Source organism: Sediminibacterium sp. FW305-C-269 (assembly GCF_058231045.1).
Genome location: NZ_JBIQXQ010000001.1, coordinates 1150963 through 1266305, shown reverse-complemented (window position 1 = coordinate 1266305; position 115343 = coordinate 1150963). Strand labels below are relative to the sequence as shown.

Sequence of the window (115343 nt, the reverse complement as noted above, 5' to 3'; positions counted from 1 at the left end):
ATGCCGCGTACAATACCTCTCCACACCATTTTGTTCTCAGCGGCATCCACTACGTGAATGGCTACTGTGCCTTCATGGTAACGACCCACTTCTATCACTTCGCTTTTCCAGCTGTAATTACGCTGGCCGATATAACGGGGGGCACCATCGGTACGCCAGTCGGTCTCCCTTGTCTGCACTTCTTCCTTGATACGGATGCCGATATTGACCAGCAACTGGGGATGGTTGGTCGTGTAATGATACCCCCGGCGCTCCATTTCCACCGTAATGGCTTCTTTTAATACATTGATCCGCTCAGTGAACAAGGCACTTACTGTATCGCCGGATGCTTTTACCTGGAAAAAATCAAAGCTCTGGTACCTGGTCAGGTCTGCATTATCACCTGTTTCGGTATGCAGCACACGGGTGCCGGAACAACCGGCCAGCAACAGTAGAGGTATGATCAGATATTTTTTCATAAACATTTTTTATATGATCAGAATAAAGTGGTTGGTGGTAAAAAAGCCGGTTTGATCAGGTTCAGTCCGCAAGCCGCATTCAGCTTATCCCCCATATATACCGTCAGTTCGGGTGAATAAGCTTCATCGTGCATATGCATGAAAAAGTACAGCTCCTCCATCCCGTTGTTGAGCCAGTACTGCATGCGGTTAATCCAGTCGTCCACCCTTGTATAATCCGTCGGATGCAGGCTGTTGCCCACATACCGGATAAATGCCTTGGGCACCGTCAGGTGCATATGCGCACAGTCCCTCCTGCCACTGGTATCGGTGATCACAATCCCCATCCGGATGGAGCGGAGAAAATCAAACAGTTCCGTCCGGACCTGTTCATCCGAAAACCAATCGGGATGCCTGACTTCCAGGAAGAACTGCATATCCGTGGGCAGCGATTGAAGAAAACGGAACAGCTCCTCTTTACGCCGGGTACTGAAAGCATCACTTACCTGAACGAACACAGGACCCAGGTGTTTTTCAAAAGCCACAATACCACGAAGGAACTCGGAAGTAATAAAATCCTTATTCAGCAGGCTGCCCCTGTGTGTAACACCCTGGTACATTTTGGGGCAGAACACAAAATCCCTGTCGCCCGCCTTCTCTGCCCATTTGGCAATGCCTTCAGCACCATATACCTTATAATGCGTGGCATTCAGTTCAATACTGTTATAATGTTTTACGTAATGCGACAGGAAATCTTTTTCCTTTGTTTTGGGTGGGTAGATCTTTCCCACCCATTCGGTCCTACCCCATTTGGCACAACCTAAGTACACTTTGGGATCAGCAACCGGTTTACCCGGCAGCACCGCCTGGTTAAAAACGGGTTCGGCCGCTAACCGAAAATCAATATTTCCCAATTCAGATTCGGGCACACGGCCAAATTCCATAAGTCTGTTTTTTCAGATCCTAAAGTTACGCCGTTATCATAAAAGCAGTAATTTGTTTCGCGTGAGTCGTGAATCGTGAGTAGGGAGTGGTTAGTAGGTAATGGGCAATGGTGAATTGTGAATGACCCGCTATTATACATCAATCTATATCCCTTACTCCCTACTCACTACTCACGATTCACCATTGCCCATTGACAACTCACGAACACCCCTATCATGAAACAACTCTTTACCCTGCTCGGTCTGGTTCCGATACTGGCGCTTGGTCAGCAAAGACCAAACATCCTCTATATCATGAGCGATGACCACGACGCCAACGCCATCAGTGCCTATAGCAAAACACTGATCCAGACACCCAATATCGACAGGCTGGCAAAAGAAGGTATCCTCTTTACCCGATCATTTGTGGGTAATTCCATCTGCGGACCCGCAAGGGCTACTCTGCTCACAGGCCTTCATTCGCATAAGAACGGTTTTATCGACAACCGTTCCCGTTTCGACGGTTCACAGCAGACCATGCCCAAACTGATGCAGCAAGCCGGTTACCAGACGGCCGTGATCGGCAAATGGCATCTCAGCACTTACCCTACCGGATTTGATTACTGGAAGATACTGCCGGGGCAGGGCCAATACTATGAACCGCGCATCATCCACATGAACGGCGATACCAGCACCTATCATGGCTATGCCACCGATGTGATCACGGATGAGTCCTTACAATGGCTGCAGGAAAAAAGAGACAGTACCAAACCCTTCCTGCTGATGTTACATCACAAAGCGCCGCATCGATATTTCTTCCCTTCCTTACGCTACCTGGAGTTATACCATACCAAGACCTTCCCCGAACCGGCAAGCCTGTACACCGACACTACGGGACGGGGTGCTGCCTGGCGTTTGCAGACTATGAGCATCCTGCCCGACATGAAACTATCCAGCGACCTGAAAGTGGATCCCGCTTACCTGATGGATATCCCCTGGTTAAAACCCGATTCTGCAGAGATCAATTATTACAGTTCCATCATCAATCGCGTACCGGTTGCAGAAAGAAAACGTTTCATAGAGATCTACAAGGAACGTGGTGAAACCATCCGCAAACTGCGTCCGCAGGGAAAAGAGCTGCTGCAACTGAAATACCAGTGGTACATGCAGGACTACCTGGCCTGCGTGGCATCGGTAGACGAGAATATCGGCAGGGTACTGGATTACCTGGACAAAAGCGGGCTGGCCGGCAATACCCTGGTGATCTACACATCGGACCAGGGTTTTTATCTTGGCCAGAACGGCTGGTTCGATAAGCGATGGATGTATGATATTTCCATGCGGTCTCCCTTGCTGGCAAGATGGCCCGGCCATATCAAACCCGGAACCAGGACCAATACCATGGTGCAGAACATCGACTATGCACCCACTATCCTGGATGTTGCGGGAGCCTCCATACCTGACAATATGCAGGGGTTGAGCCTGCGGCCTGTTCTCGAAAATCCCACCAAAACATTGCCCAGGAACAGTCTCTACTACCATTTTTATGAATACAAGGCAGACCATACCGTATTGCAACACGTAGGGGTTAGAACCGACCGTTACAAACTGCTCTATTTCTACACCGTTAACGAATGGCAGCTGTTTGACCTGCAGAAAGACCCGGCCGAACTCACCAACCTGGTGAATGACCAAAAGTACCAGGGTATCCTGGCCGATATGAAAAAGGAACTGCTCCGCCTGCGCAACCAATACGACGACCATGAAGCCGCAGGAGAACTCAGGTGAGGAATATGGAATGTTGAACAGATGAGCAAGGAATGATGAATGTTGACCGGGAGCCACTTCAACATTCATCATTCCTTGTTCAATATTCGATATTCACCTCCCTTACGGCAGTTAAAAATATTTCCGGGGCTAAAATATTACCTTGCCTTACCCGTCTACCGTTCTTATAGATGAATAAGGCGTTGACGATACCTGCCCAAATGGCCGAAACCCGAAGGAATACGATCACCGACGTCATCAACACGTACAGCAAACGGTTGATGGGGTTTATCCGTAAAAGGGTAACCAATGAAGCGGATGCCGAAGATATCCTGCAGGATGTATTCTACCAGTTCATCGGCAATACACAACCCATTGAACAACTGACGGCCTGGTTATTCACCGTTACCCGTAACAAGATCACTGACCGGCAGCGCAAACGGAAACCCGATCTGCTCGAAGATGTGTATACGGAAGCTGATGACGAAGCCGGTTTTGACTGGACCAACCTCTTCTTCGACGAATCGAACAATCCCGAGACCGATTATCTGCGTAACCTTTTCTGGGAAGCACTTCACGACGCGCTGAACGAGCTGCCCCAGGCACAACGGGACGTATTCATATTAAACGAAATAGAGGGCATCCCGTTCAAGACCCTTTCGGAACAGACGGGAGACAGCATCAATACCTTACTCAGCCGGAAACGATATGCCGTACTTCATTTGAGGGAAAGGCTTAGCAGTTTGCGGAACGAATTATTATTTACCTAAAAAGATTACTATGAATCAGAAATTCTGGATAAAAAAGATCGCCGGTTTCATTGTACTGGCCTTAGTATTCGGTAGCCTACTGGGTTATGTGGTGATGGCATTGTGGAACCAGGTACTGGCACCGGCCGTCAGTGGCGTTTCGGAGATCAGCTTCTGGCAAGCATTGGGGTTACTGCTGCTGAGCAAGATCCTGTTCGGAGGCGTTGGCGGATGGGGCTGCCGTCCGAAGAATGGCCACTGGAAACAGGAGATCAAGGAGAAATGGCAGGGAATGACGCCCGAAGAAAAAGAGCGGATCAAACAGGAATGGCGCAACCGTTGCCGCATGTGGGGTAAAACGAACCAGGATGCCGATGCGGGTATCCATTAGCACAAAAGCTGCCCTGACCGAACAGAAAATATCAGCTAAAACATAATCCATACCATGAATATCCTCGTTTTCAAGACCAACCTGCACAATTCCGAACTGGTTGACCAGGCCAGAACGGTTTTACAAACCATTCCGGGTATACAACGCTGGAATGTGGACATGCACGACTGCGATAATGTACTCCGCATAGAAGCAGGCACATTATCGGCCCGGTCGGTTGAAACCTTACTACAACAAGCGGGTTACTACTGCGAAGAACTGCAGGATTAAGCCTCCCCAACTCACTTACGGGATATGTGACATATGTTACAGTACAGGCTTTTTTGGGCTGGTACTTTTGCTTCCACAAAAAGAAGCATATGACATATAAAAGCCGTATTTCTTATTTTCTGCGTAGCTGGACGCTCTCCCTGACAACGGTATTTTCTGCCGTAGCCGCTACAGCCCAGAGCAATCCCAAACCCCTGCTGCTCAGCGATGCCATCAAACTGGCACAGGAGCAGAACAGCCAGGTGACCATTGCCAAAACCGCTGAAAAGATCTCCCTTTCCCAGTTCAAACAAACAGAAGCCATCTGGTTGCCACAGGTAAACCTTTCTTATACAGGTTTTACTACCAACCAGCCCCTGAATGCCTTTGGTTTCAAACTACAGCAGGCACAGGTACAGGCTAGCGATTTTAACCCTGCCGTACTGAACAGCCCGGGCGCCACATCCAACGTGATGACACAGTTGAGTGTGCAGCAGCCCCTCTTTAACCCAGACATGACCTTGTTGCGCAAAGCGGCCTTGAAAGAATCAGAAGTATACGCTTTCAAAACCCAACGCACCCAAGAAGCCATTACCATGCAGGTGACCAACACTTACCTGCAACTCGAATTTGCTTATGAAGCCTTAAAGGTCCTGCAGGATGCCCTGGCCACCGTAAAAGAGATCTACCGGTTCACCAACGACCGCTACCAGCAGGGATTACTGCAGAAATCAGACCTATTGCAGGTGGAAGTACAGGTAAAAACAGTAGAGACACAGCTTGCCGAGGCCCGATCACAGATCAGCAACATCTCGGACCAGTTGAGCCAGTTAATGAATACGGAAGCCGGACAGGTTTACAGCACAGAGCCCGTTGTATTATCCGTGGCTGATTATTCCGACAGCGTTTCAACCGCACGTTCAGATATCAGGGCCATGAATACAGCCTTATCGGCCTACGACCTGGCCATCAAAAGCACCCGAAGTTCCATGTTGCCCAAACTGAATGCTTTTGGTAACTACCAGTTGAACGATAAAAAGGTCTTCGGATTCGGTGCCAATGCCTATTTCGCAGGTATCCAGTTGTCATGGGATATCTTCAAGGGCAACCAGGCAAAGAACAAAGCCGCCACCCAAACACTCGAAAAAACAAAACTGCAGGAGCAATTACAGGAACAGCTGCAACAGGGTACGGTAGATATCCGTAAAACCAAACGCCAGCTGGACGACACCCGTTACCGGATCAGCCAGCAGACCACTGCTGCCGAACAGGCAGAAGAAGCTTTACGCATCATCCGCAACCGCTATAACCAGGGCCTGGTGAACACCACCGATGTACTGATGGCACAAAACCAGCTGGCACAGCAGAAAATGTTGCTGGCACAGGCACAGTTCATGCAGAAAAGCACGCTTACCTATTTACAATTCTTAACCACCACCAAATAATTAACCCGCAAATACATTGCTATGATAGTTAATAGACTCAATCTTTCCCTGCTCGCCGCTGCGGCAGTGATCTCCCTGGCAGCCTGCTCCGGCAACACAACAGAGACAGCCGCCAAAAGCGAAGCACCCATAACGGTACAAACAGCCACTGCAGGCGGTTCATCTGTGCAGGCAGGGGTTATTGATGCCAGCGGACAGGTAGAAGCCAGCCAATCCGTTAACATCAGTACCCGCGTAATGGGTTATATCACCCAGATGAAAGTGAAAGTGGGCGATCGTGTTTCTGCAGGACAGTTGCTTTTTTCTGTTAACAGCACAGACATTACCGCCAAAAGGGCACAGACCGATGCCATGATCGCACAGGCAGAAGCCGCTCTGCGTTCTGCGCAAAAGGATTTTGACAGGTACACAGCCCTGTACAAACAACAAAGTGCCAGCGCCAAAGAACTGGACCAGATAACCTTACAATACCAATCGGCCAAAGCCAGTGTGGATGCCGCCAGACAAATGCGCAACGAAGTGAATGCGCAGATGACCTACGCACATGTGACCGCACCTTTCTCCGGCACCATTACCCAGAAACTGGCCGATGCGGGCAGCATGGCCAACCCGGGCATGCCTGTGCTGACACTGGAGCAATCCGGTAACCTGCAGGTAAGCGCCTCCATTCCGGAGAACCAGATTGCTTCTGTACAACTGGGAGATGAGGTGAAAATGAGTATCGAATCCGTGAACAAACTCATTACCGGAAAAGTAAGCCAGATCAATCCTTCTTCACAATTCACGGGTGGACAGTATATCGTAAAGATCGCTGTCCCTGCTGCCGAAGCCAAACAATTATATGCAGGTATGTATGTTCACCTGAGCATACCGGTAAAAGGAAATATTACCCATACAACAAAAGAGGCAGGCAAGATCCTGATCCCTACCAAAGCCATTGTAACCCGCGATCAGTTATCAGGTGTGTACACCGTAAGCTCACAAAATACAGCGCTGCTGCGCTGGTTACGACTGGGCAATACCACCGGCGACCAGGTAGAAGTATTATCCGGACTGGCCGCTAACGAAACCTTTATTCTGTCAGCAGAAGGCAACTTATACAACGGTGCGCCTGTAACCATCAAAAAATAATCTATGGAAAAAGGACTATCAGGTAATATAGCCAAAGCATTTTTACAGTCAAAGCTGACCATCCTGTTGATGTTCGCTTTCCTCCTCATCGGTGCCTACAGTACTTTCCTGATGCCCCGTGAAGAAGAACCGCAGATACAGGTTCCCATGGCCGATATCTTTATTGGCTACCCCGGCGCTTCACCCAAAGAAGTAGAGACCAAAGTGGCTGCACCCCTGGAGAAATTCATCTCCAATATCAAGGGTGTGGAATATGTGTACTCCACTTCCATGAAGGGACAAGCCATGTTGATCGTGCAGTTCTATGTGGGTGAAGATGTGGAGCGTTCATTGGTGAAACTGTACAGTGAACTCATGAAACACATGGATGCGATGCCGCAGGGCACCACATTGCCCCTGATCAAAACAAGGGCTATTGATGATGTACCGGTGATGGCGCTCACCTTGTGGGGCGAACAATACGACGACTACCGTTTAAAACTGATCGGTCAGGAGCTATCCAATGAATTAAAGAAAGTTCCGGATGTTGCTGATATCAGCCTCTCAGGCGGCAGGAACCGTGAAGTGAAAGTGGTACTGAACAAGTCATTGATGGCAGTGAACGGGGTTGATTTCCTCACCATCAGCAAAGCCATACAGGCAGGCAACACACAAACTGATGCAGGTACCCTGGTGCAGACCGACTCTGCTTTTTCTGTACAGACAGGCGACTTCCTGAACAGCGCAGAAGATGTGGCAAAACTGGTGGTGGGCATGAAAGCGGGCCAGCCAGTGTACCTGAAGCAGGTGGCCAAAGTAGAGGAAGCCCCTTCTACCGCATCACAATATGTATTTTATGGATATGGCAAGGCAGATACTGCCGGCTACAAAAAATACAAAGCTTCTTACCCCGCTGTAACCCTGGCTATCGGCAAGAAAAAAGGCGCCGATGCCATGAAACTGGCCACCCAGGTGAAAGCGAAAGTAGAACACCTGAAAAAAGGCCTGCTTCCTTCCGATGTACAGGTAAGTGAAACCCGCAACTATGGCGATACCGCATCGCATAAAGTATCGGAACTGCTGTTCCACCTGTTTATTTCCATCGTGGTGGTGACCCTGTTCGTAATGCTGGCCATGGGATGGCGCGGTGGACTGGTGGTATTCCTCTCAGTACCTGTAACATTCGCCCTTACCCTGTTCAGTTATTATATGATGGATTACACGCTGAACCGGATCACCCTGTTCGCACTGGTATTCATTACAGGTATCGTGGTGGATGACTCCATCATTATTGCCGAGAACATGCACCGGCATTTCAAGATGCGCAAACTGCCGCCATTACAGGCAGCTATCTATGCCATCAATGAAGTGGGTAACCCCACCATTCTGGCAACCTTCACGGTAGTTGCCGCGGTTTTACCGATGGCATTTGTGTCCGGACTGATGGGACCCTATATGAGTCCTATGCCGATCGGCGCATCCATTGCCATGCTGTTATCACTGATCGTGGCACTGACGCTCACACCCTACCTGGGTTACCTCTTCCTCCGCGAGAAAGAGAAAAAAGGTGCCGCCCACGAAGACCACCATGGTGAAAAACTGGAAGAGAGTAAGATCTACAAGATCTATACCTCCTTCCTGCTGCCCATGCTGGAAACACGCTGGAAAAGATGGGCCTTCATCATGGGTACCGTTGTGATACTGCTGGGATCGATGGTATTGTTCTATACCAAATCTGTAGCCGTAAAAATGCTGCCATTCGATAATAAGAATGAGTTCCAGGTGGTGATCGATATGCCCGAAGGAAGCACACTCGAAAAAACACAGGCGGTAGCAGCCGATATCGCCAGTTATGTGGCGGCGCAACCGCTGGTAAAGAACTATGAAGGATATGTGGGTACTTCAGCTCCGATCAGCTTTAACGGACTGGTACGTCACTACGACCTGAGAAGAGGGGATAACGTGGCGGACATACAGGTGAACCTGGTAGACAAGACGGAGCGCAGCAAACAGAGTCACGATATCGCGAAAGAAATGCGTGGACCTATTCAGCAGATCGCGGCAAAATACAATGCCAACGTAAAAGTGGTGGAAGTGCCTCCGGGCCCTCCCGTTCTTTCTACACTGGTGGCAGAAGTATACGGACCGGATTATGACCAGCAGATCGCCATTGCCCGTCAGATCAAACAAATGATGACCTCAACGGCAGATGTGGTAGATATCGACTGGATGGTGGAAGACGACCAGAACGAATACCAGGTAACGGTTGACAAAGAAAAAGCCATGCGCCATGGCGTAGCCACTGCGCAGGTAACCGCTACCGTTCAGGCTGCCTTATCGGGTATGCCATCCGGTAACCTGAACCTGCCCCATGCTTTTAACCAGGTGCCGATCCGTTTGCAGCTGAAAGATGCCGATAAAAGCAATATCAGCCAGGTGCTTGACCTGCAGGTGACCGGTATGCAGGGCAACCAGGTGGCGCTGCGCGATGTGGTGACCGTGCATACAACAAAAAAAGACAAGAGTATTTACCGTAAGAACCAGAAAGAAGTAGTGTATGTACTGGCAGACATGGCCGGTCAGCTGGAGAGTCCCTTCTATGCCATCTCTAAAATATCCGACAGCCTGAAGAACATCAAACTGCCGGCAGGATATACGGCGCTGGCGGAAGAATATACCCACCAGCCTGAAAATGAAGATGTGTATACCCTGAAATGGGATGGTGAGTGGCAGATCACTTACGAAGTGTTCCGCGACCTGGGTATTGCCTTTGCAGCCGTGATCATCATCATCTATATGCTCATTGTGGGCTGGTTCCAGAATTTCACCGTTCCGGTGGTCATGCTGGCGGCCATACCGCTATCTCTGATCGGTATCCTGCTGGGTCACTGGGTGATGGGCGCCTATTTCACCGCCACATCTATGATCGGTTTCATTGCCCTGGCAGGTGTGATGGTGCGAAACTCGATACTGCTGATCGATTTCATCAATATCCGTTTACGCGAGAACATTCCACTGAAGCAGGCAATCATTGAAGCTGGTGCTGTAAGGACCACGCCTATCCTGCTGACCGCAGGTGCGGTAGTACTGGGTGCTGTGATCATCCTCTTTGATCCGATATTCCAGGGACTGGCCATCTCGCTGATGGGAGGAACCATCACCTCGACCTTCCTGACGCTGCTGGTGGTACCCCTGCTCTATTTTAAAATGATGCGCAATAAAACCAAATAAAACAGACACCATGAAACTACTTATCATCACCGCACTGAAAGAATACAGCGACCAGGCTGCTGCTCTCCTGAAAAAAGCAGAGATCCATGTATTCAGTGCTACAGACATCAGCGGGTTCAAGGACGGGAGCAGTCATAACCTCCTGGACGACTGGTTCACCGCAGGTGAAGCCCGTTTTGATTCGGTGCTTTTGTTCTCCTTCACCACGGAAGAGAAAGCAGCTGCTGCCCTGAAACTGATCGAAGAATACAACCATAGCCTGGCAGAGGATTTCCCGTTGCGGGCCTTTATCGTACCCGTAGATAATTTTTCAAAATAAAAAAACACAGATACATTATGAAAGAAAGAATCGTTCGCGCCGTTGCCGGCACTTTTGTACTTACCAGTGTGATCCTGGCATTTAACGTCAACATCCAGTGGTTATGGCTTGCCGCATTTGTAGGGGCCAACCTGCTGCAATCATCTTTTACCCGCTTCTGCCCGCTGGAGCTCATACTCAAAGCTGCCGGGGTAAAAGACCAGGATGGTTCCGGCAAAAACAAAACGAACTGTTGTTAGTACCGGCAGATTAACTGTATCTGTCAGATTCCTGCCATCGGAGGTCCGGGCAAAACGCTCCGGGCCCCGATGGCATTGAATTTCCGGGACCTTTCAAAAAAAAATCGCCTAAAATTCGCCTGTAACCCTAATTTTGCGCAATTCCTCGCAGAAATGAACCCTACATTGAACTCCAACGAATCAATCCCTTCGCAAAAGAAAAAAGTCATCGTTTTGGGCAGTGGCCCTAACCGTATTGGCCAGGGAATTGAATTTGACTACTGTTGTGTACATGGCTTACTGGCCATAAAAGAGTGTGGTTATGAAGCCATTATGGTGAACTGTAACCCTGAAACCGTGTCTACCGATTTCGATATGGCCGACAAGCTCTATTTCGAACCGGTATACTGGGAACACCTTTGGGAGATCATTGAACTGGAAAAACCCGAAGGAGTGATCGTACAGTTAGGCGGACAAACCGCCTTAAAACTGGCCAAACGTTTACACGAGAATGGGGTAAAGATCATTGGTACCCATTTTGATGATATGGATATCGCCGAAGATCGGGGCCGTTTCAGTGACCTGCTGAAAGAACTGAATATCCCTTATCCCGAATATGGTACCGCTATGGACGCTGATGAAGCCATTGCCGTAGCAAACCGTGTAGGGTACCCTGTACTGGTAAGACCCAGTTATGTAATTGGCGGACAGCGTATGCGTATCGTGATCAATGATGAAGAAGTGGAGAAAGCCGTGATCAGCCTGCTGAAACACCTGCCAGGAAACAAGATCCTGATCGACCACTTCCTTGACCGTTGCCAGGAAGCAGAGGTAGATGCCATTTTTGACGGTGAGAATTTCCACATCATGGGCGTGATGGAACATATTGAACCGGCAGGTATCCACAGTGGCGACAGCAACGCGGTACTGCCTGCATTCAACCTGACCCCGCTGGTGGTGGAGACCATGGAATATTATTCCGAGAAACTTGCCAGGGCCCTGAATATCAAAGGCCTGATCAATATCCAGTTCGCCATCAAAGACGGTAAGGTATACGTGATCGAAGCTAACCCAAGGGCATCGCGCACCACACCTTTCATTGCAAAGGCCTACCAGATCCCTTACCTGAATATCGCTACCAAAGTGATGCTCGGTGCAGCCAAACTCACCGACTTCACCATGGAGAAAAAACTGGATGGTTACGCGATCAAAGAACCCGTATTCAGCTTTGAAAAATTCCCGGGTGTGAACAAGGAACTGGGTCCCGAAATGAAGAGCACCGGCGAAGCCATCCGCTTCATCAAAGACCTGAGAGACCCTTACTTCCGTACCCTGTACAAGGAAAGAAGTATGAACCTGAGCAGATAAATTTTTGGACTGAATCAGTCATTACTTAAACAATAAAAGAGGTCCGACGGGCCTCTTTTATTGTTTACTTACTAAGAACCAACCCCACGCTACTGTTTCGTAACTGTATACGTATAGGTTGCAAAATTCACTACAAACTTATAATTACCCGTAACATCGGGTCCGGGGAAATTGGCGGGTGCATCATATTTGAAAGTTCCGCCGGTTTTCAGGGAGGCAATGGAATTATCTTCTACTGAAAACTTATGGCTCCAGTCGCCATTCACAGGTAAGAGCAAATACTGTTTTCCACCTGTGATCGCCGTGGTTAATTCAAACTGTGAAGAATTCACGCGTGTGAACTGCTGGGTGGGTACCGGAACGGGATTGCTCCATCCACCGGCGGTGGCATCGCCTACCATGAACAGGTTGACTGGCAATACGCCGGTAAACGGTGTTACGGTAAACTTACCAGTCTGAAAATCAAGCCTGATGAGGTACTTGCCACTGGTGCCGGGTCCCGGAATATTATCGCTGAGGTCATACCCGAAACTGCCTCCTGCATTTAAGCCTGTAACAGATTTATCACCCACGGAATATTTATGGCTCCAGTCACCATTCACAGGCAATATCAGGAATTCATTGCCTCCTGTCAGGTCAAATACCCCTGCGTAGGTAACAGAATCGATTTTTGAAAATTCCTGTGTGGGTGTGGGAACGGGGTTAGCCCATCCACCAGCAGTGGCACTGCCTACCAGGAACAGTTTTCCTGAAGCCGGTGGTGCTACTTTGGGAGGAACCTTATAGGGTGTCATTTTAACTTTTACCGTAGCCGACTTCAACTGTTCATTGTTATTGGCATAAGAAGAAGTGACTCGTATGTCCATATCGTATGCAACCCCAAAAGAGAACCCATATCCCAGCAGAATATTATTCAGTTCTTTCGCCGTATACGAAGCACTGAGCAAACCGGTAACGGTTTTGGACACCGCTTTGCTGAAATTCCGGCCGGATGAGTCAATTTCAACAATGTATTTTACCGTAGACGAATCCACGGAATATCTGGGACTGCTCCAGCTTACCGTAAACACTGTTTTCAGTGAATCTGCGGGTGTTGCTGCAACCGCACTGGTGCTGGTGCTGATGCTCGCCGTGGTTCCCGGGGCATACACAACAAGATCGCCTTCTTTTTTACAGGCAACCAGTGCGAGTACCGGGATACAGGCAAGAACGAAGCGTTTGATTATTTTTTCCATAACCTTATTTTTTTAATGACTTGTTTTCCTTGAAGCGTTATTGTTTGGTAACCGTGAATTTGCCACGCTGAAAATCTACAGAGATCTTGTACGTGCCGCTGGTGGCCGGGCCGGGAAAATTGTCGTTTTTATCATACCCGAAATCTCCCCCGTCTGCAAGGCCCGCAAGGGTTTTATCTTTTACCGCATACTTATGACTCCAGTCGCCATTCACCGGCAGGAACAGGTATTCCTGGCCACCCGTTAAGGGTATCGTGATCTCATATAAAGTGGCACTTATTTTGGTGAACTTCTGGCTGGGCACCGGAACAGGATTGTTCCATCCTCCGGCTGTAGCGCTTCCTACCAGGAACAGGTCACCGGAAGAAGGCAATGCCACTTTGGGCGGAATGGCATAAGGCGTGACCGTGAACTTCAATACATTCGATACCACTTTTGTTGCAGCAGCGGCAAGAGATGCCGTTACACGAATATCCAGATTATGTGCCATACCAGCTTTCAGCTGCAGCTGGTTCAACAGGTAATCATTCAGTTGTGCCTGAGTAAAAGAAACAGACAGGTCTTTGCTTAAGGAAACCGTTTGCCTGGAAGGATTGGTAAAATTGGCGCCGGTAGTATCTATCTCTATCAGATAAGAAACATCCTGTGAACTTACGCCTGAAGCAAACTGGTAGTTCGGGTTTGTCCACGACAGCTTCACTGCTTCCTGGTCTGCTGTTGCATACGCCAGAGGTATGGTGGAGGAGACAGATGCCGTTAAGGCCGGTGCAGTGGACCCCACAAAAGTATCTCTTGCCTCATCTTTTGTGCAGGCGTTCACCAAACAAACAGCCGCTCCGATGAGTAAGAATTTTAAAAATTTTGTTTTCATAACATCTATGTTTTAATGATAACATTGATCCGGATTAATAGCCGGGATTTTGTTTCAGGTTAACGTTGGAAGAAACATCCGATGAAGGAATGGGGTACAGCTTGCGGAAATCACCTACTGATGCACCATCTTTTACACCCCCTTTCCAGGGCCAGAGATAAGTACCTTCCACAAATTTTCCGTAACGGATCAGGTCTGTGCGACGTGCCCCCTCCCAATATAATTCGCGGGCCCTCTCATCCAGGATGAAATCGGCAGTAAGCTCTGTGGGTATGATGTTTCCGCTGGTATTACCATACGCACGCTGGCGCAGTTTGTTAATATAGCCAAGCGCGGTCACCAGGTCGCCACCGGTACCACCGCGAACAACCGCTTCCGCATAGATCAGGTACATTTCTGCCAGTCGGAATATTGGGAAATCAATATCGGCAAAAGTCTGGTTCGATCCCGCACTGCCAGATGTGAGCATATTGGCTGTGGTGGGCCTTGTTTTGTTTACATATTTATTTACGCCGTAGCCGTCTGTGAATACCGTAAGGTCATTGATCTCCTTGTTTTGTCCATTGGTATAAAACTCGGCCCTGTTATCCTGGGCCCCCGTCAGATCGGGGAACAGGTTGGTCAGGTTCTTGGTGGCACGGATACCGGCCCATGCATAATCCAGCCCGTAATCGCCGGCATTCATTGATCCGCCAAGCGAAGCATGTGCCAGGAAAGTGGTGCCGCCATAACCCTGCGTTTTCTGTCCGTCGTAATTAATGGTAAAAATAAATTCATTGGTATTCTGCTGGTTATCGGCGCGCATCAGCCAGCGATAATCGGCAACAAGTGTGTACCCCGCACCAATCACTTTCTGCGCATAGGTGATCGCTTCTGTATATTTTGCCGTACCGGTATATACCTGTGCATTCAGATACATCCTCGCAAGCAATGCCCAGGCCGCGGCCTTGTCTGCACGCCCATATTCATTTGCCTTGGCAGCAGGCAGCAAAGGTTCGATGGCTTTTAATTCAGACTCTATGTACGTAAACAGGTCTGCACGACTGATCTGCTTTGGCAGGAAAGTACCAATAGCATCCGTTTCTGTTGCAAAAGGAGGATTGCCAAACAGGTCCATGAGCACCCAGTATTGGTAGGCACGCAGAAAACGGGCTTCAGCTTTGTAAGCGCGTATATTATCTGCCTCTGTACCGGTAATACCCCTGGCAGCAAGTGTAGCATCGGATGCCTGGTTCACAAAATCATTGCAAAGCGTGATCTGGTAAAAAGAACGGTAATACAACCCTTTCAGCATAGGGTTATCCGATGTCCAGTTCATGCGGTGAAAATCCTGGATACCAGGATCTCCCCAGGCCACTACTGCTTCATCTGTACTCAGCTCCTGTGCTTTCCAGTACAAACGGAAAAAATCGGAAGTTCCTTCATCAATACCCTGGATATCGCCATTACCGGCAGGTCCCTGGTTCCCGGTCAGGGCAAAACTACCATACAACTTGGCAAATGCCTGTTTATAACCTGCCGTAGTGCTGTACACATTGGCAGCCGTAATTCCATTCGTAGGTATAAGGTCCAGCTTCTTGGTGCAGGACACCCAGGCACCTGCCATGAAAGCTGCGACGAGGAATGGTTTTAAGAATGTATTTTTCATATATCTGTTATTATGAATGATGGATTGAATTAGAAATCAAGATTGAGGCTGAGTGCATACACACGCGGCCTCGGATAAAAATTATTGTCTATCCCACCATTGATCTCCGGGTCAGACCCCTTGTACTTGGTGATCACAAATACATTCTGCACAATGGCACCTGCACGCAGGTTGGCTTTGTTATGCAGCACTTTCCCGAAATTGTAGGCAACGCTGATATTATCCATCCGCAGGAAAGAGGCATTCTGCACATAATAGTCCGAGAGATAGTATTGTGAACCGTTACCACTAAATCCTGTTTTAAGAATATCGGCAGAACCATTGCTCAGGAAGTTGAGGGGGTTCAGGATATTTCGCAACGTACCTGTACTGGAAGCTACATTGTTGTAGAGATAATTGTTCACGCTTCCGTGCATGACAAAACCAGCCGACCATTTTTTATAGTTCACACTGGAACTGAAACCGAGTAATACATTCGGATCTACACTCTTATAACGGTACAGGTCCTTATCACTGATGATACCATCCCGGTTCCTGTCGGAAAACAGGTTATCAATCGGGCTTCCGTTTTTATCATACACCTGTTTGTATACATAAAAAGATCCGCGGCTGTACCCCACTGAATTGATCAGGATGGTGTTACCCGTACCGCCGGAAATCCCCCCATACAGGTTACCGGGATAATTGGGATCATCTGATATGGTGAGTTTGGTGATATTGTTTTTATTATACGTAAAGTTGAATCCTATATTCCATTCCAGTTCTTTTTTACGCACCGGAACCAGGTTCACAGAAAATTCAACACCCTTGTTCTCCATATCACCCACATTGGCTACAATCTGGTTAGAGAAATTGGTTCCCGCCGGCTGTGTAATCAGGTTCAGCAGGTCTTTGGTCTTCCTGTAATAGAATTCCAGTGAACCGGTAATCCGGTTATTCAGGAAACCATAATCAATGGCAATATTGGATGTGGCTGTCTGCTCCCATTTACGGTTGGCGTAATATCCTCCGGGGCGGTACATCTGGTAAAAGGTATTTCCCAACTGGTACTGCGCCGTAGAGCTGCTCAGGTTATAATAAGATATATAATCGTAGTCACCGATACCATCCTGTTGTCCTGTAACACCATATCCCACGCGTAGTTTCAGGTCGCTCACCGCACGTGAGCCCTTCAGGAAGGGCTCTTCGATGATCTTCCATGCCAGTGCCGCAGAGGGGAAATTACCCCAGCGGTTGGAAGGACTGAACCTGGAAGATCCGTCTCTCCGGAAAGTGGCTGTTAACAGGTAGCGGTTCATGAACGCATAATTCAATCTTCCGTAAAAAGAAACAATGGTGTTTTGAGGTTTGTCCACTACATAGGTAGGATCTGAATTCGGGCGTTTGGTGCCATCTGCCGAATAATCTGCATACGAATAATTGGTAGTGCGGTAGTCATTGTATTCATAACCGGCCGTTACATCTACACGGCTTTTGATGGATGCGATCTCTTTCACATAATTCAGGTAAAACTGAATAAACCCGTTTGATTTCTCCTGCCTGTAATAATTGTTCTGTCCGCTTTTCCATTTACCTGCTGCATCCTGGAACCGGTTATAGGTGGCAGCAGCGCTATCGGGAATAAACACGGTTCCCTCTCCTTTTGAAATATCATAGCTAAGGTTCAGTTTCACACGCAGGTCGGGCAGAAAATGTACTTTATAATCAAACTGCGCACTACCAACGCTTCTCTGAACGGTACTCCGGTCATCACGCATCAGCAGCAATCCAAGAGGATTCCTGGGAGAAAGTCCTTTTAATCCACTGATAGAAGTGGGATCCAGCCATTCCCAGTATCCGCCAAAACGGCTGCTTCCCGATGTTACAGGCTGTGTGGGATCAAAATTAACGGCCGACCCAATGGCACCCTGGTTGGCAAATTTGTTTTTGCTCTGGCTACCCAATACATTCAGCGCAACAGACAGGTGGTCTTTGAAAAATTTGGGAGTGAGGCTGATGTTCACCGAAGTGCGTTGAAGTTTATCTTTTTTCAGCACACCCTCCTGGTTCAGGTAGCCGGCTGAAATCCGGTAAGGCATTTTACCAAGTGAACCGGAAACGCTCAGGTTATTGTCGCTGGTAAAAGCAGTCTGGTAGATCTGTTTCTGCCAGTTGGTATTGACATTACCCAGCAGCGCTTTCTGTGCAGCGGTTCCGTTGGCATTTACGATACTGCGGAACTGGTCGGCAGATAATACATCGGCTTCTTTGGTGATTGCCGACAGGGATGCCTGCGTGCCGAAATTGAACACCGGTTTTCCACTTTTACCTTTTTTAGTGGTGATGATAATAACACCATTGGAACCTCGTGCACCATAAATGGCCGTGGCGGACGCATCTTTCAGGATATTGAACGATTCCACATCATTTGGGTTGATCAGGGAAAGTGCATTGGCTGATCCGCTGATACCGCCATTGTCGAGCGGCACACCGTCGATCACAATCAAAGGATCATTACTCGCATTCAGTGAAGCACCTCCCCGTATACGGATGGTACTACCTGAACCGGGGGCACCGCTGTTTGAAGTAACCTGAACACCGGCCACTTTACCCACGATCAGTTGTTCGGGGGTGGTGATGGGCCCTTTGTTAAAATCTTTGGCGGCCACTACCGAAACAGATCCCGTAAGATCTTTTTTCCTTACCGTACCATAACCGATCACTATCACATCACTTAGTTGTACGGTGGTAGCACTCAGCTGAACATCAACCGTATTCCCGCTGATATTCACTTCCTGGTCACCGTATCCAACTGAAGTGACCAGCAGTTTGGTCGCTGAAGCCGGAACCACAATTTTATAATGTCCGCTGGCATCGGTCTGGGTTGCTGTTTTAGTGCCTTTTACCTGCACGGTTGCATTTGCCATCACGCTTCCGTCTTTAGCATCTGTTACCTTACCGGTAACCACTCTGTCCTGGGCCAGGGCCTGCAAACTGCAAACCAGGAGCGCCAGAAACAAAGCGACAAGCATTCGTTTGGATTTCATAATCGTTGTTTTTTCTGTTTATATGTGCATTATTATTTTATCGGATCAGCATAAATTTTTCTACCCTCGTTTTCCGGTTATATTGTATACGCAACAGGTATATTCCGTTCGCCTGTATTTTCTCTGTCAGGAAAGCCCCCTGCAGGGTAAGTATCTGTTTTCCCGCAGGTCTGAACCCTTTGAAAACAGTTCCCAGATTCTTACCTGACATATCCAGTATGCCAACGGTAACATCGGCCGCTTCCGGTAACCGGTAAAATACCTGTGCGGAACCGATAACCGGATTGGGCATGATGGAAACCGGAAAAACTACCGGATCGTTTACCACCGTGTTAACGGCTGTAACCACTGCATGATTCAGGTTTCGGCTGGTATATACATAGTATTCACCGGGCTGCAGACTGATGGTTTGCGGACCTGCATCCACAGTTTTGATGCCGCTACCCAGGTAACTGTACCAGGTACCGGCTGAGGGAAAACTGACGGCAGCCGTCTGTGGATTCACGTCAAAATTTCCAATGACGATGAGCTGCAGTGAATCGCCCTTTAGCTGCAGCCATTTTACATAACCCGAAAGATCCCAGCTAACGGCATTGCCTGTGAAAGTGCCGGCAAAACCAAGTGTCAGTTTCAGCCTGATGAGTTTGGCATATACATCGAACAACGCCTTACGGGCAGGCTGGTTCAGATACTCCCAGTGAATGGGCTTGGCTTCTGTGCGACAGCCGCCACCGGGATCTACCGTACCCGTGCCACAGGTATTGATGGAATAAGGATAGCCCAGCTCTTCAAACTGCCATAACATTTTTGGACCCGGTATCATGGCCCAGAAAGCAGCCGCCATCTCATTCCGCTTCAGGGCAGTAGCGCTGTCTTTCACCGTATAGTTTCCGGCATTGTTACCATAGCTGAGGTTTTTGTACATCAGCCTTTCCTCATCGTGGCTTTCCTGATAGGTAATGAGTGCGGGGTTGGACCACCCCCTACTTTTGGATATCCCGCTGCTAAAATCAGTGCCGCTGTTATAACCCATGGTTGCCTGGTTAAATGCATAATTCTGGTTGCCCCATAGCAGCATCCCATAATCAGCAAGTTCTTTTTCCTCGGTATTGGCAGCAAAATGTTCCAGTATACAATAGGCATTGGGCGATACCTGTTGCATCGTATCATATATTCTTTTCCAGGTGGCAATACGACTGGCATCGTAACTGCTCCATGCATTCACATCAGCTGGGTTATTCACCTGGGTAAACCCTTTGGAAAGATCCCATCGAAACCCGTCCAGTTGATATTTTGTAAGCCAATGCCGCACCACATCAGCCACCAGTTTTTTGGTTGCCTCGCTTTCATGGTTGAAATCATTGCCTACATTATAAGGATGTGTGGCCACCGGGTTCAGCCAGGGATTGTCCGCTGCAGGCCTGTTATTGGCTGCATCCCAGTACAGTTGTGCCATGGGCGATGAACTCATGCAATGGTTCATCACCAGGTCCATGATCACGGCAATACCTTTCTGGTGGCAGGCATCCACAAACTGACGGATACTGTTTTCATTGCCATAATATTTATCAGGTGCAAAAAAGAAATTAGGATTATACCCCCAGCTCAGGTTGCCTTCGAATTCGCTGAAGGGCATCAGTTCAATGGCATTCACTCCCAGGTTTACCAGGTAATTCAGGGTGTCTTTCAGTGTCTTGAAATCGTGTGTTCCAATAAAATCACGCAGAAGCAATTCATAGATCACCAGGTTTTTTTTGTCGGGTCGTTTAAAATTATTTACCGCCCAGTTATAGGCAGGCTTTGCCGTTTGCAAAACGCTTACGATACCTGTTGTTTTCCCGGAGGGATACGCTTTAAGACCGGGATACGTACTGGCAGGGATATATGGATCGTTGGATGGGTCCAGTATTTTTTCAGCATAATAATCCGCTATGCGTACAGTTCCATCCACCAGGTATTGATAAGCATACTCTGTGCCCGGCAAAAGACCACCGATACGCAGCCAGAAACGACTGCTATCGGGTGTCATATTCATTTGCGAGGAAAGCGACTCGGTCCAGTTAGTAAAATCACCCAATACCGCCACTCTTTTTTTACGAGGTGCAAAAAGCACCAATATAACCGAACTGTCGCCCGGTTCATAATTGATACCCTCTTTTACACCCGCCGGCAAAGCTGCAATTTTCACATGCTCATTTACCAGGAAACGGAGCGTATCCCTTGCAATACTGACACCATCATCCGCTTCCGCAATAACCGTTTGCGAACCCGTAGTATTGATCACAAGATCAGCGCTCACTGAACCGGCAGCCGTCGCAACACTCACCACATTTCCATTGAATACAATCCGGCAGTCAGCCGGTTTACTGGATACGGCTTTTACCGGAAGATGATCCCCAACTGCGGCTGCAAACGTTTGCGGGACGGGACGAAACAAAGGTTGCTGCAGCGGAGAATCGATACGTGTATACAATCCATCATCATACACCGGCACATACATATCAGAACCATCCGTATTCCTTTGCACTTTGCTGCCATTTCCGTTCCGGAAAAGTATGGCGATCTTCAGTATCCGTTCCGAAGTATTGGTAATAGCAAAAAACGACCGCAAGCCGCCATTGATCGTAAACGACCACCTGTCATTTCCCAGAGAACTGGCCTGAACCGATGCTGCAGGCACATTGAAATTTGTATTCACCACATATTTCCAGTCGGAAGAACTGGTACTGAGACTGGTGATAACACCAAGATGAACATACACATCTGAAACGGGGGTGTACCCCAATAATCCTTTATTACCGGCAGAAGCATCGCAGGTGATGGTTACGGGCAGGGAAGATTCTTTTGGAAATGCGGGGGACCACCGTAATAATTGCGCATAGGATGGACTGATCAGAAATAGCAGCAAGCAGGCTATTCCTATTCCTCTCATGTAGCAGATTTTCTGCATGACTCAAATCGTAATGTGTAATTTATACACATATCGAATTCGAAGCTACAATTGTTTTTGGTTTTTTTAAAAAAGAAAAGAGGTTTTCCAAATTAATTTTTACCGGAAAATCGGCGCGGGCTTAATCACTGCCAGACATTTGCCAGCCAACCCTACTACACCGGTTTATACCCCGTATTTATACCCGATTCCGTTCCGGTTTTGGAAAAGGCAGCTGGTTTTGAGTAGGTTTAGGTTATGCGGCAATTTGGCGTCCCTTTCTGGCGTATTTCGTCTATGCTCCGGTTACTGGTTCCGTTCCTAACCGGCACCGTACTGGCAGAATATACAGAACTATCTGCCCGTTTCACCGGCATTGCCGGCATTGTTGCCCTGCTGCTGGTCTTTGTAATGCAGCGGCTCCCGGTTTTCAGAAAATACCAATGGAGATGGGTCACAGGTCTATGGTTGAACCTGCTGCTGCTAAGTGTCGGTGTAATACGGATGCAGCTACAGCAAAGCAGTTCCCGCACAGACTGGGTAGGCCATCACCTGGCAGATACGTCAAAACTCATTGTTACACTGCAGGAACCCCTTGTCAACAAAAGCAACTCCTACAAATCGGTGGCGAGTATCGACTGGCTTTACCGCGAACAGCGATGGAAACGCGTCAGGGGGCATGTTCTGTTATATTTTGCAAAAGACAGCACTTTGCCTGCGATTCAGTATGGATCTGCACTGATCCTGCGCCAACCATTACAGCGGATCACCGGCAGCGGCAACCCGGGATCATTTGATTATGCTACTTACTGCGCACGACAGGATATCCATTACCAGACATTTTTGAAAAAGGGCTCCTTTTCTGCACTGAATGGATCCAACGAAAATGCAGTAACGGCCTTACTTATCCGCGCCCGAAATGCGGTTCTTGGCATTATCCGTAAAGCGATACCTGCAGAAAATAACTATAGCCTTGCCGAAGCTTTACTGATCGGTTACCGGGATGATCTTGACAAAAACATGGTGCTTGCTTACAGCAATACCGGTGTAGTTCATATCATCGCCATCAGTGGTCTGCATCTTGGAATGCTCTATGGGCTGCTGATATTATTGCTAAAGCCTTTCCGCAAACAGCGCTGGTTGCAATGGGGCAAACCACTGATCATTTTATCCGTGCTCTGGGGATTCAGTTTACTGGCAGGCGCTGGTGCTTCCATCCTGCGGTCAGTTGTCATGTTCTCATTTATCGTCATCGGCGAAGGTCTGAGACGTAAGAACCATATCTACAATACATTGGCCGCATCCGCCTTCTGCCTGTTGGTTTATAATCCCTATTTTCTCTGGGATGTGGGTTTCCAGCTTTCCTATACCGCCGTACTCAGTATTGTCATTTTCATGAAACCTCTTTATCGCTGCCTGTATTTCGCCAACCAACTGCTTAAAACAGCCTGGCAACTGAGCGCCATTACTCTTTCTGCCCAGGTTTTCACCTTGCCCCTGGTACTGTACTATTTTCACCAGTTTCCCAACCTATTCCTCTTTACCAACTTTATCGCCGTGCCATTATCGGGTATCATTTTGTATGGCGAGATGCTTTTGCTGTTGGTCTATCCTGTTGATCTACTGAACCGGTTTACAGGCGCCCTGCTCAGTTTCTTCATCAACCTGCTTAACCGGCTGATTGAGCAGACCAGCCGGCTGCCCTTTGCTGTAACCAGCAATATTCCATTCAGCCTGTTACAACTCTGGTTACTGTATGGGGTATTGATCAGCATAGCTGTCTGGTTGTTTTACCGAAGACCGGCCTGGCTCATGGGCGGTCTCTGCTGTGCTGCCGGGTTGTTTCTGGCGGGTAGTTTTACCCGGATCCGGCAAAAACAGCAACAAAAGCTCATCGTGTACAATATCCCCCGTTACCGGGCCATCGATATACTGGATGGCTTTGACTGTCTGTTTCTGGGTGATGTACGCCTGCATAATACCACCCTGGCCAGCTACCACCTGCGCCCTTCGCGCATGCTGCATGGTGTCTCCGAACGAAAATCCCTTTCCCGAATAAAAATATCAGGACCACTGGTGGCAGGACCGCATAAAAAGATTCTGGTGATTCACCAACCTCTTACCATTCCAGTACCTGCCAGGAAAATCAGCGTGGATCTCATCATCCTGAGCGGTAACCCCGACATCAAACTTGCACAATTGGCCAGCCGGTTCGCCTGTTCAGCATATATATTTGACAGCAGTAATCCATTGTGGAAAATACGGTACTGGAAAAAAGCCGCCGACAGCCTACATTTGCGGCACCAAACCATTTCTGAGCAGGGAGCTTATGAAATGGATCTCTGAGAACGATTGCCATTCTTATTTCATCCAACCCCACCGGGTTAAACACAGCAACATGCAAAAGAAAATTCAATCTGCCCTTATCTCCGTTTTTTATAAAGACGGACTGGAACCCATTGCCAAAAAATTACAGGAGCTCGGAATCACGATCTATTCTACCGGCGGAACACAGAAATTCCTGGAAGACCTGGGCGTTACCTGTGTACCCGTAGAAAGCCTGACCACTTACCCATCCATACTTGGTGGCAGGGTCAAAACCTTACACCCGGCAATTTTCGGCGGTATCCTGGGCAGAAGGTATGAAGCACAGGACCTGGCAGAGATGAAAGAATACAAGATCCCCGAGATCGACCTCGTGATCGTTGACCTGTACCCCTTTGAGGAGACCCTGCGTACCACCAGCGAAGAAAAACTGATCATTGAGAAGATCGATATCGGCGGGCCGTCCATGATTCGCGCTGCCGCCAAAAACTTCCGCGACCTGGTAGTGATCGCCGCTAAAGACGATTATGCTTCTCTCGAGAAATTACTGACCGAACAAAAAGGGGAGACCAGCCTCGAACAGCGCAAAGCCTATGCGGCCAAAGCTTTTGAAGTGGTCATGCATTACGATATCGCCATCAGCAACTATTTCAATCCCGGCATGCAACAGGTATTGCGTTATGGCGAGAACCCCCACCAATCTGCTACTTTCCATGGTAACCTTTCTGAATTGTTCACACAACTGAACGGAAAGGAACTCTCTTACAATAACCTGGTCGATGTGGATGCGGCAGTTCAGCTGATACAGGAGTTCTCCGGATCAAAACAGTCCGTATTCGGCATCATCAAACATACCAATGTTTGCGGTATCGCTGAAAGGACTACCGTAAAACAAAGCTGGGATGCAGCCCTTGCCGGTGATCCTGAAAGTGCTTTCGGGGGTGTACTGGTTTGCAACAACACCATCGACAAAAGCACAGCAGACGCCATTAACGAAATATTCTTCGAAGTACTGATCGCCCCCGCATTTGATGCAGATGCACTGGAAGTACTAAAGAGCAAAAAGAACCGCATACTACTGCAACTGAAAACATTGGATGCACAACTGAAAGCACCCTCCAAATCACTCCTGAATGGTGTGCTGGAACAGGGCGCCGATGTAGGCAACTACAGCAAATGGGAAGAAGTGGGCGGCCGACCTTCAACCGACGCAGAAAAAGAAGACCTGGTATTCGGCAACCTGGTATGTAAACACCTGAAAAGTAATGCTATTGCACTGATCAAGAACAAACAGCTGGTGGGTAAGGGTTGCGGACAGACCAGCCGCATCGATTCACTGCGCCAGGCTATCGATAAATCCAAACAGTTCAACTTTGACCTGAAAGGTGCTGTACTGGCTTCCGACGCATTTTTCCCTTTCAATGACTGTGTACAGATCGCCCATGCCGCAGGTATCGAAGCTTTTATACAGCCCGGTGGTTCAGTAAGAGATAAAGACAGCGTTGATTATTGCGTTACCAACGGTCTGGCTATGGTAATGACAGGCATGCGCCATTTCAAACACTAATCCAAAACAAGAAACACCTCCCCTGTCTGGGGAGGTGGCGGCAAGTCTGCATAATGACCACCAAACAGAAAGCTTATATCGGTTTAACACTTACCAGTATCGTCTGGGGAACCAGCTGGATCGCCAGTAAGATCGGTGTACAGAAAGTACCCGGCCTGGAAGTGGCATCTATCAGGCAGTTCATTGCAGGCATCATACTGGTTGCGTTTTTCCTGATAAAAGGGGAGAAAATGCCTACCTGGAAAGAATTCCGGTGGCTTACCATGATGGCCGTTCTCCTTTTTCTATCGGCCAATGGCATTGCTACGGTTGCCCTGAAATATGTACCCAGTGGTATGGGCGCCCTGATCTCCGCGTTATATCCGCTTTCGGTGGTGATCATTGAAAGGATCTTCTTTAAAAACACGAAGATCACAACAGGCACTTTTATCGGACTGTTCCTGGGCATTGGCGGTATTGCTGTTGTGTTCTACGACAATGCCTTCCACAACCATACAGAAGGATATGTATGGGGTATCATACTGTCGGCGCTGGCCATGTTAAGCTGGAGCGTGGGAACCATTGTACTGTCGCGCACCAGGATGAAGATGAACGCCTATAACGCCACAGGCTGGCAGATGCTGATCAGCGCTGTGATCCTATACCTTATGTTACTGATTTCGGGCGATCATATACCGGTGGCGGATATCCCTGCGGAAACCTGGGGAGCCATCGCCTACCTGGTTATCGCCAGTAACCTCATCACTTTCGCTGCATTCATCTATACCATGAAACACCTGGAGCCTGCCGTGGCGGCACTGTATGCCTATATCAATCCCATCGTTGCCATTTTTGTAGGGTCGCTGGTGATGAATGAAAAGATCACGATCAGCATCATCATCGGTTCACTGATCACGCTGCTGGGCGTATACCTGGTGAACCAGAGCCTGCGTAAACAGAAAGAGATACTGACACAAACAACAGACGCTGACGCAATGTGAGCCTCATCCACTGAATCTTAAACTCATTTTACCCGAAATTCTTTTCCAAAAAATCCCTGTACATATCTCTCCATGGTATCCATTGCGGTTGTTCCGTCAGGAAATGATTGTGAAAAACCGTGATAAACTCACCTCCCAGTTCCTTTACCGTATCGTGATAGTATTGCAGTTCTTCCGTCGCTTCTGCGGCACCATATCCCTGACTGAAAAAAGATGTGGCATCCATAAAACAAAAAGGATGTACCCGAAGATTGGTTACCTGTTCATTTTCCAGATCGTACCAATAAAAAGGCTGACAGTAAGAAGCCCTGAAACCATTTGCACTTCCGTAAGCCATAGAATATTCTTCAGAGATGCCAGCCATAAGCAGTCGTCTATACGTATCGGGTAAGCGGAACCGCAGATAATGATTGCGTGAACCAAATACCGGTTTCTGAATGATCTTTTGTAAGGCCCGCAGTTCTTTTGCCAGCAGGTCTTTTTCAGTACCACTCTGCCAGGAAGGATGTAACCCTACCGCATGTTTCAGTGAAAGTTGCCTGTACAATTCCTGCAGATACCTGGAACTTGCCGGTAAATTTTTGTCATACCTGCCCCTTTTCAGGATCGTCAGAAAAAAATAGACAGACTCAATTCCCAGTCGCCTGTGTTGTGCTTCTATCCAGTCAAATATGTCATACGGGTCTTTTTTTCTGCCACTGTATACGTTACCTCTTTCCATCACCTGCTCAAACCTGCCCTGCAGCAGATCACGGTAAAAACCCAATACATTTTTCCAGACGGGTTTGTGCAGGTAACTGCATGCCTCATCAACATCGTAGGTAGGAATAAAACGGAATGCGGATGGATACAGCCTGAGTACTGACCGATGCGCCCGTTCGCACAAAATATATTGCAGTTTTTGCAGCCACTGGTTGATCAATGGTTGTTGCAGGAAACCTTCTTTGTATGCCATACTGTTTGTATGCGGATACCGGTCATACAGGTCCGGCTCATAAGGCAGGTATTCCTCATACCTTGATAGCAGATAAAAAGAAGCAGAGAACATATCGAAAGGCAGATCGCCCGGTGTCTGAAAAAATATGGGAAGGCCTTCCCAGTGAGCAGCTTCAATGGACTGCTCATAAATATCTTCTTCTGTTAACAGTCCAGCGGGTACAACGTGGAAGTAACCATCTATGGGTTTGTGCGAATAATTGATGTAAATCGCTGACTTATCAGGAAAGACTTCAATGGAATCTGTCAGCAGAACATTGGCAAACAGGGTCTGGAAAATATATTTCACCCGCGTTGTTATTCGCGTTGTATACACCACTACCGTATCAACACTATCGCTTTCCAATGAATCAGGATTATGGGATGGTTATCGGTATTTCTCTCTCCACATCTCATTAAAGGTCTTCGCACTGAAATCAAGGTCGCTCCTGTGGGTCGTCCAGCCTTTGAATACTTTATTCACCACCCAGTTCTTCATCTTGCCTGTACCCATATTCATCATACCGCGATTCATGCTGGCCGTTTTCCACATTTTCCAGGCCAGGCGCTCAGCCAAGGAACTGGATCCCCTCATCACGGCTTCGTGGCGGTTATCCAGCAGCAATTCGTGCAGGTTGATGCGCACCGGGCAGACCTCCGTACAATTGCCACATAGGGAAGAGGCATAACTCAGGTGTTTGTAATCATCCATCCCACTCAGATGCGGTGTGATCACTTTTCCAATCGGGCCGCTATACGTGGTTTCATATGAGTGTCCCCCGATATTTTTATATACCGGACAGGCATTTAAACAGGCGCCGCACCGGATGCAATACAATGCCTCGCGCGATACAGGGCTTTTCAGCAGGTTGGTCCGGCCATTATCCAGCAGTATCACATACATTTCTTCCGGTCCATCGGTTTCTCCTTCCTGGCGGGGACCAGACACCAGCGTATTATAGGAAGTCACCCTTTGTCCGGTACCATATGTAGCCAGCAGGGGCCAGAATAAGGCGAGGTCATTGAGGGAAGGTATCACTTTTTCAATACCCACCACCACAATATGCGTTTTGGGCATACCACAGCTTAAACGCGCATTGCCCTCATTTTCGGTTACGGCAATACCGCCCACATCGGCCACAATAAAATTGGCACCGGTAACACCCACTTCCGCTTCCACATATTTTTCCCGAAGTATCCTGCGGGCAACAAGCGTAAGTTCTTCGGGTGAGAGCCCTGCAGGCACACCAAGCTTATCGGCAAACAATCGGGCTACATCTTCCTTACTTTTGTGCATGGCTGGTGTTACAATATGATACGGAGGTTCTCCATCCAGCTGTTGAATATATTCACCGAGATCCGTTTCCACACTTTCAATACCCATCGATTCCAGGTAATGGTTCAGGTGTATCTCTTCGGTAACCATACTCTTACTCTTCACCAGCGTTTTGCACTGTTTCTCTTTACAAATTTTACCAATGGCGTCGGTGGCTTCAGACGCATTCTCAGCCCAGATCACTTTGGCTCCGCGGGCAGTGATCTTTTTTTCAAATTCCAGGAGGTATTGGTCAAGATGTTCAATGGCATCCCACTTCCGGTTCTTGGCAAGTTCACGCGCATCCATCACATGACCGCCAAACTGCTGTTTGCCCTGAGGCACCACTGCGTTGTATTTACTGATATTGAAATTGATCTTCCGCCTGTGCTCCAGATCGGCCGCTTTGATCGTACTCTTGGCAATGAAGGATGCTGCAGTATCTTTCATGTGAGATGGTATTAGGTTATCAGCTGGGCTTCTTAGTGTTATTTGCTTTTATTCAGGTGTGCGGCTGTGGCTTCCAGTGTTGCATAGAACTCTTCGCCGTATTTTCTGATCAGGGAATCTTTCAGGAAGACATACACGGGCACTTTGAGTTTCTTGCCCAGTGCGCAGGCCGCAGCACAGAGGTCTTCCCTCGGTTCATAATTCACATATTCCATATCCGGATCGCGTTTGCTTTTCTGGATCTTGATGGGAAACAAGTGGCAGCTGATCGGTTTCTTCCAATCCAGCTTGCCATCATTATACGCCTGCTCAATCCCGCACTTGATCACACCCTGCTGATCCCGGTATCCATATACACAGATAGCGCCATTGATGGTGGGAGTTACCCAGCCAAATTCTTTATCGTAAATATACTTACCCTGCCTTTCCACTTCACGTATCCCTTCTTCGGTCATATAGGGTTTGATCACTTCGTAGTATTCTTTGAGTTTCTCCAGTTCCCATTTTTCCATGGGAGCACCGGCATCCCCATCTTCGCAGCAGCCACCCTTACACCTGGTAAGGTCACAAACAAACTGTTCTTCCAGCACTTCATCACTGATGAGTTTATTGTCAATTGCTATCATTTATCTGTCAGGTATTGTTCGCCATCAAAGATACTCCCATTCAGGCAGCATTCACCGTCCCGGGCCCTGAAAGAATTAACATTTCAAACGTAACCCCGCCGGCCACAGGCCGTTACACAGGAACAGGTCACCAGCAGGGTGTACCGTTTGCCTTACAGCCGCCTTTTTCAGGGCGGCTTTTACCAGTGAGGAATGTTCAGGGGATCCGGAACTCATTTCTTCCAGCGGAAAGTATTGACCAGGTGTTTCATATCGTCCAGCAGAAAACGATTCACGATACCCAGTGAGTCGGCATTGGGTGTAGCATCAAAATAAAGCGCTCCTCGTAAAAAATGACGGGTGGAATCGGTCACAAAAAACTGGTTAGCCGTAGCCACATCTCCCCCCACTGTAAAAAAGATCCCATGAATCCCGTTAGGGGTAGCGATCAGGGTGTCATCTATCGAATAGGCTTTGGCCGTATGTTTGCCTGTTAAGGCAAACGAGTGTTTCACCAGTGTGTCAAAATTATTCTTTCCGATCTCTTTATAGCTTACATAAATGCGCCCATTGAATTGCGGAAAATCAACATTGATCCACCAGGGATTCTCCGTGGCCTCACCAAAAAAAGTGCTGTCCTTCACCACCCGTCCGTATACCGGGTATTCAAAAGAATAAGGATATCCCGGCACATCAAATACCTGGTATTTTTTTTCGGGGAAATCGATCCTGTAATAGCCTGTAGGTTTCGGCGTGAAGGTACTGTTGCAGGAAGCAAGGATCACAGAAAAAACAAAAAGACAACTAACCATGACCGTAACTGCGCATACCCGCCGGGGCACAATAGGGCAGTTGGACCATACACTATTCGCTGATTTCATCATAATGGTAACTGTGGCTTGATCGATACTTTCACTTTCTGTATACGGTTCTTCTCCACTTCCAGCACGGTGAATTCAAAGTCGCCCGATTGCAGCACTTTTGCTGGCTGCGGAATTTCTCCCGCCAGTTCCAGTACCAATCCGGCCAGCGAATCGCTTTCTCCTTTGATCACATCGAAAGTATCGGTAGGTATATCCATGATTTTACATACATCATTGATCATGGTTCTGCCTTCAAAAATATAATTGTATTCGTCCAGTTTTTTATACCCTGTTTCCTCCTCGTCAAACTCATCCTTGATCTCACCGATCACTTCTTCAAGGATGTCTTCCAGCGTAACAATACCACTGGTACCGCCGAATTCGTCAACCACAACTGCAAAATGGATCCGTTTAGACTGGAACTCTTTCAGCAGGTCTTCTATGAATTTCTGTTCATGCACAAAATAAGGCTGGCGCATCAGCGGGTGCCAGTTATAATCGTCCGGTTCGTTCAGATAGGCAATCAGATCCTTGGTATGAATCATACCCACTACATTATCCAGGTCTTCCTTGTACACGGGCAAACGGCTGTAATTGAGTTCTCTGGCCGTGGCTATCAGTTCCCCGAAACGGATACTATGGTCCACCCCATGTACATCCACCCTTGTTTTCATGATCTGTTTCACAGTAATGTTCCCGAACTTAACGATTCCTTTCAGGATGTTCTTTTCATTTTCCGATGCGGTATTCTGTGTGGTCAGGTCAATGGCATGATCCAACTCTTCCAGGCTATAGGATCCGCCCGGACGGTTGGCCAGTTTTCTTTCAATGATATCCGAATACTTCACCAGCTTTTTACTCAGTCCGGCACAGGTATAAGAAACGGCCTGCACAATACCTCCAAAGTCTTTAGCGAACCTGACATTATTCTGCGTGGCCAGCACTTTGGGCATCACTTCACCAAACAAAACCAGCAGGAATGAAACAACGATCACTTTGATCAGGAACTCGACCCATACTGCGTCGAACTGCTCAAAGTTGAACATATTATCGATCAACAGGTTGGAGATGATGATGATGGATATATTGATGAAACTGTTAGCAATAAGCAGGGAGGCCAATAATACTTTAGGCTCTTCCAGCAGGTCTACAATCCTTTTGTAAGCAGGCTGCTGCTTCGATTTCAGGTTGTTGATGTCTTTATAGGTAAGTGAAAAGAACGCCACTTCCGAGCCCGACAAGACAAACGACAGGAACAATAGCAGGAATAAGATCATTACCAGAATGGTTGTACCCTGTGCCTGTATGGCTGCCAGTAAAGTAGGATGTGAGACTATCTGAAGAACCGGGTGATGATCCAAAGCCAGCATTTTTAATGAACGATCAGCTTATCAGGGGTATTACAACCTGATTCTGTTTACCAAAAGTATAGTTTTTACAGGTTTGATCAGAATGGCAGACTTTCGCCGGGATCGGTGATAGGCGGTATCTCATCACCAGGGTATCCTTCCAGCGGATCATGTGTCCCATGAGCGCCATGCCCCTCTCCTCTTTTATCCAGCATGATCAGGTTATCGCCTACCACTTCCGTAGCAAATTTTTTGTTACCCTCCTTGTCTTCCCAACTGCGGGTGCGCAGTCTGCCTTCTACATAAATCAGGCTTCCTTTGTGCAGGTATTTCTGCGCCAGTTCTGCCAGTCCGCGCCATAATACCACCGTGTGCCACTCTGTTTGAGATACCAGTTTGCCCGACCTGTCTTTATAGGTTTCCGTAGTTGCCAATGGAAATTTGGCCACCGCGATATTTCCTTCCAGGTGTTGCACATCCGGATCTTTACCCAGGTTACCGATCAACATTACTCTGTTAACGCCTCTCATACGATAGGTTTTAAGTTCGTCGAAAGTTGAATCTCTCTTAAAAATAACTTTTTTTAAGAAAGAAAAGAAGCAGGTCATAAAATTTCACGAACACTAAACAAAGCTGGTGCAGAAGGTGGTATTGGTTTTTTATATCCCGTCCTGTTCCAGGTAACCGGTAATAAATTTGGGGAATGCCAGTTTTTGCAGGCTTTTGGATGTTTCCCAACAGTATTTCTCCAGGAAACGGGGAAGGCTTTCCAGTTCTACACAAATAAACTGCCCCCTGATCTGCTGGTGCGTAAGTTGTTGTTTATGCAAAGTAGATATTTTGCTCACTACTACTTTACTGACACCTATCTGTTCACGCAACCATTGCTTCACTTTTATTTCGTCCCAAATGACCTGCTCCTCCGTTTCTAACAGGTAAAACTCAAACAGGTTTTGCCAGATATCATTGGCCCTCCGCTGGTTCAGCAGATATTTCCCTTTATGACTGAAAAGAAAATAGTAAAACCACCTGTTCTTCCGTAACAGTGTTTTTTCTTTGATGGGCAACCGGTTCACCATACCTTCTGCAAAAGCTTTGCAGTGGTTTTTCAGCGGGCAATGAATGCAGACAGGGGCAAAGGGTTTACAGACGGTTGCGCCAAAGTCCATGATGGCCTGGTTATACAAACCTGCTTCTTTCCTGGCAAGCACCCGGGTAGCCAGTTCTGTAAAAACCTGTTTACCCTTGGCAGAGTCTATGGTCTCTTCTATTCCGAAAAACCGGGATAATACCCTGAATACATTCCCATCCACTACGGCATAAGGCAGATTGTAAGCAAAAGATGCGATGGCGGCGGCCGTATAGGGACCAACACCCTTTAAGGCAAGAATGTCTTCGTATTGATCGGGAAAAACACCTTTCCGCTCTTTCACGATCTGTCGGGCCGTAAAAAGCAGGTTTTTGCAACGATTATAATAACCCAGCCCCTCCCATAATTTAAATACTTCCAGATCGGGCGCTTTGGCCAGGTTTTGGATAGTAGGATACTTACGGACGAAATTATTGTAATACTGCCAACCCTGGGCCACACGGGTCTGTTGCAGGATGACTTCGCTGAGCCATATTTTGTAGGGGTCTTTCTCCCCCTTCCAGGGCATTTCGCGGTCATTATGCTGTTTATGCCAGCGCAATAATGTATTCGTAAACGTTTTCTCCATAAGCTGAGGCACAAATATGACTTAAAAGAACAGCTAAGGAGATGAATGGTTAAAAATTTAAATCATATAATAATATTATCGAATATCAAATGAGCCTTGGTCATGATTATTGAACCTTTTATTTATCAATTAGTAACGCCTATAATATTTACGCCATCTTTCTTGCATTATTCGATTTTTTTATCTTATTTTAAGGTCTTGTACCTACTTTAAAACCATTAACAATGCGAAAATCAGATCTCATCAACCAGATCTCAGACAAAACCGGTATTCCGAAAGTGGATGTATTGGTGACGCTGGAAACCATGTTCAAAGAAGTAAAAGAAAGCCTCTCGAATGGCCAAAACATCTATATACGTGGGTTTGGCAGCTTTATTACCAAGAAGCGTGCTGCCAAGATCGGGCGTAACATTAAAAAGAATGTGGCGGTTGAAATACCCGAACATTATATCCCTGCTTTTAAGCCGGCGAAAGAATTTGTAAGCGAAGTGAAAAGCAAACGCAAGCCTGACTAACTTTGCGCAAAGCAACCTGGAGTGAAAAAAAAGCAATTTGTATTGGTCGGAGCGGGTCTCCTTTTATTTGTTCTTCTGTATTCTTGGGGCAAAACCGTCCCACCCAAAAAACCTGTTGCAGAAGCAAAACAAGAGCAACACACTGAGCATCAATCAATTAAATTTGAAGAAATCCTGGCAAAAGCCAAGGAAAGAATCAGTCCTGCCCAGAATGACCGCCTGCTGAAACTGGAGAATTCCGTCGTACGCGGCGATGTAAAAGAGCAACAATTGCATGTTTACCACCAGTTAGCCCGCTTCTGGAAAGACTCGGCCCGCATGTTCGAGCCCTATGCTTATTATACTGCGGAGGCCGCCAAGTTGGAAAATTCTGAAAAAAGCCTCACCTTTGCCGCCCATCTGTTTTTAGACAACCTGATGACAGAAGGGCAACCGGCCATGCAAAACTGGCTGGCCAGCAATGCAAAAGTTCTTTTAGAGAAAGCTTTGGTACTGAATCCCGCCAATGATTCGAGCCGGATCGGCATCGGGGCCTGTTATTTGTTCGGTAATATTTCAGACAATCCGATGGAAGGTATCTTACCTGTTCGGGAGATTGCCCAGAAAGATCCGGGTAATATATACGCCCAGATGGTATTAGGCATGGGAGGGAAAAGAAGCGGACAGTTCGACAAAGCCATTGAACGGTTCTCCATCGTTGTTCAGAAACAACCCAACAACCTGGAAGCCATTTTCAACCTTGCCGAATGTTACGAAGCAAAGGGCGATAAGACCAATGCTGTGAAATGGTATGAAAAAGTGAAAACACTGGTAAAAATACCGGAAGCACAGAAAGAGCTTGATAAAAGGATTACCGAATTGAAAAAATAAATCTATTCATTAACAAACAAAATTACTAAGTGTATGCCTTGTGGTAAGAAGAGAAAGCGTCATAAAATTGCGACTCACAAACGTAAAAAACGTTTAAGAAAGAATCGTCATAAGAAGAAGAACAAGTAATCCTGTTCTTTCATCTGACCTTTATAAAAAGCAGTCACACCCTATGGCGTGACTGCTTTTGACACTTTCCAGGATATCGTCACTACCTTTCTACGCTGCAACTTTCCCTTTTCCTTCCTGATCTGGTGACGAGCGATACGGATCTAAGTGTGTGTTGGTCTGCCGCATACCCGGCTGTTATTTTGTATGTAAAAGTTGCTTTTTTGTGAACAAAGAATTAATCATTAATGCCAGCCCAACAGGTGTGGAAATCGCATTCCTGGAGGACAAAAAACTGGTTGAACTGCATAACGAGAAAACGGATGCCAGTTTTGCCGTGGGCGACCTCTATCTCGGGAAGGTGAAAAAACTGATCCCGGGACTGAATGCTGCATTTGTGGATGTGGGGTTTGAAAAAGATGCATTCCTTCACTACACCGACCTCAGTCCTTATGTACGTTCTATCCTGAAATTCACCCAGCTGGCCATGAACGACAAAGAGCCAAATGGATTCGATTTTTCCAAATTCCATTCAGAACCGGAGATTGTTAAAACCGGCAAGATCAACGAAGTACTGAACGGCAAGCCGCATGTATTGGTTCAGATATTGAAAGAACCGATCGCAGCCAAAGGCCCACGCCTGAGCTGCGAATTATCGCTTCCCGGCAGATTTGTGGTACTGACCCCTTTCAACGAGATCGTTGCTGTTTCTAAAAAGATCCATTCTTCAGAAGAAAGAAAACGGTTGCATAAGATCGTAGAAGCCATCCGCCCAAAGAATTTTGGGGTGATCGTAAGAACCGCAGCCGAAGGCAAAAGCACCGCCGAACTGCACCAGGATCTGCTGGCACTGCAGGAAACCTGGAAAACCATCAAGTCTAACCTCAAAGGTGCTGTAGCGCCCGTAAGGATCCTCAGCGAAGAAAACAAAACCACCAGCATCCTGCGCGACCTGCTCAGTGCTGATTTCAATAAAGTGGTAGTAAACGATAAGAGCCTGTTTGGGGTAACACAAAGTTATATACAGCGTATTGCGCCGGATAAAACAGATATTGTTAGCCTGTACCAGAATAACGGGTTGCCCATCTTCGACCAGTTTGGGGTTACCAAACAGGTAAAATCCTCTTTTGGCAAAACGGTAAACCTGCCCAGCGGTGCTTACCTGATCATTGAACATACAGAAGCCCTGCATGTGATCGATGTGAACAGCGGTTACAAAAGTGTGAGCAATAACCAGGAAGATAATGCCCTTGAAACCAACTTAGAAGCTGCAGAGGAAATTGCACGCCAGCTTCGTTTGAGAGATATCGGCGGCATCATCGTGGTAGACTTTATTGACATGAAGCTGCCCGACAACAAAAGAAAAGTACAGGAAGCGATGGAAGGTTATATGAAAACCGACCGGGCCAAACATTCCGTACTGCCGATCTCCAAATTCGGTCTGCTGCAGATCACCCGACAGCGTATGCGTCCGGAAGTAAACATCAATACTTCCGAGAACTGCCCGGCCTGTAATGGTACCGGCAAGATCACTTCAACCTTATTATTGGAAGATGAGATCGAAAAACGCCTGCACTACCTGATCACCCATGCACATAAAAACCTGACATTGGTGGTACACCCGATCGTATATTCTTACCTCACCAAAGGCTTTTTCACTTCCATTATCAAAAAATGGAAACGTAAATACAAGACCAACCTGAAAGCGCAGGCCAATACCAATTATCACCTGATTGAGTTCAAGTTCTTTAACGAACACGAAGAAGAGATCAAATTCTAATGGACAGATCAGGCATAAAAAAACTCAGGTAGTTCAACCTGAGTTTTTTTATGCCTGATATATGGGATCAAAGTGAATTATAGTAATTCAGCAAAAGAGCCACCTGATCAAGGTTTTTAAAATTGGTTTTGTGTTCCGTCACGTACTGGTTAAGTTCTGCCTGTTTATCCGCCAGTAACGACAGTACCGCCTCCTTATCTCTTTTGAACCTTTTCATTTCTCCGTTTATATACAGGTATACATTTTCAGTCGATTCGAATTCCTTGACCACTTCGCCCGACAATTCATTGCGGCGCTCTATCACTTTCTTTACGATCGATCGGACGAGGCTGCAGCGCCCCTCAGCCAATACCTGGTAAAAATGTTTATCATTCTGTCTGTCCACAGAAGGGAACCCCGTTTGAAACCTGTACAGGAAAATACCGCCAGCTGTAGTATCCGCATAACTGATCTCTTTCACCATACCCGCCTCCATATAACCTTCAATACCGTTCGCCGATACAAAAACAGTTTCCTGCGTAACCAGGTTGATCTTCATTTTAACCTGGGTAAATTTTCTACCCTGTTTCAGTGTGATGTCTCCGTACTTATAGGCCGCATTAAAATAAGGTGTACCGCTTACATCATCAAAACGACTTTCAAAAGGACGTCCGTTTACATCGCTGATAAATACCTGGCTCGGCCACTTGCCTTTTACCACCAGGCCATTACCCTGAGCCGCAATACCGTTGCTGATGAAAAGCAGCAGGAAAATCTGGACTAAACAGGTACGCATAGATCGGATTTATACAGGTAAGTTACAACCTTCCCTAAAACAATCAAGGCCCAATTAAGGGCCCTGATCAATCCTGTTACCAGGAAAACATATTCAAGTTATTACTGCTTCGGGTTCTTAACCGCTGCAGAACCAGCCGCAGGAGGGTTGTAAGCCAGTTCATTATCCGGAACATCCCAGTAATCCAGGAATCCGTATACAATGGTAGCATTGGTATTCAATACACCCGCTGCAGAAATCACATTACAGCCGGTACGTGATTTGTCCGGCGCAATGATCTCCCAGCGACGTGCATCGTAGAAAGACAGTCCTTTGAAAGCCAGGGCGATCCTTCTTTCACTGCGCAGCTCCTCATAAGCAGCTGCCTGTGTCATACCTGCCGGAAGTGCGGCAAGGCCGGCACCCTGGTAAGCCCTTACGTTATCGATGGATTTAACACCCAGATCGATCTGGTTGGTCTGGATCAATGCTTCCGCTTTCATCAGCTCATTCTCCTCGTAGGTTCCGCAAAGGCTGATCTCATTGGCACCTGCCACCAGGTTGGCATACACGATCACACCCGGGAGGCCGGAACCGCCATTAGTCAGGCTGAACCGGGTATTGAAAGAGTTACCTCGGTCGGTATTGAAAATACCTACGTTAGGCAGCGTACGAACGTTATTGTCCTTCCGTTTGTCACCAGCCCTGAACTCCTGAACCCAACGCTCACTGAGTTTGTAGGTATTGGTGGCGTTACCCTGAGACTGGATCTTGTCTGCAATAGTAGTTCCCAGGAAATCACCGTTAGGATCAGTACGTCCGGTAAAGATGTAATCAGTAGCCGTAATACCATTGTTTACCAAAGTAAGGATAGACTGCCACTGGGTAGCGGTCATCGCTGATTTTGGGGTATTCACCAGGATATTACGGGCCTTCATGGTATTGATGTTACGCTGCCACATAGCAGTGGTCAGTACACCGCCCTTCCCTTTTTGTACGAATGATGGCAGCAGTTGTGCCAACACAGTTGAATAATCAGTAGCTGAAGTGGCAGCAGTCAGTGCAGCAGCACACTTGTCGAAATTCGCATTTGACTCGGTGATAATCGCTTCTTTGGTTACATAGTTACCATTGGTGGTTGCTTCTGTAGTACCGGCATTCTGAATGAGACCAGCGTAATAGATTGAACCGATCCTCGCATACGCGTATCCTTTCCACCAGTAAGCCCAGGCTTGAACCGTTGCTTTTTTGGTGGCAGCGCCTGCACCGGTGAATGTGGTGCTTTCGGCGATCTTCAGGATCGAATTGGCTGCAGTGATCATGTTGTACATGTAAGCCCACTCATAATAAGTGGCATTACTACCCTGCTGCTGGTTGTTATTGATGTTACGCAGCAAAGCATACTGTGTATTGATGGCACTCGGATTCAATACAACGGTACCGTTATCGAGGGTCACTTTGTTGGGGCATCCGATCTGGTTCATGAAAGCATTTGCAGCTTCTGCTCCGATAATATCACCCATCATTTCCTGGAATCCGGTAGCACCAGCCCAGAAGCGACCATATACGCCATCGGAGTATTTGAGGTCGTAAAAACCATTTCGATAAATAGAACCCTGAGCCAGCGATATCACACCGGCTTCGTTCTGCGCGCTCTCTGGCGTAGGTTGATTGGTATTAGAGATATCCAGGTCTTTCTTACAAGCAGTCATGCTCAAAGCCATACCCAGTATCCCAACCAGAATTTTATTATTCTTCATGTCTTCTAAATTTTATGATTAAGATTAAAATCCAACATTCAAACCAATGGTATAGGCTTTGGTGTTAGGAAGCGTGTTATGATCAACTCCACGGTCGAATGAAGAGTTGGATGCACCTGAACTTACTTCCGGATCCATACCTGTGTACTTGGTGATGGTTACCAGGTTACGACCTGACAGCACCAATTGTAAACGCTGGAATGTTTTGATCTTAAGCAATTTTGAGAAATCGATACCTACTGACAGGTTCCTTAAACGGGCAAAAGAAGCATCTTCATAAAAGTAGTCTTTGGTACCGTTATTCTGTCCCACCTGGTAAATACCACGATAGAAAGCAGTATATGCCTGTGTAACACCGTCAATGGTCAGCGGTTTTGCATAATCAGAGTGAATACCATCACGGTACATCCATTCCTTGGTCTGGTTGTACAGGTGGCTTCCGTTTACCCAATCCCACTGCATGCTAAGTGACAGGAATCCTTTGTAGTTGAAATTATTGATAAAGCTCATATTGAACTTAGGATTAGGATCACCAAAGCTGTATTGACCAGGAGAACTGATCGGCTGTTTAGTGGTCTTGTTCACTACCCAGCCATTGCTGGCCACTTCATAGTTAGCCTGGTTGGCTTTCGGGATGAAAGGCTGACCGGTTTTAGGATCTGCCTGGTCAACTGACCTTAGTACCAGGAAGCCGAAGATCTGACCGATCTTCAAACCTGGTTTCAGGGTCAAACCGGTACTTCCTGCGGCAGAAAGAACCACCACATCGGCACCTGTTACACTGGTGATCTCTGAAGTCTGTTTGGAGAAGTTAGTGGTGAAATCCCAGCTAAAATCTTTCTTGGACAATACATTCAGGTTCAATGAAGCCTGGATACCATTTGATCCCAGACCGAATGCATTGTTCAGGATGCTACCCACACCTGTAGAAGGAGCAGCATCTACACGATAGATCGCATTATCCGTATTTCTTTTCCAGTAAGTGAAAGAGAAGTTGGCATTTTTCAACCAGTCGCCCTTCAGCAGATTGAAACCGAGGTCGAAACCTAATTCAGTCTCTTTGGACAATTCCACTGCCAGGTTTGGATTAGGACTGGTAGTTGGGAACCTGAACACGCTGTTGGAGCCCAGGTTAGAAGCACCCAGTACAGGGAAACGCTGGAAAGCGCCCGGCTGGATACCTGCTTCACCATAAGCAGCTCTGATCTTGAAATCAGAGATCACATTGGAGATCTTTGAACTCTCCCAGAACTTAAAGCGTGAAATGTTCACGAATGCATCACCTCTTGGGAAGGTCTGTGCGGTAGCACCACTTCCGAAAGCAGAGGAATAATCGCTTCTTACACCTACAGCCACACCAGCCAGATCGCTCCATTCAAAGCGTTGGTTGGCCAGGAAACCGTAAGTAATGAAAGGTTCTACATAATCAGAAATCACTTTATATACCGCAGCCTGCGAAGCATTCCAAGGGTTGTAACCAGGAGCATCGTATCCATAAGCAGCAAACTGCCTGTAGTTGTTTTTACGATAGTCAAAGGCAACAGTGGTAATTGTTTTCACGGGAACCTTCAGTCCAAAATCCTTGTCAAAGTCTGTCCGAACGGTAGCCGTACCTACAAAGTTCTGGAAAGTAGTACGATCCACATAGTTGTCGATCTCACCAGTGCTGGTGGGAGAAGAGTTGGGGTTATAGTTACTGTAGAAATAATCGTTGTACACAGCGTTCTTGTTCAGCGACTGGTCTTCGTAACGGTAAGTGGTATTGCTGTTCGATACATTCAGGCTGTACTTGGCATCCAGTTCCAGGTAACGGGCAAAGCGGTAGTTCAGGTTGAAGTTCTGAACAATATCCACTTTGTTGATCAGCGTACTGGTATACTGGTTTACAAAGTTGGGGTTGGCACCGTTCACACCCACAGCATCACCAAAGTATACGCCATAGTTACCATCCTGATCTCTGTAGTCGTAGTTGGCAAAAGGACGTGAATTGTTGATGCTATAGAAGATACTACGACCAGACTGGTCGTTCAGCGTATTCTTTGTATACACCAACTGGGTCAAACTGGTCAGTTTCAGGTTCTTAGCCAGTTCTACGCTCAGTTTGCTTGTTAAATTGGAACGTGCATAGTCGCCGTTATCTTTAAAGTTGGAGTTCTGCTTATTGTAAGAAGCAGACAACAGGAAATCTACTTTCTCCCTGCTGCCAGAAATGGTTACAGAGTTATTCAGTACATATCCTTTCTTCAGGAACATTTTATAGTGATCGTAGTACTGCAGGTTTTTGTCGTAGGCTTTGTTGGCAAAACTGGCAACGTTTAACGCACTGTACTGAACGTTCGCATCATATACACTCAAAGCGGGATCGAACACCAGGGGCTGACCGTTTGCTTTGATGACATTGTTACTGGCATCGGTGGCAAAAGCGTGGAATCTGGATTTGGACAGGCCACCCACGTTCAGCAGTTCGTTGGTGGTAGCACTGCTGCTGACATCAATATTCAGTCGGCCGGCTTTCGCTTTCTTGGTAAATAACTGGATAACACCATTCGCACCCTGAGCACCATATAAGGAGGCTGCAGCGGCACCTTGTACCACTTCCACTCTTTCGATGATGTTTACATCTATAGAACCCAGGTCAGTGGCGCGCACTTCCAGACCATCCACCAGGATCATCGGGAAAGTTCCCCCCTGGATGGTATTGATACCACGCAGCAGGATATTCAGCGGCTGACCGGGGTTACCATTGGTAGAAGAAATCTGCGCTCCGGCTACCTGACCAACCAACTGTTGGCCAACATCGCCAGACGGAACCTTTACCTGGTTGCCTACATTCACTGCTTCAACAGCGATACCCAGTTTTTTCTTACTGGTAGCAGCGCCCACACCCGTTACCACCACTTCACTCAGGGAGCGGATATCGGTAACCAGCTGAACCATCAGGTTGGAGGAAGATGCGACAACAGATTTGGTTTCAAAACCCAATGCAGAAACCACCAGCGTTGCGCCATTCTTTACTTTAATAGAAAAAGCACCATCGTTACCGGCACTGACACCGTTCTTGGTACCTTTTTCTAACACAGTGGCTCCCGCTACAGGAGACCCTTTGTCGTCCATAACCTTACCGGTTATAGTTGTCTGTGCAAAGCCGACCAGAATGGCCATGGCATATGCACAAACTGTCATTAGCAGTTTTTTTCTCATGTTGTGATTTTTTTGAAAGTGGCCGTTTATCAGCCTTTCTGACCTCCTAAGTAAATAAAAAGCTGCTCTTCGACCTTTTTAATACGATATTTTAATTTATTTTTAATCTTAAATGTATGTTAAAACAACACATTATTTAGGGGTAAAACAGCTTTTTTTACCGGTGAAATGAAAGTTGGTATACTGTAAGTACCCCTTATTAGCGAAAGATCATACCGGTGGATGTCCCCCCATGAGCTATGTATTTTACAGTAATTGGGAAAAATAGCTATCCCTGAAAAGAAGGAAATTTTGCACTTACTTTTTAAAAAACAGGGCCTAAAATCATATTTTAATACATATTTATTTATTTCATATTTATTGCATCTTCCCGATCTTAAAAATCCATCACAAGGGCTTCCGGGTGGGTGGTCAAATAGCTTATCACTTCATTAACATATTAAATATATTTTTATATAATTCCGGTCAATATTTAAGCAATTCATAATCACTTTATTACTGAACAGATAGGAAAAGAAAAAAAGAGGAGTCGACAAGAGATTCTTTCTAATATATTGATAAACAGCAAATTAAAAATTATTTACTTTAATAAATTAATTAGGCTGTCAGGTTTTCGGAGAAGGGAATTTTGCAGGATGGGGCAAAAAATAATTTTGGATTCTGCCCCATTATTGTAATTTAGTGGAAGAATTTAATGGGTTAGTAAGTAACGGGGTCAACAGCAATGTTGGCCCTTTTACATTCCTGAAATACTGCTTTAAAAAATTCAGTTTTACTGACCATCAACGTTTGTTTTTACGATTTAGTATCTGTTACCGATCCGTTTCTTTCACTGTTTTGTCTCCCAAGTATTAACACATTCGCAACTCAGTTTATCTTTATCACATGAGTAAAATAAAAACAGCATTTTTCTGTAGCAACTGCGGATACGAAAGTGCGAAATGGATTGGTAAGTGCCCGGGTTGCTCACAATGGAACACATTCACGGAAGAAATTCTAGATAAAGGAACCAACAAGGAAGAGAACTGGAACAACTACAGCAGTGAAAAAAGGAATAGCAAAACAGTTGCTTTACAGGATGTCATAAGTACTACTGAAAAAAGGATCGCTACAAAAGATACGGAACTGAACCGCGTACTGGGTGGAGGCATCGTTCCTGGAAGTATCATATTGGTAGCAGGTGAACCCGGTATCGGAAAAAGCACGCTGTTCCTGCAGAACGGTCTGCTGATTGATCAATTGCGTGTTCTCTATATCAGCGGGGAAGAGAGTGAACAGCAGATCAAAATGCGTGCAGACCGTTTGAAAATTCACAATGATCATTTTTATTTACTTACGGAAACCAGCACCCAGACTATCTTTCAGGAGATCAGAAAACTGAAACCCCAGCTGGTGATCGTAGATTCGATACAAACCTTACAATCTAACCTGATCGATTCATCGGCAGGCAGTGTTTCACAGATCAGGGAATGCGCAGCGGAATTTCAGCGGTTTGCCAAAGAGACCAATACACCTGTTTTCCTGATTGGCCATATCACCAAGGACGGAGCAATAGCCGGACCAAAAATACTGGAGCATATGGTAGATACCGTTCTGCAGTTTGAAGGTGACCGGCATTATGCTTACCGCATCCTGCGCACGCTGAAGAACCGGTTCGGAAGCACCGCGGAATTAGGCATCTATGAAATGACGGGAGACGGCATGCGCATCGTTGCCAATCCTTCCGAAATACTCATCGCTCAAAGAGAAGAACAGTTAAGCGGCAGTGCCATTGCAGCAACACTGGAGGGCATGCGCCCATTATTGATTGAAGTGCAGGCCCTGGTAACACAAAGCGTATACGGAACCCCGCAAAGAACTGTTAGCGGTTTTGACCTGCGCCGTTTACAATTATTGTTGGCTGTACTGGAGAAAAGAGGAGGCTTCCAGTTTGGCATGAAAGACGTCTTTGTGAACATAGCCGGTGGCATAAAAGTAGAAGATCCTTCCATCGACCTGGCAGTGATCTGTGCCCTGCTTTCCTCATACGAAGACATATCCCTGCCCGCACATATCTGTTTTGCCGGTGAAGTGGGCCTCAACGGCGAGATACGTGCCGTAAACCGCATTGAACAAAGAATCGCCGAAGCGGAAAAACTGGGTTTTGAAAAGATCATCGTATCCAAATACAACAAAAAAAGCTTCGACCCCAAAGCCTATAAAATACAGGTAATAGCCCTCAGCAGGGTGGATGAAGTATACCAGCAACTCTTCTAACATATACTCCCATCCCCCCATTAGCCTGCAACCGATTACTTAGAACTTATTACTTACCACTCAATTGCGGTAAATACCTGATTTCCGTATACAATGCCAAAGGAAATTTGCATCATGACCAGTTTTCGCAGCAAATACCTGTCTTCCCTGTTGCACCTTTTTTATCCGCATAACTGTGAGGGTTGCGGCTCGACCCTGATATCTGATAACCAGTTCCTCTGTACCCGCTGCATACACCATTTACCGGCGACCGGTTTCTTTAACAAACCAGGCAATCCGGTAGAAAAAACCTTCTATGGAAGATTACCGGTGAATCATGCCGCAGCGGTTTACCATTTCACCAAAGCTTCATTACTGCAACACCTGCTGGTTCAGTTAAAATATAAGAATAACCGGGAAGCAGGCTATTTTTTAGGCAGGATGCTGGGATATGCGCTGGCCAATACCGAACGGTTTGCAGGAATTGAGGTACTGATACCAATTCCATTGAATCCCAAAAAAGAATTCATCCGTGGTTATAACCAATCAGCCCTATTATGCGAAGGCATCAGGGAGATATGGAACAAACCGGTTCTTGCCAATGCCGTGACCCGGGTTCGCTTTACCGAAACACAGACCCACCGTAACCGGCTCAGTCGCTGGCAGAATATGGAAAATGTATTCGCCGTTACGCAGCCGGAATCACTGACCAACAGACATATCCTTCTTGTGGATGACGTGATCACCACCGGGGCAACCCTGGAAGCCTGCGGATCGTCTATACTGGAAATCCCCGGAACACAGTTGAGCGTGGCGGCAGTAGGGTATACTGGTTAGTTAAAAGTTAATACTAGCAATGGATTATGGTAAATCAATCATGCGCTTGCAACTGTTACCTTTTAATTTTTAACTTCTCCATAATGCAGAACCTTTTTTATATTTATCTGTTCTTTACAAAAAACAACCAACCATGAAATACTATCTGACCATTACCATTGCAGTTATGCTGAGTGCTTTTACCTTTCCGGGCAGCCCATCCATACACAGTTTTAAAGTGAAATCCATTGAAGGCGGAACCATTGATTTTTCCAGGTTCAAGGGTAAAAAGATACTGGTGGTGAACACAGCTTCGAAATGCGGGTATACCCCCCAGTACGAAGCTTTGGAAAAAGTGTATGAACAATACAAAGACAAACTCGTGATCGTAGGTTTCCCGGCCAATAATTTTGGCGGACAGGAACCCGGCAGTGATGGGGAGATCCAGGAATTCTGCAAAGCCCGTTTTGGCGTAACTTTCCCGCTGGCCAGCAAAATAAGCGTGAAAGGAGACGATACCGCCCCCATCTACCAGTGGCTTACCCACAAAAACCAGAACGGTGTGCTGGATGCAGAAATCAAATGGAACTTTAACAAATTCCTGCTGGATGAGAACGGAAAAATGATCGCCTATTTTGAAAGCAAAGTAAAACCCGACAGCGAAGAAATTCTGAAATACCTGAAATGATCCATTCATGGATCTGCGGATCAAATGTTGTTGAAAAAGGAGAATGTTTGTTAACAAACATTCTCCTTTTTCTTTTCAGGAACCTTTACTTTTGACGCCTGAGAATCCCGAATCTGCAATGTTATTCAAAGATGTGATAGGTCAGCAGGCGGTCAAACAACACCTGGCCGAAATGGTAGAACAGAACCGTTTGAGCCATGCTTTGCTGTTCCTGGGAAAGGAAGGAAGCGGCACTCTGCCGCTGGCATTGGCATTTGCACAATACATCGTATCACTTCCCCAACCTGCGCCGGTAGTGGAAGACCTGTTCGGTGGCATGACGGCACTGGAACCTACCCCCTCCTTTATTCATCCGGATGCCATTGCCGACCAGCCGGCTTTTCAACGTGCAGAACAGCTGATACATCCGGACCTTCATTTTACCTACCCGGTAATCCCCAAAAAATCGGGCGACAAACCCGTTAGTTCAGATTATATAGCTGAGTGGAGGGAGTTCCTGAAAAATTACCCGTACGGCAATGTGTACGACTGGTTGCAATTCATTGGCGCCGAGAACAAACAGGGCAATATCACCGCAGAAGAGTGCAACGAGATCAACCGGCAACTGAGCCTGAAGAGTTTTGAAAGCGAATACAAAGTGCTGGTACTTTGGATGCCGGAATACCTCGGTAAGGAAGGCAATAAATTACTGAAACTGATAGAAGAGCCCCCACCCAATACCTTATTCATCCTGGTGGCTGAGAACGATGAGCAGATCCTGCCGACCATATTGAGTCGCTGCCAGCTGGTGAAGATACCCATGCCCGACAACAGCGAGATAGAGCAGGCACTCATAGAAAGGGCCAAACTGGCCCCGGATGCTGCCCGCCAAATAGCCGGGATCTGTGAGGGTAACTACCGGGAAGCCCTGCAGCTGATACAACATGCCGACCAGGACTGGCAGAGCCTGCTGCGCGAATGGCTGAATGCTACTTTGAAAGGCGGTCCCATGGCACAGGTAAAATTTACCGAAGAAGCTGCCAAACTGGGCCGGGAGAAGCAGAAACAGTTCCTCCGCTACTTTAACCACCTGCTCGAACAGAGTATCCGGATCAAGATATTGGGGCCAGATGGGGTGTTTTTGGGTGATCATGAGAAGGATTTTGCCCAAAGACTGAACAAAATAGCTTCTGTAAGCCAGCAACAGGCCATTATTGAGGAACTTGACCGGGCCGCCTACTACATAGAGCGGAATGCCAATGCCAAAATGCTGTTCCAGGCCCTCAGTATTAAACTGTACCATATCATTCAGAACAAAACCCTAATTTTGATGAACTAGCTTCGGAAGGCCGGTATTGGAGGGCGGATGCCCGACCGTACTTGCCCCCCAGGCAGTGAGAAGGATTTTGTGTGGGTTTGTGTAAGGTTTGGCTACCCTGAAACCGGTTACCGATCGTACACGTTGCACTGTTTTACGCTTATCAATATATTTTGAAGGCAGATGCGAACATCACGTTTGTACCAGCCGTGGCCGATGAACGCCCCGGACCCTGACGTGAGTGACACAACTGAAGCATCATAGCAGTACTGTTGCCCGCCCAATCAGTCCCTCTCCTTTTTTAACTAACAACTTATCTGTTCAATATGGGCTGTGGATCATGTAGTTCCTCCAAAAACGGGGGAAAACCGGGGGGATGCAAAAGCAACGGAGGTTGCAGCACGGGTGGCTGTAACCGGATGAATGTGCATGACTGGTTGTTAAACCTTCCCTTCAGCGACCCCGAAAGCAATTGTAAAGTCATTGAAGTCACTTTTAAACAGGGAAGCCGCAAAGAATTCTACCGCAACACCACATTACAATATTTTGAGAAAGGCGATTATGTAACCGTAGAAGGGGTGAGCGGTTTCGACGTAGGCGAAGTGAGCCTGACCGGTGAACTGGTACGCCTCCAGATGAAGAAAAAAGGGGTTGACGAGTTCAGTCCCGACATGAAAAAGATCCTGCGCCGGAGTTCAGAAAGGGATATTGAGACCTTCCACATCAGTAAAAGCCGGGAAAAAGAGATCCTGGCACGAAGCCGCGCCATTGCCCGCCAGTTGAATGTACAAATGAAACTGAGCGAAGTGGAGATACAGGCCGATGGCAAGAAGGGCACTTTCTTTTATACCGCCGACGACCGCGTGGATTTTCGTGAGCTGATCAAAGTATACGCCAGTGATTTTAAGGTAAAAGTGGAAATGCGCCAGATCGGTATCCGCCAGGAAGCCGCCAAAGTGGGTGGTATCGGAAGCTGTGGCCGCGAATTGTGCTGCAGTACCTGGCTGAACGAGTTCAAGAGTGTAAATACCACCGCAGCCCGTTACCAGAACCTCTCTATCAATCAGACCAAACTGAGTGGCCAGTGCGGCAGGCTGAAATGCTGCCTGAACTATGAACTGGATACTTACCTGGATGCGCTGCAGCAGTTCCCTGATTATGCAGAAACCCTGGATACCGCCATGGGTACTGCACATCTGATCAAAAAAGATATTTTCAAGAACCTGATGTGGTATGTGTTACCTAATAACACCAAACACTACCCACTGACCATACAACGCGTAAAAGAGATCAAACGACTGAACCGTGAGGGTCAGAAAGTGGATGAATTACAGGCCATTGAAATTGTGAGCAGCAAACAGAGGGAAGAAAATGAACCTGCAGCCTTTGTTGACCTGGTAGGACAGATCAGTTTAAAAACACTGGAAAGAAACGACCGCCGCAGAAGAGACCAGGAGCGTGGCAACCGTGGTAACCAGCAGGGACAAAGGCAACAGGGCGGAAGGAACCAGGGAGGCAGACAACAAGGACAAAAAGATGCCGGCGGACAGGGCCAGAAACAAGGGGGCAGACCACAGCAACAAAACCGTGGAGGGCAACAGCCAAGTGGTGGACAGGCACCCAAACAACCCAACCAAAAAGAACAAAGGCCACAGGGACAGAGAGCACCGCAACAAAACCGCGGAGGCCAGCAGGGAGGACAAAGGAACCAGGGGCCAAGGCCACAGGGCCCCAGACCACAGCAAGGGACTCCTAAACAGGAACCACCGAAAGAAAAAGAATAGTAAGTAAAACGCCACCCAACAGGTGGCGTTTTTTTATGTGTGTATTGCGATAAGAGAGAAACGAAGAAAAAGAGGGAAAGAGGTCTTTATCTATAGGCTTCGTTGCTTACAGCTTGTCCATTTCGGTTGCGGTGAATTCCATCAGTGTTTTGATATGAGCGGGGGACAGGTCGAATTTCAGACCGGCTGCCTTGTATAATTCCGGTAAGGTTTTGGTACCACCCAGGCTCAGGGCGTTGATGTAGTTCTGCAAAGCCTGTTGCGGGTTTTGCTGGTACTGCATCCACATACCAATGGCGCCTAACTGGGCAATGCCGTATTCGATGTAATAGAAAGGCACTTCGAACAGGTGTAACTGACGCTGCCAGCCTATTTCGCGGAACATATCCAGGCCGGTGTAATCGATGCTGTTGGTAGAGAATTCATTCAGGATCTTCATCCACTCCGTTGTTCTCTCTTCGATGGTATGATTGGGATTTTCGTATACCCAATGCTGGAACTTATCAATGATCGCGATCCAGGGGAAAATAGTGATGGTCCTTTCAAGCTGGTGTTCTTTGGCGCGCTTCAGGTCTTCGGCGTTATCAAAGAACGCTTCCCAGTGATTCATGCTGAACAGTTCCATGCTCATGCTGGCCACTTCGGCAATTTCCATTGGATATTCTTTGAACGCACTCAGTTCCAGTTCGTGTGCCAGGAAAGAATGTATGGCGTGTCCTCCTTCGTGTACCATGGTGGTAACATCGCTCATTTGTCCGGCAGCATTCATGAAGATGAAAGGTGCACCACTTTCAGACAAAGGACAGTTATATCCACCCGGAGCTTTGCCCTTGCGGCTTTCGAGGTCAAAATGTTTCAGTTCATTCATCTTACGCAGACAATCGGCAAAAAACGGGTTCATCTGCTCAAAACAGTTCACTGATTTCTCGTAGAGATCATTGCCATTGGTGAAGGGTTTCAGCGGCTCCACCCCTTCCGGTTCCGCTTCTGTATCCCATGGGCGCAGGGTATTGAGCTGCAGTTTCTGCTTTTTCTTCTGGTAGATCTTCTCGATCAGTGGCAGTACGTGCAGTTTTACTGCTTCATGGAATTGGAAACAGTCCTCCTTGGTGTAGTCGAAACGGCCCAGTTCTACAAATTTATAATCGCGGTAATTGGCGAAACCTGCGTTTTTGGCCACTTCGTTCCTTTTGTGAACAAGCTGCGTATACAGGTCGTGCATGGCCTGCTTATCCTGCAGCCTTCTCTCCTGTATCTTACGGTATACTTCCTCACGTAAATTCCGGTCATGGCTTTCCAGGAATTTAGCTGCCTGTTGCAGAGTATATTCCTGTCCGCCCACTTCCACCGTCATTTTACCGGCAATGGCGCCATATTGCTGCTGCATTACACTCAGTTCTGCCTGCAGTGGTATATTGGCTTCGCGGAACAGATCGATATTCTTTTTAACACTGCGCAGGTAGGTGAAATATTTCTGCTGGTCCAGTTCCTGGGTGAATGGACAGTTTACCAGTTTCCGGTTCAGCAGGTCGGCATAGGGTTGCAGTTTGGGCTGTATCTCCATGCAGAAATAGGTGAACGCCTCTTCCAGCGATTTATCGGTGGTATCGCAGGTCATTTTGATCTGGCGCCAGCAGGCGTCTTCGCTCACTACAGCCTCTATCTCACTCATGTCTTTCAGCCATTTTTCCAGGTCGGACCGGGAATCCAGTTTCCTTTCGGACAGGTCTTTGAAAAAAGGCTCCAGGGAGGCCCAATCGGTCACTACAAAATCTTGAGGAACAAAATGGCGTTCCAGTTTCTTGATATCCGCACTCAATGTCATATTCAGGCTGTTTAGAACGGCAAATTTACGCCAAGGGACCAACTTTGAGAAAGTTTTAAAACTTTCCAAAAGTTAAAGGAGAGTGGTATTTTTGCTCCCTTTATCAAACCAGGATTTGTAGTGGCGGATATCATACAGTTATTACCGGACAATATTGCAAACCAGATAGCGGCGGGAGAAGTGATCCAGCGGCCGGCCAGTGCCGTTAAGGAATTACTGGAAAACGCTGCCGATGCCGGGGCAACCGAGATTCGCCTTTTCGTGACCGATGCAGGCAAAGCGCTGATACAAGTGATCGATAATGGCCGGGGCATGAGCGAGACTGATGCCCGTATGGCATTTGAGCGTCATGCCACCAGCAAGATCCGGAATATTGAGGACCTGTTCCGTATCAAGACCATGGGTTTCAGGGGCGAGGCGCTGGCATCTGTGGCGGCAGTGGCACAGGTAGAATTGAAAACACGGCGTGCCGAAGATGAACTGGGCACTTATCTTGAGATAGAGAACAGCCAGGTGGTGAAACAGGAACCCTGTGCCTGTGCAGCGGGCACCAGCATCAGCATGAAGAACCTCTTCTTCAATGTACCCGCCCGCAGGAACTTTTTGAAAAGCAATGCAGCAGAAATGCGGCATATCGTGGACGAGTTCACCCGCGTGGCCATGGCATTCCCGGGCATCTTTTTTTCGCTCACCAGCAATGGCCAGGAAGTATTTCACCTGGAAGCCGGTAGTTTAAAACAACGCATCGTACAGATACTCGGTTCTTCCTACAACGCCAAACTGGTGAGTGTGAACGAAGAGACCGACTACATGAATATCTATGGTTTTGTGGGCAAACCGGAAACTGCCCGCAAAACAAGGGGCGACCAGTATTTCTTTGTGAACAACCGTTTCATCAAAAGCGCTTACCTGAATCATTCGGTGAACAGTGCTTTTGAGGAGATGATCGCCAAAGACAGTTTTCCGAGTTATGTGCTGTATATAGATCTGGACCCGTCGCAGGTAGATATCAATGTACATCCCACCAAACAGGAGATCAAATTCGAGGATGAAAAGATCATCTATGCATTTGTGCAGGCTGCAGTGAAACATGCGTTGGCCCAGTTCAGTATTGCACCTTCGCTGGACTTTACACTGAACCCGGAAATACAGGGACTTGACGCGGTAAGCAAGCCCTTCACAACCGACAAAAAAGATGCCGCATCCTCCTCCAACCTGTTCAAGACCTTCACCCAGAAGAACCAGGCGCATTTTATTGAACGGAACGATCAGCGGGAGAAGAGCGAATTGAAGCACTGGAAAGAGTTTTACAACCCTGCCAATTCCGAAAACACTACACAGAACACAGAACGGGCTTTACCGCAGCAGTTGCAGACCTCTGCTCCAAAACCGCAAACCGGGTTACGTGTATTGCCCGACACCCCTTTGTTACAATTGCATAACACCTATATCATTGCTTCTACCAACAGCGGTTTTTTACTGGTACACCAGCAACTGGCGCATGAACGGATACTCTACGAGCGTTACGGGCTGGCTGCACACGGACAACAGATGGCCACACAGCAAAGTCTGTTCCCTGTGACCCTGGAAGTGGCCGGTTCAGATGCTGCTTTGCTCACTGATCTCCTGCCCGACCTGCTGGCCATCGGTTACCAGGTAGAACCTTTTGGCAACAACAGTTTTGTGATACAGGGTATCCCTGCCGATGTATTGCCTGGCAATGAAAAACACGCCATTGAACTGCTGATAGAACAGTTCAAACATTTCAGCAGCGATATCAAGTTCAGCAAACGCGAGAAACTGGTGCGTTGTATGGCCAGGCAACAGGCCATCAAAGCAGGGCAGGCTTTAACGCAGAAGGAAATGCTGGTACTGGTTGAAGAACTTTTCACCTGCAACAGCCCGAACGTAACTCCTACCGGAAGTCCTACTTACCTGGAATTCAAAGAAGATTACCTCGACAGGATGTTCGGCAGATAGGCTTTCAGAATAATCCTGCGCGCTAATATTTATCGATCAGCGTGGTCAGGAACTTCTCGATCCCCTTACGCACATTGGCAGCAGAGGTCTGGTGTGCATTTACCAGTACCGAGAATACCAGTTGTTTGCCTTTTTTAGTCAGGAGATAACCGCTCAGCGCCACATGGTTACTGAGTGTTCCTGTTTTGGCAAAAATCCGACCTTCATAATTTTTATAAAGCCCGCCCAGGGTTCCGGTTCCACCCGTTGGCAAAATGGTCTTGATCCGCTCCCAGTTAAATTCGTTCTTCATTTGAGTAAGTAGCCATACAAAATCCTGGGGCGTAAAAAGATTATAACGGCTAAGCCCGCTGCCATCTACCCATTTGGGTTTCTGGGGCAGGTCTTTCAGGTCTGTTTTGAGCAGGGTATCGATGATCTTTGCCGTATTCATCATGGCCAGCTTTTCGTTACCTACCATCAACAGGGTTTGTTCGGCAAAAAAGTTATCGCTGCGATGCATCATGATCTTCAGCAACGAATCAGTGGGTTGTGAATACAGTTTCACTACATCAGGTAAACGATCGATGGTAACATGCACCGGTTCTACCACTGTTTTCAGGGTATCGGCCAGCAAGCGCGGCAGCAATGACCTGTCTGAGGTATAAAAGGGGATATCCGTTGCCGAGAATTTGCCCGTTGCGGGCCTTGTAAAAAACTGGTTATTGCCAAAAGACCTGCTTACCGTAAAAGTTCCTTTACCGGTGGCAGCCGTTTCCTGTAACTGCTGTTGAAAATACGGTACCGATGCCTTGAGTGAACCTGCATTCGTGAAGCGTACCACATTGCCATAGATGGGCATCATACTTCTCTCCGCCATATAATCGCTGTTATAATCATCCCAGGCCCAACCGGCGCCAAGGGCATTGTCTCTCCAGTTATCATCCGTCAGCAATATCTTTTTTTGCTTTTTGAGAAAATCGAATACCGGCTGGTTCTTAAAATCAGGATGCAGGAAACTGGCGTCCCCATTCGCTTCTACTTCTATTATGCCGTCACCTTTGTCTACATAACGGATACCCACCAGGCTATCACCCAGGTATTTCAAAGCGGCATAACAGGAAAACAGTTTGGTGTTACTGGCCGGTACAAAATATTTGTCAGACTGGTAATTATACAGGTACTGCTGTGCAGCAGGGTCATAAATACTGATACCCATATGTGCCGGGGTGAAATCAGGCTGTGCCAGCATATCTTTCTTCGCTTCCCTGGCGATCTGCTTTTGCAGACTGCAGGAAGAGGCCAATGCCAATAATGCCAATAGCGGAAGGAATGGGTTCAGTTGTCTTTTCATAAACCGTTCATTAGGGAGCTGTAATTTACAGGATTGTTGCTTGCACCGGATCATTCAGCACAAGAAATACCAAAGCCCGATCGTCTCGGGCTTTACTGTATATATCAACGGTAGTTTTCTAACTTCTTTCCACCGCACGCATCCATCTTTCAGGGATATCATTACGGCTGGCAACCAGGTAATCCTGGTAACTGCAGGCTGCATATTTGCCATCGTGCAGTTTCATCCACCACCTGCCTGTTCTTTTGCTGCGCAGGAAATCCATCTCCACTTCTGCAAATGCGATGGTGAACTCATCAAAACTGCTGCGGTTATCCAGAGATGCTTCATTTTTACCTTTCTGGATCCCGTCCATTACATACCACAACATATGTGATACCTGTTTGGCGGTAAGCTGGTGCTGGTCCTTCCCCGGTATATACCCGTAAATACCGATGCTGCTGCAGCTCTTACTCATACCCGCGTATTGCAGCAAGGTGCAGGCTTCTTCACCGTTAAACCCATTGGGGGTGATGTGATTGGCAGGTGCATGGGCATATTGTATCGCTGCAATATCAAAACTGAACAGGTCGCTGTTGCGGATGGCAGGCTCCATTTCTTCAATAGCCTCTTTTACCTTGCCCACCCGATAGCAATCAAACCCCAGTTTATCAATCGTCTCCAGCATCTGCGGGTGCATAAAATAACTCTGAAAACCGATATGGGTATAATGCCTCAGGTGATTGGGCACACCCGTGAACATATCTACCAGGAAGTTATCTGCCGGCAACACACTGTCCATGTCCAGGTCAATTCGCGAGTCTACACAAACGGCATCTATAATTCTGTTCATCGAACCATATGCCTGGTATTGTGCCAGCGTATTATCATGTGATCCACCGATAATGATCACTTTTTTCCCCTGCTCCGCCAGTTCCTGCACCACGGTTCGGAGTGCAGCGTAGCTGTCTTGCAGGGTAGCGCCACATTTTACATTACCCAGATCGGCCACGGACACATCGGTATGCCAGTGAAACAGTTTATAGAATTCTGCACGGATAGCATCAGGAGAACCCGTGTTCGTATACTGCATGCCTGCACCGCGCATTTCACCACAACCTACGAGTACCATATCCGCGCCTGAAATATCCGGGAACACTTCATCGTATACCGTGATGTGTTTTCCTAACTGTGTGTCTTTGAAACCTTCGTCGTTGGAAATCTGTGCGATATTGACCGGCTCGAGAAAATCGATTAATGTTTGTAGCGACATGTAAGCAGAGTTTGCAAACATTTAACGCTGATAAAGGTCAAATATTGTTGGAAAAATGGATTTCTTGGTCACTGGTTAACCGGTATACTTATACCCCACACCACGGACAGAATGAAAGAACCGGGGATTACGGCTGTCCTCTTCAAAATATTTCCGGAAGCTGAGAATGAAATTATCGATGGTACGGGTGGTGGGATATACATTGTATCCCCAAACCACCTGCAATATCTTTTCGCGGGTAACCACATCACCCTTGTTCTCTATCAGCAGCTTCAGCAGCATAGCTTCTTTTTTACTGAGTTCGATCTGCTGGCCGTTCCAGGTGATCGCATCCTGGGCTTTAAAATCGATCCGGTTATTACCAAATTCATACACATCACCCACCGACTCCTTTACCTGGATCTTTTTATTCTTATCGATGAGTTTGTCTACCCGCAACAATAGCTCTTCCAGGTTGAACGGTTTGGTCAGGTAATCGTCTGCTCCTTTTTTCAGTCCCAGTACCCTGTCTGCACCACTGTTTTTGGCGCTCAGCATCAGGATGGGCACTTCATTATTGTTGATACGGACCGATTCGGTAATACTGATACCATCCACTTCAGGCAGCATGATATCCATGATGATAAGATCGAAATATTCGTTACCGATCTTTGCCAATGCTTCGTTACCAGTAAAAGCCGACACCACTTCATAACCCTCCATCTCAAGATTGAGCTTGAGTGCTTCATGAAGATTCTCTTCATCTTCTACCAACAATATGATTGCCTTAGACTCTTTCATACTAAAGGGAATGTGACCGTAAAACTACTGCCCGAAGGAGAATTATCTGTCACAGAAATGTAGCCTTTGTGGTTGTCTGCGATCTTACGGCAAAGATACAACCCCAGACCGGTTCCTTTGGCTTTCCGGGTGTTCTCGTCACCTGCCCGGTAAAATTTCTCGAATATCCGCTTCTTTTCGCCGGCGGGTATGCCTTGTCCTTCATCGCTGACCGTAAGAACGATCTTATCGTTTGCTTCCGCCAAACTAATGGTTACGGGTTTTTCCTTGGGTGAATATTTTAAAGCATTCTCCAACAAGTTGTTCACCAGCATCTGCAATAACAGCGGTTCTCCGTTCAGGTACAGGGAGGGTGCTATCTGTTCCTCGATCTGCCTATGCGGGAAACGGGTCCGGAAATCATCCACACAACCTTCGGCCAGGTCAGACAGGTTTACTTCTTCCTCGCCCCGCAAATAGTTTCCGGCATCCAGTTGCGAAGCCAGGAGTATGTTATTGCAGAGGCTGTTCAACCGGTTAGCCTCCTGCAGGGTATTGTTGATGAGTTTCTGTTGTTTTTCCTCGTCCAGTTTCCTTTTCTGCAGGGTCTCCAGGTTCAGCTGCGTTACCGCAATAGGTGTTTTCAGTTCATGGGTAATGGCCATCATGAAATTCTGCTGCTGCTGCGACAGTTTCAGCTGGCGCCTGGTGGCCCGGTAAACAAATACGGCACCGAGCAGGATCAGGGCAAGAAAAGTAGACCCTTCGCCTATATATTGAGCGGTTTTTCGTTTTTGGGCCCTTACAATAGTCTCGTATTTTGTTTCGAAAGCGGGATCATCTTTCATCAGTTCCGTTATGCGGATCTGGGTAATATCGCGGTTCTGTTTTTCGAGAGCAATGAACCACCAGAGCAGGGCTGCCACCATATACGTAAGCAATACCCAGTAAACCAGGGAAACCACCACCAGTTTCTGCGGCATCAGCTTTGTTTTCATGGCTTCACTTTTTCAACACGGATACCGGCATTCAGTACGTACTGCAGGGGTTCTTCGCGCATGTGCTGCTGCAGGATGAAAGTATAATTTCCTTTTTTCAGTTTCACCGGCATACGGGTTATGCGGGCCCGGTGATCGAACACATCTCCCATACCCGTTCCCAGCCAGCCTTTTTTATTATTTGCCAGGGTAACATTTACCAGTTGTGTTTTGGCGGTATCACCGGGAGCCTGCGTGGTAACATTTAGCCAGATATTGTTGAAATGATAGGCATCTTCATGGCGAAATACCACTGAAATATGGTAAGCGGCGGAAGTATCTTCGATCGAAAAAGTAAAAGAAGGCTTATGATTGCCTGCCCACTCATGATCGGGAAAAAAAGCCGTCTTTTCAAATACATCCAGTGTCTGGCAGGAGGCGAAAGCCAGTGTCAACAGGAAAAACGAAAGAATTTGTTTCACACAGGTGATTTTTACAAAGATAGGAAAGCCGGTTGTTACAGCACATTCAGTATCTGCTCTTTTGCCTTCTCCAGTTCATCCTTCATCAGGATCACGCATTTCTGGATAGTGGCATCATAGGCTTTGGAGCCGGTGGTATTGATCTCCCGTCCAAATTCCTGCAGGATGAATGATAGTTTTTTTCCTTTGCTGGTTTCTTTCTCAGCCAGTATCGCCCTGAAATAATCGCAGTGATTCTTTAAACGGACCTGCTCTTCACTGATATCAATCTTCTCAATATAATAGATCAGCTCCTGCTCCAGCCGGTTGGCATCGTAGCTCTCTTTACCTACATTCTCTTCCAGCACTTTTACCAGTCCCTCTTTGATCTTGGTCCTGCGCAACGGTTCCAGTTTTTCGATCTCTTTCTGTTGGGTTTCAATATTACTGATACGCAGTAACAAATCGTTTTCTATTGATCTGCCCTCATCCATCCTGTGGTTATTCAGGTGTTGAATGGCTTCTTTCAGGATCTTTTCAAAAAACTTCCACTCCTCATCTGTCAGCATTTCCGTTGAGGGGGTGATCACATCCGGCAGTTTCAGGATAGTGCTGAGGATATCACCCGTCTCCAGCTTCAATTCGTTGGCCAGCTGCGCCACAGGCTCAAAATAGGCTTTGGCCAGGTCGGTATTGATAGATACGGGTTTACTGGCGCCATTTTGTTTAATACTGATATTACATTCTACACTGCCCCGCTGTAACCCTTCGTTCAGGAGGTTCCTTACTTCAAATTCAAAAGGTTTCAGCAATGTGGGTATGTTCAAACGGAGATCGAACTGTTTGCCATTGAGTGAGCGAACTTCCACCAGATAGGTCTTATCGGCCAATGTTTGCTCTGCCCTTCCATAACCTGTCATTGAATGTAACATACCGGGATGTTTATTTGGTAAAAGTAACCCAACAAGGGGATACCAGCTAAAAAGATGTAAGGGATAAAGGGGGTAAGCCGGGCTAACCTGTTATCAGAAATCGATACCTACCCATTTCCGTTTATTCTTTTCGTATTTCTCAAAATTAAATTTATATAGTTTGCCGGGCCTGTGCGGTACATCCTGCTCCATTTCATCAATATCGATGAGCAGGTCCATAGAAGCAAATTTTTTACGGAAATTCCGCCTGTCGAGCGAAATACCCAGTATGGCTTCATACAGGTTCTGCAGTTCGCGCAGAGAAAATTTATCCGGCAGCAGGTTAAAGCCTAACGGATGTTCCTGTATTCTTTTCTGCAACCACGCATAACAGGCATCCACGATTTCTTTATGATCGAATGCCATTTCTTTCAGACTTGCTACAGAATGCCAGTGCAGGTCATTATCCAGGATTTTTAATTCATGGTGATTGATATTCAGCAAAGAGCAATAGGCCACGGTGATGACCCGGCCGCCGGGGTGGCGTTTGGGACTGCCGAATGTACGAACCTGGTCAAGAAACACATCATTCATTCCGGTCCTTTCTTTCAGTACCCGGTATGCAGCATCATCCAGTTCCTCGTTGCTCTGGACAATATCGCCCAGCAAAGAAAGACGTCCATTAAACAGTTCCAGGTCGCTCTTGATCAATAATACTTTCAGTTTATTCTCTTCAAAACCAAAGATCACACAATCGACCGTTACCGGTACTTTAGGATAAGATTGCACCAGGGCAGTGGCTTCCCGCATCTGTTGTTGTTCCTGTGTGGCAGGTACGGTATTCTTTTTCATCATGGCTGTTCATTAAAAAACAACAGGGCCTGATCCCTGTTTTTCAATGCCGACAAGATACAAAGTTTCATAATGAGAGCCGCATTTTTAACAGCGGTTTCTCTTTCATGTCACAGCGACTTACCTTTATCCGGTAATCAAGGTCTATGTACAACAAAGAACAGATACAGCTACTACAGAAACTATCATTGGATTTCCTGTCGCAAACGGCAGAAACCGTTCCATTGGCGGCAATAGACGGGTTAAGGGATGTATTACGATTTCATGAATACCGGTACTATGTATTGAACGAACCGCTGTTATCTGATTACGAATATGACCGTCTGTACCAGTTACTGCAAAGAACGGAGAAAGCCCATCCCGGGTCTGTTACTTCCGACTCTCCCACCCAGCGTGTGGGCAGCAGCCTGAACCAGAATTTTGTTACTGTACAGCACCTGGTGCCCATGCTGAGCCTTGATAACAGCTATAATGCAGAAGATCTGACTGATTTTGACCGGAAAGCCCGCGAGCTGAGCGAACTGGACAGGATCGAATATTGCATCGAACCCAAGTTTGATGGTGCCAGCATATCGCTGATCTATGAGAACGACCAGCTGGTGCGTGCCGCTACCCGTGGCGACGGGGTGGAAGGAGAAGATATTACTACCAATATCAAACAGATCCGCTCCATCCCTTTATCGGCTGCTTTTTCAAAATACGGCATCCGCCAGGCAGAAATCCGCGGCGAGATCATCATGAGCAAACAATCCTTTGCTAAATACAATGAGTTACTCGCCGCACAGAACCTGGCCCCGCTGGCCAACCCGCGCAATGCAGCGTCAGGAAGCTTGCGAATGAAAGATCCCAGGGAAGTGGCAGAGCGAAACCTGGATGCTTTTTTATACCATATCAGCTTTTTTGTAAGAGATAGCAACTGGACCGCCGCAGGTAACGACGACCCGCTGGCAAGTCATTCAGGATCCCTGAAACTATTGTGGGACCTTGGATTCCGATCGCCCGAAAAAGAGAAACGCGTAGTAAAAGGTATCCAACCCGTGATCGATTATTGCCTGGATTTTGAAGCCGGTCGCGACAATCTTCCCTATGAAATCGATGGCATGGTGGTGAAAGTGGATGATACCGTATTACAGGAAAAACTGGGCATGACCTCCCACCATCCCCGCTGGGCCATTGCCTTCAAGTTCAAAGCCCGGCAGGCCACTACCCGACTGAGGGCCATAGAATTCCAGGTAGGAAGAACCGGCGCCGTAACACCGGTTGCCAAACTCGATCCTGTGTATCTCGGTGGGGTCACTGTTTCGAGTATTTCAGTGCATAACGAAGAATACATCAGGGAAAAGGACCTCAAGATCGGTGATGCCGTTCTGATCGAACGGGCAGGCGATGTGATACCACAAATCGTAAAATCCTTACCTGAATTAAGAGATGGCAGCGAGGAAAGCATCCTCTTTCCCAAAAAATGCCCTGTCTGCAAAAGCGAGCTCTATAAAGAAGAGACCGAAGCCGTATGGCGTTGTATCAATATTGAATGTGAAGCCCAGGTGGTGGAGAAGATGATCCATTTTGTGAGCAAAGACGCCATGGACATTAAAAATTTCGGCGAAGCCAATGTGCGCAAGTTTTATGAGCTGCGACTGTTACAGGATATCCCCGGCATTTATCGACTGGATTATGAGCAGATTGGCAGACTGGAAGGTTTCGGCAAAAAAAGTCTCGACAACCTGAAAACCGCTATCGAAGCATCTAAAAAACAGCCACTGCACCGGCTGATCTATGCATTGGGCATCCGTTTTGTGGGGGAGACCACGGCCAAAACGCTGGCTAATTCCGTCGAGAATCTCTTTGATTTCACTGATAAAACAGAAGAAGACCTGCTGCTCCTCGAAGATGTAGGCGTAAAAGTGGCCAGAAGTATTTCCCAGTTCTTTCAGAACGAACAGAATATTGATATGCTGCACCAGTTGGAGAAACTGGGTCTGCAGATGAACAATGAGAAAAAAGCAGCAGTGGTTGCAGGTGCGCTGACCGGTCAGACTTTCCTGTTCACCGGAACCCTATCCAAACTAAAACGCAGCGAAGCAGAAACGCTGGCTGAAGCGCAGGGAGCTGTGATAGCGAGTGGTGTAAGTGCCAAACTCAATTACCTGGTTGTGGGTGAAGATGCCGGAAGCAAACTGGAAAAAGCCAAAAAGATCAATACCATCAAGATATTGTCGGAAGATGAATTCTTACAATTAATATCCAACTAAACGTGCCTTGGTGTGAAACATCAGCTACACGAATGTGCGATCTAAATACATGAATTATTATGTTACAAGCGTCTACCATTAAGTTCCTGAAAGACCTGAAGAAAAACAACAACCGCGAATGGTTTGAGAAGAACCGGAAAGTATACGAAGCTGCTAAAGCAGATATGGCGGCACTGGTAAATGCAGTGATCGCTGAATTTGCTAAAAAAGATGAAACGATAGCACATCTTACGGCCAAAGACTGCACTTTCCGTATCAACCGCGACGTTCGTTTCAGTAAAAATAAAGCCCCGTACAAGAGCAATATGGGCGCTTATATTGTTGCGGGTGGTAAGAAATCTTCCCTGGCAGGTTATTATTTCCATATTGAGCCAGGCGCCTGTTTCATGGGCGGTGGTTGTTATATGCCAGAGCCGGATCAGATAAAAAAGATCCGGCAGGAGATCGATTATAACTGGGATGCATTCAAGGCCATCATCCAGCATAAAAAATTCAGATCCTGTTACGGAGACCTCGACAAAAGTGAGGGCATGAGCCTCGTACGTGAACCGAAAGGATACGAAAAAGACAATCCCGCTATCGATTATATCAAACTGAAAAGCTGGGTAGCCAAAACCCCGCTTGCCGACGGTGACCTTACGGAAAAGGGGCTGGTCAAAAAGATCACGGCTGCATTCGAAGCCTTGCAACCTATGATCCAATTCCTGAACCAGGCATTGTATGAGTGAGTGGTGAGTAGGTAGTACATCATACTTACTACTTACTACTTACTACTTACGAAAGGTGCCGACGTTCTGCAACGCCGGCACCTGGTACTACTCACTCACAAATTTTTACAGCTGCCCTTTACCCATCAGGTACTCAGCAATCTGCACTGCGTTGGTGGCGGCACCTTTGCGCAGGTTATCGCTGACGATCCACATATTCAGTGTATTGGCCTGTGTTTCATCGCGGCGCAAACGGCCAACGAATACTTCGTCTTTTTCGTGCGCCCATAATGGCATGGGATACAATGCCTGAGCAGGGTCATCCTGAACGATCACTCCGGGCGCTTTGCTTAGCAGGTCTTTTACTTCGGCCAGGTCAAAATCATTGGCAAACTCCACGTTCACGCTTTCGCTGTGTCCGCCCACTACGGGAATACGCACTGTAGTAGCGGTAACACGGATTGAATCATCGCCCATGATTTTGTTGGTTTCTTTCACCATTTTCATTTCTTCCTTGGTGTAGCCGTTATCCAGGAACACATCGATCTGTGGGATCACATTCAGGTCAATCTGGTATTTGTACGCCATATCACCTTCCACTCCTTTTCTTTCGTTGAACAGCTGATCCACCGCTTTTTTACCGGTACCGGTCACACTCTGGTAGGTGCTTACCACGACACGTTTGATCTGGTATTTCTTGTGCAGCGGCTGTAAGGCAACCACCATCTGTATGGTAGAACAGTTAGGGTTAGCGATGATCATGTCCTCTTTGGTAAGCACATCAGCATTCACTTCCGGCACCACTAATTTTTTGGTGGGGTCCATGCGCCAGGCTGATGAGTTATCAATGACCCGGATACCGGCTTCAGCAAATTTCGGGGCCCATTCCAGTGAAGTGCCGCCCCCGGCGGAAAAGATAGCCACAGCAGGTTTGGCGGCAATGCCATCGCTCATGCTCACCACTTTGTATTTTTTCCCCTTGAATTCCACTTCCTTGCCCACAGATCTTTCTGAAGCTACGGGAACCAGTTCCGTTACGGGAAAATTACGTTCTGCTAATACCTGCAACATTTTAGTGCCCACCAGTCCTGTGGCACCTACTACGGCTACTTTCATTTTGTTTGTTTTTGTTTATGGTTACTTGTTATGGTTATCCGGTAAATAAAAAAGCCTCCCCGGTTCGGGAAGGCTTCAAGTATATGCGTATACACAAACGTAAAGCACTTCCCGTTAGAGAGGTTTCTTAATACGTTTTGTATGTTTCAAATGCATCATTGCAGTGCGAAAATATTATGAAGCTTCAGTTTTACCAAAACTATTTTCCAGCAAACACTAACACCGGTTAGTGTTTCAGCAGATTGAGCTATCCTACCAGGTCAATATCAAAGTTCACCAGCTGTACAAATTCCGCCAGTCGATTATCAATATCCGCCTTGGTAATTTCGCGTAAACGCTCCGTACCAAAACGCTCAACGCAGTAAGATGCCATAGCACTTCCCACGATGATCGCCGTCTTCATATTCTCAAAAGAGATATCGCCGGTTTTGGCCAGGTGACCCATAAAACCTCCGGCAAATGTATCGCCGGCGCCTGTGGGGTCAAACACGTCTTCCAGGGGTAAAGCAGGCGCAAAAAACACCTGGTTATCGTGGAACAGCAGGGCACCATGTTCCCCTTTTTTGATGATCAGGTATTTAGGTCCCATTTTCATAATGGTAGCGGCGGCTCGCACCAGTGAATAATCACCGCTCAACTGGCGGGCTTCACTGTCGTTCACCATCAGTACATCCACCATCGAAATGGTCTTGCGCAGATCGTCCATAGCAATCTCCATCCAGAAATTCATGGTATCCATTACGATCAGCTTGGGACGTTTCTTGAGTTGCTTGATCACACTGGCCTGTACGGCAGGTACCAGGTTACCCAGCATCAGGAATTCACAATCCTGGTAACTTTCCGGAACTACAGGCTCAAAATTGGCCAGTACGTTCAGTTGGGTATCCAGTGTATCGCGGGTGTTCATGTCCATGTGGTAACGTCCACTCCAGAAAAAAGTCTTTTCGTCTTTTTTGATCTGAACTCCTTCCAGGTTTACTTTACGATTGGTCAATGCATCCAGTTCCGCCTGTGGAAAATCGCCCCCCACAACGGAAATCTGTTTTACCGGGGTAAAATTGGAAGCACACCAGGCAATATAGGTACCGGCCCCGCCCACAATTTTATCACTTTTACCAAAGGGCGTTTCAATAGCATCAAAAGCCATGGAGCCTACTACAACTAAAGACATAAAATAAGTTTTGTTATCGGTTTGCGAAATTAGTTCATAACCACCTAAAAGCCCGTAATACAGCGATTTATTTTACTACCAGCTGCATCACCACAGGCATCGCCTGTTGCGTCGCAAGCACTTCAGGGTTCCGTCCCCTGATCCGTGGATTGGCGAATCATCAGATCATGGATTCATGCATGATGGGTGCTGCTTCCAGAACCTTATATTCTCTCTACAATTCGAAATCCTTTATCCACATACCCTAAAAACTAACATAATAAGATTTTATCTCTAAAAAGGTTGCTAACATTCGTTAGTTGTTTTATCTTCGCTTTATGGCCAGAATAAAAACCGACAAAAACATCTCGCGCAAAGATGTGATCGTAACCAAAGCCGCGGCTTTGTTCCGCGAAAAAGGATTCAAAGCTGCCAGCATGCGCGACCTGGCAGAAGCCGTGGGCGTAGAAGCTGCCAGCCTGTATAACCACATCAAATCCAAAACAGAGCTGCTGCACGAACTCTGTTTCAGTGTAGCCAACCGTTTCACCCAAAAGATCGACGAGATCGAAGCCGAACCGATCAGTTCTATTCAGAAAGTGGAGAAACTACTCCGTTTTCACATCCACGAAATGATCAACCATTATGAGGAAGTGTATGTGAGCGACCGTGAGTGGAAACACCTGGCCGATCCCTACCTATCTAATTTCCAGAACCAGCGCCGCATTTACCGCAAACGTTTTGCCGCCATCATTGAATTGGGTATCCGCAACAAGGAAATCAAAAAAATTGACGCACCTACCGCGGTACTCATCATGCTGCATGCCATCAGTGGTATTGAAAGCTGGCACCGCTCCACCCGGAAGATCAGTGCAGAAGAATTGGAAGAGAACATGATCACCATCCTGGTAGGGGGATTGGTGAATCACTAAGAGAATCGTGAATCGTCAGTGGTGAGTAGGGAGTAGGGCGTGAAGCATCATTGATCGTGAGCAATGATATAACCGTTGCCCCATTCACCATTCACAACTGACCATCCACAACTGACCATCCACAACTGACGACTCACCACTTACCACTCACCATGTCATTACATTTTCATCCGCTAACAGTAGCTGAAGTAAGAAGAGAGACCAGCGATTGTGTGTCCATTGCGTTCAGTATTCCTGCAGCGCTGGCAGAAACCTTTCAATACAAACAGGGTCAATACATTACCCTCCGCACCCATATTAACGGACTGGAAATCCGGCGGTCCTATTCGGTTTGCAGCAGCCCGCTGGATCAGGAACTCCGTGTAGCGGTAAAACAGGTAAGCGGTGGACTGTTTTCCACCTATGCCAACCACACGCTGAAAAAAGGAGATACACTTGATGTACTGCCACCCCTGGGTAAGTTTTTTACAGAACTGGATCCGGCACAGGCAAAGGAATATGTGGGTTTTGCGGCCGGCAGTGGTATCACACCTGTGTTATCCATCATCAAAACCACTTTACGAACAGAACCCAAAAGCAGTTTTACCCTGGTATACGGCAACCGGAACCGACATGCCATCATCTTTAAGGAAGAGCTGGAAGCCCTGAAGAACCTGTACATGGACCGCTTCCGAGTGATCTATATCCTCTCCAGGGAAAAAACGGACGCTCCCATCAACTTCGGTAGAATTGACGGGGAAAAATGTGCCACGCTTTGCGAAAAAACCATAGATGCTCAAAATACAGATGCGTTTTTCTTATGTGGTCCGGAAGAGATGATCTTCTCTGTAAAAGAACAACTGGAAAGCCTTGGGGTAGATAAGCAAAAAATCCATCTCGAACTTTTCACCACACCAGGTGCAAAAAAAAGTGCAGAACAAAAAATACAAAACAGTCATCCGAAGGATATCAAAAGTAAGGTCACCATTAAACTCGACGGAATATCCTTTGATTTTGACCTGGGCTTTGAAGAGAAGTCCATCCTGGATGCAGCACTGCAACATGGGGCCGACCTGCCTTATGCCTGTAAAGGCGGAGTTTGTTGTACCTGCCGCGCCAAACTGATAGAAGGTGAAGTAGACATGGACGTTAACTATGGCTTAGAAGCGGATGAAATAGAACAGGGTTTCATACTCACCTGCCAATCGCACCCACGGACCGAAAAAGTAGTGGTGGATTTTGATAGTAAGTAAGCCTGAATACCAGCGTAAACTGTCCGGTTATGTTAAGGGCTGACACCGGTTTTCAAATCTTACGTTCAACAAGCTAACGTGCTGCAAAATTTTACATATAACTGAAGCTAACATGTGTTAGCATTATATATCTTTCCTATTTTTGAATACTAATCAATACCCGATGGAAAAAGACTTCGAGAAGATATTCCAGGACAAGATCGACCAGGAGATCAAGATCGAACCCAGGGACTGGATGCCGGAGAAATACCGGCAAACATTGATCCGGCAGATCAGTCAGCATGCGCACAGCGAGATCGTAGGTATGTTACCGGAAGGTAACTGGATCACCCGTGCCCCCAACCTCCGGCGCAAAGCTATTTTGCTGGCCAAGGTACAGGACGAAGCCGGCCATGGTCTTTACCTGTATTCCGCAGCAGAAACACTCGGCATCTCACGCGATGAGATGTATGACCAGTTGCATAGTGGCAAAGCCAAATATTCTTCCATCTTTAATTACCCCACTTTATCCTGGGCCGATATTGGTGCCATTGGCTGGCTGGTAGATGGGGCCGCCATCATGAACCAGGTGCCTCTCTGTAGAACCAGTTTTGGCCCCTATGCCAGGGCGATGGTGCGCATCTGTAAAGAAGAAAGTTTCCACCAGCGACAAGGATTTGAAATACTGCTTACACTCAGCAAAGGAACCGAAGCACAGAAAAGAATGGCACAGGACGCTATTGACCGTTGGTGGTGGTCCAGTATCATGATGTTTGGTCCCACAGACGATGAAAGCCCGAATACCCTGCAAAGCATGAAATGGAAGATCAAACGTTTTACCAACGACGAACTTCGCCAGAAATTCATTGATGTATGTGCCGAACAGATCAAAGTGCTTGGCCTGGTCATTCCCGACAAAGACCTGAAATGGAACGAATCAACCGGGCATTACGATTTTGGCAAGATCAACTGGGATGAGTTCTGGCAGGTGGTACAGGGCAACGGCCCCTGCAACAAACAAAGGCTGGAAACCCGAAAAAAAGCATGGGAAGAAGGTGCCTGGGTAAGGGAAGCCGCTACGGCCTATGCAGAAAAAAGAAAACAGAGACAGGCGGTAACAGCTGCTTAGTGTTTGTTGATGAGATGGCAGGTAATACACAATGAGCGAACCCTGCCAATGAATGAACGAGTAACACCATAAACGAATACAACCATGTCAAATACCGAATGGCCTCTCTGGGAAGTGTTTATCCGCAGTAAACAGGGGCTTGATCATAAACATGTAGGCAGTTTACATGCAGCCGATGCGCAGATGGCCATTGAAAATGCCAGGGATGTGTATACCCGCAGGATGGAAGGCGTAAGCATCTGGGTAGTGGAAAGCAAACATATCCATGCCAGTAATCCTACTGAAGCTGGTGCTTTATATGATCCTGCCAACGACAAGGCCTACCGTCATCCGACTTTCTACCATTTACCTGACGAACTGAAACATATGTAACCCAACAAAAGGGGAACACGATTATGGACAAACAAGCATTGATCGATTACACACTTCAGCTTGCCGATAATGCACTGATCATCGGACACCGCAACAGCGAATGGTGCGGGCATGGACCGATCCTGGAGCAGGATATAGCGATCTCGAATATTGCACTGGATTATATAGGACAGGCCAGGAATTTTTACCAATACGCAGCAGAACTTACCGGAAACGGTGCCACAGAAGATTCACTGGCCTACCTGCGCGATGCGATCGATTATAAAAATTGCCTGATAACGGAGCTCCCCAACGGCGATTGGGCACAAAGCACTTTGCGACAGTTCTTTTTCAGCGCTTACCAGTACTTCCTTTACCAGCAACTGCAGCAAAGCACTGATCAGCAACTGGCGGCTATTGCGGAAAAAGCTTTCAAGGAAGTGACCTACCATCTCCGCTGGAGCAGCGAATGGGTGATCCGCCTGGGCGATGGCACAGAAGAAAGCAGGGGACGCATGTTACACGCTATAGATGAACTTTGGATTTTTACCGGAGAACTGTTTGAGCCAACCCCTTATGAGCAGCAAGCTGTGAATGATGGATATGGCGTAACGCTTCAGGACATCCGCAACAGCTGGATGAAAAAAGTGGCTACGGTTTTTGAGGAAGCCACACTGCCCATACCTGCAGGCAACATATGGATGCAGTCGGGCGGCAAAAAAGGCATTCACTCAGAACACCTGGGATTCATACTGGCCGAAATGCAATTTTTACAGAGAGCCTATCCCGGAGCTGAGTGGTGATAGTCACAACGCCGAAAGGAAAATACCTATGGAAATATCCGATCAACATAACAACAGTCAAAAAACTTCTGCGCAGGTAGAAAAAGAAGTATGGGCCATACTGGAAAACGTGGCAGACCCCGAAGTGCCGGTGTTATCAGTGGTAGACCTGGGTGTTGTAAGGAATGTAAAAGCCCTGGCTACGCAGTCAGAAGAGAACTGGAGAATTGTTATGTCCTATACCCCAACCTACACAGGCTGTCCCGCCATGGATACCATGAAGATAAACATGCGGCTGGCGCTCATACAGGCTGGTTACAAGGATATTGATCTTATACAGGTACTGTCACCCGCCTGGACAACCGACTGGATGTCAGAAGCCGGTAAAGACAAGCTCAAGGCCTATGGCATAGCACCACCACAACACAAGCAAATGGTCTGTACACCGGATAGTTTTCAGCAGGAGGAGGCAATTCCTTGTCCACGCTGCAATTCCTACCACACCCGGTTGGTATCACAGTTTGGAAGTACTGCCTGTAAAGCATTGTATCAGTGTAATGATTGTAAGGAGCCATTTGATTATTTTAAGTGCCATTGATTATGATTAACGAATTGGCTAGGCCGATTGCAACTGTTTATTTGGTTGTTCGTTAATCCAATATCCGCCAATCCCCGAATCAGTATATTCGTTAAAACAATATATCTATGTCCCCAATCCTCTTCACCATAGAAAATTCCATCGCCACAATCACCTTTAACCGACCCGACAAACTAAACTCCTTTAATCGGGAAATGGCTTTGCTGTTGCAGAACCGGTTGGACGAATGTGCTTCGCTGCCCGAAATCCGTTGTGTTTATATTACCGGTGCGGGTAAAGGATTTTGTGCAGGACAAGACCTTGCCGAAGTAGTAGACCCGGATGGTCCCGGTATGCAGAAAATATTAAGTGAACACTACAATCCCATCATCACCCGTTTAAGAAACATGCCTAAACCCTTGGTAGCGGCTGTGAATGGTGTAGCCGCAGGTGCAGGGGCCAATATCGCTTTGGCCTGCGATGTGGTGGTGGCCACGCAATCAGCTTCATTCATTCAGGCATTTTCAAAGATCGGTTTGATACCCGACAGCGGAGGCACTTTCCATCTGCCCAGGCTCATCGGTTTTCAGCGGGCGAGCGCATTGATGATGCTGGGCGATAAAGTATCGGCCCCAGATGCTTTACAGATGGGCATGTTGTATAAAGTATTCAGTGATGAGACCTTTGCCGAAGAAAGCAAAAAGATAGCGGCCACGCTCGCCCAGATGCCAACCAGGGCATTGGCCTATATCAAACACGCATTGAACCATTCCTTATCCTATAACCTGGAAGAGCAGCTGTTGCTGGAAGACCGCTACCAGCAGAAAGCAGCTGCCACAGCAGATTTTGCAGAAGGGGTACAGGCTTTCCTGGATAAACGTTCACCCAATTTCAAAGGAGAATAATATGAAACAGGAAGATATATTGGCCCAACAGGTGGTTGAACACATGATGCAACACGACAGATTCTCACAGTGGCTGGGCATACAGGTGCTGGAGATCAGAGAAGGGTACAGCAAAATCCAGATGATCATCCGCGAGGAGATGGTGAATGGTTTCGGCATCGTACATGGCGGAATCAGTTTCGCACTGGCTGATAGCGCTTTTGCTTTTGCCTGCAACAACCGGAACAACCTTTCCGTTGCACTCGACACTTCCATCAACTTCACCAAAGCCGTTCAGATAGGTGATACACTTATGGCAGAAGCTACGGAGGTACATAACGGCAAAAGCACTGGTTTATATCATATCACCATCACTAACCAGAAGCAGGAGGTCGTGGCGATTTTCAAGGGAACTTGTTTCAGGAAGGGGAAGAAGTTGATGGACATATAGAGTATATGATGTAAATAGAGTAAATACAGTATATAGAGTAAATAAGTTCGGATATGAAAAATGAGCAGCTGTTTGGATTTGAGGAATTGGAGATATGGAAAAAATCAAGGTTTTTTAAGCAACAGGTTGCCGAGATGGTAAAAGGATTCCCTGCCGATGAAAGATATAAGTTATCGGACCAACTGATACGAAGCTCTCGATCCATCAATAGTTTACTGGCAGAAGGACATGGCAGATACACATTTGCCGATCAGACACATTATTGTATTCAGGCAAGGGGCTCATTGTCAGAATCATTCAATCACCTGATTGATGCATTTGATAATGGTTATATCACAGAAGAATCGCTCACCCAACTCAGAACACAATTAAAAGAAATAGAACGCATGCTCAACGGATACATCAACCACCTCCGCAAACAAAAAGAAAACTCCTGACACCACCTCTTATACCCATTTACTTTATATACTATATATACTTATCTACTTTATATACTTTACCCATGATCTATCAATTCAAAGAATATATCCCCGTTATTCACGAATCCTCCTTCATCCATCCCCAGGCTGCCGTTACCGGCAATGTGATCATTGGCAGGGATGTATACATTGGGCCCGGAGCAGCCATCCGCGGCGACTGGGGAGCCATCATCATCGAAGACGGTTGTAATGTACAGGAGAACTGCACCATACACATGTTTCCCGGTATTACCGTTGTTCTGAAAGAAGGAGCGCATATCGGTCATGGCGCTGTAATACATGGTGCCATCATTGGCAGGAATTGCCTGGTGGGTATGAACAGCGTGATCATGGACAATGTAGAACTGGGTGATGAATGTATCGTTGGCGCACTGAGCATGGTGAAGGCCGATGAGAAATTCGGGAGCCGCAGCCTGATCGTTGGCAATCCCGCCAAAAAGATCAAAGATGTGAGCGATGAAATGATCCGCTGGAAAACCGAGGGAACCCGGCTTTACCAGTCATTACCCAAAGAAATGCAGGCTTACGGGCAACCTGTGGAACCCCTGAGAGAAATACCCAAAAACCTGCCCGGACAACAGAATAGCTACCGAACCTGGAATGAACTAAGAGAATCGCCCAACAAATAACATTGGCGTACATTTGCAGTTAATCGTTAACAAGTGTCAGAAAGAAACAACTTCATTGATTATATCCGGATTTTTGCGCGCAGCGGGCATGGCGGTGCTGGCTCCACGCATTTCATGCGCAACAAACTGACCGCCATGGGTGGTCCCGATGGTGGCGACGGCGGTCGCGGGGGCCATATCATCCTGCGTGGCAACAGCAACCTGTGGACCCTCTTACACCTGCGTTATTTCAAGAACGTACTGGCCGAGAACGGGGAAAATGGCAGCAAGAATAATTGCACCGGCCGTGATGGAAAAGATATCATCATCGAAGTACCCTTGGGCACCGTAGCCCGTAATGAAGAAACCGGAGAAAAAGAAGCGGAGATACTGGAAGACGGACAGGAAGTGATCTGGATGAGAGGCGGCCGTGGTGGACTCGGCAACAGTAATTTTGCCACACCCACCAACCAGGCTCCCGAACATTCACAACCCGGCGAACCCGGTGTGGAAGGATGGAAAAACATAGAACTGAAAGTACTGGCCGATGTAGGACTGGTAGGGTTTCCCAACGCAGGTAAATCCACCCTGTTGTCTGTGATCACCGCAGCCAAACCCAAAATAGCTAATTATGCATTCACCACACTAGTGCCACAGCTGGGTATGGTTGCCTATCGTGATAATCGCTCTTTTTGCATCGCCGACCTTCCGGGTATTATTGAAGGGGCTGCAGAAGGCAAGGGACTGGGGCACCGTTTTCTCCGGCATATCGAAAGGAACTCGGTACTGCTGTTCCTGATCCCGGCAGACAGCGATGATCATAAAAAAGAATTTGAGATCCTGCGGCATGAACTCGAAGTATATAATCCGGAAATGCTGCAGAAAGATTTTATTATCGCCATCAGTAAAAGCGATATGCTGGATGGTGAACTGAAAGAAGCCATCAGCAAAGAATTACCTGCCCATATTCCACATCTCTTCATCTCTTCAGTTACCAATAAAGGATTAACAGAACTGAAAGACCTTCTCTGGCAAACACTGAACAAACCGGCAGTATAACAAGAATGTATGCAGCAGCATTGCTGCGCAATAAGATTATCTATATCGATAGTATCATGCAGCAGGAGCAAGTACATAGATGTATGGCAGCACCCTGCTATAAACAAACGTTAGTTTATCAAATCGGTAACATTGTGTTAACAATACACTAAGGGTTACCTTTTCCCTCATCCGGGTATTAACTGGTATACACTCGGGTTTTGATGTACATCTATAGTTGAATTTGCCAATTCACTTCACCGTTACGGTAGCCCCTGTATTCTTCTGATTGCTTATTTCCCATGTAAACTTCTTTTGTGAGCCATGCGGCATTATTGTGCCCATCACACAAACAGACATACAATTATTTCAAACTAAAAATGTAAGTACACCATGAAAAAACAGTCAATCCAAACCATCGCAAAAAGATTTTTCTTAGGCAACCTGTTAGCCGCTACACTTTTTCTTTCTGCCAATGCTGCTACTGTTGCACCTGCCAGTCCGGCCGCTGATAAAGTAGAGATCAAGTATACCGGAGTTGATAAATACAACCTGTTATCTTTCAACGTTAAATACAGCAACCCTGCCGGTAACACTTTTAACCTGTCTGTCCTGGACGAGAACGGTGAAATTATTTACAAAGGTTTTTATGGCGACAAACAATTTGACAAAACTTTCAAGTTGCCAAAATCTGAAGTGAGCAAACTGACCTTCGTGATCGAAGACGGTAAAGATTCTTTCAAACAGAAGTTTGATGTGAACATCAAGACCCAGGTTATTGAAGACGTGGTAGTCAGCAAGAACTAATTCAGCTATTCACTACAACCATCCAGCCACAGTTATTGAGCATTCATTGACTGTGGCTTTTTTTTGCCCAACCGGCTGTTGAAAACTTATTGTGGGCCATTTCTGCCGAATCTGATAATTTCATGAGATGCAACCCCAGCAATGTTTGTTCTGTGGCCACCTGGTGCAACTGGTGCACGTACACGGGCATTACCAATGCCCCGTATGTTTTACCAATGCACTTCCCTGTTGCGATGGTGACAATTGTAGCACCAACCACTTACTCCAGGATTCTCCCCAACAAAAAAGCCACCCTGTTATTATACAGGATGGCTCTGATATGGTATAAGAAAGCAGTGGTTAATTAACCACCTACTGCCTCACTCTGCATGCTCTTACTGCTCTTTTTCCTATCTTCTTCATTCAGGATCACTTTACGCATACGGATGTTCTTAGGAGTAACCTCGATACACTCGTCCTGCTGTATGTATTCCATACACTCTTCCAGTGTGAACTGCAGTTTGGGTGTGATGCGAACCGCATCGTCACTTCCGCTGGCACGGTGGTTAGTCAGTTTTTTCATTTCCACCGCGTTCACGTTCAGGTCACCGGGTTTGATGTGTTCGGCGATGACCTGTCCTACATATACTTCTTCTCCCGGATCAACAAAGAAACTTCCGCGGTCCTGCAGCTTATCAATGGAATAGGCAGTTGTGGTTCCGCCGAATTTGGCGATCAGCACACCATTGTTTCTGCCGGGGATTGGCCCTTTCCATGGTTTGTAATCTATGAAACGGTGCGCCATCACAGCTTCACCCGCAGTGTTTGTCAGCATCTGGGAACGCAGACCGATCAATCCCCTGGAAGGGATCTCGAATTCCAGGTGCTGCATTTCGCCCTTGCTTTCCATGATCTGCATTTCACCCTTACGCTGTGTAACCAGGTCGATCACTTTACCGCTGAATTCAGCAGGCACATCTACCACCAGATTCTCGTAAGGTTCATGTTTTTTACCATCGATGGTCTTTACCAGTACCTGCGGATTGCCCACGGTCAACTCATAACCTTCGCGACGCATGGTTTCGATCAGGATACCCAGGTGCAGGATACCACGGCCAAATACCAGGAAACTATCCGCACTATCGGTATCTTCTACACGTAAGGCCAGGTTCTTTTCGGTCTCCTTCATCAAACGGTCACGCAGGTGGCGTGAGGTAACAAACTTACCATCCTTACCAAAGAATGGTGAGTTGTTGATGCTGAAGGTCATACTCATAGTCGGCTCATCCACGCTGATCACCGGCAAACCCTCGGGGTTGTCGATATCCGCAATGGTATCTCCGATATTGAAATCTTCCAGTCCTACCACCGCACACAGGTCACCGGCAATTACTTCCGTTACCCGGCGTTTACCCATTCCTTCAAACACATACAGTTCTTTTACACGGCTTTTCTTGATAGAACCATCGGCCTGTACCAGCGCAATCGGCTGGTTTTCCTTGATAGTACCGCGGGTCACTTTCCCGATGGCGATACGTCCCAGGAAAGAAGAGTAATCCAGTGAAGTGATCTGCATCTGCAGGAAACCTTCGTTCACTTTTGGTGGCGGTACATGTTTGATGATACCATCCATCAGTGCCAGGATATTATCAGTTGGGGTCAAGCTGTCGTTGAACCAGCCATTCTTACCACTACCATAATAGGTAGGGAAGTCGAGCTGTTCTTCGGTAGCATCCAGGTTAAAGAAGAGTTCAAATACGGCATCATGCACTTCATCCGGGCGACAGTTGGGCTTATCTACCTTGTTGATCACCACAATAGGATGCAGGTTCAGCTGTAAAGCTTTCTGTAATACAAAACGGGTCTGGGGCATCGGACCTTCAAAAGCATCCACCAGCAGGATCACACCGTCGGCCATTTTCAAAACACGCTCTACCTCACCACCAAAATCACTGTGGCCGGGTGTATCAATCACATTAATCTTAACGTCGTTATAAGTTACGGCCGCATTTTTGCTGAAAATGGTGATACCACGCTCCCTCTCCAGGTCGTTGCTATCCATGATCAGTTCTCCGGTCTCCTGGTTGTCCCTGAATACCTTGGTAGTTTGCAGGATCCTGTCTACCAGCGTTGTTTTGCCATGGTCTACGTGTGCGATAATGGCAATGTTTCTTATTTCCATGTAAAATTTTAAGGCTGCAAAGGTACAGCTTTACCACGGGAGGGCAAAGTAAGCCTCTAAACTTAACAGAAAAAGAATATAACTATTTGATTATCATTAGAATGTCGCCACCCCATATCCAGTATCTACCATCCAGTATCCGGCATCCAGAATCCAGCATCCAGTAACCAGCTCCCCCTCACACCCGCACATACCATTTCCGCTTATCCATCCAATATCCCACGGACCAGCATAATAACATATAAGCCACGGCGAATAAGAGGGAGCCCCAGTAATCGCCTGCATGACTGAACACAGCCAGATAGATCGCCCTGAACAACGACTCATCCCCTACCTGGAAAGTATACAGCAGGATCACCAGCAGCTCAGACAAGAGGTAAATGGCCAGCGGATTCTTGCCCACCACTTCAAAAAACCAGGCCGCCCGGATCTTATGCTGCATATCCATCAGGTAGATCACTCCGCCGAGGATCATACAGTCCAGCCCCACCGTATGCAACACAAATGAACTGGTCCATAATTTTTTGTTGATGGGGAAGATATAGTTCCAGAAATGGGCGATCACCAGTAACACAAAACCGGCCAATAGCAACTTGGTCAGTCCCTCATAGGTTTTCCCGCTTTGCTGCACATGTTTACCCACCAGGTAACCGGCCACCACATTAACAATGGCCGGCAATGTACTCAACAGCCCTTCGGGATCAAATGCCACGCCCTCACCATGGTACAGGTGGTTCTCACCCAATAACCACAGATCCAGTTTCAGGCCGGCATTACCCTGCAAGCTGAGCGGGTCGGCAGGATCGCCAAACCAGAAGCAGAGTCCCCAATACAATAATAGAAACCCGACACTCAGTACCACCACAGTCCTGGTTTTCAGGAAATAGACCATCAGCGAAGCAAAACCATAACAAAGCGCAATGCGTTGCAACACCCCCAGAATACGGGTATGCGAGATAGGCGACAGTGACCAATGGCCCTCTTCCAGCCGCACAAAGGGGAACCAGTACATGAGGTAACCCAGTACAAAGATCAGTAAGGTTCGCTTGAAGATCTTTCCCAGTACTTCCGCTGTAGCCATTTGTTCCCACTTACGCATCACAAAACTCATGGCATTACCCACAGCAAATAAAAAAGAGGGGAATACTAGATCGGTAGGTGTAAACCCATGCCAGTGTGCATGCAACAGCGGTGCAAAAGTGACCGAGCCGTCGCCGGGGGTATTGACAATGATCATTAAACAGATGGTAAGCCCGCGGAATACATCCAGCGCGGGAAATCGTTGTGTGTTGGTAGTCATGGCAGTTGTTTGGAGTTTCTAATATAGGATTTTGTACGCGGATTCCAGCACTTATAAATACTGGCAACAAATTTGTAGTTTTAAGGAAACGATCTTTTATGCGCTTCCTAAAAATATTACTTGCGATCCTGATGGTACTGGCTGCGGTGTATTTTCTTGGTCCCAATCCGGCTACTCCGGTATACAGCACCGTATTGCCTGAAGTACCTTCCGGCGATTCAGCCCTGGAGACCTTTATATTGAAGCAGGAAGCCACACACAAGATCAAGCCCGACAATGAAGCCCGCATTGTATGGTTCGATGATACACTGAAACAGAAAACCGAATATGCCATTGTTTACCTGCACGGCTTCAGCGCCAGCCAGGAAGAAGGCAATCCGGTACACAGGAAAATTGCACGGCAGTTTGGCTGCAATCTTTACCTGGCAAGACTTTCAGAACATGGTATCGATACCACAGATGCGCTGATCAACATGACTGCCGAAAATCTCTGGGAATCTGCCAAGCAGGCCTATGCCATCGGCAAACAGTTGGGCAATAAAGTGATCCTGATGGGCACTTCTACCGGAGGCACACTGGCGCTGCAACTGGCAGCTGCTTATCCAGATATTGCTGCACTGATTTTGTATTCTCCCAATATTGAGATCAACGATCCCAATGCCTGGCTGCTGAACAATCCCTGGGGCCTGCAGATAGCACGTAAGGTAAAAGGTTCCTATTATAACGTGATCCCCAAGAAAACTCCCGAATACAAACAATACTGGAACCAGGAATACCGCCTGGAAGCCCTGGTACAACTGGAGGAATTACTGGAGACCACCATGACGAAAAAGACCTTTGAAAAGGTGAAACAGCCGGTCCTTTCGCTATACTATTATAAAGACGAACAAAACCAGGACCCCGTAGTGAAAGTAAGTGCCATCAAAAAAATGATGGCCGCATTGGGTACACCGGTAGAAAAAGAAGAAATGGTGGCCATACCCAATGCCGGCAGTCATGTACTGGCATCACCCATCCAATCGAAAGATATCCTGAGCGTGGAGAAAGAAACCGCAGAGTTCCTGAAAAATATGCTGCAGCTGAAACCAGTGCAGTAAGCTGCCGCAGCATTATTGCCAGGCAGTCGCTCGGCTCTGCCGAGTGACTGCTATCCACAGGCTTCCAGCCTGAAAGTCTAAAAGCTGCCATACCCTCACCCCATGGCAAACTTCTCCCATCCACGGCAGGAGCCACAACTTTCCTTATCTTCATCCTGCTCAAACAAAAACGATTACTATGCCCCGCAGTAGAATAGCCGGTATCGGTAAATACGTGCCCAGCAACGTTGTCACCAACCAGGACCTGATGCAGTATATGGACACCACAGACGAGTGGATACAGGAGAGGACCGGCATCAAAGAACGACGTTACGCACACCGCACAGAAGAAACCACCACCACCATGGCAGTAGAAGCCGCCAAAATAGCCATCGAGCGGGCAGGAACCACTGCTGAGGCTATTGATTTCATCGTATTTGCCACACTGTCTCCCGACTATTATTTTCCGGGTTGCGGGGTCATGTTACAGCGCGCTATGAAGATGAAAGAAATAGGGGCACTTGATGTACGTAACCAGTGCAGCGGATTTCTGTATGCCTTGAGTGTGGCCGATCAGTTCATCAAGACCGGTATGTACAAGAATATCCTGGTAGTGGGAAGCGAAAAACATTCATTCGGACTTGATTTCAGCACCAGGGGCAGGAATATTTCTGTGATCTTTGGCGATGGTGCCGGTGCCGTAGTATTGCAACCCACCGAAAAAGAAGACCAGGGTATCCTGAGCACACACCTGCACAGTGATGGTGAGTCGGCAGAGATACTGGCCATGTATAATCCCGGCACTCATGCCAACCACTGGGGCACGCACAACTACGCCGATTTCGACGATGCACCCATTGCCAATATGTTCATGAGCCATGCCATGATCGATAATGCGCAGAACTTTCCCTATATGGACGGACAGGCAGTCTTCAAAAAAGCGATCGTGAAATTCCCGGAAGTGATCATGGAATCACTTACGGCAAACGGATACCAGCCTTCTGATATCAATATGCTCATACCTCACCAGGCTAACCTTCGGATAGCCCAGTTCGTACAACAGAAACTGCATCTCAGCGATGATCAGGTGTACAACAATATTCAACATTTCGGTAACACTACGGCAGCTTCTGTTCCCCTAGCTTTGTGCGAAGCCTGGGAAAAAGGAAAGATCAAAGAGGGTGACCTGGTATGTCTGGCTGCTTTTGGCAGCGGTTTTACCTGGGCCAGCGCTCTGATGAAGTGGTAAGCTCATCTTGTAACCTTATTTTTCGGCAATTACCCAATATAGCAGGTGGCCATTGCCACCCTGCTTACTATTAAAAGCCATTGAGTATTGTGATGACCGATAGAAAAATTATTTACCTGATCAATCCCATATCCGGCACCTCCAAAAAGGAAGGTATCCGAAAACTGATCGAGAGGGAAACAACAGCACAGGGTATCCCTTTCATTATAGAGAAAACCAATGCCAGCGGCAATTACGAGCACATCAAAGACTGGGTACTTCGCCAACAGTATACAGATATTGTGATGGTAGGCGGGGATGGCACCGTGAACCAGGTAACCCAGGCGCTGCACGACCTACCGGTTCGGTTCGGTATCATCCCGGTTGGCTCCGGCAATGGATTGGCAAGGGCTGCTGGTATTCCCATGAAACCGAAACAATCACTCGCCCTGATATTCACAGGCACACCACGGAAAGTGGATGCATTCCTGATCAATGATCATTTTTCCTGTATGCTCAGCGGTATCGGTTTTGATGCACAGGTGGCGCATGATTTTGCCAGCAAAGCCAGCCGGGGATTGATGACCTACACACAGCAAAGTATCATCAACTATTTTAAGGCGCATCCTTACCAGTTTCAGATCGTACTGGACAATTTCTCATTTTTTACAGATGCGTTTTTCATCAGCATTGCTAACAGTAACCAGTTTGGCAATAATGTCACCATTGCCCCGCAGGCAAGTCTGAATGATGGTTTGCTCGATATTGTGATCGTTCAGAAAATGAATAAGGCCAGACTGCCTTTCGCCATCCTGCAACAAATACGCGGCAACAATAAGCTGCAACAGCTGGTAGAAGACATGACGGAAAAGAATATCCTTTATTTCCAAACACCCTCCATTACCATCCGCAACCTGAAACACGCGCCACTGCACATTGATGGAGAGCCCAGGGAAACCACAGAGGAATTCAGCATCCAGATACTGAAAGATTGTTTTGAATTGATACAGGTCTAATGAAATATTTACCTCTTTTATCGATAAAGAGGAATAACCGGTTCTATGGTTTTACCAAACGCCTGAGCCGCTGGAATTCCTTTTCATTCACCTGGTTATACAAGGCCCTCGAAATATCTTTTTTCTCCGCTGCTGTTAAATGAAAACTCAAACTGGCAGGTGCATCCTGTTTGGAAGGAACGTACTGGAATGTGATACTGTGAAATCCTGCTCCATAAGCATCCGCCAGAAAATGAAGCTGGTCGTGCTGGTAATAGTCCTGCATCTTATACCAGTTGTTCTGCAATATCAGAAACGGTTTCGTCATCAGGCTGACCAGTGAATTGCCTTCAAAAGGTTTATCCCAGTCAGCCAGGCTCCTGTCGCGCAGCTGCAGCAGAATCACTTTGCTGGTATTGGCTTTGAGCCAGTCTTTGAATGTATAGATAAACCTCAGACAGGCTTCCTGGCCAAAATTATCCCGCAAACCGGCATCCATCACATCTATGATCGGGTGGGTGGGTAACCATACATTGGGTAATACATATGGGAATGTGGCATTCATCCGAAGGGCAGAAAGGACACGGAGGTTCATCGCATCCTGTTTGGCAAAGAAGGAATTAAAATCAACTGCATCCGGGTCTGCAACGGTCAGGTCTGTGCTATCGGCCATTGGCTTCATCAGAAAACGGGCAGGATGTGTACTGATGATCATCTTCCGCCCGTCGCGGGTAATCACTGAATTGAAGAACATGGTTGGTATCTCCGCATTGGCCTCGGCCTGTACGTAATCCTTCAGAGTCTTTGACAGTATACCGCCGGTATTCTCGTTCAGTGTCTGTTCAAAAGCATATCCCCTGTCTTTGGCGTATTCATAGCCATTCACACTGAATTTCTGTACCGGTCCGATCATATCCCTGGTTACAAAAGAGGAAAACAGGGGATTCAGCAGGTCCTGCGTGATATTCTCCACATACTGTTTGTTCTGAAGGTCAATATCAGCACCCATGATCTTCTCATAATACAATTCCCTGAAATACGCTGCTCCCAGCATTCCGCCGGATGCCCCGTTAATGAGCATGGTCTGGCGCATCAACCGGCCATTCAGCAAACTATCCAGCCGTTGTAAGGTATTCATGGTGAACGCCGCACTCCGGGCGCCACCACCACTGGTGCTGATCAGGTACATCACGGGTTTATCTGTATGCTGTCTGGCTTTCCATCTATCCAAAACCCCGATGAAATGTTTACGGTCCGCATCTATATTGATCTCACTGGCCAGTGCCTGTACGGAATCACGGTTATACACCGGCCGCTCCTCTTTATTCAGGTAATTCAGTCCATACGCTTTGTTCCGCGGGTCAATGATTTCTTTTTGGTACAGCAGGTTCATCACAACGTACACAACCACCACCAAGGGGATACTCCAGGTATGCAGGAACAGGGAAACCGCACCAGACAGCGCAATCAGTATCGCAAAAAAGATGGTGATGCTGGCCGCAGCCGGTAATTGAAACAGCCGGCTGTCGGAAGTATATCCTACCAGTATCAGGAAAACAAAAGCGATCAGAATCGCGATCACTGCGGCCACATGGTGCCTTTTGAATACTGTATCCAGGAAGTCCTGGCTGTAATGCCTTACATCACGGGGCTTCCGCAGACTAAACCTTGCACTCAGGAACCAGTCAACCCGCATTTCAGAACGCTCACTGGGCAATACTTTCCTGCCTGAGATCCTTTTGTAACGGGTATTGGCCGACTTGATCACGTCACCCATCGTAAAATAAATGGTCTTATCTGCACCGAAAAAATACAGGAAGGCGACCAGAATAGACAGGAATATACCACCGGTAAAACCCGCCACCAGCCATAACACTTCCACAGCCGGGAACAATTCCTGGTAACGTGCATAGTGTATGGTCTTCACCAGGTAAAACACCAGGAAGGCAGTGGGAAGAAGCGAATTGTTGATGCAGTATTTCAGGAAGGGCTGTGCGGTAGTGGCCAGGAAACGGATGTTCTTGCTATGCAGGATGAACGTAGTAATATTCCAGCTCATGATGAATATACCTATCGCAACACCCAGTATGGCCATGCTCAACGTAGTAATGCTTCCGAAATATTCAGGAGCCAGAAACAGGGTATTGGCACCAAAAGTGAACATGAATTCACCTGCCACGGTGGCAAACAATATGTACCAGAACAAAAGAAATACCTGGTACCTGCGGAAATGCAGCAGGAACAGCTGCACCGGCAACGAATAAAAGATACCCGCCAGGTATTTTTTCATAATAGCATGACTTTGGAATACGTCAATCCCTTACAAGATACAATATCCAGACCAGTGATAACAACAACAACATACCGGTTAACTGGTGTAACTGGGCCATCCATTCAAAAGCGCCCCAGTGGCCGGGTATGATATGCATGCTGGTTAATACAGAAGCAATCCCCAACAATACCTGCACCAATACAATATACAGCGGCCATCGTTTGGTTTGTTCGAACAAGGCAGAACCCTTCGTACGTATCATTTTCACCGACCAAAGAACGATCAGCAGCAGCAGCAGGTAAGCAAGGCCGCGGTGTATAAAGTGTATCAGTATCTTATTATCGATAAAATTCAGCAGGAAGGGCTGGTCGACGAATAAATTGCCTGGCACCCAGTCGCCATTGATCGTTGGCCAGGTTGGCGCTATGGTAGCGGCCTTGTGCCCCGCCATTAATGCCCCATACAGCAACTGTACAACCAGGATGAGCAAAATAACCAGGTTCCATTTTCTGAGTGATGCATGACGGACAATGGCTTCCTTTTTCACCAATAACTGAAGGGCAAACCAGAAGCAATAACAAAGCAGTCCCAATGCAAAGATGAAATGTAATGCCAGTCGGGTAGGTTTTACATATACCGCATCGCCGGTGAGTCCGCTGGCCACCATGATCCAGCCGATAGCTCCCTGTAAAGCCCCTAAAAAGAACAGCACCACCAACGGTGTGATCATTTCTTTTTTGAAATGTTTCTTCACCAGAAACCAGATAAATCCAAAGGCGAATACCAGGCCAATGGTGCGGGCCCATAAACGGTGGAACCATTCCCAGAAAAAAATGAATTTAAAATCGGACAGGTTGAATTCAAAATTGAGCAGCTGAAACTGCGGAGTCTGCCGGTATTTGTCAAATTCAGCCATCCACTGCTGTTCGTTCAGCGGCGGCAAAGTACCCGTGATCACATCCCATTGGGTGATGGATAACCCACTGCCGGTCAGGCGAGTAATACCACCCAGGGCTACCTGGATGACCGTCATCCCCACCCCTATCAGTAACCAGGTCGCTACCAGCCTGGAAGAACGCGCTGCTGTGTCCATAATGATATTGTTTCTATATGGTGACAAAGGTAACAGTATAACAAACCCTGCCCTTGTTTTGTAAAATGAATTTGGAAACTATGCCGGAGATGCATGAATTTTACCGCTATGTTATCCCCCTTCTACCAAACAGAGCAGCCCGAAGCGGGTGTAGATGAAGCAGGCCGGGGCTGTTATGCCGGTCCCGTATTTGCCGCAGCTGTGATCTTACCCGAAGGTTTTTATCATCCCTTGCTGAACGACAGCAAACAGGTACCTGCCAGGCAGCGAGATGCCCTTCGCGAAGTGATCGAAGCAGAAGCGGTCAGTTGGGCAGTGGCCAGTGTAGACAATGAAGAGATCGACCGGATTAATATCTTACAGGCTTCTTTTAAAGCCATGCATCTTGCCATCAGCCGTTTAACACTACCTCCCGGCCTGCTGCTGATCGATGGCAACCGCTTTGCCCCATATCCGCAGACACCACATCACTGTATCATCAAAGGCGATGGAAAATTCGCCTCCATTGCCGCGGCCAGTATCCTGGCTAAAACGCACCGGGATGCCTACCTGCTGCAGTTACACGAAGAATTTCCACAATACGGCTGGGATAAGAACAAAGGTTACGGAACAGCTGAGCACAGAAAGGCCATTGAAACATTCGGGCTGTGTAAATACCACCGGAAAAGTTATAAAATCTGAGCACCTGCACAAGATCGTCTATTCATTCCAGGCGCCGGCGCCCTCTCTCACAACCGTATAAGTATCGTTGGTACAATCCACAATGGTGGAAGGTATCATACCCCCAATGCCGCCATCGACCACAATATCAACCAGTTTCGAAAAATTGGCATACATGATTTCCGGATCGGTGTATTCTTCCACCATTTCTCCCGGTAAGGAAGTAGAGAGGATCGGGTGGGTCAGTTCATGTACAATGGTCCTGGCAATATTGTTATCGGGCACACGTAAACCGATGGTGCTTTTTTTACTGTGCAGGATCTTGGGCACTTCCTTACTGGCTGGCAGGATAAAAGTATAGGGGCCCGGCAGATATGTTTTTAGTAACCGGTACAGCGGCGTGGAAATACTTTTCGTGTACTTGCTCAGGTCGCTCAGGTCATAACATACAAAACTCATCTGAGAACGAGAAGGATCCACCTGTTTGATGCGTGCAATCCGCTCAACCGCTTTATGCTGAAAAATATCGCAACCCAAACCATAAATGGTATCAGTGGGGTAAATGATCACCCCGCCATCCAACAGGCACTCGATCACGGTCTTAATATGTCGCGGATTGGGATTATCCGGATGTATATGCAAAAGCATACTGCAAGTTACATCATCCGTAAATATTTCCTCCGAAACACTTTAACGATTCTATGTCCGCCAAATACACCGTTACCAGTATTTTTGCAAAAACCAATAGCATTCCTATGCAATTACAACCTGTTGATGTTGTAGATGAGATCAGTGTGCAGGATTTCAGGCAACATTACTACCAACCCATGCGGCCATTAGTGATCAGAAACCTTTCGAAAACCTGGCCCGCCTACGAAAAATGGAACTGGGATTATTTTAAAGCATTGGTAGGCAACCAGCGTGTGGCACTTTACAACAACACCAAAAGCGACGCATATACCCCCATCAATACCGCCGACGATTACAAGACCTTTGGAGAATATATCGATATGATCAAACAGGGGCCTGCCGCCTGGCGCATCTTCCTGTTCAATATATTCGATCATGCCCCACAGCTTACACAGGATTTTACCTGGCCCGATCACCTGATGAAGGGCTTCGTGAAAAAATATCCCATGCTTTTTACGGGTGGCGCTACTTCCATTACACACATGCATTTCGATATTGACCTGAGCCATATTCTGCATACCCAGTTCGCCGGCAGAAAACGCATCCTGCTTTTTCCGCACAGCGAATCAGATAAGTTATACCGGAAACCTTTTGAAGTATTGAGCCTGGCAGATTTCAGCAATTATTATGACCCCGAAAAAAGCAAACTGGATTACCAGAAATTTCCCGCACTGACAAAAGCCAAAGGTTTCGATCTTATACTGAACCATGGCGAAACACTGTTCATGCCCGCCGGTTACTGGCACCATATGGAATACCTTGATAGTGGTTTCGCCATGAGCCTTCGCGCCCTGCAGCCCTCCATCACCGGTAAACTTACCGGCGTATGGAACCTGTTTGGCATGCGCACCATTGATACGGTCATGAAAAAGACCCTGCCCCAGCCCTGGTACAACTGGAAAAAGAAACGCATTTTCGACAATGCCGATAAGACATTGTGAAATAGACTGCTCTATACACAAACCAAAAGGCGGCCTTGTGCCGCCTTCGGTTTGTCTGTAACCCCGTGAAAACTGAATAGTGAAAAAGTCGTCGTCACTTTTTCTACCGGTAAAACTAATTGCCTGAGACAGTCTTGTCAAGGTAAGTTCTACGCAAAAAAATGGGTGTTTTAACGGTTGTTTTGCTCACCAAAAACCCGCAATTTGTTGATCCCAATTACTGGTAACCGCAGTTATACCTTTTAAACAGCCTTATCATGCCTAAAATAGCGCTGGTTGACGACCACTCCCTACTGCGTAATGCATTAGCCAATGTGATCAAGACCTTCCCCGGTTACGAAGTATTGTTCCAGGCCAATAACGGCAGGCATTTCATACAAGTACTTGACCCTGATAACCTGCCCGATATTGTCCTGATGGATGTGAGCATGCCCTATATGAACGGGTTCGAAACCACCCGTTGGCTGAACCAGAATTACCCCGACGTACGCGTGATCGCGCTGAGCATGCAACGGGAAGAATGGACGGTGATCCGTATGTTACGGAACGGTGCCAAGGGCTTTATGCTGAAAGAGACAGACCTGGAAGACCTGCGAAGGGGTCTCAACGAAGTAGCTAACAAAGGACTGTATATCAACGAGATCCTTTATAAAAGGATCGTACACACCATCAATAAGGATCCTGAAACGGTTCAGGCCCATGAATGGGAAACTGCTATGAACCTGAGCGAACGGGAAAAAGAATTCCTGCGCCTGATCTGTACGGAAAAATCATATAGAGAGATCGCCACGGAAATGTGCCTCAGTCCCAGAACAGTTGATGGTTACCGCGATCTCCTGTTCGAAAAAACGCAGGTCATCTCCCGTATCGGTCTTGTATTATTTGCTTTCCGGAATGGTATCGCAAGGATCTGAACTGTTTTTCTTCATGCCCCAAAAAGCAAAATCCCCGCATGGGCGGGGATTGCATATACCATGAGAAAAACTAATTAGATGATTTCCCACACTTCTTTTCCGCGGATCAGTTTGTCAAGATTGCCCTTACCCTTGGTGGCAATGGTTTCTTCCAACTGCAGGGCCATCATTTCTTCGTAACAAGGACGGTCTGTTTCATAGAACACACCGAACGGCCTTGGGAAATGGATTCCTGATTGTGCAGGATCGTCGAACATACGGACCAGGGTCTGTCCTTTGTAGAAATCATGCTCATCATGGATCCACAGGTCATCGGCACTTACGCCGTTACCCAGTTCCACTACTACCGGTTTCATACCGTCCAGCTTGATCCCCTTATCCTGGTTGGCACCGAAGATCAGCGGTTTACCCTGCTCAAGGAACAGCGCTTCTTCGGGTTTGGTGGATTTTTCGGTGAATATCTCAAACGCACCATCGTTGAAAATGATACAGTTCTGATAGATCTCAAGGAAAGAAGATCCCTTATGCTGGTAAGAACGGGTAAGCATGTTCTGCATATGTTTGGGATCACGATCCATGGTCCTGGCAACAAATGTGGCATCAGCACCCATCGCCAGTGCCAACGGGTTAAAAGGATGATCGATGCTGCCAAAAGGCGTACTCTTGGTTACTTTGTTGGTTTCAGAAGTAGGTGAATATTGACCCTTGGTCAGACCGTAGATCTGGTTATTGAACAACAATACATTCACATCAAGATTCCTGCGCAACAGGTGAATGGTATGGTTACCACCAATGCTCAATCCGTCACCGTCACCGGTAACAATCCACACACTCAGCTCGGGCCTGCTGGCTTTTAGTCCGCTGGCAATAGCCGTAGCACGACCGTGGATGCTGTGCATACCATAAGTATTCATATAGTACGGGAAACGGCTGCTACAGCCGATACCGCTGATGATCACAATATTTTCTTTAGGGATACCAATGTTTGGCATTACTTTTTGCACCTGGGCAAGAATGGAATAATCACCGCAACCAGGGCACCAGCGAACTTCCTGGTCTGTTGCAAAATCTTTAGCGGTTAACTGTGGGACTGCTGTAGCTGTTTCTGACATGATTCTTAGTAATTATCGATCCCTGACCAAAACAGGGATCTTCTATTTGAAATTGGGGTATAAATATCCTGAATAATTGCCAATTATAAACGTCCGATCAGGAATTATTCTGCAATTCTTCCCAATACTCGGCTGCGCGGCGGGTATGGGGTATCACGATCGTGCCTCCCACGATATTCGCCACAGCGAAAATTTCATACATTTCTTCTGTATTCACCCCCAGCTCATGGCTTTTGCCCAGGTGGTATTTGATGCAGTCATCGCAGCGCAAAACCATACTGGCCACCAGTCCCAGCATTTCCTTGGTCTTTTTGTCAAGGGCACCGTCCTCGTAGGTGTTCGTATCCAGGTTCCAGAGGCGTTTCATCACCAGGTTGTTCTTACTGAGGATCACTTCGTTCATCTTTTCACGGTAACTGTTGAACTCTTGTACTAATGGGCTCATATCACGGTTTTTAGGGTGCAAAAATACGGCAGCGCCCCCTGAGAGCTTGTCATTTCTTTGTATTTTAACCGCTCAAACCAACTGTTATGAAGAAAATCCTCCTTTTACTCGTTCTTTTCGGCGCCCGGTTTGCAGGGGCACAGAATGGAACCGAGCTGGTGAAAGTGACCGACATGCTCAAGATCAAACAGATCAGCAGCGTAACCCTTAGTCCCGACGGCAGCAAAGTAGCTTTTGTGGTGAACCAGATCGAACCTGAAGGCGACAGCAAATGGGAATACAAATACCAGAATCAGCTGTATGTGGCCCCTACCGATGGTTCAGCCGCTCCCCGGGCCCTGACTGCCAAAGAATCGGCTTCCCAGCCAGCCTGGAGTCCCGATGGCAGACAATTGGCATTTGTGCGGCCGGCAGACGGTAAACCCCAGGTATTCGTACTGTCTTTCGATGGAGGGGAACCTGTTCAGTATACCCGTCATAAATACGGTGCAAGTGCTCCCAAATGGAGCCCCGACGGCAAAAAGATACTGTTTGCGGCCAGCGTTTCCCTGAAAGACCTGCTGAAAGACGCGGAACTCAATCCCGGCAAAGAAGTGCCAAAATGGCCTTATGAAAAGCCCGGATTCGACAAGAACACGCAATTACTCCCCAATAATGCCAAGGCCGACCCCGATGGCAACTGGGATGAGATCAGGGCCTACCTGGAGAATAATGCCAACGACAAAAAAGCCAAAGTGATCAACAAGCTCAATTTCCAGGAAGAGGCCACCACCAGTTCCGAAATGAGTTTCAGCCATTTTTATGTGATGAATGCGGAACCCGGTGCCCAACCGGTTGCCGTTACCCATGGTTTTTACCGCTTCAGCAGTGCTGATTTTACACCCGATGGCAAACAACTGATCATCACCGGCGATAGGGATGATACAGAACATCCCGACCGATCCCTCGAATCGCAGATCTTCCTGGCCGATGCCGATGGCCAGAACCTGAAAACACTGCTGGGCACCGCAGGCAAAACCTATAATAGCGCCAGGCTATCCCCTTCAGGTAAATGGCTGGCTTTCCAGTATGGCAACACTTCTTTTGTGGATGTTCCCATGCTGGCCATCATGCCTATCAATGGCACGGCGAAAGACATGGTGAATATCCCCTTCGACAGGAACAAAGGCAATCTTACCTGGAGTGCTGATGAGAAATATATCTACTTCGCGGCCCAGAGCAATGGCGGTGCGCCGGTGTATCGGGCAGATGTAAAGACCAAACAGGTAGAAGCCCTTTCGGATGTGAACGCAGGCATCAGTTCATTCGACCTGCGCAACAGCAAACTGGTTTTTGTGAAAACAGAAGTGGCCAACCCCTTCGAACTGTATGCGGCCGATGCATCCATGAAGAATTCGATCCGCATCAGCAGTTTCAATTACGACTGGATCAAGAACAAGAAACTGAGTTTCCCTGAGAAAAAAAGTTTCGTGAATGAAAAGGGTCTAACGGTGGAATACTGGGTAATGAAACCTACCCATTTTGAATCCGGCAAAAAATATCCAACCATCCTGAACATACACGGTGGACCCACCGCCATGTGGGGACCTGGCGAAAGCTCCATGTGGCACGAGTTCCAGTATTATGCAGCCAAAGGATATGTAGTGGTATACGGCAATCCCCGGGGTTCCGGTGGTTATGGTTCCGCGTTTCTCCGTGCCAACATCAACGACTGGGGCACTGGTCCAACCAGTGACGTACTCACCTATCTGGACAAAGCCAGTGAATCCGGTTTCATCGATACTGCAAAACTGGCCGTCACCGGTGGCTCTTATGCCGGTTACCTGGTGGCCTGGATCATCAGCCACGACCAACGCTTCAAAGCCGCCTGCTCGCAAAGAGGCGTATATGACCTGGGCACATTCTTCGGAGAAGGAAATGCCTGGCGCCTGGTTCCGAATTATTTTGGCGGTTACCCATGGGAACCCTCCGTCAAACCCATACTGGAAAGAGAATCACCCATTACTTACGTGCAGAATATTCATACACCCTATATCATTTTCCATGGAGAGAACGATTTGCGCACAGGCGTGATCCAGGGAGAGATGTTATACAGAAGCCTGAAAGTATTGGGCAGAACGGTGGAATATGTTCGTCACCCCGGTGGCACACACGAATTGACCCGCAGCGGCAACAACCGTCAACGGATCGATCAGATGTTACGCACCATCGAATTCTTTGAGCGGTTCATCAAACACTAACCCCTTTCTGGCGCCACTGGCTCAGCGCCATCTCTGACAACTCTGCGGTGAATGTGTACAGTCCTTCACCGCAGAGTCGCAGAGAACACAAAGTATCGCAGAGCAGGCTAATCAAAATACTTCCTCCTTCCTCCTCCTCCTTTCTTCTTCCTTCCCTTCATCTGTTCCTTGCTCATCTGTTCTTCTGTTCTTCTGTTCTTCTGTTCCTCTGTTCACTCATCATTCATCATTCCTTGCTCAATATTCAATATTCCCCTCTCCGCTGGGCCCCAAAGAGTAGTCGATTTGTATGTAACAGCCCAGTCTATTTCAGTCCTTTCACCCAATCCTGCATCCCTGTATATACTTTCTTGGCAACATCGTCGTGGAACTGGCTGCGGATGATCCTTTTTTCGTCGGCCTCATTGCTCAGGAAGGCAATCTCCAGCAGACAGTTCGGGAAATCTGTTGGACTGTTCAATACAAAATTGAAACTCCCCACATTGCCGAATTCATTCAGTTTCAATTCCAGCATCCGGTTCAGGATATGTTGCGTGAGAGGCCGGTAACCGATATGTTTATAATAAGTGCTCACCCCATTCACTTCCGGGTTACTGCTTGAGTTCAGGTGCAGGCTGATGAGAAAATCAGGATCCTGCTGCTGCAGAAAAAGGATACGATCCTTGTTATCGAATGTTGTGTCGGTTGTGCGGGTCATGATGATCTTTTTCACCCCTTTTTTCCGCAATTGTTTTTCCAGAGCTTTTGCAAACAAGAGCGTGTAATACTTCTCTTCGTATTTGGCCTTGACGCCACCGGTACCGGTATTCGTTCCGCCATGACCGGCATCGATGGCAATGGTCAGGTAACGCAGGTCCAGTTTCTGGGGCTGTCTTTTCACTTTGATCACCAGGTATTTTCCCTTGTACCCGATGCTGTATCCCCAATGTTGCCTGTGCTGCAGTTCAATGAATACGCGGAGCACATCATCTTCCACCTGGTTGTAATACACATTTTTAATCTCTTTCAACGATTTCAGCTGGTTGATCCAGTTGGTATTGCTCTGCACCCCGTAAATATCCACAACGATACGTGAAGGATTAATCTCCATATAACTCCGGTAAGGAAGTTTCTCTTCCATATTGATGCCCACATAGTCGTACAGCGAATCACCCTTTACGCTGAAGGAATTGGTGAGGTAAAATGGTTTTCCCTTCTGCGCGCTATCCGGCTTCAGATACGATCTTTCGATATACGCTTTGTGCAACTTCGACAACTGTACGGTGTACATATCCTTGGTAGAATCCACCACCCGCATCAGCACATTGGAATCCACGTATCCGATTTTGGCACCGCCCAGCCTGTCTTCACCCAGGCCATACGACAATGCGGGTAGTTTACCGGTGGTGCGGGTAAGCAGATAGGGTTGTACCGGATTTTGTGCTGTTGTTTGATAAACCATCAAAACAAAACAGGCGATCAGGGGCATCTTCATCTGTTGAAGATAAAAAGAATAAATCTGATTCGGACCATTCCAGGAGCGTACACAAAATAAAAAAACCTCATCACCAATAACAGTAATGAGGCTTTGTTGTAAGCAAGCAACCGAAAAACAATAATCAAATATTAAAAAACTTTACGAATTCTAATAATTTTTTTTCGGCGGCTATAAATGATATCCGTCATCTGCCACCAGCCTGTCGGAAATACGCCTGCGGGCATCTTTGGTGTTGAAGGGTTCTACCTTGGTAAAACGCTTCAGGCCAATATGCATCATCCGCAGTTCATCGCCTTCTGAAAAACTGTTCAGGGCATCTTTACCTGCTTTGTTGATACGGTCGGCAGCATCATAGAGGTAGGTTCGCATGATGTCTGACTGCAGACTAACCGCAGCTTCTCCCTGGGTTTCGGCCAGTTTCATCACACGTAACAGGGCACTTTCGGCGTTGAAGGTCTCAATGGCCATGTCGGCAATGTTCATCAGTATCTCCTGTTCCTTATCCAGCTGCATCATCAGTTTCTGCACGGCAGCACCCGCTACCATCAGTATGGCTTTTTTAAAGTTGGCGATGTATTTGCGCTCTTTGGCAAACGCGCCCTCTTCCTCGGCACCAAAATCAGGGATGCTCATCAGTTCTTTCTGCACGGCCATGGCAGGTGTCATCAGGTCAAGTTTGCCTTTCATGGCACGTTTCAGCACCATATCTACGGTGAGCAAACGATTGATCTCATTGGTTCCTTCGTAAATGCGGTTGATGCGGCTGTCACGATACCCTTTCGAGATTACGTATTCATCGCTGAAGCCGTTACCACCATGGATCTGTACGCCCTCGTCCACAACAAAATCAAGCACTTCACTACCGTACACTTTCAGCATCGAACACTCGATGGCATATTCTTCTGCGCCGCCCAGCAAGGCTTCGGCAAAGGATTTACCTTCGGTGGATAAAGTATGTTCCTGGTTATCGATCCATTTGGCGGTACGGTATAAAGCCGTTTCACAAACCCACATGCGGATAGCCATTTCTGCCATCTTATGACGGATCGCACCAAATTTTGCAATTGGCAGTTTGAACTGCTCACGGGTTTTGGCATACTGAATCGAAATGGTGGCCGCTCTTTTAGAACCACCCAATGCAGCCGCACATAATTTTAAACGGCCGATATTCAGGATATTAAAAGCGATCAGGTGGCCCTTGCCAACCTCACCCAGCAGGTTCTCTACCGGCACTTTACAATCCTGGAAATACAACTGAACGGTAGAAGATCCTTTGATACCCATTTTATGTTCTTCCGGTCCCTGTGTAAAGCCTTCAAAACCGCGCTCCACAATAAAGCCGGTGAACTTGTCGCCATCGATCTTGGCAAACACCGTATACACATCAGCAAAACCACCATTAGTGATCCAGCATTTCTGTCCGTTCAGGATATAGTATTTCCCATCATCGCTCAGCTTGGCCGTTGTTTTGGCACCCAGGGCATCACTGCCGCTGTTCGGTTCTGTTAAACCGTAAGCTCCTTTCCACTCACCGGTAGCCAGTTTGGGAATATATTTCTGTTTCTGTGCTTCTGTTCCAAAATACAGGATCGGTAAAGAACCGATACCGGTATGGGCCGCTACCGCCACGGAAAAAGAATAACCGCCACCCAGTCCTTCATTCACCAGGGTCGACGTCACAAAATCTTTTCCCAATCCGCCATACTGCTCCGGCATAGAGGTAGACAATAATCCCTGCTCACCCGCTTTCTCCAGTAAGGAGGGCATCAGGCCGGGCTCCAGTTTGTCGATCCTGTCCAGTATCGGAAGGATCTCCGCATCCAAGAACTGCGAACACATGTCCATCACCATCTTCTGTTCTTCGTTCATGTCTTCCGGAATGAACGTATCTAATGGGTTGCTTTCTTTGATCAACCATTCGCCGCCCTTAAGCGCATTGGTCTGTTTAGTGGATTCCATGGTAGGAAAGTTTATTGGTTTATTCGTTTATTGGTTTATTCGTCTCTCTTGCATTCACTCATTCTATCATCCTATCATTCTATCATTGTTTTACGTCAAATTATCATACACCCGCTGAAACACCTGCTTCACCGTTTCGATCTCATCCTTGGTAACCCCCACCAGCGCTTCACTCATGGTCAGATTGGCCAGATCGATGGTCTGGTTCTGCAACTCCTTGGCCGCATCCGTCAGACAAACCAGGTTGATGCGACGGTCCGTCTGCGATGCCGTGCGTTTCACCAGTTTCTGTTTTTCCAGGTTATCGATCAAACGGGTGATGCTGGGTTTATCGCGAAAAGTCCGGTTGCACAATTCCTGCTGACTCAAACAATCCTCTTTCCACAAATGGTATAAAACGCTCCACTGCTCTATCGTAATCTCCAGTCCGGCCTGCCTGAAATTCTTCTGCAATCTCCGGGCCACAGCTGTGGATGCCATGCCATTGATGACACTGTACAGCTCTCCCCGTTTAAATTGGTTGTTTGACATATAGTTAGTTATGCAACTAATTTCAAAATAAGTTCGTTTCTTTGATACTACCAAGAATAAAACGCTAAATTTTCCACCTTGACACCAGCATCTCAACAGCTCAGGTTCCGCAACTCCCTCATCCACTATACCCGTTGGGGAAGGGGTGCGGAATGGCTATTCTGTTTCCATGGTTATGGGGAGGAAAGCGGTTCTTTTCAATTCCTGGAAAAAACATTGGAGGAACAGTATACCGTCATCGCCATTGACCTTCCCTTTCATGGCCGCACCCAATGGCAGGAGGGACTTTCCTTTGAGCCAGCCGAGCTGCTGAGCATCATCCACCAGATCAGGCCGCAGGGAAAGGGATTTCACCTGCTGGGATACAGCATGGGAGGAAGGGTGTCTTTACAGTTGCTGCAACTGGCTCCTGCCGAAATCAGGTCTCTTCTGCTGGTAGCGCCTGACGGACTGCACCGGAAGATCTGGCAACGGCTGGCTACGGGCACATGGATGGGTAAACAGGTTTTTACTCAGGTCATGAACCGGCCAAGATGGTTATTGGCGGCGCTTGACGCAGCCGCTAAACTGCGACTGTATAACCGCAACCTGCTCAAATTTATGCATTACTACCTCGACGAAGCCCCTCAGCGCGAGTTGCTGTATAAACGCTGGCTTACCCTGCGCAAGTTCAAACCCAACAGGAAACTGTCGAAAAAGACCATCCTGCAGAACAGGATACCGGTACAGCTGGTATTCGGCCGATACGATCCTGTGATCCTGACCCGTTATGGCACTGCTTTCAGCAAAAAATCGGATGGTCTCATAGCACTCACAGAACTGGAAGCCGGCCACCAGTTACTGCGCGAAAAATATGCAGCCGCCATTACCCGTTTCCTGGTTAAATAATATTGGCTTTCTTTGTTGCCCATGTACCAGGTTTTTTTCGTGATCACGCTCATTCTGCTGCTGGCTTATTGCCTGCTGATCTGGCTTTACCGGCGCTGGTTGCTGCGTTTACCCGAATTCAGCAGCCATGAGAAACAGGCCCGTACCCGTTTCTCTGTCATCATTCCGGCAAGGAACGAAGAAACCTATATTGGCAACTGTTTAGACGCACTGTTTGCACAATCATATCCTGAAGAACTGTTTGAAGTGATCGTGATCAACGACCATTCCACCGACGGCACCGAAACGGTGGTTCATGCTTATCAGCAACAGCATCGCAACCTCCGCCTGCTGAACCTGCACGATCTGCTGAACGGCAAACAGCTGAATGCCTACAAGAAAAAAGCCATTGAACTGGCCATTGAACAAAGCAGCGGCAACTGGATCGTAACCACTGATGCGGATTGTACAGTACAAGCTGACTGGCTGTTGCTGTACGATCACTATATACAGGAAAAAGACCCTGTTTTTGTGGCGGCACCTGTTATGTTCAGGCATACAGGAAGTTTTCTCTCCGCATTCCAGCAGCTGGACTTTATCAGTCTGCAAGGCATTACCGCAGCAGCCGTATCAGCCGGATACCACAGCATGTGCAACGGGGCCAATATCGCTTACCGGAAAGATGTGTTTTATGAAGTGGGGCAGTTCAGGGGCATCGACCAGATCGCCAGTGGCGATGACATGCTGTTAATGCATAAGATCAAACAGGCATACCCCAACCGGCTGGGTTATCTGTTTAGCAAAAAAGCCATTGTTACCACGGAGCCGATGCATGATTGGAGGAGTTTTCTCAACCAACGCATCCGCTGGGCCAGTAAAGCGGATAAGTACCAGGACAAGTCAATTTTCCCGGTGCTGGCACTGGTGCTGGCTGTAAATGCCTTGCTGTTACTATTGTTGATCTGGGGGAGCTTTGTTGAGGGGGGATGGACGAACTGGCTGTTACTGGTTGCCCTAAAAACCCTGGTGGAACTGAGCCTGATGATACCTGCTGCAGCTTTTTTTCAAAAAAGGGCAATTTTGGTCTGGTTCCCGTTTATGCAGCCTTTTCATATTCTGTATACGGTTATAGCAGGCTGGCTGGGTAAATTCGGCAGCTACCAGTGGAAAGGCCGAACTGTGAACTGATTATTTCAGGTCTTCCGCCTCCGGCCACCAGGCATATACCAACAATGGAATCAGGGCTACCAGGGAAAATAAAAATTTAAATACACGTGTCATACTATCGAATTTGGTTTATATAAGGACTCGAAAAATCATCATATGTATATCAGCACTCCACTTATTTCGGTAAAAAAAGCCAAATATTCGGTGAAGCTGTTTATTTCTTAATTTTCGCAAGTGCAACCTATTTTCACTTCTTCTGCTTTTACCCGCCGTTTATTCAAGAACAAAGGCGCTTACTTTGGATTGATACTGATTGTATTGAGTTTGCTGCTTGCGCTGTTCTGTTATTTTTTGGCGCCTGACCCATCTCCCAACGCCAACCGCATGATCCCGGAGATCGGAAGCAAGAAACCTGGTTTCACCTGCTCCTTACTGCGGATCAGGAGAGATAAGAACATACATCGTGCCGGATTTTTTAACCGGATGCTGAACGGTACCGAAGAAAGTTACCAGTATATCGCCATTACCGGCTATGAGGTTGTCCGGGACAGCCTCATTTACCAGAAATATGTAGATGAGAACGTAACCGAAAGAAATGCAATACTCCGGTCACAAACAGGCGACCCGGCCGTGATTAAAGCCAGATATTACCTGGGAACCGACAAATTCGGCAGGGATATCCTGAGCCGTTTACTGATTGGTGTAAGGGTGAGCCTGAGCGTGGGACTGGTGGCCGTACTCATCTCCCTCACCATTGGCATCCTGCTGGGGGCCCTGGCGGGTTATTTCAAGGGCTGGATTGATGATGTGATCATGTGGCTCATCAACGTTATCTGGAGCATTCCCACCCTCCTGCTCGTATTCGCCATCACACTGGCACTGGGCAAAGGTTTCTGGCAGGTATTCATTGCAGTAGGACTGACCATGTGGGTAAACGTGGCAAGACTGGTAAGGGGCCAGGTGCTTGCCGTTAGAGAACTGGAATATGTAGAAGCCACCAAAGCACTGGGCTATTCGCACACAAGGACGATTTTCCGGCACATACTGCCCAATATTCTCGGGCCGGTGATGGTGATCGCCGCCAGCAATTTCGCTTCCGCAATCGTGATGGAAGCAGGACTGAGTTTTCTCGGCGTAGGCGTACAGCCACCCCAACCCAGCTGGGGACTCATGATCAAAGAGAACTACAATTTCATCATCACCCATAACCCCATGCTGGCCCTGGCACCCGGTATCGCCATCATGTTACTCGTACTCGCCTTTAATTTATTAGGGAACGGCTTAAGGGATGCACTCAACGTAAGAAGTAAACTCTAGGAATATTGAATGATGAGCAAGGAATATTGAATATCGAAGTATGATGGTCAATAGGGATTTGCCCGATCTGCGTCCCTGCCTGACATTCATCATTCATCATTCCTTGCTCATCATTCAATATTCCCTCGTCTGTTCTTTGCTCATCTGTTCATCTGTTCTGTTATTCATTCATCATTCACGATTCATTGTTCTTCATTCGATATTCCCCCCGGTCCGCCAGCAACTCACGTTCTTCGCGGTTTTTCATCTCCAGCCAGATCACCATACCCAGACATAACCAGAACAGGCTGCCGATCTTATCAGTTTCGATCATATCGCTCATACTGTTGATCACACCGATCATCACCAGCATCACGGCAACCGTGAGGGCGATGGTACGGTAAAACGGATCTTGTAAACGGTGATACAGGTTCTGCAAACGGAACAGCATGCCAAAATATAGGATGCAAAACAGCACCAGTCCGATCAGGCCCTGTTCCAGTGCCAGCAGGATGAAATAATTGTGTACGGTGGAATGTTCCGGGTTATCACTTACCCAGGTCTCAAAGTTGCTGACGGTGTAAGGACGGTAATGCAGGTAAAAACTATTGGGACCAAAACCGGTCACCGGTTTTTCGGCCAGCATTCGGAAGCCGGCGATCCAGCGGTAAAAACGTTCTGCGGTGGAAACATCTTTCAGCTCTACCGTGGCCCGCATATGATCGCTGAAATCCGTATGGAAAATGGTCCGGTCATGGTCGGGTGCAAACTGCAGGTAACGGTCATCCGTGATCAGCCAGGCGCTGGATGCCACCACGGCGGTCACAGCAACCGCCACCACGAACCTCATTCGTTTCCTGCGGATAACAGGCACTACAGCAAGACCGGCCAGCAAAGCCACCCAGGCGCCGCGGCTATAGGCAAAGAACAGACCCACCAGTCCCAGCAGCAATCCATATAACAACCATTTGCGACGGCTGTCAGCAGCTTCGGTCAATTTCCATACGCACCACACTACCGGTAGCAGGCACACCAGCATGGCCGAATAATTGACGTGGTTACGGAAAAAAGGAGCCAGTGTTTTCTGTACCGATGCAAATGAAAAACCATACATCGCATGCCTGCCAAGACTTTGCAACACCACCGCTGCCATAGGAATGAGCAAACAGATGGCCAATCTGCGCACATCTTTTTTTTCTGTCAGCAACAACTGCGGCAATACCACGAAAGGAAGGATATACCAGATCTTGGCCAGCAGGTATTTGGCAGACAGCACTATTTCCGTTGAGTACAACACCGTAACCAGCAACCAGGTAATATAAATCACCAGCACCAGGAACAGGGGATGTTTCACCAGGTCATAAGGAACCCATTTGGGTTGATGTATCCACCGGAGAGCGACGAGACCGGTGAGGATGATCAGCAAGGGTTCATCCGGAAAATCGAGTCCCAGTTGCGGTGTGATATTGAGTTCGGTAGAGAGCGGCAAACAGACCAGCAATAACCAGAACAGTTTAGCCGGCCGGTACAGCAGCAAATCGATCACCGGCGGTAACAATATCCAGACAAAGGGAATACAGAGCCACAGTGGTTGTGCGTAATTGATGGCATATACACCACATAAAAGGAATAAAAGGGAGGGAAATACAAGGTCTAACAGATATGGCCGGGTGATCCGAAACATATCAGGCGTTTTTTTTCCTGTCATTCACCAATACCAGCAAACAGATAAAAACAAAAGAAAGCAGGCAGGTTGCCAGCAATATGGCTGGAGTATCCGGCCTTTCCGCTTTGGCAGCAGGTACAGCTTTTTCCATCACATATAAAACGGCGGGAGATATCTGTGCGGCCAGCCTGAACTCATCGCGTGTTTTTTGGTATTGTTGCAGCTGATCCAGCAAAGATGCCTGCCGGGCAGTTAATAATGTTTTACGTGCGAGGTCGGCCCGGGAAATACTATCACTCAGTTGCACGTAGTGCGTCTCCATGCCACTGATCGAAACTTCCAGTTGCTCCATGGACCGGTGATACTGGTCTTGCCATACAGCATTCTCTGTTGCTTCAACAATGGCCACCATACGGTTTACAATATTGGCGGACAGTTGCCTGTCGCGTGTCCATACCCGGATCAATAACTGGTTCTTGTCCGTCTTTTGCAGGTCCAGGTCTTTGCGCAGGCGCAATACGGCCTTTCGCCGAAGCTGGGGAAAGCTATCCCCCGTTAAACGATAATAATCCACCAGCGAAAACTCATCCACCAATTGTTTGTACGTGGTATCCATATCCGCCACTCCATAGATCCTGTCGAGATCATCACCTGAACCAAAATAGGAATAGAGTCCCTGGATATTCGTATTGAACAGCCGGGCTTTATCTGCCAGGGCCGGATTGGCCGAAACCACCGTTGCGGTTGACCGGTAATAAGCCGGCACCACGTATACCGTGATGGCGGCCACCGCTACGCTGGCTACCACAAAAAACACGATCAGGGTCCAGCGTTTGCGTAAAGCAGCAACAATCGTCAGCAGGTTAAAAGAGGGATCAGACATAGACATTGAAAATACAATTTATTCCCGTCACGACTGCGGTGCCACCACCACATTGCGGTCGAAACTTTCTTCTAATGAAATAAAGGTTTCTGTACGTTCGATGCCCTTGATCTTCTGCAGTTCATCGTGCAGTACAAAACGGAGTTCCTGGATATCCTTGCACACGATCTCGGCAAACATGCTGTAATTGCCCGTGGTGTAGTTCAACCGTACGATCTGCGGGATCTTCTTCAGTTCTTTGGCCACACTGTCGTACAGGGAGCTTTTTTCCAGGTATACCCCGATAAAAGCGATCACATCATAGCCCAATGATTTGAGATCTACCGATAATTTTTTACCTTTCACCACCCTTAGCTCTTCCAGTTTCTTGATGCGGACATGTATGGTACCGCCCGAAACAAAGAGTTTCTTACCCAGGTCGGCATAGGATATCTCCGCATCTTCCATCATTTCCTGGATGATCTGGAAATCCAATTTGTCAAGATTTAATTTTACTCCCATATTATTCCGGTTTTTTAAATTTATTCAATAATAAACCAAATTTATTATACATTTTCTATATTATCAAAATATTCATTGAAATATTTATAAAGAATGGAGGATTTGTCTTAATATTGTGTTGTCAATGTAACACTGACGAGTTCTTCTACACTGTGGGGTGATGAAATTTTTGGCAGACATGCCCTCTTGTCTCGGGGGTGAGGATCACAGGATAAATATAGCATAGAGCCGTCGCGTTTCGGCGTGACGACCAGGGTCGACCACTGAACTTTGTGCTACAACTAACTGCCTCGTGGAGGTTCGACCCCTCCCCCTACAGCAGCAAAAGCCGCAACGGAATCAGTTGCGGCTTTTTTATTTTCCGGATTGCGGCTTTTGAATAGCGAATGGTGAACACTGAATAATGAACGACAACAACTTCATCATTCAGTGTTCATTATTCAATATTCATCAGGTGCTACCGGAAATAATATTACTGGTTCCTGCATATCAAACCTCACATTTTAATTCATTACAACCTGTTCAAATAAACCTTGCTCCCGGTCTTCGAATCGGTAGAGGGTTCATATCGTAAATAGCCAAATGCCTGCAGATCAGCCATACACTTATTATAGGTACGTCTGCTAATCCGGGCATGGCCCAATACTTCTCTAAAAAAACTATGTATCCCTTAAAAAGGAAACCGCCTCAATCTTGTACTGAGGCGGCCGCTATTTATTATTCATCAAAACCATCTTTACATTAATCTCAAACTATTGGCTCCCACCCAGGCTCATAAGTTCTACTCCATAATGCCGTTGCAGCCTTATTGTCTATTACATGGCCATTTTTCTGGTTGATATATAAGGTAGTTCCAACACGCTGTGAAATATTTCCTAATTGCACCCACAATGTACTCTTACGTCCAGTTTCTACATCAGCATTGGGAACTCCGCCTTCTCTGACACATTTCAGAAAGTTATCGATATGAACCCCATCCAGGCTAGCACTTGGGCTGGAAGGATCGCGACCATCAATTTTGATATCGGACTTGATATCTTTAACGATTATATTTTTATTATCTCTGATCACATAACTATTGCCGCCAGTAATCATCGATCCATTCTCTCCATAGAAGATTACGCCACGATCCTCCCCTTCTACCAATGCACTACTACAACTACGACCCTCCCAAATAACTGATGCTCCTTCACATTCGAACGTAATCAACTGTGTATCGGGCGTTTCCCAATCATCGCTAAATCGATATCGTCCACCCACAGAACAAACTTTTGTAGGATAGTCAACGCCTAATCCCCATCTGGCTACATCTATTTCGTGAGTACCGTTATTCAAAGCTTCACCGGTACCCCAATGCCAACGCCAATGCCAATTGTAATGAACCAGATTATCAAGGTATGGGCGACGCGGAGCAGGCCCCTGCCATAATTCGAAATCCAGATTTGAAGGAACTGCTATTTGTTTACCAATACCAATTGAAGCTCTGTTATTAGTATACCAGGTTTTAGCCATGTGTACTTTTCCTATTACACCATTATGTAACTCATTAATTCCCTGAGTTAATATTGGCCAGGAACGACGCTGACTACCCATCTGAACCACCCGTTTAAATTTTCGTGCTGCAGCTACTGCCAACTCTCCCTCATGAGGATTATGACATAATGGTTTTTCAACATAAACATGTTTGCCGGCAGCACAGCTTAATATGGCAGCGGGGGCATGCCAGTGATCCGGCGGGGCCAGATACATAGCATCTACATCCTTATCTTGTAAAACTTTCCGAATATCCTTTTCAGTTTTAGGCACTTTATTTACAGCCTTTTTAACTGCATTAACCCCTTTAGCTAATGCAGTTTCCTCAACATCACAGATATATAGTATCTCTGTGTTTTTTTGGATGGAGAAATTAGCCGCCATGCCTGCACCTCGGCCATTTGTGCCCATGATTCCCATGTTAATTCTATCATTTGCTCCTATGATACGTGCATAGCTCTTAGCTGAAAAGCCAATGCCACCTAAAGCAAATACAGTTCCTGTATTTCTGATAAAATCTCTTCTTGTCTTATCCATAAAGATGATTTTTATAATTTTAGATTTTTAATTTTAATATTACGAAAATGAATTACATCTCCATGTTCTTGTAAAAGAATAGGCGAGCTTGGTACTTCAGCAAAATTTGCTTGCGCTTTAAATTTGCTTTCCGCAAGGTGCATCATAAACTCTTCGCTACCTCTGTCATATTCTAAAACTTTGGTACCATTGAGCCAGTGTTCAACATGCTTACCTTTTTTTATAATATTCATATTGTTCCATTCCCCCACATCCATTGCTTTTTTATCACCGGAAGCTGGCATTATATCATATAGTGACGCCAAAGACCGATTCCCATTAATACCTAACTTTGCATCTGGGTGATTAGCATCATCAATCAATTGGTATTCACACCCCAAACTGGTGTTTTTAAATAAAGAATACTTAACACCACTATTAGCACCTTTCTCCAATTTAAAATCAATGGACAATTCAAAATCAGAAAATTCTTGAGTAGTTACAATATCACCTCCATGACCATCTTTCGGATTCGTACTTAAGATTCCATCAGCTATCTTCCAGCCTTCCCCCGTAAATTTCTGGCCATTAGACTTCTGCCAGCCATTGAATGATCTTCCATCAAACAACAAGATCCATCCTTGATTTTTTTCGCGTTTACTTAAACCAGGAGACTGTGCTAATAAGACAGTTAAAGAGGTAAAAAGAAATGTTAATGAGAGAACAGATATTTTCTTCATACTATTAAAGCTAATATAATTTGAGTAATGGGTTTAGAATTGCGTATACCCCTTATTCTGTGTAATTTTTCCGGGATTAGATTGCATAGCTGTCATCGGTATAGGATAACACAACATATCATCACTCCAAATAAAAGGAGAATAGCCATCTGCAATCTGTTCAGCTATCATAACATCTTTTGCTCGTTTTGTTCTCACTAAATCAAACCACCGATGATTCTCAAATGCAAGTTCAACTCTCCTTTCCTTTTCAATAGCCAGCAACAATGCATCATCATTAGAAAAATCTGCCAAAGTGTAATCTGCCAAAAGATTAGTCGGTTTGATAACAGCAGGATCTCCAGGAGTATTTCTCGCTCTTTGCCTTATTCTGTTTACATAAAATATCGCCTTAGCCCTATCACTTCCTATACGGACGAGAGCCTCTGCATTTAACAATAGAATATCAGCTAATCGTAGCTCAATCCAGTTATTCCCATTATCACTGCCACTGGTTGCAATGTCATAGTACTTACTTACATATCTTTCATTTTGAACAGCTCCACTTTTAGCATTAATCCAATTATCTTTCATGCTACTATATTTTCTTGGATCAGCTTTTTCATAAGCAGATGATATATCACCCGTAGGGGCATTTGATCCCCCTTTATCACCAACTAAAACAACTTCTTTATCGGAAAATCTAGGGGCAAAATCATTATTCCAGGGACTCCCAGTTACACCATTGGGGCTTCCTTTTTTATATTGTATTTCAAATAATGATTCTGATGTATTCTTATTATTTACATCAAAAAGAGATTTGTAACTGGGCACCAATGCTGCTCCGGAAGTATTGATAACTTCCTCGCCTTTTTGAATAGCAAGATTATAATACTCAATACCTTTATTAAGAGGATACCCTGCCATTGTCATATACACTTTACAAAGCATCCCCTTAGCACCCCATTTGGTTACTCGTCCTTTATCTGATGCGGCATATTTATCCGGAAGATTCTGTTCTGCAAATTGTAAATCAGAGACTATAAGATCATATATTTCCTGCAAAGTAGCTCGTCTAATATCATAAGCTTCAGCAGATGTAATCTCTTTGTCCACTTTCAATACACCTAATAGTTCTCCATTTTTGGAATAACCGCCAAAAACTCTGTTGAGCCAGAAATACATCAACGCTCTAATAAACTTAGCTTCAGCGATATATTGACTTTTTAATTTCGGATCCTTAAAAGACACATTTTCGATACGCCCTATCACGATATTACTTCGTAGTATTATATTATAACAATTGTTCCAGCAACTCGTCGGATAGCCATTATCAGCCAAAAGCGGTGAAGCAAACTCATCAACTCCTTTCTCATCAGCTGGATTTCCACTAAGCCATGAAAATGTTGTATTATCCGACCTGATTTCACCTAGTTTAATAAATGTACTGTTGTATACAGAACGGAGATTACCATAAGCAGAAAGTACCGCCTGATTCATATCACTCTCCGTTTTATAAAATGACTCGGAGTTTAAGTTGGATGGTGGATTCAAGTCTATGAATTCCTTTTTACAAGAGCAAAACATCATTAAATAAAACAATATAAATAGTTTATTTTTCATGTCAATTAGTTGAATTATTAAAAAGATAGGTTAAGTCCAACAATAATGCTTTTTGCTGCAGGATAACCCAAATAATCACCTCCTTTGGAAAGCCCATCACCTTCACTACTTGTTTCAGGATCGAAGCCTGTGTATTTTGTCCATGTAAATAAATTTTGTCCGGTGGCGTATACACGTAAGCTTTTGATTTTAGCCAGCTTAAGTTTACTTATATTAAAATCATAAGCTAATGTAATATTCCTAAGCCGCAGGTAAGAGCCATCTGTTACCCATGCAGAAGATGGATCACGCTGCCAACCAGTAGGATTACGTGTAGCCCTAAAATGTATCCCGTCTCCCGGTTGATCCACAGAACGCCAACGGTTTAATTGAAAATCAAGTGCATTTCTATCGCCATGATAGATACCTACCATGCGATTAAAGAAGCTAAAAAGACTTGCACCATAAGAATAGGTTAACTGAGCTGATAATGTGAAATTTTTATAAGAAAAATTATTACCGAAGCCTCCCGTAAACTTAGGTTGGTTATTACCTATTATTGCTTTGTCTGTCTGATCAAGTTTACCATCTCCGTTAACATCTAAATAGCGACCATCTCCAACTTTATCCGCAGGAAGATGTGGATAAGCATCCAATTCTTTTTGATTCATAAATACCCCTTGATAGATATAACCATAAAAACTTGCAATCGGATAGCCCGGCAAAGTAATAAATGAGTTATTTGCGTTGGGGGCACTTCCATAAATCGGTTGTCCTCCTGGTCCAACTTCAAGAACCTTGTTTTTATTGAATGTTATATTAAAATCACTTGACCACTTAAACTTGCCTATCGTATTTTTTGTAGTTACCAGCAATTCAAATCCCTGGTTCAACACTTTCCCTATATTCTGTATTTGCGAGGTATAACCTGAAATCGCTGGTACTGGAACATTCAGTAAGAGATCAATTGATTTACTACTATAGAAATCTGCTTCTACCCGAATTCGGTTCTTAAACAGTCCGAGTTCTAAACCAAAGTTAGATTGCAATACTTTTTCCCATCCTAAATCATTGTTTGGAATTGTGCTGGGGTTAACCGTATTCTGCAAAGCATCATTTGTGGGATAAAAGCCTGTACTCAAAAGTCCTATAGATGAATAATTCCCGATTCGATTATTACCTACAACTCCATAACTAACCCTAAATTTTAAGTCACTGATAGTTTTTGACACGCCGGCCATGAATTTCTCCTGGCCTATTCTCCAAGCTGCTGAAACAGAAGGGAAAACACCCCATTTCTTATTTGCCCCAAATCTAGAAGATCCATCACTACGCACTGTGGCCGTAAAAAGATAACGATTATCAAAGCTATAGTTAACCCTGCCAAAATATGAAACCATTGAATATTCAGACTTGGTACTGGCCAGCTGATACATGGTTCCTGCATTTAAAGTTTGTATAAGATCGTTCGGAAAACCACGAGCTTCTCCATATATATAATCGGTATTATGTTTCTGACTGGTAAAACCTCCCAATAACACTACATCATGTTTATTTGCAATCTTTTTTGCATAAGTAAGTGTTTGTTCAATCACCCAGTCATAATCCGTAAATTTTTCATTAACCCCTCTTGCCGGTCTGGGAGCTTTTGAACCATCAAAATCAACATTGGATGGTTCAAAAATTGCCAAATCGTTATTTTGTATTCCACCATTGATATTAATACGATATTTCAGATTATTCATCATCTCCCACTCCGCATATAGTGTACCCAACCATCCATACCGCTTACGGTTACGGCGAACCAAAGTAGCAATTCCAATTGGGTTAGCAGGATCTCCCGCTAATACTTCGGGGTTCCTTACCATTGAACCATATGATCCATCAGCATTATAAAGATCATATATAGGTGGCAGCAATAAAGAATATAGTATAGGGGCATCTTTCCCATTTGCCTGCTCATTACCTAAAGCATAATAAGAGTTCAGGTTGATACCTACTTTGAAAGTATTGGTCAATTTTGATTCTACGTTAGTTCTAAAATTGAATCTTTGATAATCTGTATTTAAAGAAATCCCCTCTTGTTTCATATAGCTTCCTGAGAATGCATAACTGGTATTATCATTACCACCCAGGACTGAGAGTTCATACTGTTGCATTTTTGCAGGACGAAATAAGAGATTCTGCCAGTTATTATCCGGCATAGTAGCAACAGAAGCAGGATCGAAGAAATTATACTTATACCCGTTCTTTCCATCTGGAATCATATATAATGAGTTCGCACTAGGATAAAGCCGTCTGCGTTCATTTGGATCTCCAATTTTATGTGGTGATTTATCAGGATCAGCATTTACAATAGGCTGATCTAACCATGCCTGATTTCTTCCATCCATTAACCATTCCACATATTGATTACGGTTCATAACAGGCATCGACTTAGTTCTTTCCTGATAACCACTAAATGCGTCAAAACTAAAGATTGCACTTCCGGCCTTTCCTCTTTTTGTACTTATAATTACAACTCCATTTGCTCCACGAGACCCATAAATAGCTGTAGAAGATGCATCTTTTAAGACTTGAATAGTTTCTATATCATTTGGGTTAATCAGCCTGAAAGCACCATCTTCCATAGGATAGCCATCAACAACATACAAAGGTGAATTTGATTGAGTGATGGAACCCGTTCCTCGAATACGAATCGAAAGTCCTTCCCCACCAGGCGCACCATTAATTGATTGCACCTGAACACCCGCCATTTGTCCAGCCATTGCCTCACCAAAATTAACAACAGCTCTTTCCTTCAGATTACTTGCATTTATGGAAGCTACCGAGCCAGTCAAATCTGATTTTTTTCTTGTACCATATCCAACTACAACAATGGGATCCAATGCGATTACCGTTGATTTCATTTTTACAATTAAAGACAACGTTGCACCTTCTTTGATGGAATAACCTGAAAGTAACTGACCTTCATACCCTACCGTTGAAAAAGTAAAAGTATATGGGCCACCTGAAGGCACACGCGCAAATGAAAAATTACCGGAGCTGTCTGAACTTGTACCTGATGTAAAGTTAGTCTTGGTATTTCTGATAATTACAGAAACACCAGGTAAGGGTTCATTGGCGATATTTTGAACCATTCCTTTTACTAAACTTACAGTAGAAGTTTGGGATTGTGATTGAGAAGAAAAAAGCATTAAGCTAAGGAGAATAAGGGCAAAAGAATAACCCATCGATTTTAATCGATTAATTTTCATATGGCGGCAATTTAAATTTTGGTCTTTAAAAAAGTGTTACCCCATTTATAAAAAAAGGCACACGCTATCGTTAATATTACTGTATTCCCTTTGTCTTAGTTACTGCTTAGCGATCAATATCTTTTTGCCTTTTTTAGTTATTTTAAGGTTATTGACATCGCCTATTTGTTTCAAAATCGCATCTAAGGAATCCGTTACATTGAATGTTCCGATAAAATAAATTCCACTGACCTCTTTCTTTGAATAAGCAATATCAATTTGATACATTTCCTTTAACTGGTCGAACACTTGTCCTAATGGCTGATTATTGAACATATACCACCTTTCCTTACCTAACGCTGGAACAGACGGATCTTCATGTATTACAGATTCTTTCTCTGTTTGATCTATTTTGGCAACTACTTTCTTGAAAAACCTCACCTTTGCAGTGGCACTTTTTGTATTATAGACAAGCTCTTCCCCTGGCAACAGGTAAAAATCTTTATCAAGTTTCTTTAAAGCCGTCTGCGCAGACATGACCACAACCTTTCCTTCAAATAACCGAACTGTTATATCGGAATCATTTTCATATGCTGAAACTACAAACTGTGTTCCAAGAGCTTTAGTTGAAATATCTCCACTAAAAACAGTAAAAGGTTTAGACTTGTCTTTGAACACTTTAAATCCTGCTCTACCTATCAACTTAATATCACGACGATTTCCCGTAAATGGCTTATGATAACTTATCTGGCTATTGCGATACAAACTCACTACAGAACCATCTGGTAAAATGATATTTTCTACCATACCAGAAGTATTACGACGTACCTCTACTGTAAAATATTCAGGCTGTAGCTCTTTTTTTGATTCTGCCATCGATTTTTTATTTACAGAATCATTATCATTCATGAACCTCCAGCTAAATACAACAGCAAATAATATGGATGCTGCGACAGCGAAATATACAAAGAACTTATACACTACTAAACGTTTGTCCGAACCCGGCACTACTGGCATTTCACTTGCTATATCTCCCGAAAATTCATTCCGGCTCTGAGTATCCCTACCCTCTATTTCCTGCTTCATCCTCTCCCACTCGACATCTATATTCATCGAATTTTCGGAATTATATATCGCCGATAGAGCCCAGATCCTTTTCAGCTCTTCAAACCGTTGCCTGTTTACTTCACTTGAATTAATCCAATCTAAAACACATGCTTTTTCCTCCGTATTTAGTTCATCAGACAAATACGAAACCATCAGATTGTCAAAATATCGATAATTACCCATCTGACTATATATACGTTTAAAGAATGTTTTACCCCTACTCCACATTAAAAAATAATTTTGCGGCAACTGTGGTAAATAACAGGATGACCCAAAAAGGGAGATAAGACTCCAGTTTTTCCCGCAGCTTCACCAATGCTCTTCCCATCTGGGTTTCAACCGTTTTTACTGAAATTGACAGTTTATCCGCTATTTCTGAGTACTTCAGCCCTTCATAGCGACTCATCACAAATATTTTCCGCATTTGTTCCGGCAGTTCTGCAACAGCTTTTGCTATATCGGATTTCAATTGTTTCAATTCGCAAACATTGATATCTTCCATTGTTTCATTAGCCAATCTGTTTTGCAGAAAATATCTTTCGTGCTGATTTTTGATTTTTTCGTGTCTTAATAAATCATAGCAGGTATTGACAATAATCCTATACAAGTAAGCTTTAACAGATTGATCGGAGTAAATTGACTCTCGTTTCTCCCATAGTTTAATAAACCCAATATGCACCGCTTCCTTTGCCTGATCAAGATCAAAACCATACTTAAACTGACAATACAAGCAGATTGAAGTGAAATTTTCTTTGAATAATTTTTCAAAAGCAACATGATCGAAATTGACATGAGTTGACTGTGATATATGGGTCTTCCTTATCAATTTAAGAAGCAGTTTGAGTGAATTTATTTTCTTACCATTAGGTGCATCGTAGCCAAATATATGTAACTGAGGTCAAATTATACAGTTCTAATATAGTTGATTTCTAGTCTTCAAAACCTCGAAAATCAAGTAAATGTCCTTTCTTTTATCCTGCGATTTGAGTCGTCTTGAACAACCCTTACATGAGGCTATATAAGGGTTTTATTGTATTGACCTTCGTTATGATCAGCAATTACAAAGTGTCAACTCGCAGGGTTTGTTGGGTGCTTCAATCCACTAGTTGATCATTTTATTATCAGTAGCATCGACGAGAGAATAGTGCTACGAAATAAGGGAGAAGCTCTCTGCGAAGAGTCTCCCTGGGGACTCTTCGTTTAAAAGCACCACCTAACACTGCTTCACTCATTATAGCACAGGAAACCAAGTAAGATCAATATCCTGCAACTCCCTATATGTGATAACCGGATATACGTCTTGTTCACCTGTATCATAATAGCGGTTCGAACTGTTCAGTAATAGTCTTCCGGCAGTCCCCCTGCAGCGGTTAATTAGGGTTTGTACTCAGAGGAATTCACGTTTCTAAAAAACAGAAACCTATATTGAGTGTTTTGTAATTCTAAGCGGAGGGTCCCCCGCTGGGGAGACCCTCCGAAGAAGGAAGCGGCTTTTGAATATCGAACGCTGAATGTTGAACAATCAACAACTTCATCATTCAACATTCCTTGCTCAATATTCAATTTTCATCCCGGGCTGCACGAAAAGTCAGTCTGCCTGCGCTCTCTTCTGTTAAGCAATTCACAGTCATTTCCTGCTATCAACGAGCAAGGATAAAAATCTCCGACGCTGTTTCAAATAGCACTGTAAATCAACATATTACACCATTAATGACTTTTAAAGGGATGATGAATGTCATAAAACAACCTATTGATTCATTTTACCTTTATGCAGCATTAATACCCAGACTTGTTAATAAGACAATCGAAAAGCAAAGTTTGCAATACCAGCTATACCCCAAGGAAACGGTCAACAGAATCTGATATCCACCCGAATTAAAAAGCTGCTCCCGCTTTTTACAACAAGTATTCTATCACGGTATCCCCCATACACCGCGATCGGCAAAAAATATGACATGCTTTTCAGTGGATCATATGAACGACTTCTACCACTTCTGGTAAGTTTGCTGCTGCAGTTGTCAGTAACAGCTCAACAGAAAGAGCCAAGAGTGATCAACGCAGCTGGTGGTTATTTTACCGGGCAAGACCTGTTATTGGACTGGAGTTTTGGAGAACTGATCTCGGTGCAAACCCTCAGTTCCGGATCAGATTTCATTATCACCACAGGTTTCCTGCAATCCAAGCTGGATGCATTAACACCATTCAATCCCATCGGCCCGGCAGACTCCAATAGAATTTTTGCCGGACCAAATCCCACAAGGTCTTTGCTGACGATCCGTTCAACCCTGATCGAGCCAGGCAGGATCCGGATCTTACTCACTTCCATGACAGGGATAGCGCTGCTACAGGTAGAAGAGGCATATGAAGGCATTAATTACCAGAAACAATTGAACCTGCAACGTTTCCCCAGTGGTTTCTACAACCTGGTCATCACTTATCTCATCAATGGGCAAGCCATTAAGACAAGCTCTTATAAGATCATTAAACAGTAATCCATGAAAAAGGCTGTCCTGATATTTTGTATGTTCTGTTGCTTCAGCGCTGTTGTTGATGCCCAATTGGTGAATGGCATCAATTTTCAGGCGGTGGCAAGGAATGCTGCCGGAACAGTGATCGCCAACCGGAAAATTACGGTCAGGATGTCTGTAAGGGAAGGATCTCCCACCGGTTTTCTGGAATACAGTGAGATCAAAGCAACCGTGACCAATGCTGTTGGTTTATTTGTACTGGTGTTGGGTGATCCGGGTCCCCCTTCCACCATCATTACGGGTTCCTATGCGGGTATCAATTGGAGTACCGGCAATAAATACCTGCAGATAGACATTGATCCTACAGGCGGGATCGATTTTATCTCACTGGGTACCCAGAAGATCAATTTTGTACCCTTTGCGCTCCATGCCAATGGTGTGGCTGCGAGAAATATCTCGGGCGTATTATCCATAGAGCAGGGTGGCACCGGCAACAACAACCTGCTCGACCTGAAAGTGAATCTGCAACTCGATAAAGTTGATAATACCAGCGATATCGACAAACCGGTCAGCATTCCCGTTCAATCGGTACTTGATACAAAAGAATTCCTCTCCAACAAAAGCAATAATATCACGAATGATGCTGCTTCAGATGTCAAGTATCCAAGTGTGAAAGCCGTAAAATCCTATGCAGATGCTATCGATGCCCGGATCCCGGCACCACAGGTAAATGTAGACTGGAATGCCACCAGCGGCATTGTGCAGATCCTGAATAAGCCCTCACTGGCAACCGTAGCCATCAGTGGTGATTACAATGACCTGCGCAACAAACCATCTGTGTTCCATCTGCCAACCGCTTCGGCCACGGTATTGGGTGGCGTAAAGATCGGCAACAATATCTTCATAGATGCCAATGGCGCAATCAGTGCATCAGGAAGCGGTTTGGGAAGTGTAACCAGTATCACAACGGATAGAACACTGACCGGCGGTCCGATCACCACTTTTGGCACACTGAAAGTCGACACGACGCTGATCTCTACCAAAGCGAACCTGACTGCCGCCTTGCTGGGTAAATTATCGCTGACCGATCTGCCGCTCTCTGTTGCCAACGGAGGAACCGGTGCCAGTTCCGCTGCCGCAGGATTAAATGCGCTGCTGCCATCTCAAACGGGTAATGCAGGCAGGTTCCTGCAAACCGACGGGACCAATGTTAGCTGGGTAACTTCTACAGGCAGTATAGCCGTGCCGGTTTCCGGAGAAAATGGAGGGACCGGTGTGTCCAATGCCGGCAAAACCATCACACTGGGAGGTAACCTCGTTACGAAAGGGGCATTCGTAACCACTTTGACTGTCAATGGAACAACCGATCTCAGTTTGCCGGTCAGTGGTACATTGGCCACCTTACAGGGAACTGAAACCTTCACCAATAAAACTCTTACCGCACCAGTACTCTCCTCACCAACCATAAGCGGCACACTGTCATTGCCTTCGGGGGCTACAGGCGTGACTGCCACAGCGGGTGATAATTCCACAAAACTGGCCACTACTGCCTTCGTATCAAATGCTGTGACCAGCGCTTTACCTGATGCCAGCACCGGTGCAAAAGGAATCGTACAATTAGCGGGTGATCTTTCAGGAACCGCCGCCGCTCCTTCCGTCAGAACAGTTGGCGGAGCAACAGCTGCCAATATAGCCACGGCTGCAGACCTAGCCAATTCCGCTACAAAAAACAATACAGCCAATACAATCGTTAAAAGAGATGGTTCCGGCGATTTTGCAGCCGGAACCATTACGGCTACGGTTTTTTCGGGCACTTTATCAGGTAATGCCAGTACTGCAACAGCTGCCAACACAGCCGCAACAGTTACTGAGGCAGCGCAGCCTCTGATCACCAGCGTGGGTACCCTAAGCTCTCTGAATGTAAATGGAACCGTTACCGCTCAAACACTTAGCGCTACCACCATCAACGGTACACTCAGTACGCCCACTCAAA

Annotated in this window: 94 protein-coding genes (1 of these 94 running past the window's edge); 48 read left to right on the top strand and 46 right to left on the bottom strand. The window is 46.5% G+C overall.

Going from position 1 to position 115343, the window contains the following annotated elements; translation table 11 throughout:
• Both ACH3Y6_RS05420 and ACH3Y6_RS05415 read right to left on the bottom strand, forming a co-directional pair.
• A protein-coding gene (locus ACH3Y6_RS05420; RefSeq protein WP_490834567.1) for a DUF4136 domain-containing protein crosses the window boundary here: on the bottom strand, positions 1-458 show its 5' portion. It extends 91 nt beyond the left edge of the window; 458 of the gene's 549 nt are visible here — the first part of the coding sequence; it begins with the start codon at positions 456-458; its stop codon lies off the left edge, out of view.
• A 17-nt stretch (positions 459-475) separates the two neighbouring features.
• Entirely contained in the window at positions 476-1381 is a 906-nt protein-coding gene (locus ACH3Y6_RS05415; RefSeq protein ID WP_490834566.1) for a DUF72 domain-containing protein, read from the bottom strand.
• A 216-nt stretch (positions 1382-1597) separates the two neighbouring features.
• Between ACH3Y6_RS05415 and ACH3Y6_RS05410 the strand changes: the two genes are divergently transcribed.
• The 10 genes from ACH3Y6_RS05410 (at position 1598) to ACH3Y6_RS05365 (ending at position 12207) form a co-directional block, all read left to right on the top strand.
• Positions 1598-3148, top strand: a complete 1551-nt coding sequence (locus ACH3Y6_RS05410) for a sulfatase family protein (protein WP_490834565.1) — start codon at positions 1598-1600, stop codon at positions 3146-3148.
• A 200-nt stretch (positions 3149-3348) separates the two neighbouring features.
• Positions 3349-3897 carry an RNA polymerase sigma factor gene (locus tag ACH3Y6_RS05405; RefSeq protein ID WP_490834564.1) on the top strand — a complete coding sequence of 183 codons (549 nt, stop codon included), beginning with the start codon at positions 3349-3351 and terminating at the stop codon, positions 3895-3897.
• Between the two features lie 10 nt (positions 3898-3907).
• Positions 3908-4267, top strand: coding sequence for a hypothetical protein (locus ACH3Y6_RS05400; protein ID WP_490834563.1), 360 nt, complete (start codon positions 3908-3910; stop codon positions 4265-4267).
• 54 nt (positions 4268-4321) lie between these two features.
• Complete coding sequence (locus ACH3Y6_RS05395) at positions 4322-4537, top strand: hypothetical protein (RefSeq protein WP_490834562.1); 216 nt, start codon at positions 4322-4324, stop codon at positions 4535-4537.
• Positions 4538-4626: 89 nt separating this feature from the next.
• On the top strand, positions 4627-5961 hold the full coding sequence (locus ACH3Y6_RS05390) for a TolC family protein (RefSeq protein ID WP_490834561.1): 1335 nt from the start codon (positions 4627-4629) through the stop codon (positions 5959-5961).
• Between the two features lie 21 nt (positions 5962-5982).
• Positions 5983-7092, top strand: a complete 1110-nt coding sequence (locus ACH3Y6_RS05385) for an efflux RND transporter periplasmic adaptor subunit (protein ID WP_490834560.1) — start codon at positions 5983-5985, stop codon at positions 7090-7092.
• Positions 7093-7095: 3 nt separating this feature from the next.
• Positions 7096-10302, top strand: coding sequence for an efflux RND transporter permease subunit (locus tag ACH3Y6_RS05380; protein ID WP_490834559.1), 3207 nt, complete (start codon positions 7096-7098; stop codon positions 10300-10302).
• 10 nt (positions 10303-10312) lie between these two features.
• Positions 10313-10621, top strand: coding sequence for a hypothetical protein (locus tag ACH3Y6_RS05375; RefSeq protein WP_490834558.1), 309 nt, complete (start codon positions 10313-10315; stop codon positions 10619-10621).
• A 17-nt stretch (positions 10622-10638) separates the two neighbouring features.
• Complete coding sequence (locus ACH3Y6_RS05370; RefSeq protein ID WP_490834557.1) at positions 10639-10860, top strand: YgaP family membrane protein; 222 nt, start codon at positions 10639-10641, stop codon at positions 10858-10860.
• 153 nt (positions 10861-11013) lie between these two features.
• Positions 11014-12207, top strand: a complete 1194-nt coding sequence (locus ACH3Y6_RS05365; protein WP_490834556.1) for a carbamoyl phosphate synthase preATP-grasp domain-containing protein — start codon at positions 11014-11016, stop codon at positions 12205-12207.
• Between the two features lie 89 nt (positions 12208-12296).
• Here the strand turns inward: ACH3Y6_RS05365 and ACH3Y6_RS05360 are convergent, their stop codons facing one another.
• The 5 genes from ACH3Y6_RS05360 to ACH3Y6_RS05340 are packed head-to-tail and all read right to left on the bottom strand — an operon-like array spanning position 12297 to position 21919.
• Entirely contained in the window at positions 12297-13442 is a 1146-nt protein-coding gene (locus ACH3Y6_RS05360; RefSeq protein ID WP_490834555.1) for a SusE domain-containing protein, read from the bottom strand.
• A 37-nt stretch (positions 13443-13479) separates the two neighbouring features.
• Positions 13480-14313 carry a SusE domain-containing protein gene (locus ACH3Y6_RS05355; protein ID WP_490834554.1) on the bottom strand — a complete coding sequence of 278 codons (834 nt, stop codon included), beginning with the start codon at positions 14311-14313 and terminating at the stop codon, positions 13480-13482.
• A 34-nt stretch (positions 14314-14347) separates the two neighbouring features.
• Entirely contained in the window at positions 14348-15961 is a 1614-nt protein-coding gene (locus ACH3Y6_RS05350; RefSeq protein ID WP_490834553.1) for a RagB/SusD family nutrient uptake outer membrane protein, read from the bottom strand.
• Positions 15962-15990: 29 nt separating this feature from the next.
• Positions 15991-18987: a SusC/RagA family TonB-linked outer membrane protein gene (locus ACH3Y6_RS05345; RefSeq protein ID WP_490834552.1), complete on the bottom strand. Its 2997-nt coding sequence runs from the start codon at positions 18985-18987 to the stop codon at positions 15991-15993.
• A gap of 37 nt (positions 18988-19024) precedes the next feature.
• Positions 19025-21919 carry an alpha-amylase family glycosyl hydrolase gene (locus tag ACH3Y6_RS05340; RefSeq protein ID WP_490834551.1) on the bottom strand — a complete coding sequence of 965 codons (2895 nt, stop codon included), beginning with the start codon at positions 21917-21919 and terminating at the stop codon, positions 19025-19027.
• A 255-nt stretch (positions 21920-22174) separates the two neighbouring features.
• On the opposite strand from ACH3Y6_RS05340, the gene ACH3Y6_RS05335 reads away from it, so the two are divergent.
• From ACH3Y6_RS05335 to ACH3Y6_RS05325, 3 genes are read left to right on the top strand one after another with little or no spacing between them, the layout of a single operon-like run.
• Complete coding sequence (locus ACH3Y6_RS05335) at positions 22175-24262, top strand: ComEC/Rec2 family competence protein (protein WP_490834550.1); 2088 nt, start codon at positions 22175-22177, stop codon at positions 24260-24262.
• A 52-nt stretch (positions 24263-24314) separates the two neighbouring features.
• Positions 24315-25808 (top strand): bifunctional phosphoribosylaminoimidazolecarboxamide formyltransferase/IMP cyclohydrolase, encoded by a 1494-nt coding sequence (gene purH, locus ACH3Y6_RS05330; RefSeq protein ID WP_490834549.1) that lies wholly within the window; start codon positions 24315-24317, stop codon positions 25806-25808.
• A gap of 53 nt (positions 25809-25861) precedes the next feature.
• On the top strand, positions 25862-26788 hold the full coding sequence (locus ACH3Y6_RS05325) for a DMT family transporter (protein WP_490834548.1): 927 nt from the start codon (positions 25862-25864) through the stop codon (positions 26786-26788).
• A 28-nt stretch (positions 26789-26816) separates the two neighbouring features.
• Here ACH3Y6_RS05325 and ACH3Y6_RS05320 read toward each other — a convergent pair whose 3' ends face one another.
• The 7 genes from ACH3Y6_RS05320 to mutY all read right to left on the bottom strand — a co-directional run bounded on the left by ACH3Y6_RS05320 (position 26817) and on the right by mutY (position 34063).
• A complete protein-coding gene (locus ACH3Y6_RS05320; RefSeq protein WP_490834588.1) occupies positions 26817-28100 on the bottom strand; it encodes a polysaccharide deacetylase family protein in 1284 nt (427 codons plus the stop codon).
• A gap of 51 nt (positions 28101-28151) precedes the next feature.
• Positions 28152-29528, bottom strand: a complete 1377-nt coding sequence (locus tag ACH3Y6_RS05315; protein WP_490834547.1) for a LutB/LldF family L-lactate oxidation iron-sulfur protein — start codon at positions 29526-29528, stop codon at positions 28152-28154.
• A gap of 38 nt (positions 29529-29566) precedes the next feature.
• Positions 29567-30154 (bottom strand): DUF3109 family protein, encoded by a 588-nt coding sequence (locus tag ACH3Y6_RS05310; RefSeq protein WP_490834546.1) that lies wholly within the window; start codon positions 30152-30154, stop codon positions 29567-29569.
• A gap of 212 nt (positions 30155-30366) precedes the next feature.
• Positions 30367-31017 carry a gliding motility lipoprotein GldD gene (gldD, locus tag ACH3Y6_RS05305; RefSeq protein ID WP_490834545.1) on the bottom strand — a complete coding sequence of 217 codons (651 nt, stop codon included), beginning with the start codon at positions 31015-31017 and terminating at the stop codon, positions 30367-30369.
• On the bottom strand, positions 31014-32366 hold the full coding sequence (gldE, locus tag ACH3Y6_RS05300; RefSeq protein WP_490834544.1) for a gliding motility-associated protein GldE: 1353 nt from the start codon (positions 32364-32366) through the stop codon (positions 31014-31016). Before gldE ends, gldD begins: the two co-directional genes overlap by 4 nt.
• Before the next feature lie 77 nt (positions 32367-32443).
• Positions 32444-32875, bottom strand: a complete 432-nt coding sequence (locus ACH3Y6_RS05295; RefSeq protein WP_490834543.1) for a single-stranded DNA-binding protein — start codon at positions 32873-32875, stop codon at positions 32444-32446.
• 129 nt (positions 32876-33004) lie between these two features.
• The gene (mutY, locus tag ACH3Y6_RS05290; protein WP_490834542.1) at positions 33005-34063 is read right to left on the bottom strand and encodes an A/G-specific adenine glycosylase; all 1059 of its coding nucleotides are present in this window, start codon (positions 34061-34063) and stop codon (positions 33005-33007) included.
• 224 nt (positions 34064-34287) lie between these two features.
• On the opposite strand from mutY, the gene ACH3Y6_RS05285 reads away from it, so the two are divergent.
• The 3 genes from ACH3Y6_RS05285 (at position 34288) to ACH3Y6_RS05275 (ending at position 37336) form a co-directional block, all read left to right on the top strand.
• Entirely contained in the window at positions 34288-34578 is a 291-nt protein-coding gene (locus ACH3Y6_RS05285; protein ID WP_490834541.1) for an HU family DNA-binding protein, read from the top strand.
• Positions 34579-34599: 21 nt separating this feature from the next.
• A complete protein-coding gene (locus tag ACH3Y6_RS05280) occupies positions 34600-35448 on the top strand; it encodes a DUF6340 family protein (protein WP_490834540.1) in 849 nt (282 codons plus the stop codon).
• A 334-nt stretch (positions 35449-35782) separates the two neighbouring features.
• Positions 35783-37336, top strand: a complete 1554-nt coding sequence (locus ACH3Y6_RS05275; protein ID WP_490834539.1) for an Rne/Rng family ribonuclease — start codon at positions 35783-35785, stop codon at positions 37334-37336.
• A gap of 67 nt (positions 37337-37403) precedes the next feature.
• On the opposite strand, the gene ACH3Y6_RS05270 is transcribed toward ACH3Y6_RS05275, so the two are convergent.
• The 3 genes from ACH3Y6_RS05270 to ACH3Y6_RS05260 all read right to left on the bottom strand — a co-directional run bounded on the left by ACH3Y6_RS05270 (position 37404) and on the right by ACH3Y6_RS05260 (position 43051).
• Positions 37404-38111 carry a hypothetical protein gene (locus ACH3Y6_RS05270; protein ID WP_490834538.1) on the bottom strand — a complete coding sequence of 236 codons (708 nt, stop codon included), beginning with the start codon at positions 38109-38111 and terminating at the stop codon, positions 37404-37406.
• A gap of 101 nt (positions 38112-38212) precedes the next feature.
• The gene (locus tag ACH3Y6_RS05265) at positions 38213-39850 is read right to left on the bottom strand and encodes a RagB/SusD family nutrient uptake outer membrane protein (RefSeq protein ID WP_490834537.1); all 1638 of its coding nucleotides are present in this window, start codon (positions 39848-39850) and stop codon (positions 38213-38215) included.
• A 24-nt stretch (positions 39851-39874) separates the two neighbouring features.
• Positions 39875-43051 (bottom strand): SusC/RagA family TonB-linked outer membrane protein, encoded by a 3177-nt coding sequence (locus ACH3Y6_RS05260; RefSeq protein ID WP_490834536.1) that lies wholly within the window; start codon positions 43049-43051, stop codon positions 39875-39877.
• A gap of 885 nt (positions 43052-43936) precedes the next feature.
• Between ACH3Y6_RS05260 and radA the strand changes: the two genes are divergently transcribed.
• From radA to ACH3Y6_RS05235, 5 genes are all read left to right on the top strand, one after another.
• Positions 43937-45307 (top strand): DNA repair protein RadA, encoded by a 1371-nt coding sequence (gene radA / locus ACH3Y6_RS05255; protein ID WP_490834535.1) that lies wholly within the window; start codon positions 43937-43939, stop codon positions 45305-45307.
• Between the two features lie 114 nt (positions 45308-45421).
• Positions 45422-46123: a ComF family protein gene (locus ACH3Y6_RS05250; protein ID WP_490834534.1), complete on the top strand. Its 702-nt coding sequence runs from the start codon at positions 45422-45424 to the stop codon at positions 46121-46123.
• A gap of 133 nt (positions 46124-46256) precedes the next feature.
• A complete protein-coding gene (locus tag ACH3Y6_RS05245) occupies positions 46257-46790 on the top strand; it encodes a glutathione peroxidase (protein WP_490834533.1) in 534 nt (177 codons plus the stop codon).
• Positions 46791-46908: 118 nt separating this feature from the next.
• Positions 46909-48108 (top strand): DNA polymerase III subunit, encoded by a 1200-nt coding sequence (locus ACH3Y6_RS05240; RefSeq protein ID WP_490834532.1) that lies wholly within the window; start codon positions 46909-46911, stop codon positions 48106-48108.
• A gap of 398 nt (positions 48109-48506) precedes the next feature.
• On the top strand, positions 48507-49871 hold the full coding sequence (locus ACH3Y6_RS05235) for a PSP1 domain-containing protein (RefSeq protein WP_490834531.1): 1365 nt from the start codon (positions 48507-48509) through the stop codon (positions 49869-49871).
• A gap of 106 nt (positions 49872-49977) precedes the next feature.
• Here the strand turns inward: ACH3Y6_RS05235 and ACH3Y6_RS05230 are convergent, their stop codons facing one another.
• Positions 49978-51696: a M3 family oligoendopeptidase gene (locus tag ACH3Y6_RS05230; RefSeq protein ID WP_490834530.1), complete on the bottom strand. Its 1719-nt coding sequence runs from the start codon at positions 51694-51696 to the stop codon at positions 49978-49980.
• A 120-nt stretch (positions 51697-51816) separates the two neighbouring features.
• Here ACH3Y6_RS05230 and mutL point away from each other — a divergent pair, with 120 nt between their 5' ends.
• On the top strand, positions 51817-53676 hold the full coding sequence (gene mutL, locus ACH3Y6_RS05225) for a DNA mismatch repair endonuclease MutL (protein WP_490834529.1): 1860 nt from the start codon (positions 51817-51819) through the stop codon (positions 53674-53676).
• A gap of 22 nt (positions 53677-53698) precedes the next feature.
• On the opposite strand, the gene ACH3Y6_RS05220 is transcribed toward mutL, so the two are convergent.
• From ACH3Y6_RS05220 to ACH3Y6_RS05190, 7 genes are all read right to left on the bottom strand, one after another.
• Complete coding sequence (locus ACH3Y6_RS05220) at positions 53699-55009, bottom strand: D-alanyl-D-alanine carboxypeptidase (protein WP_490834528.1); 1311 nt, start codon at positions 55007-55009, stop codon at positions 53699-53701.
• Between the two features lie 118 nt (positions 55010-55127).
• Complete coding sequence (locus ACH3Y6_RS05215) at positions 55128-56261, bottom strand: formimidoylglutamase (RefSeq protein WP_490834527.1); 1134 nt, start codon at positions 56259-56261, stop codon at positions 55128-55130.
• Between the two features lie 75 nt (positions 56262-56336).
• Complete coding sequence (locus ACH3Y6_RS05210; RefSeq protein ID WP_490834526.1) at positions 56337-57041, bottom strand: response regulator transcription factor; 705 nt, start codon at positions 57039-57041, stop codon at positions 56337-56339.
• On the bottom strand, positions 57038-58018 hold the full coding sequence (locus tag ACH3Y6_RS05205; RefSeq protein WP_490834525.1) for a sensor histidine kinase: 981 nt from the start codon (positions 58016-58018) through the stop codon (positions 57038-57040). Before ACH3Y6_RS05205 ends, ACH3Y6_RS05210 begins: the two co-directional genes overlap by 4 nt.
• Positions 58015-58479 (bottom strand): gliding motility lipoprotein GldH, encoded by a 465-nt coding sequence (locus ACH3Y6_RS05200; RefSeq protein WP_490834524.1) that lies wholly within the window; start codon positions 58477-58479, stop codon positions 58015-58017. The genes ACH3Y6_RS05205 and ACH3Y6_RS05200 overlap by 4 nt, the downstream gene beginning before the upstream one ends.
• Positions 58480-58514: 35 nt before the next feature.
• Positions 58515-59390 (bottom strand): YicC/YloC family endoribonuclease, encoded by an 876-nt coding sequence (locus ACH3Y6_RS05195; RefSeq protein WP_490834523.1) that lies wholly within the window; start codon positions 59388-59390, stop codon positions 58515-58517.
• Positions 59391-59483: 93 nt separating this feature from the next.
• A complete protein-coding gene (locus ACH3Y6_RS05190; protein WP_490834522.1) occupies positions 59484-60224 on the bottom strand; it encodes an NUDIX hydrolase in 741 nt (246 codons plus the stop codon).
• A gap of 143 nt (positions 60225-60367) precedes the next feature.
• Between ACH3Y6_RS05190 and ligA the strand changes: the two genes are divergently transcribed.
• Both ligA and ACH3Y6_RS05180 read left to right on the top strand, forming a co-directional pair.
• On the top strand, positions 60368-62473 hold the full coding sequence (gene ligA / locus ACH3Y6_RS05185; protein ID WP_490834521.1) for an NAD-dependent DNA ligase LigA: 2106 nt from the start codon (positions 60368-60370) through the stop codon (positions 62471-62473).
• A gap of 59 nt (positions 62474-62532) precedes the next feature.
• Positions 62533-63201: a DUF2461 domain-containing protein gene (locus ACH3Y6_RS05180; RefSeq protein WP_490834520.1), complete on the top strand. Its 669-nt coding sequence runs from the start codon at positions 62533-62535 to the stop codon at positions 63199-63201.
• A gap of 105 nt (positions 63202-63306) precedes the next feature.
• On the opposite strand, the gene ACH3Y6_RS05175 is transcribed toward ACH3Y6_RS05180, so the two are convergent.
• Positions 63307-64296, bottom strand: a complete 990-nt coding sequence (locus ACH3Y6_RS05175; protein WP_490834519.1) for an aspartate-semialdehyde dehydrogenase — start codon at positions 64294-64296, stop codon at positions 63307-63309.
• Positions 64297-64543: 247 nt separating this feature from the next.
• Positions 64544-65467 carry a PfkB family carbohydrate kinase gene (locus ACH3Y6_RS05170; protein ID WP_490834518.1) on the bottom strand — a complete coding sequence of 308 codons (924 nt, stop codon included), beginning with the start codon at positions 65465-65467 and terminating at the stop codon, positions 64544-64546.
• Between the two features lie 317 nt (positions 65468-65784).
• On the opposite strand from ACH3Y6_RS05170, the gene ACH3Y6_RS05165 reads away from it, so the two are divergent.
• The 12 genes from ACH3Y6_RS05165 to ACH3Y6_RS05110 all read left to right on the top strand — a co-directional run bounded on the left by ACH3Y6_RS05165 (position 65785) and on the right by ACH3Y6_RS05110 (position 74695).
• Positions 65785-66378, top strand: a complete 594-nt coding sequence (locus tag ACH3Y6_RS05165) for a TetR/AcrR family transcriptional regulator (protein WP_490834517.1) — start codon at positions 65785-65787, stop codon at positions 66376-66378.
• Positions 66379-66530: 152 nt separating this feature from the next.
• Positions 66531-67610 (top strand): 1,2-phenylacetyl-CoA epoxidase subunit PaaE, encoded by a 1080-nt coding sequence (gene paaE / locus ACH3Y6_RS05160; protein WP_490834516.1) that lies wholly within the window; start codon positions 66531-66533, stop codon positions 67608-67610.
• Positions 67611-67773: 163 nt separating this feature from the next.
• Entirely contained in the window at positions 67774-68718 is a 945-nt protein-coding gene (paaA, locus tag ACH3Y6_RS05155; protein WP_490834515.1) for a 1,2-phenylacetyl-CoA epoxidase subunit PaaA, read from the top strand.
• A gap of 84 nt (positions 68719-68802) precedes the next feature.
• On the top strand, positions 68803-69090 hold the full coding sequence (gene paaB / locus ACH3Y6_RS05150) for a 1,2-phenylacetyl-CoA epoxidase subunit PaaB (protein WP_490834514.1): 288 nt from the start codon (positions 68803-68805) through the stop codon (positions 69088-69090).
• 23 nt (positions 69091-69113) lie between these two features.
• Positions 69114-69872 carry a 1,2-phenylacetyl-CoA epoxidase subunit PaaC gene (gene paaC, locus ACH3Y6_RS05145; protein WP_490834513.1) on the top strand — a complete coding sequence of 253 codons (759 nt, stop codon included), beginning with the start codon at positions 69114-69116 and terminating at the stop codon, positions 69870-69872.
• 28 nt (positions 69873-69900) lie between these two features.
• Entirely contained in the window at positions 69901-70449 is a 549-nt protein-coding gene (gene paaD, locus ACH3Y6_RS05140) for a 1,2-phenylacetyl-CoA epoxidase subunit PaaD (protein WP_490834512.1), read from the top strand.
• Between the two features lie 107 nt (positions 70450-70556).
• Entirely contained in the window at positions 70557-71333 is a 777-nt protein-coding gene (locus ACH3Y6_RS05135) for an enoyl-CoA hydratase-related protein (protein WP_490834511.1), read from the top strand.
• A gap of 1 nt (position 71334) precedes the next feature.
• The gene (gene paaI, locus ACH3Y6_RS05130; RefSeq protein ID WP_490834510.1) at positions 71335-71763 is read left to right on the top strand and encodes a hydroxyphenylacetyl-CoA thioesterase PaaI; all 429 of its coding nucleotides are present in this window, start codon (positions 71335-71337) and stop codon (positions 71761-71763) included.
• A gap of 53 nt (positions 71764-71816) precedes the next feature.
• Complete coding sequence (locus ACH3Y6_RS05125; protein ID WP_490834509.1) at positions 71817-72200, top strand: four helix bundle protein; 384 nt, start codon at positions 71817-71819, stop codon at positions 72198-72200.
• A gap of 65 nt (positions 72201-72265) precedes the next feature.
• Positions 72266-72871, top strand: a complete 606-nt coding sequence (locus tag ACH3Y6_RS05120; RefSeq protein ID WP_490834508.1) for an acyltransferase — start codon at positions 72266-72268, stop codon at positions 72869-72871.
• Between the two features lie 33 nt (positions 72872-72904).
• Positions 72905-73909, top strand: coding sequence for a GTPase ObgE (gene obgE / locus ACH3Y6_RS05115; RefSeq protein WP_490834507.1), 1005 nt, complete (start codon positions 72905-72907; stop codon positions 73907-73909).
• 372 nt (positions 73910-74281) lie between these two features.
• The gene (locus ACH3Y6_RS05110) at positions 74282-74695 is read left to right on the top strand and encodes a hypothetical protein (RefSeq protein WP_490834506.1); all 414 of its coding nucleotides are present in this window, start codon (positions 74282-74284) and stop codon (positions 74693-74695) included.
• 343 nt (positions 74696-75038) lie between these two features.
• Here ACH3Y6_RS05110 and typA read toward each other — a convergent pair whose 3' ends face one another.
• Both typA and ACH3Y6_RS05100 read right to left on the bottom strand, forming a co-directional pair.
• Positions 75039-76856 (bottom strand): translational GTPase TypA, encoded by a 1818-nt coding sequence (typA, locus tag ACH3Y6_RS05105; RefSeq protein WP_490834505.1) that lies wholly within the window; start codon positions 76854-76856, stop codon positions 75039-75041.
• 178 nt (positions 76857-77034) lie between these two features.
• On the bottom strand, positions 77035-78156 hold the full coding sequence (locus tag ACH3Y6_RS05100) for an acyltransferase family protein (RefSeq protein ID WP_490834504.1): 1122 nt from the start codon (positions 78154-78156) through the stop codon (positions 77035-77037).
• 98 nt (positions 78157-78254) lie between these two features.
• Between ACH3Y6_RS05100 and ACH3Y6_RS05095 the strand changes: the two genes are divergently transcribed.
• The 3 genes from ACH3Y6_RS05095 to ACH3Y6_RS05085 all read left to right on the top strand — a co-directional run bounded on the left by ACH3Y6_RS05095 (position 78255) and on the right by ACH3Y6_RS05085 (position 81476).
• Positions 78255-79253 carry an alpha/beta hydrolase gene (locus ACH3Y6_RS05095; RefSeq protein WP_490834503.1) on the top strand — a complete coding sequence of 333 codons (999 nt, stop codon included), beginning with the start codon at positions 78255-78257 and terminating at the stop codon, positions 79251-79253.
• Positions 79254-79431: 178 nt separating this feature from the next.
• Positions 79432-80481 (top strand): 3-oxoacyl-ACP synthase III family protein, encoded by a 1050-nt coding sequence (locus ACH3Y6_RS05090; protein WP_490834502.1) that lies wholly within the window; start codon positions 79432-79434, stop codon positions 80479-80481.
• A 92-nt stretch (positions 80482-80573) separates the two neighbouring features.
• Positions 80574-81476, top strand: a complete 903-nt coding sequence (locus ACH3Y6_RS05085) for a diacylglycerol/lipid kinase family protein (protein WP_490834501.1) — start codon at positions 80574-80576, stop codon at positions 81474-81476.
• Between the two features lie 43 nt (positions 81477-81519).
• Here ACH3Y6_RS05085 and ACH3Y6_RS05080 read toward each other — a convergent pair whose 3' ends face one another.
• Both ACH3Y6_RS05080 and ACH3Y6_RS05075 read right to left on the bottom strand, forming a co-directional pair.
• Positions 81520-83745, bottom strand: a complete 2226-nt coding sequence (locus ACH3Y6_RS05080) for a hypothetical protein (RefSeq protein ID WP_490834500.1) — start codon at positions 83743-83745, stop codon at positions 81520-81522.
• A 22-nt stretch (positions 83746-83767) separates the two neighbouring features.
• The gene (locus tag ACH3Y6_RS05075) at positions 83768-84820 is read right to left on the bottom strand and encodes a COX15/CtaA family protein (protein WP_490834499.1); all 1053 of its coding nucleotides are present in this window, start codon (positions 84818-84820) and stop codon (positions 83768-83770) included.
• A 108-nt stretch (positions 84821-84928) separates the two neighbouring features.
• On the opposite strand from ACH3Y6_RS05075, the gene rnhB reads away from it, so the two are divergent.
• Complete coding sequence (rnhB, locus tag ACH3Y6_RS05070) at positions 84929-85501, top strand: ribonuclease HII (RefSeq protein WP_490834498.1); 573 nt, start codon at positions 84929-84931, stop codon at positions 85499-85501.
• Positions 85502-85519: 18 nt separating this feature from the next.
• On the opposite strand, the gene ACH3Y6_RS05065 is transcribed toward rnhB, so the two are convergent.
• A complete protein-coding gene (locus ACH3Y6_RS05065; RefSeq protein WP_490834497.1) occupies positions 85520-86128 on the bottom strand; it encodes an L-threonylcarbamoyladenylate synthase in 609 nt (202 codons plus the stop codon).
• A gap of 53 nt (positions 86129-86181) precedes the next feature.
• Between ACH3Y6_RS05065 and ACH3Y6_RS05060 the strand changes: the two genes are divergently transcribed.
• On the top strand, positions 86182-87111 hold the full coding sequence (locus tag ACH3Y6_RS05060) for a cupin-like domain-containing protein (RefSeq protein WP_490834496.1): 930 nt from the start codon (positions 86182-86184) through the stop codon (positions 87109-87111).
• 257 nt (positions 87112-87368) lie between these two features.
• Positions 87369-88025: a response regulator gene (locus tag ACH3Y6_RS05055; protein WP_490834495.1), complete on the top strand. Its 657-nt coding sequence runs from the start codon at positions 87369-87371 to the stop codon at positions 88023-88025.
• A 74-nt stretch (positions 88026-88099) separates the two neighbouring features.
• Here the strand turns inward: ACH3Y6_RS05055 and ACH3Y6_RS05050 are convergent, their stop codons facing one another.
• Positions 88100-89137 carry a 2-oxoacid:ferredoxin oxidoreductase subunit beta gene (locus ACH3Y6_RS05050; RefSeq protein ID WP_490834494.1) on the bottom strand — a complete coding sequence of 346 codons (1038 nt, stop codon included), beginning with the start codon at positions 89135-89137 and terminating at the stop codon, positions 88100-88102.
• Between the two features lie 97 nt (positions 89138-89234).
• Positions 89235-89582 carry a carboxymuconolactone decarboxylase family protein gene (locus ACH3Y6_RS05045; protein ID WP_490834493.1) on the bottom strand — a complete coding sequence of 116 codons (348 nt, stop codon included), beginning with the start codon at positions 89580-89582 and terminating at the stop codon, positions 89235-89237.
• A gap of 86 nt (positions 89583-89668) precedes the next feature.
• Here ACH3Y6_RS05045 and ACH3Y6_RS05040 point away from each other — a divergent pair, with 86 nt between their 5' ends.
• A complete protein-coding gene (locus ACH3Y6_RS05040; RefSeq protein WP_490834492.1) occupies positions 89669-91822 on the top strand; it encodes a S9 family peptidase in 2154 nt (717 codons plus the stop codon).
• A gap of 304 nt (positions 91823-92126) precedes the next feature.
• Here ACH3Y6_RS05040 and ACH3Y6_RS05035 read toward each other — a convergent pair whose 3' ends face one another.
• The 3 genes from ACH3Y6_RS05035 to ACH3Y6_RS05025 all read right to left on the bottom strand — a co-directional run bounded on the left by ACH3Y6_RS05035 (position 92127) and on the right by ACH3Y6_RS05025 (position 95789).
• Entirely contained in the window at positions 92127-93296 is a 1170-nt protein-coding gene (locus tag ACH3Y6_RS05035) for an N-acetylmuramoyl-L-alanine amidase (RefSeq protein ID WP_490834491.1), read from the bottom strand.
• A 171-nt stretch (positions 93297-93467) separates the two neighbouring features.
• Positions 93468-95258 carry an acyl-CoA dehydrogenase FadE gene (locus ACH3Y6_RS05030; protein ID WP_490834490.1) on the bottom strand — a complete coding sequence of 597 codons (1791 nt, stop codon included), beginning with the start codon at positions 95256-95258 and terminating at the stop codon, positions 93468-93470.
• Between the two features lie 90 nt (positions 95259-95348).
• The gene (locus tag ACH3Y6_RS05025) at positions 95349-95789 is read right to left on the bottom strand and encodes a MarR family winged helix-turn-helix transcriptional regulator (protein WP_490834489.1); all 441 of its coding nucleotides are present in this window, start codon (positions 95787-95789) and stop codon (positions 95349-95351) included.
• A gap of 78 nt (positions 95790-95867) precedes the next feature.
• On the opposite strand from ACH3Y6_RS05025, the gene ACH3Y6_RS05020 reads away from it, so the two are divergent.
• The 3 genes from ACH3Y6_RS05020 (at position 95868) to ACH3Y6_RS05010 (ending at position 99140) form a co-directional block, all read left to right on the top strand.
• Positions 95868-96677, top strand: a complete 810-nt coding sequence (locus tag ACH3Y6_RS05020; RefSeq protein WP_490834488.1) for an alpha/beta fold hydrolase — start codon at positions 95868-95870, stop codon at positions 96675-96677.
• A gap of 21 nt (positions 96678-96698) precedes the next feature.
• Positions 96699-97844, top strand: a complete 1146-nt coding sequence (locus ACH3Y6_RS05015) for a glycosyltransferase (RefSeq protein ID WP_490834487.1) — start codon at positions 96699-96701, stop codon at positions 97842-97844.
• 213 nt (positions 97845-98057) lie between these two features.
• Positions 98058-99140: an ABC transporter permease gene (locus ACH3Y6_RS05010; RefSeq protein WP_490834486.1), complete on the top strand. Its 1083-nt coding sequence runs from the start codon at positions 98058-98060 to the stop codon at positions 99138-99140.
• A gap of 175 nt (positions 99141-99315) precedes the next feature.
• On the opposite strand, the gene ACH3Y6_RS05005 is transcribed toward ACH3Y6_RS05010, so the two are convergent.
• From ACH3Y6_RS05005 to ACH3Y6_RS04965, 9 genes are all read right to left on the bottom strand, one after another.
• On the bottom strand, positions 99316-100803 hold the full coding sequence (locus ACH3Y6_RS05005) for an O-antigen ligase family protein (protein ID WP_490834485.1): 1488 nt from the start codon (positions 100801-100803) through the stop codon (positions 99316-99318).
• 1 nt (position 100804) lies between these two features.
• Entirely contained in the window at positions 100805-101668 is an 864-nt protein-coding gene (locus ACH3Y6_RS05000) for a Wzz/FepE/Etk N-terminal domain-containing protein (RefSeq protein ID WP_490834484.1), read from the bottom strand.
• Positions 101669-101695: 27 nt separating this feature from the next.
• The gene (locus tag ACH3Y6_RS04995; RefSeq protein ID WP_490834483.1) at positions 101696-102169 is read right to left on the bottom strand and encodes an Lrp/AsnC ligand binding domain-containing protein; all 474 of its coding nucleotides are present in this window, start codon (positions 102167-102169) and stop codon (positions 101696-101698) included.
• Between the two features lie 747 nt (positions 102170-102916).
• Entirely contained in the window at positions 102917-104239 is a 1323-nt protein-coding gene (locus ACH3Y6_RS04990) for a Gfo/Idh/MocA family protein (RefSeq protein WP_490834482.1), read from the bottom strand.
• An 11-nt stretch (positions 104240-104250) separates the two neighbouring features.
• On the bottom strand, positions 104251-104958 hold the full coding sequence (locus ACH3Y6_RS04985; protein WP_490834481.1) for a 3-keto-disaccharide hydrolase: 708 nt from the start codon (positions 104956-104958) through the stop codon (positions 104251-104253).
• Between the two features lie 33 nt (positions 104959-104991).
• Positions 104992-106560 (bottom strand): RagB/SusD family nutrient uptake outer membrane protein, encoded by a 1569-nt coding sequence (locus tag ACH3Y6_RS04980; RefSeq protein WP_490834480.1) that lies wholly within the window; start codon positions 106558-106560, stop codon positions 104992-104994.
• Positions 106561-106577: 17 nt separating this feature from the next.
• Positions 106578-109796, bottom strand: coding sequence for a SusC/RagA family TonB-linked outer membrane protein (locus tag ACH3Y6_RS04975; RefSeq protein ID WP_490834479.1), 3219 nt, complete (start codon positions 109794-109796; stop codon positions 106578-106580).
• Positions 109797-109895: 99 nt separating this feature from the next.
• Positions 109896-111065, bottom strand: a complete 1170-nt coding sequence (locus tag ACH3Y6_RS04970) for a FecR family protein (RefSeq protein ID WP_490834478.1) — start codon at positions 111063-111065, stop codon at positions 109896-109898.
• A gap of 34 nt (positions 111066-111099) precedes the next feature.
• A complete protein-coding gene (locus ACH3Y6_RS04965) occupies positions 111100-111708 on the bottom strand; it encodes an RNA polymerase sigma-70 factor (RefSeq protein ID WP_490834477.1) in 609 nt (202 codons plus the stop codon).
• Between the two features lie 1189 nt (positions 111709-112897).
• Between ACH3Y6_RS04965 and ACH3Y6_RS04960 the strand changes: the two genes are divergently transcribed.
• Together ACH3Y6_RS04960 and ACH3Y6_RS04955 are read left to right on the top strand one after the other, a co-directional pair.
• Complete coding sequence (locus ACH3Y6_RS04960; RefSeq protein ID WP_490834476.1) at positions 112898-113374, top strand: T9SS type A sorting domain-containing protein; 477 nt, start codon at positions 112898-112900, stop codon at positions 113372-113374.
• A gap of 3 nt (positions 113375-113377) precedes the next feature.
• Positions 113378-115343, top strand: a 1966-nt coding sequence (locus ACH3Y6_RS04955) for a beta strand repeat-containing protein (protein ID WP_490834475.1), incomplete at its 3' end; no start/stop codon positions are given.

Bases quoted from the DNA above. Each gene is read 5' to 3' on its own strand.
- ACH3Y6_RS05415 (WP_490834566.1), bottom strand. From the start codon at position 1,381: ATGGAATTTGGCCGTGTGCCCGAATCTGAATTGGGAAATATTGATTTT.
- ACH3Y6_RS05410 (WP_490834565.1), top strand. From the start codon at position 1,598: ATGAAACAACTCTTTACCCTGCTCGGTCTGGTTCCGATACTGGCGCTT.
- ACH3Y6_RS05405 (WP_490834564.1), top strand. From the start codon at position 3,349: ATGGCCGAAACCCGAAGGAATACGATCACCGACGTCATCAACACGTAC.
- ACH3Y6_RS05400 (WP_490834563.1), top strand. From the start codon at position 3,908: ATGAATCAGAAATTCTGGATAAAAAAGATCGCCGGTTTCATTGTACTG.
- ACH3Y6_RS05395 (WP_490834562.1), top strand. From the start codon at position 4,322: ATGAATATCCTCGTTTTCAAGACCAACCTGCACAATTCCGAACTGGTT.
- ACH3Y6_RS05390 (WP_490834561.1), top strand. From the start codon at position 4,627: ATGACATATAAAAGCCGTATTTCTTATTTTCTGCGTAGCTGGACGCTC.
- ACH3Y6_RS05385 (WP_490834560.1), top strand. From the start codon at position 5,983: ATGATAGTTAATAGACTCAATCTTTCCCTGCTCGCCGCTGCGGCAGTG.
- ACH3Y6_RS05380 (WP_490834559.1), top strand. From the start codon at position 7,096: ATGGAAAAAGGACTATCAGGTAATATAGCCAAAGCATTTTTACAGTCA.
- ACH3Y6_RS05375 (WP_490834558.1), top strand. From the start codon at position 10,313: ATGAAACTACTTATCATCACCGCACTGAAAGAATACAGCGACCAGGCT.
- ACH3Y6_RS05370 (WP_490834557.1), top strand. From the start codon at position 10,639: ATGAAAGAAAGAATCGTTCGCGCCGTTGCCGGCACTTTTGTACTTACC.
- ACH3Y6_RS05365 (WP_490834556.1), top strand. From the start codon at position 11,014: ATGAACCCTACATTGAACTCCAACGAATCAATCCCTTCGCAAAAGAAA.
- ACH3Y6_RS05360 (WP_490834555.1), bottom strand. From the start codon at position 13,442: ATGGAAAAAATAATCAAACGCTTCGTTCTTGCCTGTATCCCGGTACTC.
- ACH3Y6_RS05355 (WP_490834554.1), bottom strand. From the start codon at position 14,313: ATGAAAACAAAATTTTTAAAATTCTTACTCATCGGAGCGGCTGTTTGT.
- ACH3Y6_RS05350 (WP_490834553.1), bottom strand. From the start codon at position 15,961: ATGAAAAATACATTCTTAAAACCATTCCTCGTCGCAGCTTTCATGGCA.
- ACH3Y6_RS05345 (WP_490834552.1), bottom strand. From the start codon at position 18,987: ATGAAATCCAAACGAATGCTTGTCGCTTTGTTTCTGGCGCTCCTGGTT.
- ACH3Y6_RS05340 (WP_490834551.1), bottom strand. From the start codon at position 21,919: ATGAGAGGAATAGGAATAGCCTGCTTGCTGCTATTTCTGATCAGTCCA.
- ACH3Y6_RS05335 (WP_490834550.1), top strand. From the start codon at position 22,175: ATGCGGCAATTTGGCGTCCCTTTCTGGCGTATTTCGTCTATGCTCCGG.
- purH (WP_490834549.1), top strand. From the start codon at position 24,315: ATGCAAAAGAAAATTCAATCTGCCCTTATCTCCGTTTTTTATAAAGAC.
- ACH3Y6_RS05325 (WP_490834548.1), top strand. From the start codon at position 25,862: ATGACCACCAAACAGAAAGCTTATATCGGTTTAACACTTACCAGTATC.
- ACH3Y6_RS05315 (WP_490834547.1), bottom strand. From the start codon at position 29,528: ATGAAAGATACTGCAGCATCCTTCATTGCCAAGAGTACGATCAAAGCG.
- ACH3Y6_RS05310 (WP_490834546.1), bottom strand. From the start codon at position 30,154: ATGATAGCAATTGACAATAAACTCATCAGTGATGAAGTGCTGGAAGAA.
- gldD (WP_490834545.1), bottom strand. From the start codon at position 31,017: ATGATGAAATCAGCGAATAGTGTATGGTCCAACTGCCCTATTGTGCCC.
- gldE (WP_490834544.1), bottom strand. From the start codon at position 32,366: ATGCTGGCTTTGGATCATCACCCGGTTCTTCAGATAGTCTCACATCCT.
- ACH3Y6_RS05295 (WP_490834543.1), bottom strand. From the start codon at position 32,875: ATGAGAGGCGTTAACAGAGTAATGTTGATCGGTAACCTGGGTAAAGAT.
- mutY (WP_490834542.1), bottom strand. From the start codon at position 34,063: ATGGAGAAAACGTTTACGAATACATTATTGCGCTGGCATAAACAGCAT.
- ACH3Y6_RS05285 (WP_490834541.1), top strand. From the start codon at position 34,288: ATGCGAAAATCAGATCTCATCAACCAGATCTCAGACAAAACCGGTATT.
- ACH3Y6_RS05270 (WP_490834538.1), bottom strand. From the start codon at position 38,111: ATGCGTACCTGTTTAGTCCAGATTTTCCTGCTGCTTTTCATCAGCAAC.
- ACH3Y6_RS05265 (WP_490834537.1), bottom strand. From the start codon at position 39,850: ATGAAGAATAATAAAATTCTGGTTGGGATACTGGGTATGGCTTTGAGC.
- ACH3Y6_RS05260 (WP_490834536.1), bottom strand. From the start codon at position 43,051: ATGAGAAAAAAACTGCTAATGACAGTTTGTGCATATGCCATGGCCATT.
- radA (WP_490834535.1), top strand. From the start codon at position 43,937: ATGAGTAAAATAAAAACAGCATTTTTCTGTAGCAACTGCGGATACGAA.
- ACH3Y6_RS05250 (WP_490834534.1), top strand. From the start codon at position 45,422: ATGACCAGTTTTCGCAGCAAATACCTGTCTTCCCTGTTGCACCTTTTT.
- ACH3Y6_RS05245 (WP_490834533.1), top strand. From the start codon at position 46,257: ATGAAATACTATCTGACCATTACCATTGCAGTTATGCTGAGTGCTTTT.
- ACH3Y6_RS05240 (WP_490834532.1), top strand. From the start codon at position 46,909: ATGTTATTCAAAGATGTGATAGGTCAGCAGGCGGTCAAACAACACCTG.
- ACH3Y6_RS05235 (WP_490834531.1), top strand. From the start codon at position 48,507: ATGAATGTGCATGACTGGTTGTTAAACCTTCCCTTCAGCGACCCCGAA.
- ACH3Y6_RS05230 (WP_490834530.1), bottom strand. From the start codon at position 51,696: ATGACATTGAGTGCGGATATCAAGAAACTGGAACGCCATTTTGTTCCT.
- ACH3Y6_RS05220 (WP_490834528.1), bottom strand. From the start codon at position 55,009: ATGAAAAGACAACTGAACCCATTCCTTCCGCTATTGGCATTATTGGCA.
- ACH3Y6_RS05215 (WP_490834527.1), bottom strand. From the start codon at position 56,261: ATGTCGCTACAAACATTAATCGATTTTCTCGAGCCGGTCAATATCGCA.
- ACH3Y6_RS05210 (WP_490834526.1), bottom strand. From the start codon at position 57,041: ATGAAAGAGTCTAAGGCAATCATATTGTTGGTAGAAGATGAAGAGAAT.
- ACH3Y6_RS05205 (WP_490834525.1), bottom strand. From the start codon at position 58,018: ATGAAAACAAAGCTGATGCCGCAGAAACTGGTGGTGGTTTCCCTGGTT.
- ACH3Y6_RS05195 (WP_490834523.1), bottom strand. From the start codon at position 59,390: ATGTTACATTCAATGACAGGTTATGGAAGGGCAGAGCAAACATTGGCC.
- ACH3Y6_RS05190 (WP_490834522.1), bottom strand. From the start codon at position 60,224: ATGATGAAAAAGAATACCGTACCTGCCACACAGGAACAACAACAGATG.
- ligA (WP_490834521.1), top strand. From the start codon at position 60,368: ATGTACAACAAAGAACAGATACAGCTACTACAGAAACTATCATTGGAT.
- ACH3Y6_RS05180 (WP_490834520.1), top strand. From the start codon at position 62,533: ATGTTACAAGCGTCTACCATTAAGTTCCTGAAAGACCTGAAGAAAAAC.
- ACH3Y6_RS05175 (WP_490834519.1), bottom strand. From the start codon at position 64,296: ATGAAAGTAGCCGTAGTAGGTGCCACAGGACTGGTGGGCACTAAAATG.
- ACH3Y6_RS05170 (WP_490834518.1), bottom strand. From the start codon at position 65,467: ATGTCTTTAGTTGTAGTAGGCTCCATGGCTTTTGATGCTATTGAAACG.
- ACH3Y6_RS05165 (WP_490834517.1), top strand. From the start codon at position 65,785: ATGGCCAGAATAAAAACCGACAAAAACATCTCGCGCAAAGATGTGATC.
- paaE (WP_490834516.1), top strand. From the start codon at position 66,531: ATGTCATTACATTTTCATCCGCTAACAGTAGCTGAAGTAAGAAGAGAG.
- paaA (WP_490834515.1), top strand. From the start codon at position 67,774: ATGGAAAAAGACTTCGAGAAGATATTCCAGGACAAGATCGACCAGGAG.
- paaB (WP_490834514.1), top strand. From the start codon at position 68,803: ATGTCAAATACCGAATGGCCTCTCTGGGAAGTGTTTATCCGCAGTAAA.
- paaC (WP_490834513.1), top strand. From the start codon at position 69,114: ATGGACAAACAAGCATTGATCGATTACACACTTCAGCTTGCCGATAAT.
- paaD (WP_490834512.1), top strand. From the start codon at position 69,901: ATGGAAATATCCGATCAACATAACAACAGTCAAAAAACTTCTGCGCAG.
- ACH3Y6_RS05135 (WP_490834511.1), top strand. From the start codon at position 70,557: ATGTCCCCAATCCTCTTCACCATAGAAAATTCCATCGCCACAATCACC.
- paaI (WP_490834510.1), top strand. From the start codon at position 71,335: ATGAAACAGGAAGATATATTGGCCCAACAGGTGGTTGAACACATGATG.
- ACH3Y6_RS05125 (WP_490834509.1), top strand. From the start codon at position 71,817: ATGAAAAATGAGCAGCTGTTTGGATTTGAGGAATTGGAGATATGGAAA.
- ACH3Y6_RS05120 (WP_490834508.1), top strand. From the start codon at position 72,266: ATGATCTATCAATTCAAAGAATATATCCCCGTTATTCACGAATCCTCC.
- ACH3Y6_RS05110 (WP_490834506.1), top strand. From the start codon at position 74,282: ATGAAAAAACAGTCAATCCAAACCATCGCAAAAAGATTTTTCTTAGGC.
- typA (WP_490834505.1), bottom strand. From the start codon at position 76,856: ATGGAAATAAGAAACATTGCCATTATCGCACACGTAGACCATGGCAAA.
- ACH3Y6_RS05100 (WP_490834504.1), bottom strand. From the start codon at position 78,156: ATGACTACCAACACACAACGATTTCCCGCGCTGGATGTATTCCGCGGG.
- ACH3Y6_RS05095 (WP_490834503.1), top strand. From the start codon at position 78,255: ATGCGCTTCCTAAAAATATTACTTGCGATCCTGATGGTACTGGCTGCG.
- ACH3Y6_RS05090 (WP_490834502.1), top strand. From the start codon at position 79,432: ATGCCCCGCAGTAGAATAGCCGGTATCGGTAAATACGTGCCCAGCAAC.
- ACH3Y6_RS05085 (WP_490834501.1), top strand. From the start codon at position 80,574: ATGACCGATAGAAAAATTATTTACCTGATCAATCCCATATCCGGCACC.
- ACH3Y6_RS05080 (WP_490834500.1), bottom strand. From the start codon at position 83,745: ATGAAAAAATACCTGGCGGGTATCTTTTATTCGTTGCCGGTGCAGCTG.
- ACH3Y6_RS05075 (WP_490834499.1), bottom strand. From the start codon at position 84,820: ATGGACACAGCAGCGCGTTCTTCCAGGCTGGTAGCGACCTGGTTACTG.
- rnhB (WP_490834498.1), top strand. From the start codon at position 84,929: ATGTTATCCCCCTTCTACCAAACAGAGCAGCCCGAAGCGGGTGTAGAT.
- ACH3Y6_RS05065 (WP_490834497.1), bottom strand. From the start codon at position 86,128: ATGCTTTTGCATATACATCCGGATAATCCCAATCCGCGACATATTAAG.
- ACH3Y6_RS05060 (WP_490834496.1), top strand. From the start codon at position 86,182: ATGTCCGCCAAATACACCGTTACCAGTATTTTTGCAAAAACCAATAGC.
- ACH3Y6_RS05055 (WP_490834495.1), top strand. From the start codon at position 87,369: ATGCCTAAAATAGCGCTGGTTGACGACCACTCCCTACTGCGTAATGCA.
- ACH3Y6_RS05050 (WP_490834494.1), bottom strand. From the start codon at position 89,137: ATGTCAGAAACAGCTACAGCAGTCCCACAGTTAACCGCTAAAGATTTT.
- ACH3Y6_RS05045 (WP_490834493.1), bottom strand. From the start codon at position 89,582: ATGAGCCCATTAGTACAAGAGTTCAACAGTTACCGTGAAAAGATGAAC.
- ACH3Y6_RS05040 (WP_490834492.1), top strand. From the start codon at position 89,669: ATGAAGAAAATCCTCCTTTTACTCGTTCTTTTCGGCGCCCGGTTTGCA.
- ACH3Y6_RS05035 (WP_490834491.1), bottom strand. From the start codon at position 93,296: ATGAAGATGCCCCTGATCGCCTGTTTTGTTTTGATGGTTTATCAAACA.
- ACH3Y6_RS05030 (WP_490834490.1), bottom strand. From the start codon at position 95,258: ATGGAATCCACTAAACAGACCAATGCGCTTAAGGGCGGCGAATGGTTG.
- ACH3Y6_RS05025 (WP_490834489.1), bottom strand. From the start codon at position 95,789: ATGTCAAACAACCAATTTAAACGGGGAGAGCTGTACAGTGTCATCAAT.
- ACH3Y6_RS05015 (WP_490834487.1), top strand. From the start codon at position 96,699: ATGTACCAGGTTTTTTTCGTGATCACGCTCATTCTGCTGCTGGCTTAT.
- ACH3Y6_RS05005 (WP_490834485.1), bottom strand. From the start codon at position 100,803: ATGTTTCGGATCACCCGGCCATATCTGTTAGACCTTGTATTTCCCTCC.
- ACH3Y6_RS05000 (WP_490834484.1), bottom strand. From the start codon at position 101,668: ATGTCTGATCCCTCTTTTAACCTGCTGACGATTGTTGCTGCTTTACGC.
- ACH3Y6_RS04995 (WP_490834483.1), bottom strand. From the start codon at position 102,169: ATGGGAGTAAAATTAAATCTTGACAAATTGGATTTCCAGATCATCCAG.
- ACH3Y6_RS04990 (WP_490834482.1), bottom strand. From the start codon at position 104,239: ATGGATAAGACAAGAAGAGATTTTATCAGAAATACAGGAACTGTATTT.
- ACH3Y6_RS04985 (WP_490834481.1), bottom strand. From the start codon at position 104,958: ATGAAGAAAATATCTGTTCTCTCATTAACATTTCTTTTTACCTCTTTA.
- ACH3Y6_RS04980 (WP_490834480.1), bottom strand. From the start codon at position 106,560: ATGAAAAATAAACTATTTATATTGTTTTATTTAATGATGTTTTGCTCT.
- ACH3Y6_RS04975 (WP_490834479.1), bottom strand. From the start codon at position 109,796: ATGAAAATTAATCGATTAAAATCGATGGGTTATTCTTTTGCCCTTATT.
- ACH3Y6_RS04970 (WP_490834478.1), bottom strand. From the start codon at position 111,065: ATGGGTAATTATCGATATTTTGACAATCTGATGGTTTCGTATTTGTCT.